The following is a 109,390-nucleotide window of genomic DNA, read 5'->3' on the forward strand; positions in this document are numbered from 1 at the left end:
TCCCTCTTTGAAATGAGCGAGGGCCAGCAATCTCATTTTCATCTGAATAGATTTCTGCTGGCTTGCGAGCTTTTTAAAGTCGATATTATTGAGACTGTCCATAGCGAATAAGTTTTATCGTTGAATGGCCTCAATTAGATCACATTTTTACTTATATTGGTATAATACCTCCATAGACAAATTGGAGGTCAAACGATGAGTAACCAGCACCCATTTATGCATTTCGATGTCATCCCAGATTACCGTCAACAAGGCAAAGTCGAACACAAGTTAACGGATATCATTTTGTTAACAATCTGTGCAGTACTTTCCGGACAGGATGATTGGAAAGCCATTCATCTTTATGGCACAAGATGGTTAGATTTTCTCAAACGCTTTGGTGATTTTAGTCATGGTGTTCCCTCTGCTATTACCATAGCTCGAGTGATGGGAATGATTAATGCGACACGCTTACAAAAGTGTTTTATCGAATGGATGAAATCATGCTGTGAGCTCACTGATGGTGAGGTGATAGCGATAGACGGTAAAACCGTTCGAGGGTCTTATGATGATTCCCGTGGGCTTGGTGCGATCCATATGGTTAATGCGTTTGCTACAGAGAATGGCGTGTGCCTTGGACAACATAAAGTTTACGAGAAGTACAATGAGATAACCGCTATCCCTGAGTTGCTTCAACTGCTTGATATATCAGGTTTTTTAGTCGCAATTGATGCGATGGGTTGCCAAAAGAAAATCGCGCAAAAGATCCTTGAAAAGAACGCAGATTACTTGCTGGCTGTGAAAGGAAATCAAGGCCGACTAGAGGAGGCTTTTGATAACTATTTTGATATGAGTATGCTACAAAAGCATGATGGTGATTCTTACAGTACTCAGGAAAAATCGCGTGGTCGCCAGGAAACACGATTGGCCTTAGTGAATGAAGATTTAAGAGTTTTGGGCGATCTTGAATTGGATTGGCCAGGGCTTAAAACGATGGGAATTGTGGTCTCCATTCGTCAAGAATCAGCAGTGGCCCAAGAGTCAGAAGTAACGGTGCGATATTATATTAGTTCGAAAGCGCTCAGTGCTAAAGAATTGTTAAATGCTTCACGCTCGCACTGGTTAGTCGAGTCGATGCATTGGATGTTGGATACTGAATTTGGTGAGGATGCTTGCCGTAAACGAGCGGAAGAACGAGCAGAGAATTTCGCAAGGATCAGACAGATGTGTTTAAACATGCTCAAAAGTGAAACGACGCTAAAAGCGAGTATTAAACACAAAAGAGCGATGTGCGCGATGGATCCCGAGTACCTTTGAAGGTTCTGGGAAGCCTTTATTTACGGGAATGTTCATGATTTTTCCCTGCTCAGATTTCTGTTCGTCACAACCAAATTTTGCCATTTGATTCCTTCAGATTCAACCTAACGGTGAACCCCTTACATAGGCTAATGGTTCTCGCTCGACTAAGCCCTTAGAGGACTTTCACCTCCTAGATCTCAACGCCATGCTCGGCAAACCATAAAAAATCGGCCTCAACAATGTTGAGACCGATTATGAGGCCTGCTCAGGATCGTTCAATTACCTAAAACGATGAGCATTACTCAGGTGAGGAGAATTGCTCTATAAAGGTTTGTTTCAGCACAAATCAAATCGATCGGCATTCATTACTTTGGTCCATGCGGCAACAAAGTCTTTGACGAATTTTTCTTTGTTGTCGTCCTGTGCGTACACTTCCGCATAAGCACGTAGGATGGAGTTAGAACCAAACACCAGATCAACACGAGTGGCTGTCCACTTCACTTTGCCGCTGTTACGTTCAACAATCTCGTAAGAGTTGCGACCAGTTGGTTTCCAGGTGTAACTCATGTCGGTGAGGTTAACGAAGAAATCGTTGGTCAACGCACCCACGCGGTCGGTAAACACACCGTGTTGGTTGCCACCGTAGTTAGTGCCAAGCACACGCATGCCACCAATTAGCACCGTCATTTCTGGAGCGGTGAGGCGCAGCAGTTGCGCTTTGTCGAGCAACATTTCTTCCGGTGTGACTACATAATGTTTTTTCTGCCAGTTACGGAAGCCATCCGCGAGAGGCTCAAGCACTTCAAATGAATCGACATCGGTTTGTTCCAGTGTGGCATCACCGCGTCCCGATGCGAATGGTACGGTCACATTGATGCCCGCGGCTTTGGCCGCTTGTTCAATACCTACATTACCTGCCAGAACAATCGTATCGGCGATACTGATGCCTGATTCAGCGGCAATTTTCTCTAATACCGCCAGCACTTTACCAAGGCGCGTAGGTTCGTTGCCTTCCCAATCTTTTTGAGGAGCGAGACGAATACGCGCCCCGTTGGCACCACCACGTTTATCGGAACCACGGAAAGTACGAGCACTATCCCAAGCGGTGCTGACCATTTCACTGATGCTTAGACCGCTTGCCGCGATTTTTGCTTTGACCGCATTGACATCATAGTCTTTACGACCTGCTGGAACAGGGTCTTGCCAGATCAAATCTTCTGCCGGAACATCTGGGCCAAAGTAGCGCGCTTTCGGTCCCATATCGCGGTGAGTGAGCTTAAACCAAGCTCGCGCAAACACTTCTGAGAAGTAAGCGGGATCTTTGTAGAAGCGCTCTGAAATCTTGCGATATTCAGGATCGATTTTCAGAGCCATATCGGCATCGGTCATCATTGGGTTGTAGCGAATACTTGGGTCTTCCACATCAACCGGCTTGTCTTCCTCTTTGATGTTTACAGGTTCCCATTGCCATGCGCCGGCTGGGCTCTTAGTGAGCTGCCATTCATAGCTGAGTAGCAAGTAGAAATATTCGTTATCCCAACGGGTTGGGTGAGTGGTCCATGCACCTTCAATACCACTGGTGACGGTGTTTCGACCAATCCCACGGCTGGTGTGGTTGTTCCAACCTAAGCCTTGTTCGTGCAGTTCGGCGCCTTCTGGATCTGGGCCAAGGTTAGAAGCTTTGCCATTACCGTGCGCCTTACCCACCGTATGGCCGCCGGCCGTCAGAGCAACGGTCTCTTCGTCATTCATTGCCATGCGAGCAAAAGTGACACGCATATCTTGCGCCGTTTTGAGTGGATCTGGGTTTCCATCCACACCTTCTGGGTTGACGTAGATAAGCCCCATCATGACGGCCGCAAGTGGGTTTTCGAGATCGCGCTGACCAGAGTAACGGCTATTTTCACCGCCAGATTTGGCAAGCCACTCTTTTTCCGAACCCCAGTAAATGTCTTTTTCTGGGCGCCAGATGTCTTCGCGGCCAAAGGCAAAACCAAAGGTTTTGAGGCCCATCGATTCATAAGCCATGTTCCCCGCGAGGATCATCAAATCCGCCCAGCTGATTTTGTTACCGTACTTTTGTTTGATAGGCCACAGCAAACGGCGTGCTTTATCTAAGTTGGCGTTATCGGGCCATGAGTTCAGTGGGGCAAAACGTTGGTTACCGGTACCGCCGCCGCCACGACCATCGGCAATACGGTAGGTACCCGCAGAGTGCCATGCCATACGAATCATCAAACCGCCGTAATGTCCCCAGTCGGCAGGCCACCACTCTTGGCTATTGGTCATTAACGCTTTCAGATCGCGCTTTAGCGCTTCTACATCAAGCTTTTTCAGCTCTTCGCGATAATTAAAATCAGCACCAAGTGGATTGGTTTTGCTGTCATGCTGATGAAGGATGTCTAAGTTTAGCGCTTTAGGCCACCAATCCATATTTGATATACCCGCTGACGTTGCACCGCCGTGCATGACTGGGCATTGGCCGCTTGAACCCGCTTTATCGTGCTCCATTGATTACTCCTTGCTTCGCATTATTCCCTTTCAGTTGAAAGTTGCTGCGTGTGGCCATTTTCATGAGACCCGCACTCATATTGGTGTAGGTGCACAGTTTGCCATTTTGCGGCAACCCCAAGTGTCTGGGGATTCTTTGATGAATTTCGTCACTCGAAAGCAGAAAATCAGCTTGTATTCGAATGAGTTGAGATACTGTGTTGACGTTTAGAGTCTAGACACGGATCCCCACTAAGACTAATTAGAATTGCCGATACTTGTGATAGGTAACATTGACCATGGTCATATTGCAGATATTTTATCTTGTAACCGGTTTCGGAAACCGGTTACATTGTAAAAAAGTTTAAGTTATAGTGTCAGCAGTTTGAACTGGCTAAAAATGAATTGCCAATTTTGTGAGAGAGGTCATCTATGGCTAAGTCTATTTTTCCTAACGATTTTTTGTGGGGTGGTGCGGTAGCGGCGCATCAAGTGGAAGGCGGTTGGGATCAAGGTGGTAAAGGCGTGAGCATTGTTGATGTGCTGACTCGCGGTGCGCACGAAGTACCACGCCGTATTACCGATGGGGTTATGGAAGGCGAATTTTACCCAAACCATCAAGCGGTCGATTTTTATCATCACTATAAAGAAGATATCGCGCTGTTTGCTGAGATGGGTTTTAAATGTTTCCGTACGTCTATTGCGTGGACACGGATTTTCCCGAATGGCGATGAAGCCGAGCCAAATGAAGCAGGTTTACAGTTTTATGATGATCTGTTTGATGAGCTTTTAAAGCATAAGATTGAACCTGTCATTACGTTGTCACATTTTGAAATGCCGCTGCATCTGGTAAAGCAGTATGGCAGTTGGCTCAACCGCGATTTGATTGATCACTTCACCAAATTTGCGCAAGTCGTGATGACCCGTTACCAGCATAAGGTGAAATATTGGATCACCTTTAATGAAATCAATAACCAACGCAACTGGAAGCTGCCGATCTTTGGTTATTGCAACTCAGGTATGCTTTACGCTGAGCAAGACCACCCAGAACAAGCCATGTACCAAGTGCTACATCACCAATTTATTGCCAGCGCATTAGCGGTGAAACTGGGGCACGAGATCAATCCGGATTTTAAAATTGGTAGCATGATCCATATGATGCCGCTGTATCCTGCCACCTCACGTCCGGAAGATGTGTTGTTGGCGCAAGAGTTGATGCGTGAGAAATATCTGTTCAGTGACGTACAGGTTCGTGGCTATTACCCCAGTTATCTGCGCAAAGAGTGGCAACGCAAAGGCATCGAGATTGAGATGCAAGCTGGTGATGAGCAGATCCTGCGCCAAGGCTGCGCCGATTATCTCGCCATCAGTTACTACATGACCAACATTGTCTCTGCAGCGCCAGAACAAGAGGGCGAAACCACCTCTTTGTTTGAAACCAGCCGCTTAAACCCGTATCTTCCTGCGTCTGATTGGGGATGGCAGATTGATCCACAAGGTTTACGTTATGCGCTTTCTGAGTTGTATGAGCGTTACCAAAAACCGATTTTTGTGGTAGAAAATGGCCTCGGCGCGCTGGACACCGTCAAAGCGGATGGTTCAATCAACGATGATTACCGAATTCGCTACCTCTCTGAGCATATCGCGGCAGTCAAACAAGCGATCGACTATGACGGTGTTGAAGTGATGGGTTACACCCCTTGGGGTTGTATCGACTGTGTATCGTTCACCACTGGCGAGTACAAAAAACGCTACGGCTTTATCTATGTGGATAAACACGATGATGGCAGTGGCACCATGGCGCGCGCTAAGAAAAAGAGCTTCTACTGGTATCAACAAGTGATCGCCAGTAACGGTGAAAAGCTTTAAATCGTGTCGGCGGCCTTTGGGTCGCCGCTTAATTTTTACGGATTCAGCTTAAACAGTTAAGTTGGAGAAATCATTTTGAAGGATTGTTGATGGCAACCATAAACGACGTGTGTAAATTGGCGGGAGTCTCCAAAGCCACGGTATCACGAGTGCTCAACCACAGCGAGCAGGTAAAACCGAAAACGCGTGATTCGGTGCTGTCAGCCATGCGCCAATTAGGCTATCAACCGAATACGTTGGCACAGGCACTCGCCACCAATACCTCGCACTCAATAGGTTTAGTGTTGCCCCATTTTGAAAGTAGTTATTTTGGTAGCGTACTGTACCATGCAGAGCAAGAGACACAGAAAGCGGGTAAAAAACTGCTGGTCGTGAACAGCAAAAACAGTGAGCAAGGCGAAAAAGAAGCGGTCACCACATTAGCGGCGCAGCGTTGTGATGCGGTTCTGCTTTATAGCCGTCATTTATCGCAGGATGACCTAGTTGGCTTGCAGCAACAGATACAACGACCGCTATTGATCCTCAATCGGCGTTTGACCAACCCTCATTTATATAGCTTTGGTCTCGATCAGCAGCAGGTGACATCACTGGCAATGGAACACTTGCTTTCACTTGGGCACAGACAAATCGCTTGCATTGCGTCGCCATTACAGAGCGAGACGGGCAGAATTCGCTTTCAGGGCTATCAAAAAGCGTTGCAAGATAAGGGTATTGCGGTAAGCACTGATTTGGTGATTGAGAGTAATAACACGCTTGCTGGTGGTTATGAGGCGATGAACAATTTACTCCAAACAGCTGAAACGTTCACAGCCGTTTTTGCCAGCAACGATGATATGGCGCTAGGCGCGATTCGCGCACTGTACGATCACGGGAAGAAAGTGCCTAGCGATATCGCCATAATCGGTATCGATAATGAGCCAGCTGCCGCTTATGCGATACCGAGTTTATCAACAGTCAGCCTGCCGATCGTTACCTTAAGTAAAGATGCGACACTTTGTGCTCTCAAGCTCGCCAACAAGGAAACTGTGCCTGTCGAGCATCGTGTTTACCAAAGCGAATTAGTGATTCGAGAATCAACCGGCAAACAAGGTTGATTCGATAAGAAGTGAACAAAAATACCCACCAACGTTGATGGGCATCGTTATTAAAACAGCTTTGAAACAACCTCTCGAGAACAGAAGGCGTTAAGAGGTAAAACGTTCAGGGAAATCAGAGAAAATCGCATCGACTTTGTCAAAATAACGAAACTTATCCGGCTGGTTGAGGGTAAAACACCAGATCTGATATCCGCCGCGGCGCAAGTCGAGAATGTGTTTTTCTGTAATCCAGCGATAGTTCAAGTTACAACTGAACGCGTTGACTTCTTTCAGCACTTGTCTGTCGCGCTGCGACAAACGTTCACTTAGCACGGCCAGTCGGTAACCCGGGCAGTGTTTATGTAACTGCAAAATCACCTCATGGCTAAAGCTAGACAGCAAGATTTTGTCGGTAGTGAGTGGGCTATCATCAAGCAATTCTTTGAGATTGCGCACAATTCCACTCAATTCGTGGCGATCGACTTTGACTTCAATGTTTAAGCCCAAATCGTACTCAGCCGCCATTTTTAACAGCGATTCCAATGTCATGATCGGTTCATCATTGAACTTGGGGTCGAACCAACCGCCAAAGTCTAAATCTTGTAATTCTTCCAGCGTGTGCTCATCGACGCGGCCTTTACCGTTGCTACACCGGTCGATCGTGTGGTCGTGGCAAACAACCAAAACGCCATCTTTGGTCGGCTGTACGTCAACTTCAACCCAGCTGAGACCAAGATCAATCGCTGCTTGCACACTTGCCCGCGTATTTTCTGGATAAGAACCTGCCACACCACGGTGGCCGACAATCATTGGAGGCATTGTTTTTCCTTAAAAATCATACCAAAAAGCGGGTATGGATAGCTTGGCGACGCTGTCACAGCAGAAAAGCCACTAGTGTGATTCAAAGCACAAAAATCCATTGTATTTCAGACAGTTCACTCTCTTACAGCGCAGCATATCGCCCTTGCGGTCTTTTGTCTTCAAGCGAAGCGTAATATTTTTCGCTTTCAAACAAATTTGCTTGTTCAGCAGAAACTCGATGAATTGGTAAACTAAATAAGCAAAGGGGTCTGCCTAAAAAGACAAACCCCAAAGTAGAAAGTAAGTTGCCGAGAGTTTGCTAATTACACGCCTGCGCGTTTGAGCAGGCCAGTCATCAGCGCAGAGCTAGAGCGGACTTGCTTCGCCTTATTTCCCAACATTTTTGCCAGCGCAATGTTATTGATACTTTTTGCGATGTAAGACATTGAGCCGTAGAGATCCGTGGCCGATTTAATTTTCGCTTTATCGTTCAGTGGCGCGAGTAGCTGAACCATTTGAGTTCCGCTCATCCCTTTATCGTTCGCGTAACTTTCCACGGCGTTAAGTAGTTGGTCAAGATCGAGCATCGCTTCAGCACTTTCGATGCCTTGCTTTTTCATCTCTTTCTGATTGCGCTTACGCATTTGCTTGATAATAAAAGAAGGCGTGTTGGCTTTTTTGTAAACCACGTAACCAAGCAGGGCAACCACAGCAATACCCCCTAAAACATAACCCCAAACTGAACCTGAAGATTCAACCACAGGTTGTAGGGTTTCGACGGTATACTCCACGGTAGTTGGTGCATCAGACATAAAAATTACCTTTGAAAATGGCTTCGGTTTGGAAGCGTAATACTAAAATTCACTGGCGCAGGCTCGCATTGCGGTGCATCAAATTAATATGAATAACCCTCTCCTGAGAGAGGGTCTGCTAACTCATACTGTGATCATTGGGATTTGAACGGAAATAACAAGCTAACTTGCTACAAATTGTAAAAAAGAGTCGCCCTAAATCACATTTTCCTTGTGTGAATGAGCAAAAAATCAACAGTAAAGATTATTTTCGACTGGCATTGCGCTCCGTTTTAACGCTGGAATAACGGACGATCTCATCCACCAGTTCACGTATTTCTGGTGGCGTATAGTGAACCGCTTGTCGATTGCTGCGAGACTGAGCGGGCGACTGTGCCAACTCACGTTTGGTCGCTGGTTTGTGTGAACGCTGGATCACCTGATACAAGCTGTCCGCACCTTCAATGATCTGCCATCTTTTATCCCAAAAACTGCCCATACTGGTGCCTCCTATGTTTCAATTTGGTGCAACACTTTGTTTAAAAAGGGCGAAGTACGCCGAATTTATCCTTTGAAACGAATAGGGCAATTTTCAGGCCAAAGTGACATGGTTCTAAATTATTTTACGTTTGTTCAATTGTTCGGATCGAACCAAAACGCCAACTCTTGTCGCAAGTGTGTATAATCCTTAGCGGTTTATTTCTCTTCAAAAGCGGCGTCATCGCGAGGTTACTTCAATGACAAACGCAAAACTGACGCTAATCCGTGGCTTGCCGGGTTCCGGCAAAAGTACCTTGGCGCAAAAGCTGGCCAGAAAACATCAGGCGATACACATTGAGACGGATATGTTTTTCGTCGATGCAAACGGAGAGTATCACTTCGAGCCGCAGAGACTTAGTGAAGCGCATCAATGGTGTTTAGCGCGCACCATTGAGCTTTTACAAAGTCAGCGACATGTGATTGTCAGCAATACATTTATACGCCACTGGGAACTAGCACCCTATCGCCGATATGCCCAAAATAATCACATTCCACTTAAGGTTCTGGTTTGCAAAGGAGAGTACGCTAGCGTTCATCAAGTGCCAGCACAAACGATAGAGAAAATGCGTAAAATTTGGCAAGACTAAACTCAACTCCGATTTAACGTGCTATGTCGCACCTGCGACTGAAATACGATGTTTGTCACAGCCGGAACTACAAAATCATCCTCGCAATAGTAATATATTCAACTTGCCCAAGATGAACAATTCGCACCCAATTTGATCCTTGAAAAATGATAACTTATGAGGATTTATGCGATGCGTCTTACCATCTTAGCTTCCTGCCTATTGGCCACTTTCGCTACTTCTGCTGAAGGGCTTTCTCCACCGCCAGAGGCAGATATTGTGCTGGCTGAAAACTACCAAAGCGGAATTAACATCGATGAGTACTGGTACAGCGAAAAACTGGATGGCATTCGTGCCTATTGGACAGGGGGGCAGCTCCAAACTCGAAGTGGTAAAAAAATTCACGCTCCAGCCTGGTTTGTGGAGGCGCTACCCAGCTATCCGTTAGATGGCGAGCTTTGGGCGGGGCGAGGTCACTTTCATCTTGTGCAGCAAACCGTGTTAGATACTAGCCCGATAGACCAAGCATGGCAGCAAATTCGCTTTATGCTTTTTGATTCGCCACATACCGCAGGCGACTACCGCAAGCGTTACCATCACATCACTGACTTGGTTCGGACAATGGATGTTCAACATATCCAATACGTTGAGCATCTGCCGATACAAAGTGAACAAGCGCTGTTTGCACACTTAGATGAAATAGATCACCAGCAAGGAGAGGGGATAATGCTGCGTAAAATCAGCAGCCGCTACCAAGCGGGTCGCAGCTCCGATCTACTTAAACTCAAGCGTTATCAAGACGATGACGCGGTGGTGATTGGCTATAAGCCCGGTAGTGGGCGCCTTATGGGTAAAATGGGCGCCATTTTGGTTCGGCTGGGGGATGGAACAGAATTTTATATCGGTAGCGGGTTTACCGATGTGCAACGCGAAACGCCACCAGCGATCGGCAGCACCATTACTTTTCGTTATAACGGCCTAACCCACAATGGCATTCCTAAGTTTGCTCGTTACTTGCGCCAGCGTGTTACTCAATAAGCGCGGACTATTGAACAGGGTTCTGGCAGCGCTGAAAAAGCTGCTGCCAAAACTGAATGTGTTGTAGATTGGCCTGGCGAAATTCTTGATGAGCTTCTTGGAGTCGATATGCCGAGTTTTGCTCTTCAAATGACGTAATGATGATGGGCAAATGGTTACTCAATTGATAGTAAGCTGCGTCAAGGTCGGCATTATACGCTTGAATCGACTTTATGTAGTATTCATCAAAAACGTTGCGCAGGTAGTTAAAACGAGTCTGATCCCGATTAGCGCCGCAGTGAATTGAAGAAATATGCTTCGATAGCATCTCAGTGGTGAGATTCAGCCAACGTGTTGAGCGTTGTAGCGAGTAGTACAAAGCACCAATCAGGGGTGCTCTCTCTAAAACTTCTTGGTAGGGGTAGACTGACAGAGTAAACGGTTCACCCGCCTTGGCCGCGGCGTCTATCTGCGCAAAAATCGACAAGGCGTCATGAATTTCACTCCACTGGCTTTGTTGTCCCTCCATTAACCACTGATGACCACTGAGCTGCTTTCTCATCGCGTCACTGGTCAAGATTAAGTTTCGCAAATGGATGGACAAATGACCCTGTTTGATGTTGGCAAGATCTTCCAGTTGCTTCCTCAAACGAGCCGAGAGCGAGTCGGACATCAGGCAGTGACGTAGCGTATTACTTAAACGTAGTTGATAGTCGAAATCTTGGAACTGATCCCAAACTTTTCCAAGCGACGAGTTCTTTTCAGCAACGATTTGAAAAAGGCCACAATCACTCAACTCATAACTATCCAGTAAACCGAGATATAAGCGAGGCAGCTCGCTGTATAGCCGTCTTTTATCCTCAAGTGTGATGGCAAATGAGGAGGGAGGTGTTGGCGCATCCACCTCAAGAACGTTGGCCAGACGCTCTGCATAGGTGACAAAACGATCTTCGATACCGCCATTGTCAGTGCAGGCAGTAAGCACAAAGAGAGCCAATAAGAGTAAGCAAACACGCTGCAACATAGTCATCCTCAATAACCTTCCACGCTTAAGATAGTATAAAGCCGGCATCCGCCGGCTTGAAGAGTGGGGGCAATAACTGGGTAGATAGCTATTTTCCTACCAGTTGCAGCTGTATGTCGTCACTTTGCTTGTGCAACCAATGCAGACGTAGTCCCAACATTAACGCTGCCGCTGAGAGGCCGACGATGAAACCAATCCAAAAGCCTTGCGCTCCCATGGGTTCAACAATCCAATCGGTAATGCCAAGCACATAGCCCGTTGGTAAACCCAGCAACCAGTACGCAATAAACGTACGGTTAAAGATGGCCTTCATGTCTTTGTAGCCACGAAGTGCACCTGCCGCAATGACTTGAATCGCATCCGTGCATTGATAGATGGCCGAAAACAGCAGTAGTTGCATAGCGAGATGGATCACCGCTTGGTTGTCGGTATAAAGCAATGCAATCGGCTCACGCAGCAGCACAGTTGCCGTCGCCGTGAGTACCGCAGTGAGTAGCCCAACCATCAGACCAACGTGGGAAGCCACTCTCGCGCCTTCAGTGCTGGCTTCGCCAAGTTTATGACCAACGCGAATGCTGGTCGCCGCGCCAATACTCATTGGTAGCATAAACAGCAAGGAGGAAAAGTTGATCGCCACTTGGTGGGCTGCAACCACCACAGAGCCGAGCGGCGCAACCATCAACGCCACAACGGCAAAAAGAGTGACTTCAAAAAACAGTGCGGCGGCGACAGGGAAACCAAGTTTAAAGAGTTTGATTTGAGCACTCAGATTAGGGCGATACCAAACATGGAATAGCTTCACCTGTTTGAGCCTTTGTGACGTCGTCACATAAAGCAGCAACATGAAGAACATGATCCAGTAGACAATGGCCGTCGCCACCCCACAACCGACGCCACCGAGCGCAGGCGCGCCAAGTTTGCCGTAGACAAACATCCAGTTGAGCGGAATATTGAGCAGCAAACCGAAAAAGCCGATGACCATCGCTGGTTTAGTCAAAGAAAGCCCGTCGGTCAAGCTACGCAGTGTTTGAAACAGCAAAAACGCAGGCACAGCAAAGATCACCGCGTGGATATAACCTACGGTTTTGGTCGCTAGTGCGACTTCGACATCCATAAGGCTAACAATTCGTTCAGTCTGAAAAAGCACCGCGATGATAGGCACACTGATAAGCAGTGCCATTACTGCGCCTTGCTGGATTTCATACGGCACATTGTCGCGTTTTCCGGCGCCATTGAGCTGAGCAACAACTGGGACCAGGGCCATCAATAGTCCAATGCCAAACAGAATTGAAGGAAACCAAATGCTTGACGCAACGGAGACGGATGCCATATCGATTGCACTCACGCCCCCGGCCATCACGGTATCGACAAAACCCATACCGGTTTGTGCAACGGATGCAATGAGTACTGGTGTTGCTAGCCTGACGAGGCTGGATGCTTCTTTCTTGTAATTTTGCACGTCTACTCCACTAGATAGGTAAATATGTTATAAGGTCTTACTGCATTTCCGGGGCAGACAAAGGCGCGTAACCTATGGAGTGGTTGAGCTGATGAACATTCAGCACAGGTATCATTTCGGGAAAGTTGTCTGGTGTTGAGCGTAGGCCAGAACAATGAGTATGATTTTTTTGAAGCCTCCGGAATATTGATCCAGGATAATAATGGAATCTTAAACTACGCGCTAGAGAAAAGAGGTCGCATAGCATGTTTACAGGCATTGTTCAGGGAATGGCAGAAGTGGTCATCATCGATAAGAAAGAGCAATTTCAGACTCATACACTCCGTTTATGCAATGAAATGTTAGAAGGGTTAACAATCGGTGCATCGGTGGCCCACAATGGCTGTTGCTTAACCGCGACTCGCATTGACGGTGAACTGGTTAGTTTTGACCTCATGCGGCAAACCCTACGACTGACCAACTTGGGTGACTTACAACCAGGCGACAAAGTGAATATTGAGCGAGCCGCGAAGTTTGGTGATGAAATCGGTGGACACAGCATGTCAGGCCATATCAGCAATACCGCTGTGATCGAAGATGTGATTGATAGCCCCAATAACCGCACCGTTTGGTTTAGCTTGCCAGAGAAGCAAATGAAATACGTGCTCGAAAAAGGTTTTATTGGTGTGGATGGCAGCTCGTTAACTATCGGTGAAGTCACAGAGAACCGTTTTTCTGTACATCTCATCCCAGAGACATTAAATCGAACTCTGTTTGGCGTAAGAAAGGTTGGAGAGCGAGTGAATATCGAATTTGACCCACAGACCCAAGCGATTGTGGATACCACTGAACGCGTGTTGGCGGCGAAAGGTCTGGCTTAACAACACACCGCCACGTTTATGTGGCGGTAATCTTCTCTTAGAAAACCTGCTCGTCGTCGGCGTCTATCGTTAGTTGAATGGTGTCTTGCATTTCGTCCACCATCATATTGAGGTGGATTGCGTGGCAACAAGCTGGGCAGTCATCGTAGAAGTCTTGACTGCCATTGCTGGCGTCTAATGTAATACCGATAAGATGCCCGCAATGAGGGCACTTGATGTGTTTTTCAGTGTAGTTACGCATACTTCTTTTCCTTACGTCTATTCTGGTTTGTGTCGGCAAACGTGGCGCGTGACGAAATGCTTGCTAGCCAAAGCGCTCAAAAGCAGGTTTATTTGTACACAACAGCACTACGCTCTGAGTTTATGTTAGGCAGGAAAGTTGATGTTTGACTCAAAATAAGTGCAAAACATGACAAAAAATTCAATACATAGACAAACGAACAGAAGTTAAAGTGATATGACTCGAAAAATGTCATCGTTGTACTGAAAACGATGACATTCTTGATTTAGCTCTGCTGGCTCGGCGTTTAATTTATCCCCTTTCCTCAGTAGGAGAGGACATTATCAACCGCCTTCTGAGCTTGCTCTAGATAGTGGCCGCCAAATTGATTGCAATGATTGAGGAGATGGTAAAGGTTATAAATTTCTCGACGCTGAGCGTAACCAAATGGGAGCGGGGCTAAGCTTTCATAACCTTGGTAAAACTCGGGCTGAAAACCGCCAAATAACTCCGTCATGGCAATATCGCATTCCCGATCTCCCCAATAGCTCGCCGGATCAAAACAGATTGGGCCAAAGGCAGATAATGCCATATTTCCATGCCATAAATCGCCATGCAATAGGGAAGGGCGAGGGTTGTGGCTAATGAGCTGACGTTTTACCACGTCGACAATCTCATCCAACACACCAAAATTGACGCCTTTTTCACGTAAAAGTTGCAACTGCCAACCGATGCGCTGCTCAGCGAAAAAGGTGTGCCATTTTTTGTGCCAAGCGTTTGGCTGCAGTACCGCGCCAATGAAGTTGTCTTGGTCGAAACCATACTCTTTCTGTTCTCCCCACAAATGCAGTCTCGCAAGCTGTTGGCCCAATTGATAACTGCTTTGCACATCTTCAAGTGGTTTGGTCGGGAGGTAATTGAGAATGATGAAAGCGTTGGATTTAGAGACGCCTGTCAAAATTAATTCTGGCAGATGAATGGTGCAGGTTTCTCGTAACTGACGCAGATTTTCCGCCTCACTTTCAAACTTTTGCAGGAAATCACGCTCGTTGACTTTGACAAAATAACGATGTTCACCATCGCTGATCATAAAGCAGTCACTGATATCACCGCCATCAAGCGGTACCTTCTCTACAATCTCGTAAGAGAACATTAAAGTGTCTGAAAGCTGCTCTGAAATCGCTTGCCACATAAAGCCTCCCATCTGACTACGCTGGTTTCATCCTAAGTGTATGCTAGAAGAAGAAACAAAATGTCGCCATTTCACAAACTTCAGTAAGAATCAGGTAATTTTTCGAAAAAAAATAACTCAAATGTGAATTTAGTCGCTTATATCCCCGCTTTTTCTCTCTTTTCCCTCTAGAGCATTTTTTGTTCGACACGTATTATTCATTTTTTGATATTGGTTCCACGGTCTGTATGAAAATACTCATTTGCGATGACTCGGCGGTTGCAAGAAAGTCAATCAGTCGTTCAATTGTATGCGATAGCTCTGTGCATCTTCTCGAAGCGCAAGATGGCTATGAAGCGCTGCAGATCATGATGGAACAAAATATCGATGTGCTGTTTTTGGATCTCACTATGCCAGTGATGGACGGCTTTGAGCTGTTAGCCAGTTTGCCCGTCAGCCAGTACAAAACCCGTGTGGTGGTTGTATCGGGCGATGTGCAAAGGGAAGCTAAGCAGCGATGTCTGAATATGGGAGCCATCGCCTTTGTAGAAAAACCCTTTAGCGATGAAGAAGCAGAACCTTTGTTTCAGCAACTGGGGCTACGCTACACCAACCCTCATATTAAGCCCGTTCTTAAATCCGAAGCGCTCGCCACCCCACTTTTAAAATTTAAAGAGATCGCCAATATTGCTTTGGGGAAAGGGGCGGCGATTATGGCAGACCATCTTAATGAGTTCATTCAGCTACCAGTACCGAATGTCGGACCACTCACCTGTGGGGAGCTTTATATGACGGTGGTTGATGTGGTGAAAAGGGAAGGATCGGTTGCGGTCTCACAGCGTTTTGTTGGTGGCGGGATTCATGGTGAAGCCTTAGTTTGTCTTCGTGGCAACGACATTGACCAAATAGGTGAGAAGCTCGGTTACCACAAAGACTTTACCACCCACAACGAGGCGATTCTCAACATTGCCAACTTACTGGTTTCTTCTTTTTTAACCTCGCTTGGTGACCACCTCGACAAATCCTTCTCACTTCGTCAGCCCGCCATCATCGATATGGTGATACAGGACGTCGATTGCGGACAAGAATCAGACGAGCTGTTTACCATTGAGTACACCTATTTTGCTGAAACCATGGATTTTGAATGCGAGGTGCTGTTTCTCATTGATAGTCCGTCGGTTGCTATCATCTACGACATTATGGAGACATTATGACTTCGGACTTAACGCTCGATATTGCCGATTTTCACTGGGTCACCCAAATTCTCGATACCATGGACTCTGGCTTGGTTGTTATCGACCGCTCATTTCAAGTGTGTGTCTGGAACAGCTTTATGCAGTCCTACAGTGGGGTAATGTCGCAGAAGATTCTAGGGCGAAATCTCTTTGAATGTTTTCATGAGTTACCACGTGTTTGGTTGGAGACCAAAGTAAATACCGCTGCTGAACTGGCGACGCGCTCTTTCTCTAGTTGGGAAAACCGCCCTTATCTATTTAAGTTCCATAATTTCTCGCCAGTCTCGCATGGCAGCACGTATATGTATCAAGACATCGTCATTACGCCATTGCGCTCTCTGTGTGGTCAGGTGACACACATAGCGATTCAGATTAATGATGTTTCCGAAATTGCTCGCAGTAAAATTCACCTCAAAGAGACTAATCAGCATCTATCAGAAATGAGCCGCCGTGATGGACTAACAGGGCTGTATAATCGAGCCTTCTGGGAACAGTCGATGAAAGAAGAGTTTAATCGAATGCAGTTTCTCGATACACACAGCTCACTGGTCATTTTCGATATCGATCATTTTAAACGAGTAAATGATACCTACGGCCACCATGCAGGCGACGAAGTGATTCGTAAGACCTCTAATATGCTTAAGAAAACTGCTCGTGGCAGTGACTTGTGTGGGCGCTATGGTGGTGAAGAGTTTACCGTGCTATTGCCAAACACCAGCGCCGATCAAGCGCGTTATTTCGCTGAGCGTTTACGCAAACGAGTAGAGCAAGAAATCGTCCGAGTCGAAGATTTCGTGATCAATTACACCATCAGCTTAGGTGTATGTGAATTTAAACCTGCTTTTTCCGGATACATAGAGTGGCTCAAATGCGCGGATAAGGCACTTTATGTGGCAAAAGAGAGTGGCCGCAACCAAACTTGTGTTTACGAAGAGTGATCTCTGTTCGCTTTTGATGGAAAGTACGCCATTTGATCAAATTCTGCGATTTATAATTGATTAAGTTGGTGAAATTTCCCAGACATGTCTTAGTATTAACTTAGATAAAAAAGTTGTAAGCTTACGCTTGATGTAAGCATTCAGACGGAGAAGAAGAGTGGTTGTTGAAACCGATGGATACTTAGCTCTCATAGAGCACCTTGCCTTGAATCTTGATGTATTCGCGTCTGACGTTGGCGATACAGGCACAGAAACCATAGAAGATGTGATCACAGACATGATTGCATCCAACATCATGGCTCTTTTTGAACAGAACCCAGAACTGCATTCCAGCATCCGTTTTAAATTGCTGAAAGAGGCAGATATGGTCGCAGACGATTTGGGTGAAGTGCTGGCGGGCGTTTGGCATAAGAAAGCGACAAACGAACAGATCAATTTTCTTGATGAGTACATTGCACTGGTAAAAAACCTATTTGACAGTGCTGTGGCGAAGTACGATTGAGACTACCAGGTCAGAAGAGTTAGAGAGTAACTCTTCTGACCTGCCAAAATTTATCCACCCAATAAGGGTTATCAAGCCGTGAAATGATTACTCCCTTCGTTGTTGATGCATGCATAAACTGCAACCCACCTAAATATATTCCTACATGATAGTCCGATTTGCTGGTTTTAAAGAACAGTAAGTCCCCCTGCTGCTTCTGCTGCCATTCAATCTTTCGGCTCGCATCGAATTGCTCTCTCGTGGTTCTGGGCAGAGTAAATTGATAGGCTTGGCCAAAGGCATGTTGAACAAAAGCAGAACAATCAATACCGTCTTTGTCATGCCCACCAAACTGATAAGGTGTGCCATGCCATTCAAGATAGAATGAGTGCAGTTCAGGATTGTTGGCAAAAATGTGATCTGAAAGGTTCAGTTTATCAACCTCGCGGTGAGCCATCTTCGTCTGGCTGCATCCACCAACAAGCAAAATCATTAGCAAAATTAAATAATTAAATTGTTTCATATGTAATCAGGATGTCTTTTTACTGTCATGTAACTGTCACGAAGGACCCATAAACTTGGTAGTAAATCACACTTTGTCTCATTCTTGTGACTTGATACTTTGGTTAATGTATGAATTTGCCTAAAACTAAACGCGCTTCTCTCTCTTTGATCCAGGCGATCAGCGTGCTGTTTCTCTCTATCATTCTCCTCGTCTTTGCACTCTCGATCTCGAGTTACAACGGTGTGCAAAAGATAGGTACACAGTTTAGCACCTTGTCGACCCAAGCTTTACCACTTGCGATGAATAACGCCAAACTAACCCAGAACATTCTTGAACAGATCAAACTGCTCAACTACGGATCTTCACTTAAAGCCCCGGGTGAACTGCAAGCAACTCGCATTAAAATCAAGCAGTTAACTTCAGAAACGTCTCAATATATTGAACGAGTGATGGCAGTTACCAGCGCTTTTGAACAAGTGATTTCCACGCAACAGCAGCAGCAGTTGCAAAGTAATGTCGATGCGATAGCCCAGATCACCTCAGATATCTTGACGAGACAAGCACAAGCGATCGACAACCAACAAAAAATTGACCAAGCGATTAGCAGTTTTCGCTATGGTCTCAGCTCTATTGGCCCAGAAATGAATCGTATCAGCTCGTTTTTGAGTCTCGATAATCCTGAGTCAACCGATGCCGCAAACCGCTTTAGCGCAGGGGCAAGCTCCATGGAGAGCACGTTTCTCATGCTAATGATGCAAAGCGATCCAGAAAAGGCGGAGAGCGAGTATCGTGAAATGCGTAACCGTATCGCCGGGATCCGTCTCGCTTATGATGATTTTAAAGAGTCGCATCCAGACGTCACCGAATTTGCTAGCTTGACCGCGCCTTATGACATGGTGTTGGCTGGCTTTAAAGAGCAAGGCGTCCTAGCGATGTTGATGGAGAGAGTTCGAAATCAACAAGAGCAGCAGACGCAGATCACTCAAGCTACACATTTATCCAATGAAACCATCGAGCTATTGAACGCGATCTCGGCCACTGCCTCGTCACTGATCCACCAAGGCGAGCAGATTGTGAATCAAACCATTAGCAATATGAGCCTCACTCTGACGCTCAGTGGCGTAGTGGTCGTTGCTCTGGTCATCACTTCATGGCTTGGTTTCCGTGCATGGGTCAATCGTGGTTTGAAAAATATTCTGAAACGCCTTTCTGAGCTCACGCAACACAACTTTACCCAGTTGGCAGAGGAAGTGGGGCCGCGTGAGATGTGTGAAGTGGCGAGAAAACTCAACCAAGTGATCAACTCCACGGGTGAATCGCTCACGGTCGTCACGAGAAACTGTGAGGCGCTCTATCAGACGGCAGAAATCAGTCACGGTGCGGCAGAGTATTCTAGCCAAAGTTTGAGTGTGCAAAATGATGCGTTAGCGGCGATGGTGGCGACGGTCACTGAACTGGAAGCCTCTATCAAAGAGATCGCCTCGGTAACTAGTGCCTCTTACGATGATGCCAAAACGGCGACAGAAAATACGCTGCACGGCGTCAGTGTGGTCGAGGGAAGTCTCAATCGTTTGGCGCTGCTTGAACAGTCATTGAACATCAACGAAGAAGCGATGCGCGAGTTGGATTTGCGCGTTAAGGCCATTCGCGAAATGGTCGATTTGATTAGTGGTATTGCGGAGAACACCAACTTGCTGGCATTGAACGCAGCAATTGAAGCGGCCCGTGCAGGTGAGCAAGGGAGAGGATTTGCTGTCGTAGCCGATGAAGTCCGTAAGCTGGCCAGCGATACCTCCAAACAAACGTCAAACATCAGCGAAATGATGAACGAGTTAATATCGGCGGCAGAGAAAAGCCGCCAATCGGTGGAAGAATCGCGTAAAGGAATGGCCGAAGCACTAGCAGCAAGCAGTGAAGTGAAAGTCGCCTTCAGCGATATTGAGATCGCAGTTGGGCATATTCGCGAGCGCGTTGAACAAATTACTTTGTCGACAGAAGAGCAGCAGCGAGCCACCTCGGAAGTCTCGCGCGCCATTGCTCATGTTTCTGAGCAGGGCGATCAAACTAGGCAGCAGTTGGAATCGATGGTGGAGAGCTCACAGCAAGTCGCTGATATTGCAGGTCAGCAGCAAGAGATGCTACATAAATATCAGTTAGCCAGCTAGCTTAACGAATTTTTAGAAAGCCCAACGACAGCGTTGGGCTTTCTTCATTGGCGCTTTAAAACCAGCACCATCTTAACTCGCGTTACTATTTACGTTTCGTCGAATAGCGACACGGTTGAGTCAGCATTTTGTCTAACCATTGTTCTCGCGCTTTTCTAATTTCTGGCACACCGATTTGTACCCGCTGGTGGCTCAGCTTCGGTTGAGCGACGTAGGTACGGAAAAGCCTATCCCACAGCGAAAGGAAAAAACCAAAATTGGAATGCGTTTCCCGCACAATCACTGAATGATGCACCCGATGCATGTCAGGCGTCACAATCACTTTTCTCATCACCGCATCAAGCCTAAGTGGCAGCTTTGCATTGCTGTGATTAAACATCGCACTGGCGTTAAGAATGATTTCAAACACGACAATCGCCAGTGGTGAGACACCTAAAGCGAACACACTGCCGATTTTGATCATCATAGACAGAAGAATTTCTATCGGATGGAAGCGAGTACCTGTGGTGACATCGATATCTAAGTCGGCGTGATGCATGCGATGTAAACGCCATAACCAAGGCAGCCTGTGAAACAACAGATGCTGTAGATAAATGATGAGATCGAGCGCAATGACAGAAAGTAATACATTGGCCCATATGGGCAGAGAGAGCTGATGGAAAATGCCCATTTGCTGATCTTGGGCGATATTAGCGGCTTCAAAAGCCGTCAGAGGCAGTAAAAGTGCGATGAGTAAGCCGTTAAGGGCGACCAAAGTGAGGTTGTTAAACCAACGTACCGTTTTAGGAGCGGTCAGCGCTTTTCGTGGTCGGTAGTGCTCCCAAGCGGCACAAATCAACAAAACAGCAATAAAAATGGCTAAGCGAAGAGTGGAGGGGTCGTTAAAACTCGGCTCGGTCATAGGATTCCTTTAATTTGTCCGATTGAGAGCAGTGTTGAGCTTGTCGCGCCTTGTCAGTAGAATCCAGCTCTCTTTTATCTGAGCCAAGTTCATCATGAGATTGCACGCTTTTCACCGTTTATACCAGTACCGCCAGTCCATCTCAACCAAGCCATTTCAGGCGCGCGGATGCAATGTCGTGCGCTGCCGCTATTGCCAAGTCTCCTTGGAGCATTGCTTGTGCGATATTCAGCCAGATGTGCCGGCCAATATCGCGTGCATGTTGATCGTCTCTGACAATGAGGTGTTTAAGCCGAGCAACACAGGGCGCTTGATTGCCGATGTGGTACAAGAAACCTATGTGTATCAGTGGAACCGCACCGAACCTGACCATGAAATGCTTGCCTTGTTACAGTGTGACGACTACCAACCAGTGATTGTCTTTCCCGCAGATTATGTTGATCAACCAGAGCGCTTGCTTAAGCAGTTGGATTCCAACCTGTTAATACGTGAGTCGTCCAAGCATGATAACCGCAAATGGCTTCTGATCTTCATTGATGGCAGCTGGCGTGAAGCGAGAAAAATCTTTCGTCGCTCCAATTATCTGCAAAATCTGCCTGTGCTCTCCATCGACCCCGAGCAGTTGTCCCAATATCAAATGCGCCACTCAGATAATGATCAACACCTATCAACGGCAGAAGTGGCTTCATTAGTACTTAGCCAAGCCAGCGAAACGCATGCCAGCCAGTGTTTGCAAAGTTGGTTTGAAGCCTTTCGCGAAAGTTACCTGCTTAGCAAAAGTCGCGCAAAACCGGATGAGAGTAGGCCATATCGATCTGCATACCTTCGCCGCTTTAAAAGCGAGACATCACTCTAAGTTATACTGCTGCGCTGCTGAGTAGTTGCGCAAACGATATCAATCAGCAGATAAATCCTGCCTGCGTCACGGTTTGTAGGCGTACAGATGTGGATAATGCGCAGATATTTATCATCTTTTGACTCCAACACATTAGGAGTCTGACAGGTCTTTTCAGGAGAGAACCCATGTATTACGGCTTTGATGTCGGCGGCACTAAAATTGAGTTTGGTGCATTTAATGAAAAACTAGCGCGCGTTGCAACGGAGCGTGTCCCTACGCCTACCGACGATTACTCACTGCTGATTGACACCATCGTCGGTCTAGTTGAAAAGTACGATGCGCAGTTTGGCTGCGAAGGTAAAATCGGTTTAGGTCTGCCGGGGATGGAAGATGCTGATGATGCAACGGTTCTGACGGTGAATGTCCCCGCAGCAAAAGGCAAACCACTGCGTGCTGATTTAGAGGCGCGTATTGGTCGTAGCGTAAAAATTGAAAACGATGCCAACTGTTTTGCTCTTTCTGAAGCGTGGGATGAAGAGTTACAAGATTCGCCATCGGTGATGGGGCTTATTCTCGGTACAGGTTTTGGCGGTGGTTTGATCTACGACGGCAAAGTGTTCTCTGGCCGTAACAACGTGGCAGGTGAACTGGGCCACATGCGCTTGCCGATTGATGCATGGTTCCAACTTGGAGAAAAAGCACCATTGTTGGGTTGCGGCTGCGGCAAAAAAGGCTGTCTTGATAGCTATCTTTCAGGTCGTGGCTTCGAGCTTCTTTACGCCCACTATTATGGTGAAGAGAAAAAAGCCATCGACATTATTCAAGCGAACGCCGCAGGCGATGAGCAAGCCGCGGAACACGTTGAGCGCTTTATGGAATTGCTGGCGATCTGCTTCGCCAATATCTTTACTGCGAACGATCCACACGTGGTAGTACTGGGTGGCGGTTTGTCTAACTTTGATCTCATTTACGATGAGATGCCAAAACGCGTGCCTAAGTATCTATTGTCTGTGGCGAAATGTCCAAAGATCATCAAAGCAAAACATGGTGATTCAGGCGGTGTTCGTGGCGCAGCCTTCTTGAATATCAAAGGGTAAATTCAACAAAGGCTTGCAGATGCAAGCCTTTGTTTTATGTTCAGTCGCGCTTCTTTTTGCCTACGCCCAAGTTGTCTTTCTGCTTGAGCGTAATCAACTCAAACCCCAACTTCTTGAAGTGATTATCGCGATAATTGCGCACCGACTTGGTATCCGAAATCGCTTCGAGCTGCTGCTCCATTTTCAAGTATGCTGAGATATCAATACCTTCCGCTTCAGCAACCGCTTCGTGAATATTGCGATGCTTTTCGTAAGAAAAAGGCAGCGTTTTCTCAACGCCTTTGTAGATGTAAATTAGAGTGCGAACCATCAGTTTCTCTCGCAATGAAAAAGGCCAACGAGTTGGCCTTGATTTAAATTGGCTAGATTTTGCCTTGAAGTGGGTAGATTGTCACGCATTCTCCGGCTTTCAATGTATCCACAGCAGCGGGAACGGCGATCATACAGTTGATATTCTCTTTACTTTGCATCGTTAACCAAGGCGCTAGACTCTCAAACGAGTGCATCACCGGCGTCACCTGATTGCTTCCCATGTTATCAACCGTCAAAGAGCCGTAGTAAAATTCGTGCTCTCCCAGAATGGCTTTGAATCCTTGAGTTAATCGCGCTTTTTGCCCACTTTCCTGACAGGCTCTCTCGCCACGAAGTTTACGCACCATCGGTGCAACGGTTGAAAGAAAATGGCCTTGCAGATTTACAAGTGTTGTATCCATCAAGAGAAGTGGTTTTCGCTCAATGAGTCGCAGAGAGAAACCACTGGCCTCAACCTCTGCATTGAGACTAAGCACTATGTGTTGCCAGCTCTTAGTACTCCCGTTGAGGAGGATAACCTCATTCAGGTTTAGCGCCTCTTCAAGTACTTGTACTCGTTGTTGACTTTGCTCAGCACCAACAACGTGCGCGTTTACCTCACAACCGAGCGTATGCAGCATGCCAAGTAAAACAGCATGGCAAACTTGAGAATCGTTACCGTCTAGCGACAATAGTGCGACACGTGGCTTTCGTATGACCTGACAGCGCTTGATCCCTAAAGCCGATAGGGAAGAGAGATGTGTCTGCGCCAGTAGCGCACCGCTTTCGGTGACAACGTCACCACCATGAAGTATCGGTAGCGCCAATACGCGTCCGTAGGCATCAGCGAGGGGCACCGTTTCGCTCTCAGCGAGCGGCTTTAGATGAGAAAGGATACGCTCAATGCCGCTCTCTTGCGTCAACATATCTTGCGATACGTTATCTATTGTTGAGTGCTCTTTAGAGTGACATTGCTCTCGCGCGTAGCGAAGAACAAACTCAGCAATCGAGTCCAGATCATTGATGTTCATTTGCGGCAAGGTCGTATCTAGTGGATTAGCATCAGACGCAATCGCGATGATGTTTTCATCGTGCGGGTACAACCACGGTTTACCGACTTCCTCGCGATGCAACTCAATCTTATTAAAGGCGATATTCTTACAACCCTCGACCAGCAATAAATCCAGTTTGCTGTGATCAAAACGGCTAAGCAGATAGTCAAATTCAGCTTCGGCTTGCGGCGTTTCAGTCATTAAAGCAAAGCGCTTGTGTGAGGCGATCAGCATTTGCGACGCACCTGCTTTACGCAGACGGTAACTGTCTTTGCCGGGCTTATCGACATCAAAATCATGGTGGGCGTGTTTTAATACACCCACTCTTAAGCCTGCTTCAGTAAGTTTTGGCAGTAGTGCTTCAAGCAGAGTGGTTTTTCCAGTACCGGAATACGCTGCGAAGCCGAGTAAAGCGAGAGATGATTTGTGCATCATGAACAGATTTTTCCAAACTGAGCTAATTCTTGTGGCGTATTCAGATTCACAAAACATTGTGGCGAATCACTGAAATCCACATAACGTGCATGGCATTGTGAGAAAAACAGCCCCATTTTTCGCTCATCACGTTTTAAAAATGCAGTCAAAGCGGGCAAAACGCGTTTGTGGCAAAGTGCGAAGACGGGTTGTGGCTGCTGCCCATCGTGTGCCACCCAAATATCACTGGATTCATCGACCGACCTACAGAAACGCACAACCAAGTCGAGATTGATATTTGGACTGTCACAGGGCACAAAGCCAACCCATTCCGTATCCACAAAGTTGAGTGCGGCATGCATTCCCCCAAGAGGCCCTTGGAATCCCTCAATATGATCCGTAAATACCGGAGCGAACGCTTGGTAGCGCGACTGGTTACGATTGGCGTTGATATAAATACGATCGGTTTGCGGCGCAAGGCGCTCGATAACATGTTGAATCAGCGGCTTGTGGTTAAGCTCAATAAACCCTTTGTCATCGCCTCCCATTCGAGTGGCTTGTCCTCCGGCAAGAATTACCCAAGTGGTCTGTGTTGGTTGCAGCATATCGGTTCTCTTTGATTGAAACTGGGTCTAACCACTTCAAAATTGCTGCAGACTCTAGCAGAAATCCCCGGCGATTTCCCCAAGCAAGACACCAACTAACGAAAGAAACACATCAATCACCCGCTTGCCTAACAAAGCTGTTAAACTTAAGCACTTTCTTTGCTACACAGCGCAATCAATGCTTGCAGTCAGCTCGTTGAACAAGTAACGTTGCGCAGTTTTTTTATTTGATACTGGACACAAAAGGTACAGGTTTTGATTTCTACAGCAAACATCACTCAACAATTTGGCGCCAAGCCTCTGTTTGAAAACATCTCGGTTAAATTTGGCGAGGGCAACCGCTATGGTTTAATCGGCGCAAATGGTTGTGGTAAGTCAACCTTTATGAAAATCCTAAGCGGTGAACTGGAACCTAGTGCCGGAAACGTGAGCTACGATCCGAACGAACGAGTTGCCAAACTGAACCAGAACCAATTTGCTTATGAGGAGTTTACGGTTATCGATACCGTGATCATGGGGCATAAAGATCTTTGGAAAGTAAAACAAGAACGTGACCGTATTTACTCGTTGCCAGAAATGAGTGAAGAAGATGGGATGAAAGTGGCCGATCTTGAGGTTGAGTTCGCAGAGATGGACGGCTACATGGCCGAAGCGAAAGCGGGTGAGCTGCTCTTGGCTGTGGGCATTCCGCTGGAGCAGCACTTTGGTTTAATGAGCGAAGTTGCACCAGGCTGGAAACTGCGTGTTCTTTTGGCGCAAGTGCTGTTTGCTGATCCAGATATCATGCTATTGGACGAGCCGACCAACAACTTGGACATTGATACCATCCGTTGGCTAGAAGATACGCTCAACGAGCGCAACTGCACCATGATCATCATTTCGCATGACCGACACTTCCTGAACTCGGTATGTACCCACATGGCGGATTTGGACTATGGTGAGCTTCGTGTGTACCCAGGCAACTACGATGAATACATGACCGCTGCAACTCAGGTACGTGAGCGTCTATTAGCCGATAATGCTAAGAAGAAAGCGCAAATTGCCGAGCTACAAACCTTCGTTGCTCGCTTCTCGGCCAACGCATCAAAAGCGAAGCAGGCGACTTCTCGCGCTAAACAAATTGATAAGATCAAACTGGATGAAGTGAAGGCTTCAAGTCGTCAAAACCCATTCATTCGCTTCGAACAATCGAAAGAGCTTTTCCGTAACGCGCTGGAAGTTGAGAACCTCAGCCAAGGTTTTGATCAAGACCTTTTCGCGGGCTTCAATGCCATTTTTGAGGTGGGTGAGCGTGTTGCCATTATCGGTGAAAACGGTGTCGGTAAAACAACCTTACTCAGCACCCTTGCTGGCGTGCTAGAGCCTCGCACAGGCAGCTACAAGTGGTCTGAAAACTCAAACATTGGTTACTACGCGCAAGACCACGCGCACGATTTTGCTGAAGACATGAATCTAATGGAGTGGATGGGGCAATGGCGTCAGGAAGGCGACGACGAACAAGTCATACGTAGTTTCCTTGGTCGCATGCTGTTTGGCCAAGACGACATTAAGAAATCCGTGAAAGTGCTTTCCGGTGGAGAGCAGGGGCGTATGCTTCTCGGTAAGATCATGATGCACAAACCTAACATGCTGCTGATGGACGAACCAACCAATCACATGGACATGGAATCGATCGAATCACTCAACAATGCGCTTGAGCAATATAAGGGTACGCTGTTCTTCGTATCACATGACCGCGTTTTTGTTGACTCTCTAGCCACTCGGATTATCGAGATCCGTAATGGCAAGATCACCGATTTCAAAGGTACTTACGCAGAGTTCCTCAAATCTCGCGGTGTCGACTAAGCGACACCGGTTACCCCACTAGGAAAATCCCCTCGTATAAACGAGGGGATTCTTACTCTTGATTCTATCCACTGCCTTATTGCACGTAATGGGTGCGCTTGTTTTTGGTGCATTCGAACCAATTGAGTGCAAAATCTCTCTCCCTCATTTCATTTGTTGTATTTAAATAGAAGAAATATTGATAATTTTCATATGGATGGATTTTATTAATAGATTAACCAATAGTTGGAACGTTCTTTGCTGTATGTAGCGCTCAATTGATTTTCTCACCATCATGGTGATGATAAAGTTTTCTGATGCACAGGATAAGTGCACTACATAAACGGAGAGTTCTAACAATGAGTGTTACCGCCAGTCAGGTTCAAGGAGCCGTTCAAACCCTGACCCAAAGCTCCGACACACTGTTCCTCCTTCTTGGAGCGATCATGGTGTTTTTGATGCATGCCGGTTTTGCCTTTCTTGAAGTGGGGACAGTACGACAAAAAAACCAAGTGAACGCGTTAGTCAAGATCATCGCCGATTTCGGTATCTCTGCGATTGCTTATTTTTTTATTGGCTATTGGGTGGCTTATGGCGGCACCTTCCTAGCCGATGCCAGTACCTTGTCACAAGGTAACGGATATGAATTGGTCAAGTTCTTCTTTTTGCTGACTTTTGCTGCGGCAATTCCGGCGATTGTTTCTGGTGGTATCGCCGAGCGAGCTCGATTCTATCCAGTACTGATTGCGACCTTCTTTACCGTCGGTTTGGTTTACCCGCTGTTTGAAGGCATCATCTGGAACGGCAATTTTGGCGTTCAAGCCTGGTTTGAAAGTCAATTTGGCGTAGGATTTCACGACTTCGCAGGCTCTGTGGTAGTGCATGGCGTTGGTGGTTGGATTGCGCTGGTTGCGGTCTTGTTCCTTGGCATGCGAAAAGGGCGCGTACGTGCTGGAAAGCACACTAACTTTGCTCCATCAAACATTCCATTTCTTGCGTTGGGCGCATGGATCCTCTGTGTTGGCTGGTTTGGTTTCAACGTTATGTCGGCCCAAACCCTAAACGGCATCAGTGGCTTAGTCGCAATGAACTCTCTCATGGCGATGGCTGGTGGTATTGTTGCGGCGCTTATCGCTGGTAAGAATGACCCTGGCTTTATCCATAACGGCCCATTAGCTGGGCTGGTGGCGGTGTGTGCGGGGTCTGATCTCATGCACCCGATTGGTGCGCTCGTTACTGGCTTGATTGCAGGCGTATTGTTTGTTTACCTCTTCACTTACTTACAGAACAAAACAAAAATTGACGACGTACTTGGGGTGTGGCCGCTGCATGGCCTTTGTGGAGCCTGGGGTGGTATTGCGTGGCATTTTTGGTCAAAGCGCTTTAGGCGGTTTGGGCGGGGTGAGTTTGAGCGTGCAAATTCTCGGTACGCTGCTGGGCATTAGTGTGGCGCTGATCGGTGCTGTGCTTGTTTATGGTGCAATCCACAAAGCCAGTGGGCTACGTCTTTCAGAAGAAGATGAGTTTAACGGCGCCGATTTGGCTATTCACAAGATTTCTGCCACTAACATGGAATAATAAACTCGGTGGAAGAGTGAGAAAGGGGCCGCATTGTCGGCCCCTTTTGGTATCAGTTCACATTATTGCCTCTTAACGCTCACAATTGCGACCATCGTCTAACCCTCATCACTATTGTTGTTATTTCTGCAGTGCTACTCTATTAACAAAAGACAGCGTGTGTAGTGTCTGAGTTTTTCTCTCGTTCATCTTCGCGCGACTATCACCACTTCGAGAAGCAAGGATGTAACATGAATTTCCCATACCAAAATATTGTTGTATTAACGGGTGCAGGAATCTCTGCTGAGTCAGGCATTCAGACTTTTAGAGCACAAGATGGCCTTTGGGAAAACCACCGCATTGAAGATGTCGCAACCCCAGAGGGCTTTGCTAAAAATCCAGATCTAGTCCAAGAGTTCTATAACCAGCGCCGACGTAAACTGCAAGGCGAGAACATTGAACCCAATGCAGCGCATAACGCATTGGGACGTTTGGAACAAGAGTTAGATGGCAAGGTTACTATCATTACTCAGAACATTGATAATCTGCACGAACGTGGCGGAAGCAAAAATATCATCCATATGCACGGTGAGCTACTCAAAAGTCGTTGCAGTGTCTCAAATCAGGTTATTGAACAGAGTGGAGACATTCTTACAGGAGATTTATGCCATTGCTGTCAAATGCCAGCTCAAATGAGGCCACACATTGTCTGGTTTGGTGAAATGCCGCTCAGAATGGGGGATATCTATGCCGCACTCGAAGAGGCCGACCTGTTTGTTTCTATCGGTACTTCGGGGGTGGTTTATCCCGCGGCTGGATTTGTACATGATGCGAAAATGCATGGTGCGCATACCATAGAAATCAACCTTGAGCCGAGTGCACTGGAGAGTGAGTTTGCCGAAAAACGTTATGGTAAGGCGAGCGTTGAAGTTCCACGCTTGGTGGAAGAGCTGTTAGCCCATATCGATTCTCAAGTTGCCAGTTGAGAGAGAACAGCCAAGAAAAAGCGGCACTACGTCGCTTCTTCTTGGAGATGTGGATTAGTTATCCACTTTCAACTTTTGGAAGTACTCATCGTACAAAACGCTGGCTTCAGCAACTTCATCTTGCCATACCCCATTATCCATCACAGATTGTGGTGGGAAAATGTTCGGATCGTTAGCAAACGCTTTAGGTAGCAGAGGGTAAGCGCTTTTCACAGGCGTCGGATAACCAATTTCCATCGCAATTTTCGCCGCATTTTCAGGGCGCAAAAGGAAATCGATCATTTTATGAGCGGCATCAACATTCTTTGCTTGGGCTGGAACGGCTAGGCTGTCCATCCAAAAAATAGCCCCTTTTTCCGGCCAGATGATCTCAATCTTGGCGCCTTCTTGGCGAGCCATGTAAGCAGAGCCGTTCCACAACATGCCCAAAGACACTTCACCAGCTAAATAGGGGTTTGCTGGAAAATCTGAGTTGAAGACCAGCACGTTAGGAATGAGTTTCTTTAATTCCTCAAAAGCAACGTGAATCTCTTTCGCATCCGTGGTATTCGGTGAATAACCCAGTTTAGAGAGCGCGATGTGGAAGACCTCACGAGCATCGTCCATTAACATCAGTTGACCTTCCCATTGAGTATCCCAAAGATCGCCCCAATTTTTCACCGAATTTTTGGAAAGCATATCCACATTGATACCAATGCCCGTCGCCCCCCAAATGTAAGGAATGGAGTAGTCGTTACCCGGGTCAAAAGGCTTATCTAAATAGTTGCTATCGAGTTCAGCGAAGTGGGAGAGTTTGGTTTTATCGACTTTCTGTAACATACCCTCTTTGCGCATTTTGGAGACAAAGTAGGTTGAAGGGACCACCAAATCGTAACCACCACCCTGAGTCTTCAGTTTTGCGTACATACTCTCATTGGATTCGTATGTCGAATAGATGACTTTGATACCCGTTTCTTTAGTAAAATCTTCCAGCACTTCACTTGGGATGTATTCAGACCAGTTATAGAAATAGAGTTCCTGATCTGCGGCAAAGGAAGGGGTAGGCAAGAAAGTAGCAGCACACAATGCGCCGGTATACAGTGCTTTTTTCATTACTGTTCCGCTCATGTTAGCGTGCCCTAAAGGGCAAATGGTTGTAAAAAATAGGCTGAAATTCACGAATTAGACGCGAATAGGTCGGGATTATATCAGCAATAAAAAAAATAGGCAGCTTTTGGCTGCCTAAGTGATTAGCAATGAAACCATGTGTCGTTTTACTGACTGGCTTTCAGTTTCATAAAGTATTCTTCATATTTCACGGTCTTATCACCAACCGCAGCTTGCCACTCAACGCGATCCAGATCTTCTTGAGATGGGAAGAGTGGAGCAATATCTTTAAACTTCTCATTAGATGCTTTCACAGCCGTGAGATAGCCAGTGTCGTTAGAGATCTGCTCTGCAATTTCTGGGCGCAGTAGGAAATCAATCATCTTATGCGCCGCTTCGACGTTTTTCGCGCCAGAGCTGATTGCAAAGTTATCTACCCAGCCGATACCGCCTTCTTTAGGGAAAACCAGCTTGAGTGGTAGACCTTCTTTCTGCGCGGCTGCGGCACTGCCATTCCAAAGCATGCCAAGGCCAACCTCACCAGACATGTATGGTGCGCCTGGGTTATCTGAGTTAAAGACCAGTACGTTTGGCATCAGTTTTTGCAGCTCGGCATACGCTTCGTCGATCTGCTTTTCATCGGTGGTGTTACCTGAGTAACCCAGTTTGCGCAGTGCGATGTGGAACACTTCACGTGTATCGTCCATCAGCATCAGTTGGCCTTTTAACTCCGGTTTCCACAGATCTGCCCAGCTTTGGAAATCATTCGGATCATACATATCGGTATTGACCGCAAGACCTGTGATCGCCACAACGTGAGGAATCGAGTAGTCGTTGTTTGGATCGTAAGGCTTATTGAGATAGTTGCTATCGAGGTTTTTGAAATTGCTCAGCTTAGATTTTTCGATCTTTTGTAGCATGCCTTCATCGCGCATCTTAGACACGAAATAGGTTGAAGGAACAACAAGATCATAGCCTTGATTGTGAGTCTTTAGCTTTGCATACAAGGTTTCATTTGACTCATAAGTTGAGTAAATCACTTTGATGCCAGTTTCCTTAGTAAACTGCTCTAAGATGCCACTGTTGATGTAAGGTCCCCAGTTCATGAAGACCAGCTCTTTGTTCTCATCTGCGGCAGCAGAAGCAGAAAATAAGGAAAGCGCACATGCACTACCAGCTAATAAAGTAGCCCATTTTTTCATTGACGTTAGCTCCAAACCAAACGTTGCCCGAAGGCTTTTGATAGAAAAACAGAATGATTCGCATCATTCTGTTTCGCGTTTAAATCGCAGCAGAAACCGGCTGGCTTATTTCACTTTCTCTCGTGCAATAAGCTGAGAAGTGATCACCAGCGCTAGCGATACCACTAACATAACTGTTGCAAGGGCATTCACTTCCGGTGAAATGCCGACCTTAACCATAGAATAAATCTTCAATGGCAAAATCTCATACGTTGGACCAGTAACAAATGAGCTGATGATTACGTCGTCTAGAGACAAGGTAAAGCTCAGTAGCCAACCAGCTGCAACAGCAGGTTTCGCCAGAGGTAGAATGATTTTTCTCAAAATCACCCACTCACTTGCCCCTAAATCCTTCGCTGCTTCCAACATTTTGACATCGAAACCATTTAGACGGCTGTAAACCGTCACCACAACAAACGGCAAACAGAACGTAATGTGGGCAATCAGCAAGGTAAAGAAACCCAGTTGAGCGCCCAAAACCAAAAACAGCGCGAGTAACGAAATCGCCATCACGATATCTGGTGACATCATGACAACAAACAACATTCCGTTCACCGCTTTTTTGCCTTTAAAGTGGTAACGGAAAAGAGCAACGGCTGTCAGGCTACCAATAATAGTAGCTGCTGTAGCAGAAAAGATCGCCACATTAAATGAATGCCAAGCGGCTTGCATTAAGCTGTCGTTATTCATTAGCGCGTGATACCACTTGGTGGTAAATCCGCCCCATTTCATACCGAACTTGTTTTCGTTAAACGAGTTGGCAATCAACACTATGATTGGCAAATACAAAAATGCATACACCAAGGTCATAAAGCTAAATCTAATTGTACGTCCCATTAGTCCAGCTCCACTTTCTTATTCAACAGTTTTCCTGCACGGTAGTAGGCGTACAGCATAATTGCCATTGCAATGGTCAAGGCAATACTGGTTGCTGCGCCAAATGGCCAATCACGAGCATTGAGCACTTGGCTCTTAATTACGTTACCGATCAATAGGTTTTTCGCGCCACCCAGCAAATCGGCAATGTAGAACATGCCAAGAGCGGGTAGAAAAACCAGCAAACAACCGCCGATGATACCTGGCATGGTAAGGGGCAAAATGACCTTAGTTAGCGTCTGCAGCTTGTTGGCACCCAAATCTTTGGCAGCTTCAATATAGGTGTAATCCAGCTTCTCGATCGCCGAATAGAGCGGCAAAATCATAAATGGCAGCAAGATGTAAACGAGGCCAATCATCACAGCAGTTTCTGTATACATCAGACGTAGCGGTTTATCGATAATGTCCAAAGTGAGTAGGACGTTATTGAGAATGCCTTGCGTACCTAAGACGATTTTCAAGCCATAAGTACGGATCAGTGAGTTGGTCCAAAAAGGAACAATCACCAAAAACAGCATAAAAGGACGCCACTTCGCTGGCATCTTGGCCACAATATAGGCAAAGGGATAACCGATAACCAAACAGATCAAGGTCGCTACAATCGCCATATAAAAAGAGTGCAATAGCACCTTGGCATACAACGGATCGAGCAATCTCGCGTAGTTATCGAGCGTGAACGTCATCTCTATTAGATTGGCTTCATCACGAGTCAGAAAACTGGTTCCGATGATCATCACGTTTGGGATCAGAACAAACAGCACTAACCATGAAACAATCAGCGTGATGATGGCGTTTTGCAGACTAAATTTCTTGCTCATCACTTAGCACCACTTCCCAGCTTTCTACCCAAGTAATGGCGACTTTTTGTCCTAGAGAATGATCTACGTCTGGATCATCTTCGTTAAAGAACTCGCTTACCATCACACGCATTCCTGACTCTGTTTCAATGACCGAATCCAGTGTCATGCCTTTGTAGGTACGTTCAGTCACGTGACCAACGATGCCTTTTTCTTCCGATTCCGTGATCTCTTCGATGCGTAAATCTTCTGGGCGAAGCAATACTTGCAGCTTTTGACCTTGCGTAATCGGTTCATCGAAGTAGACCACTGAGTCCACCCCTTCGATTTCAGCTCGGATACGCTTCTCGTCAACACGCTCTTTCGCAACCGCTTCGAACACGTTGATTTCACCGATGAAACGCGCAACGAACAGATTCTTCGGATCTTCGTAAATTTCACGTGGGGAGCCATCTTGCTCAATCACACCAGAGCGCATAACGATGATGCGGTCTGACATCGACAAGGCTTCTTCTTGATCGTGGGTAACAAAGATAAAGGTAATACCTAGTTGGCGCTGCAGCTGCTTCAACTCAATTTGCATCTGCTTGCGCAGTTTGTAATCAAGGGCAGAGAGAGATTCATCGAGCAACAGAACTTTAGGTTTGTTGACCACCGCACGTGCGATAGCGATACGCTGTTGCTGACCACCAGAGAGCTGATGAGGCTTGCGCTGCGCCATGCTTTCTAGTCGTACCATTTTTAGTGCTTCCATCACGCGAGGTTCAATATCAGCGGAAGGAACTTTTTGCATGCGCAGGCCAAATGCAACGTTTTCGAACACCGTCATGTGAGGAAACAGCGCATAGCTTTGGAATACCGTGTTGACATGCCTTTGTTCCGCAGGAACATTGGTAACATCCTGATTGTCTATCGTAATTTGGCCTTTATCTGCAGTTTCAAAGCCTGCAATCATGCGTAAAACCGTTGTTTTACCACAACCTGATGGGCCTAGGATCGTCAAAAACTCACCATGATTAACGTCCAGATTTAAATTACCGATGATTTCCTTACCATCGAAACTCTTACTGATGCCAGTCAAGCGGATAACTGGCTGTCCTGCGTTCTGTTTAGCGTTCAACGTCTGTATTTCTCCCACATTGGTCTTGTCAACTAACTAGTACGACCTGTAGCTATTCACATGTAAGGGGCGCATCATAATCACCAAATTTGTGAATTCAAAGTGTTTTCTTATTCGGAAACAGAAAAAGTTTTGCATGCAAAAGACGATGTTTCTTACCATACTACCCTTAGGATTTAGTGACACAATCAACCTGTTGATTGCAAGGCAAAAATTCCTGAGCAAAAACCTTCCGCTACCTATACTTTTCAAGCGGTTAATTATCAGCCAAATAACAAATAATGCAAGGACTGCTAACAAAACAGAGTTTAGCAAAAAGTAGATTTCAGTATAATGAAGACAATTCTAATCAGCGAGTTAGGTAGATAAGGTACGCAGTAAACCTTGGAATAGATATGAATAACGAATTTGAAAAAGATTTTAACCTTGGTGGCACCATCGATAGGGCGCTTTCTGGGCAATATGAGTTAAAGGCAGGGGCAATTTTTCAAGAAGCTTGGAAGTTGACCATCCGACATCTTTTCAGCTTTTCCCCCGCCATTATCGCTTTACTGTTAGTGCAGTTGGCCATTTTTTACATCGCGTTACAATTGCAATTAGGCGATCCCGCTGTTTTGCTTGATGCAATTCTCGACCCGAATTTGCTCAATGAGCAGATCCTTTCGTCTATTTACATCGCCAATTTTAGTTTCGAAGTGGTGAGCGCGCCGATTTTTGCCGGTGTTAGTTTAATGGCCATGAGCCATGCCGCTGGGCTAAAAACTAAAAACCGTCACATTGGCAAAGGACTGCAATTTACCGTCCCTGTCATTCTTTCTACCCTGTTCAGCCTCATGCTACAGGGCGTGGCGGGACTGCTGCTGCCATTTGTTTCGCTCTATTTGTCGATGGCATTCAGTTTGTCTATCTTACTGATCTGTGAGAAGAACGTACCACCGATGCGCTCTCTGCTGTTATCATTTAGGGCGATAAATCGCAAAATACTGGTCATCTCAGGGCTCTATTTACTGGTGATGTTGCTGTTTGTCGTTGCCATCCTTTTCTATGGCATTGGTTTGATTTTTGTGTTGCCGTTCTTTTTCCATCTCAAAGGAATTCTCTATCGAGAAATGTTCGGTATCCGACTCAAGGTCGTTACAGTGCAAGATTCTGGCGATCATAACGATGACAATCATTCGCAGGTGTTCAATGCCTAATAACACGTCTTCTTCCATTTTTCTCAAAGCGACAGCCATAGCGATGGCTGTCGCTTTTTCATCTATCGGTCCTTATCTCTTTTACGAAGAGCAGCGTCGTGAGCTGGAAGCTCAGCAGGATGACGCAACTGGAGCCGCGGAAGCGTTGCCAGATTTTGCCTCAATCACAGATACTCGAGAAAAGAAACTGGCATTTTTTGATTATTTACGCCCTAAGATTGCCGCAGAAAATCAAAAAATTCTCAAAGACCGTGAGTTTTTGCTCACTCTAAATCTTGCTGAACCCTCGCAAAAGCAAAGAGAGAGGGCATTACGCCTAGCTAAGCGTTACGACGTCACGTTGACAGACGAGCAATTGACCCGTGATTGGCTTGGTGAAATGCTGAAACGCGTTAATGTGCTTCCTGAGTCATTAGTCATGACGCAAGCGGCGAATGAGTCAGCATGGGGAACGTCACGATTTGCCCGTGAAGCCAACAACCTATTTGGGCAGTGGTGTTACACTCGCGGCTGCGGCGTTGTCCCTTTGCAGCGCAGTGAAGGCGCATTTCACGAGGTGGCCAAATTCTCTTCCGCTCAAGAATCCATTCACCGTTATTTTATGAATGTAAACCGCAACCGAGCTTATACAGAACTGCGTAATATTCGCCAAAATTTGGTGGACAAAAAGCAAGATCTGTTCAGTGTCGAAACGGCGACCACATTAACAAATGGGCTATTAGCCTATTCAGAACGCGGCATGGATTACGTCCAAGATTTGCAAGCGATGATACGTCACAACAGCGAGTTTTGGAGCCAATAAACAGGATGCAAGTAATGATGAAAAGAAACCTAGCTCTGCTAGGATGTGCGATGAGTCTGTTTTCTTCCTTTAGCGTTCAAGCTCAGGAATACATGTTTACCTACTCGAAGTTGTTCTCGCAACTGAAAAACAACACCAAAGAAGGACATGATGATGTCAAAGTCGGGATCTTCTTTGTCAACCCGCAAACCAAGCGGCTATGTAATATAGAGAAGGCTTGGATGGAAAAGGAACAGCATTACGAAGAGTTTGTTATCCCGCCATCCCAAGAGCTCTTGTTACCACTGGATAATAACTTGAAGTCCGCCAACCCACTGGTTTTTGTCCACACTCCTCAGGATATACGTTGCGACTATTCACTGGTAGTGATGACGAAAGAGCCGCTTGAAGGGAAAGTAACCTACCAACAACTAGCCCCTTTGATGCCACAAATGAAGGATCTTTTGGACGATTTGGGGGGCATGTTTTCCAGTTGGTTTACTCCCGAAGTTGAGGGGGTGACGATGGAATTTGCTAATGGGCTCAATAGTAAAGTCACGTTTTCTAACGGTGGTGAAAAAGCGATTGTGAATGGCAAAGTACAAGTTGCGCTAACGGAGATTGGTGAAGAGGGATTTGTACTTTTACCGCAAGCCACTACACGGGTACTGCCTTACTTGCCTAGGGCAAAAAAATAGAATTCAATAGAAACAAAAAGAGGCTACCGAAATGGCAGCCTCTTTCATTGTGTCTTTAAACCAAACACGTTACACAGACAGATTGGTCACATCGAGTTTAAGTGCAGTATCAAACGCTTGCACTACATCGTCCTCATCTTCGACCACATTTGGCACATCTTCTTTATCAAAGCCAATATCACCACCATTGATAACACCTGAGTCTTTGTTGATTGATTTGAAATCAAACAGTTCAAAGTCCGCCAGATGACTTGGCACAACATTTTGCATCGCTCTGAACATGGTTTCAATTCGTCCAGGGAAGCGTTTGTCCCAGTCATTAAGCATCATCTTAATGTTCTGACGTTGAAGGTTTGGCTGAGAGCCACACAGATTACATGGGATGATAGGATAGCCGACCATATCTGCGTATTTAATAATGTCTTTTTCACGGCAATAAGCCAATGGACGAATAACAACGTGCTCTCCATTATCAGAGACCAGTTTCGGTGGCATTCCTTTAATTTTTCCGCCGTAGAACATATTGAGGAAAAGAGTTTCCAGAATATCGTCGCGATGATGGCCAAGCGCGATTTTGGTTGCGCCGAGCTCTTTCGCTGTGCGATACAAAATGCCACGGCGCAAACGAGAGCACAGAGAACACGTGGTTTTCCCTTCGGGAATTTTGTCTTGCACGATGGAGTAGGTGTCCTCTTCGACAATCTTGTACTCAACACTAAGATTTTCTAGATACTCAGGTAACACATGTGCAGGAAACCCCGGCTGCTTTTGATCAAGGTTCACAGCAACCAGAGAAAAGGAGACAGGCGCGCTTTTTTGCAAACTCAGCAGAATATCCAACATCGTAAAGCTGTCTTTACCACCGGATAAACAGACCATAATGCGATCGCCATCTTCGATCATATTAAAGTCAGCAATAGCTTGGCCAGTATTGCGACGAATGCGCTTTTGAAGCTTATTAAAGTTGTATTGTTGAGCTTTCGTACGCTCTTGAATTTGCTCTGTCATCTGCTGCTAATCTTAAATTCATCAAAATAAATGAAGTGCGTATGATACGGATAAATTTGCAAGATGCCAGTGCCGACAAGAAAAAATCCCAGAAGAGACGCCTGGGATTTTTATCGGCTTAGGAAGCGATGTTGGGGTCGAGCGGGCTGACATAACCTTTCGGTTTAAGCGCCAACACATCACAGTTAATCTTATCAATCACGTGTTCAGCGGTATTTCCGATAAAGACCGCTGAGAGTCCGGTTCGCCCAGTTGTCCCCAAAATCACCATAGCAGCATTCAACTTGTCTGCCGACGCGGGGATGATATCTTCTGGCAACCCCTGCTCAACGATGGTGTGCTCTTCATCTATCCCATATTGCTGCCTCAATGCCTTCATGGACGTGAGATGATGGCCACGTACCGCATCGGTATAGGTCGTCGGGTCAAACTCTGGTAACTCAATGGTAATATTGGCAGGTGTTACTGGATAAGCATTAACCAAATACGCTTGTGCATCCAGTCTGGATGAGATTTCCAACAACCGCTCAACCATAATGTTATTCAGTTCGATATGTGTCGAGTTATCCGAGCCCACGTTGACTGATGCGATGATATTCGCTTGCTCTGGCCAATCGGCGTTTTTAATCAAGAGTACAGGAACAGGGCACTTACGTAACAAATGCCAATCAGTTGGTGTGAAGATGACCGACTCAAGGACATCGTGTTTACGCGTCCCTTTAATTACGATGTCATGACTGCCTGAAAACACTTCGGCGATGATGGCCTCATAAGGGCGATTATGCCAAACCACCTTGATATCAAAGGTCATCGATTCATCAACATATGGCTCTGCAATTTTTCTCATCCACTGTTCGCGTTGATAGATAACACCGCGGCGCATCGCATCACGCTCATCTAAAGACAGCATTGATGTCATGTCATAGGAGAAATCGTAGATGGATAGAAAGAAAGTAACATGACTCTTCGAGACACTCTTTCTGGCTAATTGTACAGCTCGCGCCAGTGCAGGTTGTTCATCTTTGTTAATGTCGGCAACCACAAGGATTTTACTGTAAATACTCATATCTAAGCACGCTCATGTTGGAGAACCATATAAGTAACTGTAGCTTAGAAAAGAGAGAAATATTAGGAGTTTAGAAAGGTTTTACATAAAATTATGATGCAGCTCATCTCTGAGCTACATCATTAAAAACGGATTAGCCGTTAGAGACGCCAGCCAGTTCCATTAATGCACTGTGATCAAGGATAGTAATATATTTACCCTTAACACTGAGTATTTCAGATTTTTGAAATCGTCCGAGAAGACGGCTAATGGTCTCAACAGTCAAGCCAAGGTAATTACCAATGTCACCACGTGTCATGGTTAAACGGAACTCGCGAGGGCTGAATCCACGTTGAGAGAAACGAGTTGAAAGGTTGTAAAGAAATGCCGCCAAACGTTCTTCTGCATTTTTCTTCGACAACAGCAGAATCATTTCTTGGTCGCCTTTGATCTCATTGCTCATGAGACGCATGATCTGCTGGCGCAACTTTGGCATTTTTCCTGAAAGGTCATCGAGAATTTCGTATGGAATCTCGCAAACCATCGATGTTTCGAGGGCTTGGGCGAAACTAGGATGAGCGTCGTCGGTAATCGCATCAAATCCAACTAAGTCACCGGCAAGATGGAAGGCTGTAATCTGCTCATCGCCTTGCTCAGTGATGGTGTAGCTTTTGATCGTACCCGAGCGAATCGCGTAGAGAGAGCGTAACACATCACCCGCTTTAAAGAGCTCTTGGCCTTTTTGGATCGGTTTTTTTCGCTCGATAATCTGATCAAGTTGATCCAATTCAGCTTCATTCAATGTAAATGGAATACAGAGTTGGCTGATACTACAATCTTGACAATGAATCGCGCACCCACCGGACTGGATACGCTTTGTCGCAGGTTTTTCAGAAATCATAACAACCTTTCACTATTTGATATATGTCAATATTTTAGCACTGGTGAATACTAAAGGGTAGTAAAAAAGCGTTTGCTCAATGTGAGTTAACGGGCAAGACCAAGCATCGTTGCTGCGCCAAATCCGGTATAGAGTCCATATAGGACTAGAATTGTGGCTGAAGTGTGTCTGAATATCGATGATTTTTGAATCCGAGCGAAATACTCCGCACCGATTCCAACCAGTAACATCGCCGGCAGGGTGCCCAAACCAAATGCCAGCATCATCAAAGCACCGTTTAAAGCACTGCCAGAGAGCGCGGACCAAGTGAGGGCTGAGTAAACTAAGCCACACGGCAACCATCCCCATAGAAAACCAAAAGGGATCGCTTGTAAAGGGTGGCGGATCGGCATGAAATGTTGAGTCATCGGCTTAATAAAACGCCAAAGCAGTTGCCCAAGTTTCTCCACGAAGAGAAGTCCGTTCCACCACTTCGCGATATAAAGGGCAACCAGAATCATGAATAGGGCGGCCAATAAGCGCAACCATGCTAGCGATTGATTGAGTCCAGCCATATCACTGAGAGAAGAAATGGTCCCCCCGACAATGGCGCCAAACAGCCCATAACTCAATAAACGCCCTAAATTATAGAAAAGCGTGTTCAACTTTGGAGAAGGATTTTGACTGCCTAGATTGAGCAATGAGGCAATCCCACCACACATTCCCAAACAATGACCAGCGCCCGCTAACCCGATCATCAGCGCGCCAAGGTAATCACCATTCATAGCCTACTTTTTCTCGCTTTGTTGCTGAGATTCTTGCTCGTCATCAAATAGTATGTTTGTTCCTTGACGCTCAAGATCTTCAAATTGTTCGCTTTTGACTGCCCACAAGAAGATCGCGACGGCAACACAAACCAAAACAATGGCAATCGGAATGAGAATGTACAAGCTTTCCATATTACTTACCTTGCTCTTTGAGCAGTCTGAGCGAATTAGAGACAACGATGATAGAGCTTGCCGACATGCCAACAACGGCGATGTAGGGGGCAACCAAGCCAGCAACCGCTAGCGGTAAAATTAACAGGTTATAGCCTAGAGACCAAGCCAGATTTTCTCGGATGATTTTCCTTGTGCGCAAAGCGAGCTCTCGAGCTTCGAGTAATTTATCGAGCCGATCACCAAGCAACGTCATATCTGCTGATGCTTTAGCAACGTCGGTACCGCTACCCATTGCGACCGAAAGATGAGCACCGGCTAAAGTAGGCGCATCGTTTATACCATCGCCAACCATCATGGTTATGTCTGAGGCATCCAAGCTTTGCAAATAGGCGAGCTTATCTTCGGGTTTGGCAGAAGCTATCACGTGTTCAATGCCCATCGCGCTAGCAACAGGCGTTGCATTGGCAAGAGAGTCACCGGTGAGCAGTGTTGTTTTTATTCCTGCCTCAGCAAACTTTTGCAAAAACTCTCTGCTCTCTTTACGAATTGGATCGTGATAAAAAAATGTGGCGGCGTGTTTGCCAGCAATAGAAAGATATACCGCATGACTTTCCGACTGCTCACTGTCTAGTACATATCTACTGCTACCAATTTTCACTTCTTCGCCGCTCCAATAACCACAAATACCTGAGCCAATGACGTTGGTTGCATCGACGGCTTGAACGGCTGAGTCTGCGTATCTAGAAAAAGCGCGAGCAATCGGGTGGTTAGCGTAGTATTCTAAACTGCTCGCAATCGCGAGACATTGTGTTTCTGGCCATTCGGCAAAGGTTTCCGTGCGCTGTATCTCGATATCACCTTTGGTCAAGGTGCCCGTTTTATCTATCACCAGATGATTGATTTTACATAGAGTTTCAAACACGTGGCCTTTGCGCAGCAAGATGCCAAAATTGCCCATGCGTGAGGTCGCACAAGTCAAGGCTGTCGGCGTGGCGAGCGAAAGGGCGCAAGGGCAGGTCGCCACAAGCACAGATAACATAATCCAAAACGCATCTTCCGGCTTAGTTTGGTGCCAGTAGAGCCAGGTTGCCGCTGAAATGAGCAAAATGACACCGACAAAATAACGTGCAACGACATCGGCAATTTCGGCGATTTTCGGTTTAGAATGCTGTGCCTCATCTTGAAGTCGAACGATATTTGAAATTACCGAGTCCGCTTTAGAGCAGGCAACCTCCAACACAAAAGATTCATCGCCATTGAGCGTACCAGCGTAGACAAGATCACCCATCTGTTTAACAACATGGATCGATTCTCCCGTTAGCATAGACTCGTCAACATGCACACGCCCTTCCACCACTTTACCATCGGCAGGGATATGCTCGCCGGGCAAAACACGGATTTGATCGCCAATTTTCAAACTTTTTACCGGGATCTGTTTGCCTTCTAGGGTAGTGGCAATTGCGGGGATCAGCTTGAGCAGATTCCCACTGGCTGCGGCGGCCTTTCTCCGGGCTCTCATCTCGAGAAAACGTCCTACCAAAAGAAAAAAGGTAAACATGGAGATAGATTCAAAAAAGACTTCACCTTGCTCTGTGACGGTAGCGACTAAGCTTGCACAATAAGCAAAGATGAGCGCTATCGACACAGGCACATCCATCCCGAGTGTTCGGCCTTTAATGCTTCGCCAAGCATTAAGATAAAATGGCAGTGCAGAGTAAAGAAGGACCGGAGTGGCAAAAATTAAGCTCACCCAGCGGAAATAATTTTTGAACTCAGGTTCAAGATCACCAAAAACCTCAAGATAGAGCGCGACCGCCAGCATCATCACCTGCATAGTCGCAAGGCCAGCAATACCTAGACGATAGAGGTATTGCTTCATGGTTGCGTGATAGGCCGCTTCTTGTTTGTCCGCTTCAAAAGGAGCGGCTTTGTAGCCTAATTGATGAATTCCAGATAGCAGTTCACTGAGTTTAGTCTTTGATTTATCCCAAGAAAGTAAAGCTCGGTTTGTCGTGGTATTTACTTTTATAGACAAAACCCCTTGCTGGGAATTAACTTGCTTTTCAATTAACCAAGCACATGCAGCGCAAGATACGCCTTCCAGTGATAGCATCACCTCGCAGTAATTGTTGCTATTACGAACAAACTCCGACTGGACTTCCTCGTTGTCGTAATGCACTAACGCTTTGAGCTGCTCAGGGACTAACTCGACCTTTTCTGCCTGTGCAGTTCGATATTGGTAGTAAGAGACTAAGCCATTATCGACGATTGTTTGTGCAACGGTTTCACAACCTGGGCAGCACATTGAACGAACATCGCCCAATATCTCCACTTTGAAATCCGTGTTGGCTGGTACATCTTCACCACAGTGATAACAGGATTTTGTCATAGTGCTAATTCATTAAAACTGTAGAGGGAGAGGGGAACGTGACACGACCTTGAATCAGCCATTTCTGGTCATGAGGCTGAAGCTCAACGAACCATGGTCCTTCAATGTGGTTCTCCAGAACCAGACGATAGACACCTTTCGCATCAGCGGTTAATAGCTTAGTGAAATCACGATCCGGTAAAGTGCGATGAGTGAAGGTCGCAGTGAGAGCGGGGAAATGGGCTAAGCTTCCTTTATCAAATACAATAGTGACCGCAGTATCATCTGAAGCGACAATCGCATTGAGGCCGAGCTCTTTGGCTACTTTAATCTTGCTGATATCAACGTTGATCCCTTTGCCTTTTTTATAGTAATCCTCCGCGACAAGCGAAACAGAGTTCTGAGAGAAGACGATGACAGTCGCTATCGTCCACGTCACTACCGTAAGTGGTAAAATGATCAGGAACCACGGCCAGAATTGTTTATACCAAGGCTTTACCATAAAAAAGTTCTCAACAACAAAATGAAACGTAAGGGCTTTAATTTAAAGGAAAGACAGCCCCTGAAGAAGGGGCTGTTATTGAAATGTTACTTATTATTTTCGGTGTTGCTCAGGCTCCAAACGTAAGCAGCAACCAGTTGAACTTTGTCTTCACCCAGAATATCTTTCCAGGCTGGCATTACGCCAGAACGGCCATTCATGACTGTTTCTGTTACATCTGCGCGCGAATCACCAAATAGCCAGTCTTTGTCTGTCAAATCTGGTGCACCAACAGCAGGGTTACCTTTTCCATCGGTACCATGACATGCTGCACAAACGACAAAACGAGATTTACCTGCTTCGGCTTCGCGAGCATTTACCGTGCGACCCGATAAGCTCAGAACGTAGCTAACGACTTCCTGAACCCCTTGCTCACCCAGTGCGTCTTTCCAACCTGGCATCTGACCAACACGGCCATGCATGATAGTTGTAACGATGGCTTGAGGCTCACCACCGTACAACCACGCGTTGTCAGTTAGGTTAGGGAAACCTTTTTGGCCACGCGCATCTGAACCATGACACTGCGAACAGTTTTGCAGGAACAAACGTTGACCAACTTTGGTTGCTTCATCATTTGCTGCAATTTCAGGGATAGAACGCAAAGCGCTGCCGTTGTACGCAAGACTACGGAACGCTTCACCAAAATAGGTATTTGCGTCGTCAAGCTCTTTTGCATACTGGTTTAGCTGCTTGTTTTGTTGTGCTGACGCGATGGCTTCTTTGTACTCAGCAACCGTACGAACTGTTTGGTCTGAACTCTGCCATCCAAGTACACCTTTGAAACTTCCCAAACCAGGGAACAGCGTCAAGTACACAGCAGCAAAAACAAACGTACTGATGAAAAGATAAGTCCACCACTTTGGTAGCGGATTGTTCAGCTCCCGAATACCATCGTACTCGTGGCCCATATCTGCACCTTCTTCGACGCCCATTTTATCTTTGGCGCACCAGAAAAGAAGTACAGCACAGCCCACAAGCGTACCGACAGTAATCACGATAATCCAGAGACTCCAGAATGTAGTCATTACTTCGTAACTCCTTGTTGATTAGGGCTAGATTTCTCTTCATCAGCAAATACTAAATTGGCTGCCTCATCAAAACTGGCCTTACGTTTTTTGCTGTAAGCCCAGACGACGATACCAATAAAACTGACAAAAAGTACGACAGTATAAATACTGTGTATTGTACCGAAATCCATAACAACCCCCTTATTTCATTGCATGACCCAAAGACTGAAGGTAAGCGATGACAGCGTCCATCTCCGTTTTTCCTTCAACATCTTTGCCAGCGTTGGCGATTTGCTCATCAGTGTATGGCACACCGAATTGATTGCGGAACAACTCCAGCTTCTTCTGAGTCAATTTGCCATCCAGTACATTCTCAGCTAGCCAAGGGAAACCCGGCATATTTGATTCAGGTACCAGTTCACGAGGGTCAAGTAAGTGGACACGGTGCCATTCGTCCGAATAACGACCACCTACGCGGGCCAAATCTGGACCAGTGCGCTTAGAGCCCCATAGGAATGGATGCTCCCACACACTCTCGCCAGCGACAGAGTAGTGACCATAGCGTTCTGTTTCAGAGCGGAAAGGACGAACCATCTGGCTATGACATACGTTACACCCTTCACGGATGTAAATATCACGACCTTCCATCTCTAGGGCAGAGTAAGCGCGTAGATTTTCTACGGGCTCTGTGGTTTGTTTTTGGAATATCAGTGGGGTGATTTCAACAAGTGCTCCCCAGCTAATTGCAAAAACGATAAAAATAGCCAACAAACCGACATTACGTTCAATGATTTCGTGGCGATTATTAGAATTTGAACTCATTCTGCAATCTCCTTATGCCGGTTGTGGAATAGCTTTCAAGCTATGTTTTGGTGCACTGACAGTTTTGTACGTATTGTAGGCCATCAAGAACATACCAGTTAGGAAGATGAAACCACCTAGGAAACGTACAAAGTAGAATGGGTAAGACGCAGATACAGATTCGACGAAACTGTAAGTCAACGTACCATCAGAGTTCACGGCACGCCACATCAGACCTTGCATTACGCCAGATATCCACATCGCTACGATGTACAGAACAGTACCAATTGTCGCTAACCAGAAGTGAACGTTGATCAGACCAACAGAGTACATACGTTCTTGACCAAACAAACGTGGGATCAAGTGGTAAACAGAACCGATAGAAACCATGGCAACCCAGCCCAACGCACCAGAGTGAACGTGACCGATGGTCCAGTCTGTGTAGTGTGATAGCGCGTTGACAGTCTTAATCGACATCATCGGACCTTCAAAGGTAGACATACCATAGAAGGAAAGAGAGACAATCAAGAAACGCAGGATAGGATCGTAACGTAGCTTATGCCATGCACCAGAAAGTGTCATGATACCGTTAATCATACCACCCCAAGACGGAGCAAATAACACAAGCGACATCACCATGCCCAAAGACTGAGTCCAGTCTGGTAGAGCAGTGTAGTGCAAGTGGTGAGGACCAGCCCAGATGTAAAGAGAAACGAGCGCCCAAAAGTGAACGATAGACAAACGGTAAGAATAAACAGGACGTTCAGCTTGTTTAGGAACGAAGTAGTACATCATACCTAAGAAGCCAGCTGTAAGTAGGAAACCTACCGCGTTGTGGCCATACCACCACTGCACCATAGCATCCACTGCGCCAGAATAAATCGAATATGATTTAGTCAAAGAGACAGGAATCGCCATACTGTTCACAATGTGCAGAACGGCAACAGTGATAATAAAGGCTCCAAAGAACCAGTTTGCCACGTAAATATGAGAGGTCTTACGTTTGATTAATGTTCCAAAGAACACCACAGCATAAGAAACCCATACCGCCGCGATCGCGATATCGATAGGCCATTCTAACTCAGCATACTCTTTACCCGATGTTAGACCGAGTGGCAGAGTAATCGCTGCAGAAAGGATTATCGCCTGCCAACCCCAGAAGGTAAAGGCAACCAAAGGTCCACCGAAGAGACGAGTTTGACAGGTGCGCTGTACAACATAATAGGATGTTGCGAACAGGGCGCTAGTACCAAACGCGAAAATTACCGCGTTAGTATGCAATGGACGTAAACGACTGTACGTCAACCACGGCGTATCAAAGTTAAGCTGTGGCCATACTAACTGAGCGGCAATCAAAACACCAACAGCCATACCAACAATACCCCATAGAATGGTCACTAGGGTAAACTGGCGAACGACTGTATAGTTGTAGTTTTGTTCAAGCTGCTTTTCTTGGCTCATTTGCATGCTTCCAATTTCTAATTAACTACACTTTACTTCCAACACGACTTGCGTCGTAACACCACCCAAACCAGCTCAAGAAACTAAGTCATTTCATGACGTTATTTCCCTTGCCGACTTTAAAGAAAAGTGGCATTTTCAGCCTGTAACTATACTTGAATTAACAAATCAATGACAGAGTAGTAACCTTACTGACGCTCAGGAATTGCTCTTTTATTTAAAAACTTTGAAGTTTGTAACAAGGAAAACGGTAAAAATGGCGGCGCAAAAGTTAACAAAGGCAAGGCTCGCACAAATATTGCTCATCCTGACAGTATTAGTCATCGCATTTATCTGGCGTACATTGAAATATGAGTCACTACAAATGTTGGATTGTTCACAAAACCAACCATGTGAATTAACAATTTCTCAAGAAAAGTTAGAAATAAGACGAGAAAATGATGGCATACGCATTCAACTGCCCAAAAACGGGACTTTGAAAATTGATTTAAATCAAAAACACTATTCTATCACTCGTGATGAAGAAAGTATTCTTCTAAGCGTACAAACCTATCCTGTCACTTTCTACATCCGGGATAAAGACATCACTGTTGCAAAGGTTATATATAGATAAATCTGACATAACACGCGAAATTTTAATCCCAAAATGCGGATCACTCTTAGCAATGAAAGGAAGTGGTGGTATAAAGGAAGTCAATTTACAAAATCATAAATTAGAAAATGCGCTGCCAAACTGTGTTTAGCCATGAGCTTGATGAAACGAAAGCGATTAGCGAGTTTCGCATGAAAATCAATAACAAACATCTTGCAATGCTCATTTGCTATTATACAGAAGAGTATTGTTGCGATAAGTTGCAACACGCATTTAAGACTCAGTTTCCTGGCATCCCATTTCATGGTTCAAGCTCATGTCAAGCTATAATGACAGAACATGGTTTTCATCCAGGTCCAGTGGTTGGTGTTTTTGCGATATTTGACAGTGGCTTCAACAATGCTTATGGCACGGGAATCTCTGTGGAAGCAAACCTTCCACAGACGGTTAAGTACAATGTCGAACACGTGCTTGAAATGGCACTGTGTCATGCCAATCGACAGAGTGAAGTGCCTAGTCTCATCCTTCTGCATTCAACGCCAGGTAATGAAGAAGAGATCATTCAAGCTTTAGATCAATACTTTAGAACTCTGGTACCCATTATTGGTGGTAGTGCTGCGGATAATCAGATCAAAGGAGCATGGTCTATTTTCACCTCTCAGGGCACGAGCAAAAATGGGATAAGCTTGACGGTTTTCTTTTCATCTCAATCCATCTACACCGGATTTAGTGCGGGTCATATCCCAACAGAGATTTCAGGAAAAGCAACCAAAGTTAAAGGGCGAGAACTGATTGAGATTGACAATCGTCCCGCGGCTAACGTTTATCAAGAGTGGACTGAGCTTCATTTCCAAAAAAATGAAAAACATAACGTCATATTTGATGTGGCAACCGCGTATCCGTTAGGGCGCATCGCAGGTCATCTTTATGACCACCCATATTTTATCCTTTCCCATCCCGTTCGCGAGACAGTGCAAGGGGGTATTGAGCTGTTTTCTAGGATAGATGAAGGCGATAGACTCTATTTGATGCGAGGTTGCAAAGAACAACTGATTCGCCGAGCCGCGCGAGTCGTCAATGCGGCGTTTTGGCAAAAGCTAGCAGACTCCAATAAGATTGGCGTAATTAATATCTTCTGTGCGGGTTCAATGATCCAAATACGGCAAGAAATTGATACCGTACTCGCACAGTTAGCCGATGAGCTGAATGGCAAACCCTTTATTTGTCCTTTTACTTTTGGGGAGCAAGGAAGATTTATAAGCGGAGAAAATGGTCATGGCAATTTAATGATCTCCTCGGCCATCTTCCATTCACCACATGACGCATAAAATCAAAAATACCTTCATCAAAGAAGAGCTACAAGAAGCGCTGGCTGAACTAAAAGAAAGTAGGGAACGTGAGAAAAGATTGGCAGAAGAGAACAAAGCCATTCTTAGTGCCATTTCCGCCATGAGTGAAGCTAAAAATCGCCATGAAATATTTTCTGGCTTAAAAGGCGTATTGAAAAAATACATAGATTTTGATGATTTTGTTGTACTTTCTCGCCACTGCGAAGAACCCTCATTCTCAACATTACTGACCACCAATCGCGCTTTTGCTCATATTGCATGGTCTGAAGGCGATAAATTCAACCGCGCTTTAGGCGGTGAATGCATCCTGCTGTTTGAGCCTTATAAAGCCAATGAATTCAAAAACATCAACAGCTTCATTCAAACTCACATCGGCTCCGTGTTGTTAACAGGAATAGACGCAGAAGTGACCCGGTCGGTCATTCTACTCGTTGGGAGCAGGCCAGGGCAGTTTAGCATTGAGTCAAAGGAGACTCTGAAACGTTTTTTGCCTTTGGTTGAACGCGCTGTTATCGATATTGAGCACAAAGAAAAGTTACAACGTATTGTAGAGGCGCGAACTCACGAACTGGCTGTGGCGCGAGAAGAATCAGAGCGAGCCAATAAGGCCAAATCCGAGTTTCTTGCCATGATGAGTCATGAGCTTCGAACACCACTTAACTCCGTATTGGGCATGCTAGACCTGCTCAAGGATTCCGGTATCTCTAAATACCAAAGCGAAGTTGTACAACAAATGGAAAGCTCCGCAGAGCTCTTGTTGGCACTCATCAGTGATATCCTAGATATATCCAAGATCGAATCAGGTAACTTTTCTCTATTAGAACAATGGATTAATTTAAGTGACACTGCCACTTCTGTATTGCGACAGCAACAGCAACTTGCAGAAAGCAAAGGGCTCCGTTTTCACTTCAATTTGTTCTTTGATCCACATAATGATTATTGGCTTGACCCAATACGTATTTCACAGATTCTATTCAATCTAGTGGGCAATGCTGTCAAGTTTACTCAAACCGGTGAAATACATATTCGTCTATCTGTTGAGAGGAATAAACTGATATTGGCCGTCAGAGATACCGGTATTGGTATAGAAGAAGACAAAATTTCATCACTATTTGTTGCATTTAAACAGGCAGATAGCTCAATCACACGTGAGTTTGGCGGCACAGGTCTAGGACTCGCTATTACCAAGCATCTTGTAGAATTAATGTCTGGAACTATTTCAGTTTCTAGTGAATTTGGCAAAGGATCTGAGTTTTTAGTCTGTTTACCAGTCAAAGAGCTACGGCGGACCAAGGGTGATAGCGTCACTAAGACTGATCTATTCAATAAGAGCTTGAACATACTCGTAGTTGAAGACACCAAATCTAATCAAATGGTCATTAAGCTGCTTCTGTCCAAGTTAGGACATAAGGTATTCATGGCAAACAATGGTAGTGAAGCCATTGAATTTATTGGACGAGATGAAGTGCCACTAGATATGGTACTTATGGATGTCTCGATGCCAGTCATGGACGGACTAACAGCTACAAGAACACTTAGAAACAACGGCTTCCAAGTACCTATTGTCGCACTAACAGCACACGCTCTAGAAAGTGATCGTCAGAATTGCTTGGAATCCGGAATGGATAGTTTTATCGCAAAACCTGTCAGAAAGCATGAACTAGAGAGTGTTATCCAAACATTCCACTACGTTGAACTTTAGCAGAAACGCTTGAACTTAATATAGAACAAAACAAACGCAGATTGTTTTGTTCTATATTATGGATTTTATGGTAAATCAGTTATGTTCAATTGCGATCGTCGTTATAAGGGAAAAGTGTAGGCGTAGAAGATTCAATATTTAACATAATATACATAATGCGCACTGAGATAGCAACATTACAGGGTCACTTATCAGTAACGCCAATGCACCGCAAGCCATTGAAATACCTGTTAAACCTAGCCCGTTAAACTTTTTTATATAGGAGTTCTGTCAGCGTTTCAAACTCCTTAACTTGATAAGATGCGAACTATTTAGACAGTATGAGACGTCCAGGGATACGGGCTTGGATTTCTTTTAGTGCAGATCCTGGCATCTGTACACGAGCAAACCAATATGGTTTGTGCTTCTCCACAAAGGCATTGCTCTGGTTCAGACCGTCATAAACGGAATACGCATGAGCTTGAGCTAAAGCCGCTCCGGCGATACTTCTATGCTCGACAGGTACCTTATCTAAGTCTTCCTGCACAGCAGTTTTAACAAACATTGAATTGGGTGACCAATCTAATGAGTCTAAAACGCGTTGCGACAACTGAGCTTCAAGTTCGTGAATTACTTTTGGTAGAAAAGATATATTCGCCATCACTTCTGCACAAGCATAGTACTCTTCGCGTTTGTCCTGTTCACGATACTTAATCATCGTTTCGACTAACGCATCTTCGAACGTATGCGTAAAATGATTAGCAATTAAAAACTGTCCAACGGTTCTTAGTACTCCAAGAAGTATCCCAACATCAGGTTCTTTGAAGCCAGCGTCAGACAAACGCATTCGAGTAACATTCGCGGTGACTATCATATGCTGCCACATTTTTGGTGCGATTAACTTAGTGTTCGCATCAGACCATTTGAGCATCGGCCTTGCCATCAGTACCGGAAAAAGTAATCGGCAATTTTCGATGCCAATTTGACCTATTGCGACTTTTGCATCGCTAACCCCTTTAGCAGTCTTCCCTATGCGTTCGCAGAATTTTGGGTTAGAGACTAAATCCACCACACTTGAGCTTAGTTGATGGCTCAACGTGGTTAGTGTGCTCAATTTGCTGAAGCTCAAAGATGGTGAGTAAGCAAAAGACGCCAGATGATCAAAGTGCGGAATTCCGTTAAACAGCTTATCTATGGGATTACTAAGCAGCTTTTTAACTAGAAGATGCTCGGTATGACGGCTTACATCCGCAACGACTCTTTTGAGGGTATTTTGGCGATCTTGTACCCTTTCTCGCTTCTCCTTAACTCTGGCTTGCTCACACTCAAGTAAAATACGTTGATTACGAGTGATCCGCTCATTTTCGGAAAAGATGACATCATCGCAGTAGCGACCTTGCAAACTGAGCAAGCTGTCAACATTAGACTGATCGAGCAAATATTTAATACTCACCAACCATTTGGCATGCCTCACTTCAACTTCATTGGCGACCAGCTCTGCAATGTCTACCGCTTCTTTGGTATATCGTCTATTCGCTAAAAGCAAAACACTCTCCCTTGAACTTTATTTGATATACCTAATTTTATTACATAACCGCATCACTTGGGATTTTTATGTGATTTTAGTTCCGAATATTGTGACTGGAAGTTACAAAGAAAATAGTAACGCATTCAATGTAATGTACTTAGGTGAATCACAAGCATGCTTTCCGCGTTGCGGTAACGATAACTAGAACCTATTTTTAGAAGCGCTTTACCTGCAGAGCATACCTTTTGATCACCTATACCAGAGACTCGCTTCACGATGGCATGCTTTTCTGTGTGCTCTAGGTAAATGACTAAGTCACAGTACCCTTCGTAGGAGTGGAACTGTTTATTTACTTTAGTTTGCAATTGTTTTTTAATTTTTGCCGCAACAGGATTCCTTGCGGAATCGTCAGCAGATGATGGAAAAGCTAAACAAATCGCAAGCAAAAGTGTGACACTGTATCGCATGAGTTTTCCTTATTGAAGAAAAGTCCAACGATAGCGTGTCACTCCTTTAATTTGAATATGATTGTTTTCGCCTCTCGCGTGAGTCGAAATAACGATGAAATTGAGATGTTTGTCAGGCGTGCTTTTTCCCTTTGCTTGCTCTAAATCCCTGGTGTGGGAAGACATTTCTAATGCGCTGTTGAATTTTTTTCGGAACTTGGTCGCTAAAGACCAACTTCATTCCCGCACGTTGGCTGTAGACTTTTAGCTCACCATCAAAGGGCGTTTTCTCACCAATCTCTTGTAAATTATGGCGAAATGATGGAGGCATATTTCCTTTAACAGCATTGATATGCCCTTGCCTAAAGCTAATTTTCAAGACAGGCCTGTCGATGGCGACTAACCAAAAGATTAACACCGCTGCAATCACGATAACATAAAGCATAACGCCCTCCTTGGTTTAGTCTGATAGCAGTTTACTTAAGTCTTCTTTTAAGCTGGTAACCGCAGCACTGGCTTTCTCGCTGCGCGAAGCTTCACTCAGCAAATATTCAATCGCATCAGATAAAGTGCATCCCAATTCATTTGCACGAAATGAAAGCTTCTCCCACACGCGATAATCGAGATCTATCGACTTTTTCTTTGTGTGAATCTGTTCTGCGTTGAAATGACGTTTACGTTTGGCACGAATGGCCTGCTTAAGCTTTTTATCTAGATCGAGAGCCATATGACGTTCAATCCACTCTATTACTTGCGTAGGTTGATGCTCAAACCTTCGAAGCTCAGCCACTGCGGCATCCGCTTCACTCAAATCGATGTGACGGGTAATCGCTTCTCCATCCTTCCATTTATTAACTAGATATTGCCACTTCCAGCCACATTCTAAATTCTCTAACTGTTGATATTTCATCTCTTCCATCCCAGCACGTTTGTAGTGACAGCGTAACTCAAGCCACGTCAGTTCTCAAGCTAGAGAAGATGCCAAGTAGAGTCAGATCAACCTTTTTCTTTATCGTCGGCATGCTCGTGGCAATTTACCTGCAGAATTTCATGATTCTGATATACTCCGCTGCAATTCCCGTTGATAAAGAATGTAGATGAACCAAGTTAACTGGCAACTCGTAACGCCTCAATTCGACCATTTTCGCCATGTCCTTTCCGAGCTCCACAACATTGAGCAGACAGACTACTTAGAGCTGCAACCCAGAGCCGCTTCGGCACTTGAAGCCTTTACGATTTCCTCTGGAATGCATCGCTTCTTACTTATCAACTGTGGCGACAATTCTGTATTCAGAGGTCTTATCAAAGAAGCGCTACAAGAAACGATATCTAATCATAACGTGTTATCGACCGAATCCTTGGCGATAGATCAATTGTTTGATACTTATAGGCTCGATAAAAACGGACAAATAGAGATGTTAACGGGCCAACTCTCACAAGTAGAAAACGGCATTCTGATTGTTTCTGCCAATTTGATTCTAACTAATCCGCTGCTTTGGCCAAAAATCAAAGCAGCGATGCTTGGTGAGCCAGTTTTACCGAAACCGTTAAAAGCCGAATGGTTTTCCCCACAAGTTGAACCTGTTGTTTATCAAAGCAAAATGGTGATCACTGGTGACAGAAACCAACTAGCAGAGCTGGACTATCTTGATGAAGATCTGCTTTCTTTGCTTTCAATGTACACTGAGTTGGAGGAAGATTTTCATCTTGATGATGACAACCTTACTCCTTACATCGGCTATTTAAAGTGGTTATGCAATAGATATGAGTTACCCTCTTTTGATCAAGAGGCACTTTTACGTTTGCTTACAGCCGGTGTGAGAGAGACGGAAGATCAACATTACCTGCCCCTGTCTCCACTTTGGCTACGCAACATACTTTCTCTTGCGGCAATTGAATCGGATAACTACCTCATAACTGGGGAAAATATGGATCGAGCGATTGAAGAGAAGCAGTTTAGAGAATCCTATCTTCCTCATCGTGCTATTGATGATATTCTTGATGGACAGGTGATTATTGAAACCACGGGCGAGCAGATCGGACAGATTAATGGGCTAACCGTTATTGATGTTACAGGGCACCCCGTTTCTTACGGCGAGCCGGCACGTATTTCATGCGTTATACATTTTGGCGATGGTGATGTTTCCGATGTCGAACGTAAAGCGGAACTTGGAGGCAATCTACACGCCAAAGGCATGATGATCATGCAAGCGTTTTTAGGTAGTGCGCTGCGACTTGACGAACCATTACCCTACTCCGCTTCGATTGTATTTGAGCAGTCCTACAGTGAAGTCGATGGTGACAGTGCCTCTCTAGCTGAACTCTGTTGTTTGGTAAGCGCACTTTCCGAGCAGCCAATTGACCAGCAAATCGCAGTCACAGGAGCGGTAGACCAGTTTGGTCGCGTTCAAGCTGTTGGCGGACTGAATGAAAAAATTGAAGGCTTCTACCAAGTTTGTAAACATCAAGGTTTTACAGGTGAACAAGGCGTTATTCTTCCAGAAACGAACTTAAAACATCTTGCATTGCATAAAGAGGTCGTTGAGAGCATTAAAGCGGAAGAATTTCATATTTGGGCTGTATCTTCTATTGATGAAGTTATTCCGCTGATTATGGGAAAACCATTTCGTGGCGAAGAAGACAGTGTGCTAAGTATGATTGCTGAGCGCATTGAGAATTTTGCTAAACATGACCATCCTCAAGGCGTTGTTGAACGTATTAAAAACTGGTTTGTCTAGTACTCATCGGAGTTGTTTAGCGTACACGCGTTCACTAAGATGCCTTGGTCAAAAATTGGAGTATACAGACAATGCAAAACAAACGTGAATCATATACCCGAGAAGATCTGTTGGCATCTAGCCAGGGCGAGCTTTTTGGTCCTGGTTATCCGCAGCTCCCTGCACCAAATATGCTTATGATGGACCGCGTGACCAAAATGTCAGAGACAGAGGGCGATTTTGGCAAAGGTCTTATCTTAGCTGAGTTGGACATCAAACCGGATTTATGGTTCTTTGATTGCCACTTTCCTGGTGACCCTGTAATGCCAGGCTGCTTAGGTTTGGACGCAATGTGGCAACTTGTTGGTTTCTTTCTTGGTTGGGTTGGTGGCCAAGGTAAAGGCCGTGCATTGGGTGTGGGTGAAGTGAAGTTTACCGGGCAAATCCTGCCAACAGCGAAAAAAGTCACTTACGAAATTCATATGAAGCGTGTCGTAAACCGCAAATTGGTCATGGGCTTAGCTGATGGCCGTGTTCTTGTTGATGGCAAAGAAATTTATGTCGCAAAAGATCTGAAAGTCGGTTTGTTCCAAGATACATCTGCATTTTAATTTCACTTTTGTAGCGGCCCTACTTTGGGCTGCTTATTTTGGCATCAAATCGTTAAGTTATAGTGCGCCAAATTGATATTTATTATCAGCAAAAGAAAAGGCTCACTAACAAGTGAGCCTCTCTTACAAATCCTTCTAGTTGTATGTGGACATCATTTATAGAGACCAGAGTGTTTATCACTTCTGGCGTCACGCCAACCACCTAACCAATACGAGCGAGCATCCATCTGCTGATAAGGACACTCCTCCTGAGACCTACCGTTTAAGCCAGCCTTGTAGCCTTGGGATTGTGCTCGATCTAGGCGATCACGCTTTTGTCTCTTCATAATTTTTTACCTCATACGGTCCATTATAACTAACGTACTACTATGAAAGTTTGATGGAGTTTTTATGACTCCACAATTAAGAATCGATCACTTGCGAGCATTTCTCAAGGTATAAAAAAAGCACAGAGTCAAAAATGTGAGCCTGTGCTTAGTTTAAAAATCGGTCTATTTTCTACGGAAACCAAAAAGCGCTAACAGTGTCAAAGAAAGCCAACCAAGGCCAGCGCCTTTACGTTCTGCCGCCGCTTTATCAACAGGTCTCGCTTCGATGTCTGCTGATGTCGCACCTGCGATTGGAACTAGTTTTACAGCGACAATCGTTTCAGCTTTGCTGCCACCACCACAGTAAGCATTATGTGACGTAGAATCATAACCGCCATCACACTTAATCGCAGTAGCAGAAATCACGCCCGCATCATTGATATCGGAAGCATCCACTATTCTGTATTGGTTATTGCTCGTCGGCGCATTACTGCCATTGGTGAGATCATCCAAAAACCAAGCTTTGTCGTTAAAGATAGCACGCCGCTCTTGATTCGCTCCTACTCCACCATATGGAAAGATAAAACCGCGCTTTCTCCGCTCTTTACCATCAATTTCACGGGTGTCTTCAGCATCGACTTGACCAACAATCTCGTTGTAATTATTGATCCCGCCCATTTTGCCACCAGCACCTGAGAAGAATAGGTTATCCAACGAAGTTAAAAAGGTCGCCGCAATAGAGTCTTCGCTGACATCTTCGATTAAAAACAATCGATTAGCCGCCGCTCCTTCTAAGGGTTTTGAACCAGAGCGCTTGGCTTCGCCAACAGCAACAAATTTTTCATTGACATTGGTCACGACAGAATTGCTATGAATAATGTCGCTACCAATTTTCATCTGTGCGCCACTCACCACTTTCGTTTCCCAAGTCGTTTTATCAAAAGCGCTATCATCGATAGTTCCGACAAAGACACTGGCATTGAGGTAATTGTCATCAGAAAAGGTGTTGTAACCCACCCCGTAGATAGTGATAGGTTTATCGTTTTCGTCTCTTAAAAGAGCAAAATCTCTCATACTACCTTGCGCGAGACGGTTTCCATCTCTATCCACCACTTGAGGCCAAGCAATTTGGCTAACATTCCCACTTTGGTCCCAAATAGCAGCTTTGGAAGTGTGATGAGAGCCATAATCATTAGTCGCAGATGTGGCAATGCTGCCAGAAGTGTAAGAACCGTCTGTTTTCCAGGCTCGAGACTGATAGAAATCCCCATTTGGTACAACAGGAGCAACGACGGTATTGCGAGTTTCTAGAGCCGTTTGATCCGCTTTTACCACACTCTGATTGCCTACTGGCAAGCCAGCTTCAGTCAAGCTATTGATAACATTATTGTATTTATTATTGTAAGCATTAGGAGCCCCTTCAACAAAGGCCAGCGCGTTCGATGTATAGTCTTTACTCAGCTCTTTTGACCATGGCGCCCAGTGAACAGAAGCCCAGGTATCACAAGTTGAGTAACGTAATTCGCGAAAACAATACGTTCTGAAATCATCGTAATCTTGGATATAACTGAACGCAGGATCCATGGCAAATGGCACTTCTTCACGATAACTAACCCCATCGACAGATATTCTCGTCTCCAAAGCCAGTTTAAACTGCTCATCACCACAAGCGGCAGCATTGTCAAAGCAGCCTTTATCAAACGGTAGCGTTTTTCCACTATCCTGATAGACGTTTCCAGCTTGAATGGCAACACCATAGGCTTCGTTGTACTCAGAAGTGCTGCCATTTTGGGCTGGGTAAACTTCCACAACTTTGTATAGCGCGGCGTTGGCCTGCATTGCACTACCCACCAGCAGTGCCACGGTCGTCATTTTGAATTTCATACTGCAATTCATTGGTTTTTAACTATCCTGTTGCATTGCTTCGAGCTCTTCCCATCTCTCGAAAGCGATTTCTAATTCCTGCTCCAAAGCGGTTAACTTATCGAGTACTGGTTGCGTTTTCTCTACAGGCTGCGAGAAGAAATCGGCAGAGTTGACCTTCTCTTGCAAGGCTTCAATGTCGGTCTCGAGCTGTTCCAATCGAGCAGGTAGCGCTTCCAACTCTCTCTGGAGCTTATACGATAACTTCTTCGAGGTGTTCTTTACTGGCGCTGTTTTGGGAGAATCCTCAACCACTTTCGTTTTAGGAGATTGTTTTGTCTCAATTTCCCTTGCTAAGATCGCCTGAGAACGCTGTTGCTGCGCGTCGTGATAACCGCCGACAAACTCTTCAATCCGTCCTTCACCCTCAAAGATCCAACTTGTGGTTACGGTGTTATCGACAAATTGTCGATCGTGGCTAACCAAAAGCAATGTACCCTGATAATTGGCAAGTAATTCTTCCAAAAGTTCCAACGTTTCAATATCTAAATCATTGGTCGGTTCATCAAGAATCAATAAGTTGTTGGGTTTAAGGAAAATACGCGCGAGCAAGAGCCGGTTTTTCTCACCGCCAGAGAGTGCTTTGACGGGGGTTCTGGCACGCTTGGGCGAAAAGAGAAAATCTTGCAAATAACTCAATGCATGTCTATCACGCCCACCAACCGTCACTTCCTGTTTACCATCGGCCAGATTGTCTATAACGGTTTTTTCTGGATCTAAAATCTCGCGGTACTGGTCAAAGTAAGCAACTTCAAGCTTAGTACCACAATGAAGTAGCCCTGATTCTGGAAACAATTGGCCAAGCAACAATTTTAGTACTGTACTTTTGCCGCACCCATTGGGACCAATCAATGCGATGCGATCACCACGCATGATATTGAAGCTAAAATCATCAACGATTGTCTTGCCATCAAAGGCAAAATGGAGGTTTTTCGCCTCAAAGACGATCTTACCCGATCGCGACGCATCATCAATCTGGATCTTCGCTTTACCTTGCACTTCCACACGGCTTTGGCGCTCTTCACGCAGTTTTTTTAATGCGCGAACACGTCCTTCGTTACGGGTTCTGCGTGCCTTAATTCCTTGACGAATCCAAACTTCTTCTTGGGCGAGTTTCTTGTCGAATTCTGCATTCTGCATCTCTTCAACACGAAGCATCTCTTCTTTTTCTACCAAGTAATTTTCGTAGTCACCCGGGAAAGAGGCGAGCTTACCACGGTCAAGATCGACAATACGTGTCGCCATCGCCTTGATAAAGGCACGGTCGTGAGAAATAAAGATGATGGAACCACGGAAATCTTTTAAAAACGTTTCTAACCATTCGATCGTCGTGACATCTAAATGGTTAGTCGGTTCATCCAGCAGCAAGACATCTGGATCGCAAACCAATGCTTTGGCCAGAGCCGCTTTACGCTGCCAACCACCGGACAAATCGGTCAGCTTAGTCTCTGCGTTAAGCTGAAGTGCCGCCAAAACGTGGCTCACTCGATCGTCAAAACGCCAGGCATTCGCGTGATCCAGTTGTTCTTGCACTCTGGCAAGCTGGTTTATATTTTTCTCACTTGGGTCAACCGCAACAAGATCCAAAAGATCATGGTAGATCTTTAACTGCTGACCGATTTCTGCCAACCCACCAGCAACATAATCATAAACCGTTCCCGATTCATTTCTTGGCGGATCTTGCTCTAGACGCGATACCACCACATCTTGCGTGATCTGAAACTTGCCGTCGTCCATTTGGATTTCACCAGCAAGCACCTTCATTAAGGTCGATTTACCTGCTCCATTACGGCCAACTAAACAGACTCTCTCATTTTCTTGTAAGGCAAAATCCGCTTTATCGAGCAGAGGATGGTCACCAAATGCCAGTTGACCATTATGAATGGTAAGTAATGCCATTATCTTCCAACCATTGAGTTAATTCTTTGAGATCAAAAGGCCAGTTTATTTCGGCCCCTTGGTAATGCAATACAGGGATAGTGACACCGTAACGAGAAAACAACCCATCATCGAAAGCAATGTCGATAATCTCGAGTTTATCCCCTATTCCTGCTTGATTTGCGAGTTCAAGGGCCATCTCACAGAGATGGCAGCCTTGTGTGCTGTAGAGTATCACCAATGCATTCACCATTAGTTCTGATGCGTTACCAACCAGCAGTTATGGATCTGTTTGTTGCGTTCAAAATCGAGTGGTAACGTCTGTGAAGAAATATTTTGAGCATTCAAACCAAGCTCTAGAAGCGATTCCAAGTCCATTTTGAAGTGACGCTTATTATTGGAGAAAACAATCGTTCCTCCCGGTCTGAGCAGACGCTTTAGGTTTTTCATCAGTTTGATGTGATCACGTTGTACATCGAAAGAAGCTTCCATCCGTTTCGAATTGGAAAATGTTGGTGGGTCAATAAAAATGAGGTCGTATTGTCCCTGTGCGTTCTCTAACCACTGTAGACAGTCGGCTTGCTCAAACTTATGTTGATTGCCTACGCAGCCGTTTAACGCCATGTTGTCTTTTGCCCATTGTAGATAGGTTTTGGACATATCGACGGTCGTCGTAGAACGAGCACCACCTTTGGCTGCATGTACCGTCGCACTCCCTGTATAAGCAAACAGATTCAAGAAATCCTTGCCCTGAGCCATTTCACCAAGACGGCGGCGAGTGATCTTGTGATCAAGAAACAAACCCGTATCTAGGTAATCGTAGAGATTCACAATGAGCTTAACGCCATACTCGTTGACTTCCATCGTCTGTGCGACTTGAGCCATTTTCTGGTATTGATTGCGTCCTTTTTGTTTTTCACGCACCTTAAGCACGACTTTGTTCGCTTCAATGCCCGTCACCTGTATAGTGGCACGAATAATATCCGTCAGACGACGTTTCGCTTTTTCCTCTGGAATGTCTTTAGGCGCCGCATACTCCTGAATAACAATATGATCGAGATAGATATCAATCGCCACATTGTATTCAGGAAGATCAGCGTCATAGATGCGATAGCAATCCAGTTGTTCTTTCTTTGCCCACTTGCCTACTTTGCCAATATTTTTCTTCAATCGATTGGCAAAATCAGGGGCAATGGAAAGAGGTGTATCAGCCCCTTCAATCTGTTCAGCGCTTCTTTGCGCTATGGTGTAATTCTTTTGGTGACAAGGTAACGCACCATTGTTCAATTTAAACTGCTTATCAGCACGCATACGCAGACAGCTTAATAGCTCATCTGAACTCGAGAAGATGGAGGCAGTACAGCCGCCAAACTCAGACTTAAGCTGCCCACCAAACGCGGTGTAAAGTGCAATTAAGCCTGGCTCTGTACCCAAACGCTCACCGTATGGGGGGTTAGATACAATTACGCCATGGTCGAAACCTTGCGGACGTAACAGTGTTGCCGCATCACCCAATTTAAATTCAATCAGCTCAGCCACACCTGCACGTCGCGCGTTTTCACGTGCAATGCCAAGGACTTTTTCATCGTTATCAAAGCCATAAAACTTTGCGTCAACTTTTTTGACACCACGTCGAGCGGTGACACTCGCCTCTGATTTTATCTGTGCCCACACTTCAGGTTCAAAATCTTCTAAGCACTCAAACACCCATTTCTCACGCTTTACACCTGGAGCCATGTTCGCAGCCATCATTGCCGCTTCAATTAACAAGGTTCCTGAACCACACATGGGATCGATGAGTGGTTGAGTTGGGTTCCAGCCAGAACGAAGGATGATTGCAGCAGCCAGTGTTTCACGCAGTGGCGCTTTTCCCGAAGCTGGACGGTAGCCGCGTTGATGTAATCCGCTACCGACCATATCAATACCCAGAATGGCTTTATCTTTGTGTAGCCTCACGTGCAAACGCACGTCTGGTCTTTCTTTGCTAATACTCGGGCGAGGCAATCCTTTCTTCTCAAAACAGTCCACCACACCATCTTTCACTTTCATCGCACCATACTGGCTGTTTCTTATTTCACGGTTGGTTCCGTTGAAATCAACAATGAACTTTTTCGTGCTGTGGAACTGATTTATCCAGTTAATCGCGACGGTTGCCAGATAAAGATCCATATCATCCTGACAGGTAAACTCAGAAAGGATTCTTACGAAACGAGAAGCAAGACGGCTCCACAAACAGCAACGATAAATCTGCTCATTTGAAGCAGAAAATTTCACCCCTGCCTGTACGGGTTTGGCGTCTGTGATCCCTAGATTCGTCAGTTCTTCAGCAAGAAGGTTTTCTAACCCATTTGAGGTAACAGCAAGATATTGGTTCATAGCGTTCTTTAGCAATTAAAAATGGTGCTGATTATACCTGATATTCTTTTCAATGCCTCGTATTTCAAAGGTTTTCTCCTCCACTGACTCAGGTGGCAAACAACTGCTCAACTTCTAAGCGGTCATTCTCTTTCAAATGTTATGGCTCAGGTCACTGTCAACATCATCTCTTATCCAGATTAATTGGCCCACAAGCAAAGTGAATACTTATTTACGTCCATTCTGGTATACACCAAAATAATTCTGGTTGTGTAATTTACTTACCGAAAGAGCAAAACAAGGAATAATTGATGATTATTCGACCTAGGCAGGCCTACTTAGGGAGGTTAAACGAGAAGAAAAAATTGGCTCGAAATCACACAGTAGAATTTAGGAACAAGAGAGATTTGTCATTTCGACGTAACTGAGGGGCAAAAAAAATCGACCTTATAGGTCGATAAATGCAAACAATAGGAACGAAAATAAAGGAAATTTTTATCCAACAAGAGCCATGGGAAGGCATAAATCGGCTTGATTTGGAACGCTCATTCGATCGTGCATGACTTTAATTGCTTCACCGTAGGCCAATGACTTTTCAGCCGTTAATAAGAAGCCCTTCAGTTGTACTGAGCACACCAAACTTGCGTGGTCCCCCGCTTCTAGAACAATAAACAGCCCTCGATTAAAGCTATTTGACAGTAACACCAGCTCTCCTTCTGCTGGTTGATGCTCTGTGCCACTTGCATCAAAGAACCAGCTCTTAGGTTGAACGGGTTTGTGAAACCGCTTTGCCGCCACACAATACAGCGTAAGTTCATCCTTGCGGTATTCATTGAGCTCTAGATAAGCGAGACCTTCTTTGAAGGTTTGAAATGAACTGGCATCGTCTACCGTGAATTCATTTTGCGAAAATGCACAATCTACAAGATGTTTCTTGGTCAGGTTTGTTTGGAAGACGTAGGTATCCCCCAAATCAAGCATCAAACAAGCCGAAGACTTGTCGAAATACCATTTCCATTTATCACTTGGTTTAAGCATTATTCCATTCTCACGTTAGCTCAGAATTAAGGAGGTAAACGCTTAATTACCTTCCAGTACTTTTGATTCTACAAACCAACAGACAAAAAAAAAGAGGAAACACGTTCCTCTTTTTTTCGTAATAAGGCTTGATTTGTCAGTAGCTTATCGCTTGTAAGTTACAGATTTTTAACAATATCGCGTACCAGACCCGGTCCATGATAAATAAAGCCAGAATAAACCTGAACCAGATTCGCCCCCGCCATCATTTTCTCTTTTGCGGCGACAAATGAATCAATACCACCAACACCGATGATGGGAATGTCACCCTGTAACTCCTGATGAAGTAGACGGACAACTTCGGTACTGCGTGATTGTAGCGGACGGCCACTTAGCCCACCCGCTTCATTGGCGTACTTCATTCCTTCCACAATACTGCGATCAAGAGTGGTGTTGGTGGCGATCACGCCATCGATCTTATTTTTGATCAACGATTGGCAAATTTGCTTAATTTCTTGATCAGTAAGATCTGGCGCGATCTTCAGTGTAAGCGGAACATACTTTTTGTACTTTTCTGTTAGCTCTTCTTGTTTGCGTTTCAATGCGGACAAAAGTTCATCCAACGCTTCACCATATTGTAGAGAGCGCAATCCTGGCGTATTAGGTGATGAAATATTCACCGCAATATAGCCAGCGTATTCGTACACTTTATCCATACAGATGAGGTAATCCTCCACCCCTTTCTCAATCGGCGTATCTTTATTTTTGCCAATATTGATCCCAAGGATACAGCTGTATTTGGCTTTTTTTACATTCTCAATCAGGGAATCAACGCCTTCATTATTGAAGCCCATACGATTGATAATGCCCTCGGCATTAACTAGACGAAACAAGCGTGGCTTGTCATTTCCAGGCTGAGGTCGTGGCGTCACGGTACCGACTTCGACAAATCCAAACCCCATAGCGTCAAACGCTTCAATGCATTCCCCATTTTTATCGAGCCCCGCGGCCAAGCCGACAGGATTACGGAACGTTAATCCCATACACTCAACAGGACGATGTGGAAGTTGTTGGCGGTAGAATAGATCGAGAGGTGTACCGGTGAAACGTTTGAAATTTTGAATGGCAAGGTCATGCGCCTTTTCGGCATCCAATTGAAAAAAGCCAGCTCTGGCTAGACGGTAAAGCATTGTGCCTCCGAAAGAAAAAAGCCCCGTGTAAACGGGGTGGTATTATTTACTTAAAATTGGCGCAATTCAAACAAAATACAGCGATTATTGATAAATGCAGCCATCTTTTACTTAATACCTTTAATTATCAGTATTTTATAGTTAATAACAATGTAGGTACATATGGAAAGATAACAAAGCAATCGTTTGAGTGAATACAAAAAGAGACACCGTAACGTGAAAATGGTCACTTTATAATCTCAGAGTAATAAAAAAGCCCCTTTCGGGGCTTTAAACTTATCTAACTGGCAAAAACCTAATCATTTGCACTGCAATTGAGGTTGAGTAATACCAATTCACGCAGAGCAACTGAGAATTTAGCAAATTCATGAACACTACCCACCTTGAACTCATTCAAAATGCTTTCCCAGCGGTGAAGCGAAGTTTCGTTGCGTTCCATCCATTCGTCCAGCGCTTCGATCACATCAAAGTCGCCGTCAGAACTACGGCAGTTAAGCACTTGCGCGGTTAACAAACGTTGCTGCCAATCTAAATCTTCACGGAACGCCGCTCGTGCCAATGCTTGCCAGTTGTTGTCAACCGCCTGGCTGTTGATCTGCTTGAGGAACCAATGCAGTGAAAGGCGATCACCCAGATTAAAATACAACTTCGATGCTTGCTCGACGGTTTTGCTCTTCTCTCTAGCGACCGCAGAAATATCCAAAGCCGATTGCAAACTAGAAAGACGTGACACTCTGTTGGCCAAGCTCGCGTCTACCCCACGCTCAATCCAAGAACGCGCCAGCTCTTCATGCTCTTCCACTTCGGCTGAGACCAACATCTCATCTAAGCTGCGAGTGATCACATCCACATCAGCGCGGTAACGTTCAATCAACTCGCTTACATTGTTCTTGCCACTGCGATTACGCAGCAACCAGCGAGCAACACGACGCAGCATGCGACGCACATTAAACATAATTTCGTACTGTGCATCCGCAGAAGCGACGTTATCGAGATCGCGGGTTTTCTCCAAAATGTCACCAAGATCGTAGATTTCTCTTGCAGCGCTGTATGCATTAGCAATGTCAACAACGGTTGCTCCTGTCTCTTCCTGCAATCGCGTAACGAAATTACATCCCATTTCGTTCACCATTTGGTTTGCAAGGGATGTTGCAATGATCTCTGCACGAAGCGGATGAGACGACATCTGCTGCGCATACTTATTACGTAGCTCACTTGGGAAATACGCGACAAGCTGCTTGGCATGGAACTCGTCGTTGGCGATATCATCGTTAGCCAATTGTTCTTTCAGCACCATTTTGCCGTAAGCAACCAGCACGGCAAGCTCTGGGCGAGTTAGTCCACGTCCGGTTTTTTCTCGTTCCAGTAGCGTTTCGTCATCTGGAATACTTTCCAGCGCGCGATCAAGATAGCCCGCTTTCTCCATGGTGTGAATAAAGCGAATTTGCTCTTTGACAACACTGACGCCTTGTTGCTCAGTCACAGAAATAGACTCGGATTGACGGTAAGCATCATCAAGAACGATCTCGCCAACTTCCTCTTCCATGGATTCCAAGATGGCGTTGCGCTGTTTGATCGTCATATCGCCATTGGACACCAAGCCGTTAAGGAAGATCTTGATGTTCACTTCGTTATCAGAACAGTCTACACCACCGACGTTATCGACAAAGTCAGTGTTAACCCGGCCGCCGTTCAGTGCATACTCAATGCGACCTTTCTGCGTCATACCCAAGTTGCCACCTTCACCGACGATACGAGCTTGTAGATCACGTCCATCAATACGCAGCACATCGTTGGCACGGTCACCGACATCCGTATGCGTTTCTGTCGAAGCTTTGACATACGTACCGATGCCACCATTCCATAGCAGATCAACTTCCATTTTCAGGATCATTTTGATCAACTCGTTCGGTGCCAAAGAGGCTTTCTTCGTAGACAGCATCTTCTGAATTTCTGGCGTCAGTGCAATCGACTTAGCGCGACGAGAGAAAACACCGCCACCTTTAGAAATCAGCTTAGCGTTATAATCTTCCCAGCTCGAGCGAGGCAAGTTGAATAAACGGTTACGCTCTTCCCAACTCGTTGCTGAATCTGGATTTGGGTCAATGAAAATGTGCAGGTGGTTAAACGCGGCCAGCAAGCGGATGTGCTTGGAGAGCAGCATACCATTACCAAATACGTCACCCGCCATATCACCAATTCCGACTGCGGTAAAGTCTGTAGTCTGACAGTCAATGCCCATTTCACGGAAGTGGCGTTTCACCGACTCCCAGCCACCTTTCGCGGTGATCCCCATCGCCTTATGGTCGTAACCGTTTGAGCCACCAGATGCGAATGCATCACCCAGCCAGAAGTTGTACTCTGCCGATACTGAGTTCGCCAAATCAGAGAATGTCGCAGTTCCTTTATCCGCCGCGACAACCAAGTAAGGGTCGTCTTCGTCATGTCGCACCACATTTTTCGGTGGAACCACTTCCCCTTCGATAATGTTATCGGACACATCCAAGAGCGCGCGGATAAACTGTTTGTAGCAACGTTGACCCTCTGCAAAGATTTCATCACGCGTGGTCATGCTAGGCTGACGCTTACAAACAAAACCACCTTTCGCGCCAACTGGCACAATCACGGTATTCTTAACTTGCTGCGCTTTAACCAGACCCAAGATTTCAGTACGGAAGTCTTCTTGACGATCAGACCAACGCAAACCACCACGAGCGACTTTGCCACCACGCAAGTGAACACCTTCGATATCCGGTGCGTAAACAAAGATCTCAAACGCTGGCACAGGTTGTGGGATCTCAGGGATCTCGCTTGGTTTCATTTTCAGAGACAACCAAGGTTTCGGCTGTTTCTTGTCATCCACTTGGTAATAGTTGGTGCGAAGCGTAGCTAAGATCATTTCCATGTAGCGGCGAATGATACGATCGTCATCCAAGCTCTCAACATGATCTAATTGTTCCGTCATCGCTTTGATGAGATCTTCTTGGCCTTTCTCCGAGCCTTTGTATTTGGGATCAAAACGCTTAACAAACAGCTCCACCAGCGCTTTGGCCAAATCTGGGTAATGGCTTAAGGTATCTTCGATATATTGCTGACTAAATGGGAAGCCCACTTGACGCATATAACGTGCGTAAGCACGAAGGATGGAAATTTCCCGGCCAGTGAGGGACGCACCGAGCACCAGACGGTTGAAGCCATCGCTCTCCAGCTCACCTGCCCAAATCGCGGCGAATGCTTGTTGGAAACGATCGCGTGCTTCACGCAGATCCACCACTTTGTCGCTCTTATGCAGCATGGAGAAATCAAGGATCCAGAATGTCTGACCATTGGTTTTGTGGATCTCATACGGGGATTCGCCGATCACCCGTAGACCTAAATTTTCGAGCATTGGCATCACATCAGACAGATGGATCGGCTCGTCACGATGATACAGTTTCAGACGTACCGCTTTAGAATCCGCCGCTAACTCTTGTGGGCGATAAAACAGCATCCCTAATTTATGTTCATCACTGAGTGATTCCAAACGCTCAATATCGTCCACTGCGCTACCTGGCATCATGGCTTCTTTATAAGAACGCGGGAACGCCTTCATATACTCTTTTGATAGTGGTAAGCCTTTGCTTTCGCCAAAGTTAGCAATGATGGAGTCTTTGAGGCGATCATCCCAAGATGAGGATACTTCCATTAGGTTTTGCTCGATATTCTTTACGTCTACGTCGATGTTGTTGTTGTCTACCCGCACAATGTAGTGAGTGCGAGCCAGAGGGCTTTCGGAGAAGAATGTGGTGAACTCCACTTCTTGCTCGCCGCCAAAATATTGCTTCAGGATGCGCTGGGTCTGACGACGAAGTTCGGTGTTGTAACGATCTTTGGTCACGTAGACCATGGCGCTAAAGAAACGACCAAACGGGTCTTTACGCACAAAAAGACGCAGAAGATCTCGGTCGTGCATTTGCACCACGCCCATGCCAACTTCAAGAAGCTCTTCTTCGGTTGCTTGGATTAGTTCATCACGTGGGTAGTTTTCTAGAATATTGTGCAGTGCTTTGTAGGAATACGAACCGTGACGGTAACGGCTCGCTTCAAGAATGCGCCCAACTTTCTCACGAATCAGTGGGATAGAAGAAACGGCTTGGTTGTAAACGGCGGAAGTGTAAAGCCCAGTAAAGCGATGTTCACCAATAACTTTGCCGTTTTCATCAAATTTCTTAATGCCGATATAATCGTTGTAAGCAGGTCGGTGAATTCTTGAAGGCTTGTTGCCTTTGGTAATAATCAGCGCGTAAGGTTTTTTCGCTTCTAGACGAGCAGAATCGGAAAGCTCAGACAGCTTCACGCCGCGAACTCGTTTCTCGTCTGCAAATAGGCCAAGGCCCTTTTCTGCCGTTGGCAGTAATTCGCTGTCGCCATCGACATTGCTCAGGTCATATTCCTTATAACCCATGAACGTGAAGTTGTGGTCCCCTAACCAACGAAGAAAGGCAATGCTTTCATCGAAGCGTTCATCGTTCACGGCAATAACCGATTTCTGTTTTTCTAGCTGTGTTGTTACTTCTTTGAGACGTTCAACCATTGATTGCCAAGCGTTCACCACCAAGCGAGTGTCCGAAAGCACATCGAGCAGTTCTTGCTTTAGCGTCTGCATCTCTTCTTTCTTGCTCAGACGATCCACTTCGATATGGAACAGTGACTGAAGCACGCCGCCTTTACCATTGACCTCAGTCACCACGCCTTTAGTATCACGTGTGATTTGCGTTGGGTTGTTGAGCATCAAATGACAAGAAAGATCTAAACGACTCAAGGTCATTTTGATGGAATCGACCAAAAAAGGACTGTCTGGAATAACGACTTCAACAATAGTGTGGGTAGATTGCCAACCTTGGCGACTCACTGTTGGGTTAAACACCCTGACAGAGATCTCTTCCGGTTTTTTCTCATTGATATGATGCCAGAGGCTAACAACAGCGCCATAAAGATCCGATTCGTTACGCTGAATCAAATCGTCGTTGGACATATTACTAAATAAGTGTTGAGCTAATTTAGTGACTAAAGGCTGGTGAGATAGCTCGAGTTTGTCCTGAATCAGTTGATACACTTTTTCAAGCAGAACCGGCACTACATTTTCACGCGCGGTCATATTCACACTCCACATTAGAATAGTTTTTTTGTAGGGGACACTTAGCATTAAATCGGCTTAAAAGACCTAATAACTAAGCATAGGTAATGCATGTGCTTATTGTAAAAGCATTATTGAAATTTAGTTAATAGAATTAACGAACTTGGCAGGTGAAATGTTTGAGAATGTGATTGAGATTCCTGTTTAACTCGCTGTTAAACGGAGGAGTTACAGAGTTTCTAACTTTATAAACTTGTTATTTTGGTCAGTTGTTAGTCGGAACCGCCCTCTAAGCCCCAATTGGCTAAGAAACGGCCTAAAGCGCGTGGCAGGTAGCTGTATCCGAAGCCCATTATCTGTAACAACTTGCACCGAGCTCGCCGCACCCGAATAGTGAGCGAGGAAGGTCTGATAGCTGATATTTAAGCTGAAGTAGTATTGATTCATCGTTTGCAAAAAGCAGCTGACGCGAGGCCAGCTGCATATGATTTAACCTTTAACTTTCTAGCGCTTTGCTCACTTTTTCAAACAGATCTTTCGCTAGATTATCCATTACTTTGAGTGATTCTAACTCAGCACGCATCAGTGCTTTACGCTCATCATCGTACTTGGCCAATTTCAGCAACGGGTCGATCAGTCGAGACGCAACCTGCGGGTTGGTGCTGTTGAGCTCGCGTAGAATTTCTCCCGCGAAACGGTAGCCGCTACCCGATTTATCATGGAAATGAACAGGGTTGAGATTCAAGAAAGAGCCCACCAAACTGCGAGTACGGTTGGGGTTTTTCAGGCTAAATGCTTCATGCTGCATTGTCTGCTTAACCACCTCAAGGGCATTGTCAGCGGGGTTGCAACCTTGAATCATGAACCACTTATCCATCACCAGACCATCGTGTTTCCACTTGTCACTGTAGTCTTGCATCAAAGCTTCACGACAAGGCAGTTGAGCGTTGTTGGCTGCGGTCATTGCTGCAATGGTGTCGGTCATATTGTTTGCTTGGTAATAATGCTTTTCAACCAGCTCATTACCACCAGTGATTCGCGCTAGATAGCCAAGACAGATATTACGTAGCGCGCGTTTTCCAATCGCAGCATGATCGATACTGTACTGCGCTTGTTTCAAGCTGTGATACACCGCACTGAGCTCTTCTTGCAGTTGATCAGCGAAGATCGCTCGCATACCTTCTAAGGTTTTTGCAATCGCATCAACATCAACGAGCTTATACCAACCAGAAACTTCGTTATGCTGCGGCAACGATAACACTTCAGCGATAAACGCAGCTTCAAGATCAGCACTGATCAGTACGCCGCGGAATGCATCCACGACTTCTGCCGCCACTTCCACTTCATCACCTTGCTGCACACGTTGCACGTTGGCGCGAATGTATTTCGCCAACAACATTTGGCTAGCATCCCAACGAGCGAACTCGTTACGCGCATGTGTCATCAGGAACATCAGTTCTTCGTCAGAATAGTTGTACTCCAGTTTCACTGGTGCAGAGAACTCTCTCAGCAGCGAAGGCACTGGACATTCGGAGACATTTTCAAACACAAAGGTTTGTTTCTCCGCTTTAACATCGAGCACGTTAGAGACAGATTTGCCTTCTACGATAAGCGGAATGACACTGCCATCAGCCGCATACAGCTCAATATCAAATGGGATATGCAGAGCGTGCTTTTCTGCTTGGTCTTGAGTTGGCTCAGTGAACTGCTCAACCGTCAGCGCATAAGTCTGCGCTTCGGCATCATATTGGCTGCTCACCCGAACGGTCGGTGTACCAGACTGGCTATACCAAAGACGGAACTGAGTCAGATCAACGCCCGTTGCATCTTCCATTGCTGAAACAAAGTCTTCACACGTCGCTGCCGTGCCATCGTGACGCTCAAAGTAAAGTTTCATCCCTTTTTGGAAGCCTTCTTCCCCAAGCAATGTGTGATACATGCGAATCACTTCACTGCCCTTTTCGTATACGGTCAGGGTGTAGAAGTTATTCATTTCAATCACTTTATCCGGACGGATCGGATGTGACATGGGGCTGGCATCTTCAGCAAACTGCGGGCCGCGGATCACGCGCACATTCTGGATACGATTGACCGCTCTTGAACCAAGATCTGACGAGAACTCTTGATCACGGAAAACGGTCAAACCTTCTTTCAAACTCAACTGGAACCAATCACGGCAAGTGACACGGTTACCCGTCCAGTTGTGGAAATACTCATGACCAATGACCGCTTCAATACCAAGATAGTCGCTATCTGTCGCCGTCTGAGAGTTAGCCAGAACAAACTTCGAGTTAAAGATGTTGAGACCTTTGTTCTCCATCGCTCCCATGTTGAAGAAATCCACTGCGACTATCATGTAGATATCGAGATCGTACTCTAGGTCAAATCGCTCTTCATCCCACTTCATTGAGTTGATGAGCGAAGTCATCGCGTGTGGAGCTCGGTCGAGATTGCCTTTGTCGACAAAAATTTCCAAATCAACTTTGCGGCCTGATTTCGTGGTATAGATGTCACGCAACACATCGAAGTCACCTGCAACCAGAGCGAATAGATAAGCTGGCTTTGGATGAGGGTCTTGCCATTGTACCCAGTGACGTCCACCTTCCAGCTCACCTTGAGCCACACGGTTACCGTTACTCAGCAGGTAAGGATAGGTTGCTTTGTCTGCGATGACTTTGGTAGTGTAACGAGCCAGCACATCTGGACGGTCCAGATAGTAAGTGATGCGACGGAAACCTTCGGCTTCACATTGAGTACAGAATGCGCCGCCTGATTTGTATAGACCTTCCAAGGCGGTGTTCGCCTCAGGATCAATCTCTGTCACAATAGTCAGCTCAAACTCGGTCGGAAGCTGCGATAGAACCAGTGAAGCCTCTTTCACTTCATAGGCCGACCAAGCTTCACCGTTAACACTGACAGAACAAAGTTTCAGCGCTTCACCGTCCAATTCAACGACATTGCTCTCGCCCAACTGCTTCACTTGCGAAACGGCCGTTACCAGAGTGTTGTTATCGTAAAGATCAAAAGTCAGATCAATATCGGTAATGGAATGTGATGGTGGCGTATAATCTTCGCGATATTTAGCCTGTGGGGTCTGAGACATATCTATAAATCCTTGTACAGTGAATCAAAACGTACCTGCTACCTTGTACGACATGCTCATCTTTGTATCGATAAGCGACGTGTTAATGCATCTGTGAGTTCAATTATCTGGCAGGTACCGAAAAATTACCCAAGTAAGATGCGGTTGACGAACGAATAAAACAAGTCTCACAACAAAAAAAGAGAGAACTTTATAAAAATCCTCTCTTATCCACACTTTGCACTGTTTACTCTTGGTTCAATTCACATTCAACGAACCCGATCCAGCACCGCTAACATCTCACCGCTTTCTTCTGCCAGAGTCAGCTTATCTCTTTCCAGCGTATAAGTCGTATTATGCTCACCGTTCTCATACAACAAAACCAAGTGATTGCCCTCGGTATAATAGACGCCTTGCGTGACGGACTCACTACCTCCTTCAGAGGTAACGCGAAACATAAAGACAAAATCGGGTTGCAACACCAGATCCACTCGGTTGATTTGATTGGCAATCATCCCTTCACCGGAAAGATGAGCGCTCGACCAAATACCAGCCAGTGCATTGGGCAATCCTTTAGTAAATCTCACCCCATTAAGATTGAGCATGTGATGGTTGCTTTCATACTGGTACACTTGAGGTTGACCTGAATTCAGCCCGAGAATAATCGTGTCTTCGTTGGCCGCGTACATCCCTTGCCAATGATCGACACTGTAGTCCCGTTTCTGGATGTCAATTTGGAACTGGTAATCTGAACCTAGCGACAGTTTGATCGCTCGGAAATCTTCTCGGCCAGACTCAGGATCGGGATTGACCAAATACCAATCACCCAGCAAGAGTGGTGTATCAAAATAGGTTAAATCAGAAGGGGCTTCGCCCGCTTCATTCGCCTGTGTGACAGGAAACATGATAACAGCAAGGAAAAGTAGGAAATGTCTCATCGTTTTATCTCCGGACCTTTTCTTACAGCTTAGATCTGGAGATAAAATAATGCGAAATTTTTAGATCCAAATCACATTATTACGCGATAAAAAATAACAAAACGCGCGCTTAATGGTGCATTTATCAAGATGAAATAGCTCTAATTCAGGAAGGTTTTTACACATGGAATCATGAAGAAGCGAGCCTAGTTAGGCTCGCTTGAAGGTTTAAGATTTCGCCATCTTAAGCATGTCGACCATAATCGAGACCGATTCATCTAAGTAGGCATCGGGATATTCGTAGTCTTTTGGTACATCATCAAGATTGTCAAAAGGCTTTTTCCCTTCGAGAAGCTGACGCTGATTAATGCGATCAAGTCGAGTTTTTTCAGCACTTTCAGATTCTTGCTTACGTACTTTTTCGTTTAAGGACAACTTATTGTCATTTTTTTCCGCTTTGTACGTGGCAATATCTTCAGCGATGAATTTAAACTCAAGCTGGTTGGCAACTCTCGCGTCGTGCTTTAACTTTAATGCGTTGACCAACTCAGCATTACGCTGTAACACGGCATAGTCTGCTTTCTCAATGCTATCCCAAGGCAATGCATTATCTTCAACGCTCTCTCCTGTCTCTTCAGGGTCAACCGCGGTTGGATAGGCGATATCTGGCACAACCCCTTTATTTTGCGTACTCCCGCCGTCGATACGATAGAACTTTTGGATCGTATACTGAACATAGCCGAGCTCTTTGTCGAACAAATCATAAATATGATTCAAAGAGCGATGTTGTTGTACCGTCCCTTTGCCAAACGAGTTTTCACCCAGAATAATGGCTCTACCGTAATCTTGCAGCGCAGCAGCAAAAATTTCCGATGCGGATGCACTGTAGCGATTGACCAGCACCGTCATTGGGCCAGCGTAGCTGATTTCTCCGTCGGTATCCGCATTAACTTTCACTCGGCCGTAGCTGTCACGAACTTGCACTACTGGGCCTTTCTCAATGAAAAGACCCGTCAATGCCGTCGCCTCTGTAAGCGCTCCACCACCGTTATTTCGCAAATCAACAATGATGCCGTCGACGCCTTGAGACTTAAGGTCAGTTAACAGCTTGTCGGTATCTTTAGACAGACCAACATAAAAACTCGGCACTTCCAGAACACCGATTTTTTTGCCGTCTTTTTCAATTGTCTTCGCTTTTACCGCTCTGTCTTCCAGGCGAATCTTATCTCGAACAATTGTGACCACGTAACTCTTTGCATCGTTACCATCAGGCAAAACGTGCAGATTCACTTTCGTTCCTTTCGGACCTTTGATCAACTGCACAACGTCATCGAGACGCCAGCCAATGATATCGACAATCTCTTCGCCATCTTGGCCAACACCTATGATTCGGTCACCTTCGCCAAGCTGTTTACTCTTTGAAGCGGGACCACCAGCGACGAGTGAACGGATGACCGTATAATCGTCGGTCATTTGCAGCACGGCACCGATCCCTTCCAGTGACAGATTCATTTCCGATTGGAATTGTTCTGCGTTACGCGGTGACAAATAACTGGTGTGCGGATCGACTTCACGAGCAAACGCATTCATGTACAACTGGAAAACGTCTTCGTTACGCGTCTGCGTGATGCGTTTCATCGCGTTGTTGTAACGTTTTTCCAAAACGTCTTTGATCTCTGGCCACTCTTTACCGGTTAATTTAAGGTTAAGCGCATCGTATTTAACGCGTTTTCGCCAAAGTTCATCGAGTTCCGCTTTATCTTTTGGCCAAGCAGACTTCGCTCGATCCAGTTCAATAAAGTCATCGTTATCAAATGTGATTTCCTTGTCTAACAGCTTGAGTGCAAAAGAAAAACGCTCAAAACGCTTTTTCATTGACAAGTTATAGACGTCAAAGGCTATCTGATTTTCGCCAGCTTTAAGCTGATCATCAAGCTGCGTTGACCAAGTGGAGAAGGCATCAATATCGGCTTGTGTGAAAATGTTCTTGTTGTAATCAAGCAACTCAACATAGCGGGTAAAAATCGCTTTGGAGAAGTCATCGTTCAGGTTGAAATGTTTATAGTGAGAGCGCGTGAATCGGGAAGTCACTCGCTTGCTCGCGGTTTCATGCTGAATTTCAGGAGCAAGAACAGGAAGATCTTTGATGGATAATTTGGCTTCAAGAGCCTGAGCTGATGCTGCCAGCCAGAGGCCAGCAGCGATCAGGGTCAATTTTGAACGGCATTTCATGCGTAGGAGTGTCTCCTTTATGCGCGCAAGTGCTCCGCTTTGACAACCATTTGTAGGCCGTTAGCTAGTTGAACACGCACATCATCCTTGTTGATTTCTACGATTGTCGCAGCCATGTTGCCCTTGCCCATATTGACGTTTACTAACTTACCGACAATATATTCATCTGCATTCAGCGCACGTGTCTCTACCGGCTTTTCTGCTGGTTTCTGAGCTTGTGGCTTGTTGGCACGACGTTGTTGTGGTGCTTTTTTTGCCTTAGGCTTATCAGCCTTGCTTTCTTCACGAGCTTTTTGCGCTTGTTCTTTGCGACGAGCTTGAACTTTCGCTTTGCTTTCTGCCAGAGTGGCTTTTGCGTGTTCTACATGTTCTTCTTCCAGCACACCACATGCATTACCATCAAGGTCAACACGTGTTGCGCCCGCTTTAACGCCATGTAAATAGCGCCAAGATGAAGTGTACTGTCTTAACGCTGCACGAAGCTGAGTTTTGCTCACTTTCTCATCGTCGCTCAGACGATCTGCAAGATCTTGAAAAATACCGATTTTAAGTGGCTTTGCTTCACCTTCTAGAGTAAAGCAATTAGGGAAACATTCAGCAATATATGCAATAACTTCTTTGCTGTTTTTTAACTTTTCAGTCATGAGTTGTCCTGGTTAGAGCGGCCTGTCCGCGAGCATTAAGATAAAAATATCCTCGTATTATAGTGACCTGCGAACGAAAAACCACTCTCGTTACCGAATTTATGCTTTGTTCGCGTGGGAATTAAGCAGCTTTTCTACTTCCGCCATAAAAAATGTGAGCCCAGCTTCATCTGTTTCGCTGAATCGGCCCACACTTGGGCTATCAATATCAAGAACGCCAGCCACCGTGCCATTAATAGAAAATGGCAGTACGATCTCCGAATTGCTCGCTGCATCACACGCAATGTGCCCTTCGAACTGGTGCACGTCATAGACACGCTGTACGGTGTTGGTTGCCGCAGCTGTGCCACAAACCCCTTTACCCATAGGAATACGCACACAAGCTGGTTTGCCTTGGAATGGCCCTAGAACCAGTTGTTCTTCTTTATAGAGATAAAAGCCAACCCAGTTCAGATCTTCAAGCTCCATAGAGAGCAAGGCACTGATGTTTGATAGATTGGCAATCAAATCGTGTTCAGATTCGATCAAGGCCACGGCTTGTTTAGTCAAGGTTTGGTATTGTTCAATAGTCATATCAACTTCCGATTTTACTGCAAACGCACAGCATAACTACGCTATGCGGGTGTTTCTGAATTTACTTGGGATTCCCATCGAGAACGGCTAGAATGCTCGCTCGAATATAAATAGGACTTATTCTCATTATAATGATTTCCTCAACTGACACTATTAGCCGTTCCTGGTTGATAACACAAGTAAAAAAACATAAGTCAAAGCTTCTGTTTGCCAATTTCATTGCTGTCATCGCCACTTTACTCAGCGTGCCTATCCCTCTCTTGATGCCGTTAATGGTCGATGAAGTACTCATGAACCAACCGGGTAAAGGTTTAGAGTTAATGAATGGGGTTTTACCTCAAGCTTGGCAAACTCCGATTGGCTATATCTTCTTTACCCTATTTTTGGTGGTGTTGATGCGGGCATTGAGTCAAGCGTTCAACATTCTTCAAAGCCGTCAATTTACTCTGGTTTCGAAAACCATCACCTACCTGATGCGGGCCAAAATGATCGACAAGCTTGGTAGGATCAGCATTCGACAGTACGAGACAAGGGGCAGCGGCGGAATCAATGCTCATTTGATCACTGACATCGAAACCATTGATCAGTTCATCGGCAGCACGCTGGCAAAATTTGTCATCAGCCTGCTAACGGTCATCGGCACGGCGGTCGTCTTACTCTGGCTGGAGTGGCGACTAGGGCTGTTTATTTTGCTGGTAAATCCGATTGTTATCTATTTCTCCCGCAAGCTTGGAGGCAAGGTCAAGCATCTTAAGCGGCATGAGAACCAAGCGTTCGAACAGTTCCAAAGCCGCTTGGTGGAAACTCTCGATGGCATTTACCAGTTACGGGCGGCCAACAAAGAACGTGAATTTTTGCAAGAGTTGAAACAGCAAGCCGATCAGGTGCGCATCAACGCAGACAAGTACGCTTGGCAGTCGGAAGCCGCTGGACGTGTCTCCTTCCTGCTATTTTTGATCGGTTTCGAACTCTTTCGCGCCGTCGCAATGTTAATGGTGCTGTTTAGTGATTTAACCATTGGCCAGATTTTTGCCGTGTTTGGCTATCTGTGGTTTATGTTGACCCCTGTTCAGGAATTGCTCAGCATTCAGTTTTCTTGGTATAGCGCCAAGGCTGCACTTACCCGTATCAACGCTCTCCTTGAACTGGAAGAAGAACATAGGCCGATTTCGAAAGTAAATCCTTTCTTAAACGAAGGCGAAGTGGAAGTAAAAGTAGAGCAGGTAAATTTTGCTTACAATAGCGATAATCAGGTGCTCAACAATCTGTCTTTAACTATTCCCGCTGGAAAAAAAGTGGCTTTAGTCGGCGCAAGTGGTGGTGGAAAATCAACCTTGATCCAACTTTTGATCGGGGTCTATCAAGCCAGTAGTGGTCGGATTCTGTACAACGGAGAAACCACTGACGACATTGGATTTGAGATTATCCGCGATCAGATAGCTGTTGTTTTACAACAACCTATACTATTTAATGACAGCTTACGGCATAATCTCACCTTAGGTGGCACTTACCAAGAGAATGCACTGTGGCATGCGCTCGAAGTTGCTCAGCTGCAAGATGTCATCGCCCAGCTTACTGATGGACTTGAAACGCAAGTTGGACGCAACGGTATTCGATTGTCCGGCGGCCAGCGCCAGCGCCTAGCCATTGCTCGCATGGTGCTGAGCAATCCTAAGTTGGTTATTCTGGATGAGGCGACCTCTGCGCTCGATACCGCAACGGAAGCTGCGCTGCATAAAGCGTTGAATGAATTTCTTAGAGGACGTACCACACTGATTGTTGCCCACCGGCTATCAGCAGTGAAACAAGCGGATATCATCTATGTTTTGGAAGATGGACAGGTTACGCAATCAGGCACCCATTTGGAGCTGGTTGAACAAGACGGGTTATATCAAACACTCTACGGCAGTGTGCAATCTCACGCCTGATACTTTTTTATTGACGCGTTTATCTTCCCACCCTGAGAGGTCACTATGACCTCTCAATCTCCAGACTCGGCAGCTCAGCATCGCACGGAAATTACGCAAGTACGCCTATGTCAGGGGTGTGAGCTGCCTGTCGATGTGATTTCGGTTGCTTCCGGCAAAAGCGCCTATTGCCCTCGCTGTGGCACGCAGCTTTACCGCGGTGGTCGACCGAGCCTCTCGGGTAATTTGGCGATTGCCATCACCTGCTTGATGCTGTTTATTCCTTCACACTTTTTTGACTTTATTAGTATCCGTCTTTTCGGTGTGATGATCCCTGCCACGCTCCCCTCTGGAGTGTGGGCGCTGATGGGTGAAGGATACGTTGCGCTGTCACTTTTAATTTTCTTTTGTAGTTCTCTTGCCCCATTTCTGGTGTGCAATGCTGTGGTACTTGCGCATCTTGCCCTAAAACGAGGCTGGTTTCATCTGCTCAAATATTCGCTTACTACCGTACAAACATTAAAGCATTGGATGATGCTGGATGTTTTTCTCGTCAGCATCGCCGTCTCCTGCTTTAAGCTGCAAGACTATTCGGATATTTTTGTTGGTCCGGGGCTTATTGGGCTGTTACTACTACAGCTTTTTAGCGTGCTACTCATCACCCGCGTCAGTGTGCGGCGTTATTGGGAAACTTGGCATGCTGAGCACCATTACCAATTAGAGGAAAAGCACGTCCACTGTCACAGCTGTCATATGTCTCAACCCGAAGCCGAGCGCTGTATTCGTTGTGACAGTCCGCTGCATCATCGGAAACCTTATTCTTTGCAAAAGACTTGGGCATTTTTAATTGCCGCAACGATTGCTATTTTTCCTGCAAACTTGATCCCGATTTCGATTCTGATCACCAACGGGCAAAGATTGCAAGACACCATTTTCTCCGGTGTCGCCTCGCTGATTAAAAATGGCATGCATGGCATTGCTGCCATCATATTCATCGCCAGTATTGTTGTGCCCGTGGCCAAGATTCTCGGCTTGGCTTATATCCTGATTTGCATTCACATTAAGCGATCTGTGTATCATCGACAGCGAATGATCATTTACTTTGTGGTGAAGTGGATTGGAAAATGGTCCGTATTGGACCTGTTTGTTATCTCAATTATGATGACCTTAGTGGATCGAGGTCGGATTTTAGATTTTACCCCCGGATATGGTGCGGTCGCGTTTGGTTTAGTGGTCGTTTTTACCATGTTGGCCGCAGAGAGTATCGATCCTCGTCTGATTTGGGACGATTACTCGCAAGCAAAAAAAGATGAGTCTGTGCATGAACACACCTACTAGTTCACAAAATTCTTACACCCCTGACGTGCGTAAAAACCGCGGGATTTCTCCCCTGTGGATTCTACCAATTCTGACCATGTTATTGGCTGGATGGCTCGTTGCCAAAGCGATTCATGATGCAGGTCAGCGTGTGCAGATCTATTTCTCCGATGCACAAGGGCTCGTTACTGGTCGCACCACGATTCGTTATCAAGGCCTCGAAGTCGGCATGGTGCGAGATATTAATCTTTCTGAAGATCTTTCGAATATCTACGTCGATGCGGACATCTATCCAGAAGCGACCAAACTGCTCAATCAAAACACCCGGTTTTGGTTGGTTAAACCAACGGCCAGTCTTTCCGGCATTTCTGGGTTGGATGCTTTGGTCTCCGGCAACTATATTGCGATCCAACCGGGTGAATCCAGCGAAGCAGAAACTGTTTTTCACGCGTTAGAGAAAGCGCCAACCGACCTTTTGGCCAATCAAGGTTTAACCCTGAAACTCAAAGCCAAAGATCTGGGTGGCGTCTCAATCGGTTCTAAGATTTTCTATAAAAAGATACCGATTGGTGAGGTGTACAGCTATCAATTGGATGAAGATGGCAAGTCGGTTACCATCCACGCCAGCATTAACGATGAGTATCGACACATCATTAACGACCAAAGCCGTTTTTGGAACGTTAGTGGTATTGGAGCGAGTATCGGTTTTGAAGGTGTGGATGTGCGCTTGGAAAATATGACCGCTCTGCTCGGCGGTGCGATTGCGGTCGATTCCCCCGACGATGGTGAACCCGTGGAGGAGAATAGCGAATTTCGTCTTTACCGAGATCTGAAAACCGCTGGGCGAGGCATTTCTGTCACCATTACGTTACCGGACGACCATAATGTGAGTCCAAACGGTGCGCCAATTATGTATCGCGGAATTGAAGTCGGACAAATCACCGACCTATCGCTTTCAGAAGGGCGCGAAGTGATTGTCGCATCTGCGGCGATTCAACCTGCGTTCAATGATCTGCTCAACAGTGGCAGTAAGTTTATCCTTGAAGAGGCAAAAGTCTCGCTCTCAGGTGTTGAAAATATTGGTAACTTAGTGCGCGGCAATTTTCTCACTTTGATACCCGGCGATGGAGAACGAACTCGCCGTTTCAATGCCATTCGTAAAACCGAATACAATCAAGAGCAAGCTAAGTCGATTGCCATCCGGCTGTTATCAGACAACTCGTTTGGCTTAGATGTCGGGGCGAATCTGCTCTACAAAGGGATTGTTGTCGGCTCGGTGATCAAAGTTGGGCTTCTTGACGAAGGCTTAGGGCGTAAGCCGCATGAAGTTTACTTTGACGTACTGATTGACAACCAATATGCCCATTTGATTCGCTCGCAAAACCGCTTTTTTGTCACTGGAAGTGCCAGTGCAGAACTGACCGAGTCAGGCTTGAATATTTCCGTTCCACCCGCAAAACAGCTTTTAACTGGATCGATAAGCTTTGTGAGCGAGGGCAAGGAGAGAATTAGCCCTTCGTATCAATTGTATCAAAGCCGCTCGCTGGCCGAACTGGCAAAGTACAATCAGAGTGGTTCTCAAACTCTAACGCTGTTTTCCGCTGAATTGCCGCCGATTTCCAAAGGTAGCCCCCTGCTCTATCGCAATCTTCCCGTCGGAAGCGTCTCTGACTTTCAGCTTGCTGAAGGCGGTGTGACGGTCGAGGTCAGCATTGAAAATCGCTACAAACATTTGATTACCGACCAAACCGTATTTTGGAATCGCTCTGGAGTAGAAATCGAAGCCAGCCTTGCTGGTGTTGCAATCAAAGCCTCTCCCTTAAAAACCTTAATCCAAGGCGGGATCGCTTTTGATTCCATTCCCGGCATAGAAAACAAAATTGCCGAGAAGTGGAAACTCTACCCAAATCAAAATGAAGCTCGTACATTCGGCCGTATCATTTCGCTCACCACTAATGGTCAACAAACCGTCAGCAAAGGCATGCCCATTCAGTACCAAGGAGTCAAAGTGGGTGAAATTACTCTTGTCGTGCCCGATTTTAAAAGCGGCACGGTGAGCGCCTCAGCGCGCATCTACCCTGAGTATGTCAGTCATATTGCCGTTCAAGGCAGTCATTTCTGGCTAGCACAACCCTCTTTAGGTATTAGTGGCATAGATAATTTTGATGCGCTTCTGGCGAAATATATCCATGTCCTGCCAGGCCATGGTCAAGGCCAACACCGTTTCAACCTAGAAAGCGATGCCCCCAATTCTCGCGGAGTCGTTTTCACCGTACAAAGTGAACAACGCGGCTCTATAAAAGTTGGCACGCCAATCCTTTACCGCCAGATGGAAATCGGCCAAGTGGCCTCCGTTGAACTTGGAGAGTTTGCGGATCGCGTGATTTCCACCATCAAAATTGACGCGCAATACGCGTATTTGGTGCGACAAAACAGCGTCTTCTGGAATGCATCCGGAGTCGATGTGTCTATTGGCTTGTCAGGGGCCAGCATCAAGGCAGGAACCTTAGACAGCGTCGTACGTGGTGGTATCGCATTTGCCACCCCACAACAAAAGCAGCTCGCGCCCCCAGCCAAAAGTGGTCAGTCATTTTTCCTCAATGACAAACCGGAAGAGGATTGGCTCAATTGGCGAACGCCGATACCTAGACCTGAATAACTTGAGTCTTAATCTCTTTCAAATGCAGCCAAATGGCTGCATTTTTCTTATTTTGTCGCTGAACTAATTCGTTTATCATGCCAAGCAAATTTAGCCCTTGGACCATCACTGTGCATTCTAACGTCTACCTTCCAGACACGTTTCTGGAAAAAATCGAATCCATCCTTCCTACTGGCTTAAACATGGCGGACTTTATCGCTTACTGTCAGCAGCCATTGCGTAAAAGCATTCGCGTTAATACTTTAAAAATTTCAGTCGACGCTTTTTTACAGCGCGCCAAAGAAAAAGGTTGGCAACTCGCTACTATCCCTTGGTGTGAAAGCGGATTCTGGATTATCGCCGACGAGAGTGATGTTCCTCTTGGCAACAGCGCGGAACACATGGCTGGCCTGTTCTACATACAAGAAGCAAGCTCTATGTTGCCAGTCAGCGCACTGTTTATGCATCAGGAAAACTACGCCAGTGTCCTCGACACGGCCGCCGCACCAGGCTCTAAAACCACTCAAATAGCGGCACTGATGAACAACCAAGGTATTTTGGTCGCCAATGAATATTCCGCCAGTCGCGTAAAAGTGCTACACGCCAACATTGAGCGCTGCGGAGTGCGAAATGCCGCGTTGAGCAACTTTGATGGTCGCGTGTTTGGCGGATGGCTACCAGAAAGCTTTGATGCCGTGCTGCTGGATGCGCCTTGCTCTGGTGAAGGTACAGTGCGTAAAGATGAAGATGCAATGAAGAACTGGTCACAAGCCTCGGTGGTAGAAATCGCAGCGACACAGCGCGATTTAATCGAGAGTGCCTTTCAAGCACTAAAACCCGGTGGCGTGATGGTTTACTCAACCTGCACCCTCAGCACAGAAGAAAATCAACAAGTTTGTCATCATCTGAAAAACACCTTTGGCGCCGCAGTCGAGTTTGAAAGCCTGAGCTCTCTTTTCGACGGTGCCGAGAAAGCACTGACCGAAGAAGGCTTTCTGCATGTCTTCCCACAGGTTTATGACAGTGAGGGTTTTTTCGTCGCCAGAATTCGTAAACATCATAGTGTCGAAGCGCCATCCGTGCATAAAAAGCTAGGCAAGTTTCCATTTACCAAGGCGAGCAAAAAAGAACACGCGACGATAGAAAAGGCGCTCAGCGACGATCTCGGCATCGCTCTTCCCTCAGATAGCACTATCTGGCTACGTGAGCGAGATGTTTGGTTGTTTCCTGATGCGCTTGAACCGATGCTGGGCGAACTACGCTTTTCTCGGATGGGGATAAAATTGGCCGAAACCCACAAACACGGCTTCCGCTGGCAACATCAAGTCGCTACCTCATTAGCGACAGGCAGTGAAAAATCAGTGTTCGATCTCAACACAGAGCAGGCACGAGAGTGGTTTATGGGGCGAGATATCTACCCTGAAAATCACAGTGGGAAAGGAGAAGTGATTGTTCGATATAGCGATGCGGTGATCGGCCTAGGTAAATGGGTTTCAAATCGAATTAAAAATGGCTTGCCGCGCGAACTGGTCCGCGATGGCAACTTATTCTGACTTTTATCATTGATGTTTTTAGGCTGATTCCAGAATCAGCCTTTTGTCGTCAATTTGGCTAGCAGCATGCACACCCTGTACTACACTTTTAATTAATGCAGTGTTCTTGTGAAATGACATTCCCTTCATGTCAGTATCCAGCCAAGGACCTCTGTGTTTAGCGCAGGCTCCCTGAGAGCCATTTCCCCTGGGCCCAAAAATGGAACTTTTTGGGCCTTTTTTTGTGACTTATTTCACTAAACGAATGCCATCGGGCTCGATCGTAATAACGCCACTCTTATACAAGCCGCCAATGGTTTTCTTAAACGTCCCCTTGCTGGTACGAAACGCAGCGAAGATCTCTTCCGGGGAAGATTTGTCGTTCAAGGCCAAAAAACCGTCTTTCTTTTGTAGCAGTTGCACCACTTTCTCTGACAAATCATCCATTTTGGCCACGCCCACTTTTTGCAAAGCGAGATCAATCTTGCCATCTTCACGAATGCTTTTTACAAAACCTTTGAGCTTTTTGCCAATGAACAGCTTTCCAAACACATCCGATGGGAAAATCATGCCCCAATGGGCACCATTAACAATCGCCTTGTACCCCAGTTGGCTGTGCTCTGCAATGATCAGCTCAACTTCTTGGTTTTGTGAATAATTGGCAGGTGTTTTGTCCAGTAACTTGTTGAATTTCGTCGTACCAACAATGCGGCCAGACGCTTTGTCTGAATAGACATACACCAAGATGCTTTGCCCCGCGCTTAGGCGGCCACGCTGTTCACTGTAAGGAACCAGCAGATCCTTCTCTTTGATGCCCCAATTGACAAAAGCGCCAGTGCTATTCACGCCTTCCACTTTCATCAAGCCCCACTCGCCCACCTGAGCAATTGGCGTCTCCGTAGTCGCAGCAAGGTGATTATCAGAATCAAAATAGAGAAACACATCCAGTTTGTCGCCAACTTGGCACTCTTGCGGCGCATATCGATTTGGCAACATCACGCTGCCATACTCATCCCCATCGAGGAAAACACCAAATTCGGTGCGTTTTATTACTTCTAAGTTGTTAATTTGACCAACTTTAATCATTGAATACATCTCACGGCAAATTTGCAGAGATTATACGTTATCTCTGCTATTCTTGCGCAAGTCTCGATACAATTAATTTTCCACAAAGGGTTTTTCGTTGATTTCTGTAGATAAGCAAGATTCCATCACCTTAAAAATCAGCCACATCATGGGCGCGAGTAAAAAGCTGGATCTTGACCTCTATCTCTTCGTTCCGGGTGAACTGGGCCTAACGCCTGAAGTACTATCCGAATCAGAGTTCTACTACACCTCGATGGGGCAAACGCGTTCTTATTTCAGTGATGAGATCCTGCTGCCTCTCGTTCATAGCCGCCTTGCGAAACGGGGGCGGTTATCGAACACGCAATATCGTGTCAGCTTAAGTCTGTTTGCCTATCAGTACGTTGTGGCGCTCGATAAAGCGGTGTCTAAACTCAACGACAGATCAGGTGACAGCGTCACTGAAGATCAAGTTGACCAAGTCATCGAACTGTCGATTGATATTCTCAAGCGCCTGCGTCGTTCGATTCCCTATGAAGAAGTGCTAAAACGCTATTACGTGAATATCGATAATTATCTCTCTTGGTACACCGAACAGAAGTTTTTATCTTTGGTTGCACATCTACCACGTGAAGGGGATTACTCCACGATTAAACAGCGTTTGATCACCTTATGCGAAAAAGAGCAAGCGCACCGCAAACTGAACAAGTACAACTCACCCAATGTGGTGGAAGACACCACCCGCATGACCAACAAGATGCGTTTACTGCGACGCTTAATCGAACACCCGATTATATTGACAGAGAAAACCATCTCGCTAGGCAATAATATTAAACGCATGATCAAAGGTATCGCGACCGGATTAGTGATGGTATTCGTCACCACCACGGTTATTACTGCGCGCGATTATCTTGGCGAAATTTCGGCTTCCTTTATTGTTGCCATGTCAGTCATTTATGCTCTGAGGGAGATCTTCAAAGACGATCTGCGCGATATGATGTGGCGCTGGATCCGTAAAGGCAAACCGAAATGGCGTCGTCAATACATCGACCCAACCACGGGCAAGCAAGTTGGACAAAAGCTCGAGTGGTTTGACTACACCGTTTTTGCCAGACTGCCTGACAGAATTCAAGCCATTCGCAAGAAGCGCGTTGTGCAGCGCGAAGAGCAGATTTTGCATTATCATGCACAAACAGAGATGAGCACATCGAAGTTTCTCAGCGGCTATGAGCAGACTCGGGAAACCTTGAGCATCAGCTTAAGGCCATTTACTCGCTTGATGGATAAAGGCACCAATCGTATTTATCGCCTTAACGAAGGACAAGTCAGTCGCGAATCGATAGAGAAACGCCATCTGTTCAACTTGATCATCAAAGAAAGTAGCCAACAAGGAGAGCCCGTTTACTACCGCTGGAAAATCATCATGAATCGCTCAAAAATCGTTGCCATCGAGAAAATCGAACCCATTGAGTAACAAATCGAACTCTGCTTGCCCATTTCATTCCCAACAGTGCTAAGCTTGTCCTTCTGATGACATACAAGAGCCGATCAGCCGTTTTCTGGCACTTTGTCGCCACAAAATATTCTTACGCTACAATAAAGCACATAGCTGGCTTACAATAGCGGGCAAATTCGTTTGAAGTAGAGAACTATCAAAGTGAGCTCAAAAAACACACATTTAGCTTGGCAAATCATCACTGCGAGCCCAGCAGAAAAACTTGTCCTACTTATGCTCGCTGACAATTCGGATTCTACTGGCTATGTCACCATCAATCTTGAAGAAATGGGCCCGCTGTGCTGTTTATCGACCTTTGGTCTTGCGGAATGCCTTCGCTCCTTGTCGCAGCAACACCTTGTTGAAAAACTTAAAGTTGAGTATCGGCAAGGTGCGGAGTTACATATCTTCAAAGTTCTGCTAAGTTCGGTACAAGCAGACCAATCTGCACCTGCACCTGCACCTGCACCTGCACCTGCACCTGCACCTGCACCTGCACCTGCACCTGCACCACAGACTCAATTCCCTAACTTGCCAATGCAAGCTTTGCAAACTAGGAATCAGACTTTAAATCAGCCGCCTCTAGGAAATACGATTTCCACACACGATCTAGATGAGACCGAGATCCCGATGTGGGCAGAGCGTGCTTTTAAGTTTTCGGGCCTAGTGAGCGAACATGTTTTAGTATGGAAAAAGTTTGTACTTTGGCATAAATCCAAAGCCAGTGAACTGTTAACCATTGCTCGGCTTGAAAACAAACTTCAATATTGGCTAATAAATGAGAAACTCAATGAAAGACAGCAAACGAAAACCTCAGAACATTCAGGAGATAGAAACCAAACTTCGGCAAATGGGTATAAACCAAAGCTTAGCCCATCTGAGCGATTCAGGCAGCAGCTCATTCAGCGAGGAAAAAAGCCAACGTTTTGACCATGCCATCACCGAAGAGAGTAACAACGAGCCTTCAGACTGGTGCCTGCATGTATTTGGCTCTTTTCTAAGTGTTTATGAAACGCAATGGGAATACCAATATGGCAGTTTGCCCACTGGGAAATTCATTGTCTTTGCAGAATCAATCGACCCAAATGGCTTAAATCGAGTCTTAAAACATTGCCACGAGCGCATCCAACTGGGTAACAGTTGGCCACCTCAAATGGGAGAGCTTTGGGTATTACGTGATGCCTTAACCAGTGAAGAGCTGTTAGATAGCCGCCTACGTGTTTTATCCAGAAAGCCAGAAAATAAATTAGAAAAATGGCTAATTCAAAACAAACTTTATGACTTAAGCCGAGTCGCTGAAAACAAACTCGATGCTTTATTTAAGAAGTATTATCTTGAGGCAAAACGCCTAGAAGAACGAGGCGATCTTAAAACAGAGCTGGTTGAATATGCCCTTCCTAGTCATTCGGTGAAAAACCTCAACGACTTACAAAGAGAAGAATATGAAACACGCCATGGAAAGGATCTCAACCCGCGTATCCAAAAAATCATCAATGAGAAAAAGTTAAACTCTTAGCAACGGCGTGGCGGAAATTCAGAATTTTCCGCCACTGACTCATCAGGAACACTTTTTGATAGAGAGTGTCAGATCAAATTGCGCCATCGGCTCGCTCCCGTGCAAAGTGGGACATAACGCGGTAATACGCACATCATGATTGACTCGCTCACCCGTTTCAAGCGTTTGTTGCAACATGCGGTCAATCACATCCCCATCGTGACAGACAAAGTGCACGTCTGCCTCTGGCCGTTTGAGAAATTCCGCTTTCACGCCTTTGAAAGCCAGCGAAATTTTTTCCCCTTGATTGCTCGCTTTGCTCATAGCAAGGAAACCGCCAGCCACGTCAGCACCCACCGCCAACGCACCAAAATACATACTGTTTAGATGATTTTTAGTTCGCTTACGCAGCGGGATTTTGACCTCCACCATTTTTTCATTAATGGCGATGATTTTCGGCCGACAGAGCCAGATCAACGGTACTTTAGTAAAACCGAACATGTTCAGATAGAGATTGGCTTTTTGAATTGGGCTGAGCATCGACATTCTTCCATGAAAACTAGTCAGACCAGTTTGTGCAATCGCACCCACAATGTCAAAGAGTTGTTAATAAAAAAGAGAGCCAGATTAACAACTCATGGCTCTCCCTTGCTATTTATTCGAACACCAGACAATGTTTAGAAGTGGAATAACTCGACGGAGTCCATATCAAGCAATACCTGTTGTAAACGCGGCCATTTATCCAGATTCGACAACAAAACTAAAGCGGGTTTATTGACAGTGACTGCGGATTTTACCGATTTTTGCACCAGTTCCAGTACCGCATCATTTTGCACATCGTAAGCATGTAGATGTGATGGATTGCTTTGGTCGACGGCAAGCGTGAACTGAGCCAAATTTTCGATATTGATCGCCAACCCATCAAAATAGTGCAGCAGTTTATCGCTCAGCAGTGCGGCAGAGGGCGTATCAATACTAAAAATCACTTTCAACCCCTGCAAACCACGTGGCAAGCCTTGTTCGGCAAGTAAGTCGATAATGGTCGCCGCATCCGCTAAGGTGCGTACAAAAGGGACGACGACCTCAACGTCCACTCCCTGTGCACGCAACTGCTTGATTGCATCGCACTCTACCGCAAAAATAGGTTTGTAATTCATATCGCAAAAACGCGACACTCCGCGAGCTCCCATCAAAGGGTTAGCTTCCATGCAGTCCGTTTGAACCATGCCTAAAAAGGCGTATTCTGGCAAGGTTAAGTCACTTAGACTCACTCTGACACAAAGTGGCCCTTCGGTTTCATCTGACAATCTAGGTTGTAGCCAGGAAACCCACTCATTGGCTGGCAAGCTTTGGCTGCGATACCAAGCCGAAGTGGAAAAATAGATACGCTTTGAATTTTTTTCTGCCGATTGCGGCAAAACAAAATTCAAACTCAGTGCGGGATGAATGCTTCCCTGAACAAAATGCTCCATGACGACTCCAATTGTGTAGTTATGTGACCGACGATACCGAGCTTAAAAACAAGTTTCAAGTATATTTATTCATATTTTAAACATATTAAGTCACTGATTGGCCATGCAAAGACGGGAAAGAAATTTGCGTGCTATCTAACGAGAACCAAAAGTGAGCACAAAGACCACCTATCTCCTTCACTTGTTTGCAGTTTACAACGCAATTAGATTGATAAGTTTACGGCTAAATGGTTTATTCCTTGGTGCAATTCCGTTATCTTTACCGCTTCGCAATAAAAGAACAAAGCTATCACATGCCACTAAAAACCGATGAATTGAGAACCCAACCTCTGGGTCCAATGCCTACCCCTGCGGAGCTGAGCAGTGCACATCCAATCACTGATGATGTGGCAGAACGAATCGCTCAGTCACGTAGACAAATTGAAGATATTTTGACAGGAAAAGACAACCGTCTTCTGGTGATTGTCGGCCCTTGTTCGGTGCACGATACCGACGCGGCGATCGACTATGCCAAACGTCTCAGCCAAATTCAGGATCAATATCGCAACGAGCTATTCATTGTGATGCGTACCTACTTCGAAAAGCCTCGTACTGTAGTGGGCTGGAAAGGGCTGATCACCGACCCGAACTTAGACGGCTCTTACGCGCTAGAAGCCGGCCTTCACAAGGCAAGAAAACTGCTGTTGGATATCAACAAACTTGGCTTGGCAACAGCAACCGAGTTTCTTGACATGATCACAGGTCAATACATCGCGGACCTCATCACTTGGGGCGCTATTGGGGCAAGAACCACAGAGTCTCAAATCCATCGAGAAATGGCTTCAGCCCTCTCCTGTCCAGTTGGGTTTAAGAATGGCACAAACGGTAACGTGAAAATCGCGATAGATGCCATTCGCGCGTCCAAGGCTTCTCACTACTTCTACTCGCCTGACAAAAATGGCCGCATGACCGTCTACCGCACCAGCGGTAACCCATTTGGACACATTATCTTACGTGGTGGTGACACTGGGCCAAACTTCGATGCACAGTCGGTAGAAAATGCGTGTAAAGCGCTGGCAGAATTTGATTTGCCGCAGCGCCTCATCGTTGACTTTAGCCATGCCAACTGTGAGAAGCAGCACCGTAAACAGCTCGATGTCGCGAAAGACATTTGCGCTCAAATTCGCGCGGGCAGCACTTACGTGGCAGGTATTATGGCTGAAAGCTTTATTGAAGAAGGCAACCAGCCAATGACAGATTTGAACAATCTGCATTACGGCCAATCCATTACTGACCCATGTTTAGGCTGGGCAGATACCGAACAGATGCTGGAGCTTTTAGCTCAAGCGGTAAAAGAAAGCAGATAAGATTGTAAATTAAGGATCGTAAACCATGCCGTCATTTGACATTGTTTCTGAAATCGACATCGTTGAATTGCGTAACGCAGTAGATAACTCAAACCGTGAACTTTCTACTCGTTTTGATTTTCGCAACGTAAAAGCCAGTTTTGAGCTGGTTGAGGAAACGGTGAAAGTTTCCGCTGAAGGTGATTTTCAGCTCAAACAGATGCGCGACATTTTGCGTGGACATCTTGCAAAACGTGGAGTTGACGCCAATTCGATGGATGCCAAACAATCCGAACAAACTGGCAAAAACTGGCATCAGGACATTGTGTTTCTGCAAGGTATTGACACTCCAATGGCGAAAAAGATCGTTAAGCTGATTAAAGACTCCAAGATGAAAGTTCAGGCGTCAATTCAAGGTGACAAAGTTCGTGTGACTGGTAAAAAGCGGGACGACCTGCAAGAAGCGATCGCCGCGATTCGTGCCGCAGAGCTAGGGCAACCTTTCCAGTTCAATAACTTTCGCGACTAAGTACGCACTGAGTATGCAAAGTTCAATCGCATCTCGCTGCTAGCGACCAATAAAAAGCCTCTCGCGAGGCTTTTTTGTTCGTTCACTTCCTACCTAATTCCTAGATAACCAAATCCGCTCCTTGCATAAAATTAAATGCCTGACTGCTCTTAGGAAACAGAATGCACAGGTTACGGTATTCGCCTCGGCTTTGGTTTACCATTTCGGCTAACTGTGCGGAATCGCTATAGCTGCGTCGGTTCGCATCACGCCGCACCATTTCCAAAAATCCCTTCTCAAGCTCAGACCAATACAGCACCATCTCTGCTTTTTGCATATAACGCAGTGCTTTAATAGGCAGGAGTTCGACATCCTCGCTACAACGTATCCAAACACATTGACAACCTTGCTCAAACGGTGAGCGAGTTGCTTCAGAAAACACTTGTTCCAATTGACGATTGTTTTTTGCCTCTTGTACATCATTTCGAGCAAAAAATTGCTCCCAGAAGACTCGACGTTCCTCAACACTTGGCAGTAAAGACTTGATCGCACTGCGTTTTGACTCTGCAAAGTCGGCCAATAAGCTCAAATTTTGCGGCAATAGCGCTTCCAGTGACTCGCGAATATTACGAATAAGTACAGGCGACGAGCCGCCACTGGAAATCGCAATTTGGATCCGACCACGATTGATCATAGACGGGGTAATAAAATCGCAATACGGTTTGTCATCCACCACGTTGACCAACACATTGTGGGCTTTCGCGTCACGGTAAACCTGATGATTGAGCTCGGGGTTATCCGTCGTCGCCCACACTTGGACGTAATGCCGGTTAATTAATTCAGAAGAGTAAAAGCTCTTCAGCCAATAGCACTCTCCGCTTTTCACCACATCCAGCAGCTCTTCAACTAGGCTTGGAGAGACAATCGTCACTTTAGCACCCGCTTTCAGCAACGCTTCAATCTTTCGGCTTGCTACCTCGCCACCACCAACAACGAGCACAGGTTTGTTTTCCAGATCCATGAAAAGAGGAAAATATCGCATTTCAATCCTTGTTTGTTCTATCTGTCTGAAGCGTCATCCTAGCAGATTTGGTGCATTGATATCACTAAGCGTGCCAACAACAAATAATTTTTGTTCAAATTTCCAGCCATGTTCAGAATATAGTTTCAAGATGATTCTTAGGATCGCTCTTTTTGACCATATTATTAGAAGTGTAAATAACAAACACTCTGTTGCACCGCAGTGGTACCTCATTGCACTATTTACATTAGATTAACATTTGTTCATTCTAGTTACCGCAGGGTTTGTGAGTTCTCTCAAAATTCTTTTTAAATTATATATTTGAGAATTCGAAAATCCTTTCCTACGCTTATAAATAATTGATTTCCAAATGCCGTTTAAAATGGAAATCAAGCACATAGGGCACACACAACACAGATTGAGCACGTTGTATCGGGTGTCACCTGGTTAAACTTGGATCATACAGGAAGGATACAAATGGCAAATAAATTAACGGTTCTTGCTTCCGTCGTAGCGGCTTCTACTGCAGTTATGTCGTCAAATGCATTTGCAGCAGATAGCACATTGGATAAAGTCACTAAACAAGGTTATTTGGCTTGTGGTGTGAGTACTGGTCTCCCAGGCTTCTCTAACCCTAATGCAAAGGGTGAATGGGAAGGTATCGACGTAGAATATTGTCAAGCCATCGCCGCTGCTGTACTGGGTGATAAAACAAAAGTTAAGTATGTTCCACTCACCGCGAAAGAGCGTTTTACTGCATTGCAATCTGGCGAGATCGATGTTCTTTCTCGCAACACCACTTGGACACTGCATCGCGACACAGCATTGGGGCTTAACTTTGTCGGCGTAAACTATTACGACGGTCAAGGCTTCATGGTGAAAAAAGAGTTAGGAATCAAGAGTGCAAAAGAGTTGGATGGCGCTTCCGTGTGCGTTCAATCGGGTACAACAACCGAGCTAAACTTGGCAGACTACTTCCGCAACAGCGGTATGAAGTACAAACCTGTTGTATTTGATACTGCAGCGCAAACTTCCAAAGGCTTTGACGCTGGTCGTTGTGACGTGTTAACCACTGACCAATCAGGTCTGTACGCGCTGCGTCTCAACCTAGAGAACCCAAGCTCAGCGGTTGTACTGCCTGAGATCATTTCCAAAGAACCCCTTGGCCCTGTTGTTCGTCAAGGTGACGACCAGTGGTTCAACATCGCGAAATGGACTCTAAATGCAATGATCAACGCCGAGGAATACGGCATTACATCCCAAAACGCAGAGCAAATGCTTAAATCTGACGATCCAAACATCAAACGTATTTTGGGTGTCGATGGTCCGAAAGGCAAAGGTTTAGGCATCCGTGACGACTGGGGCTACCAAGTTGTCAAACAAGTAGGTAACTACGGCGAAAGCTTCGAACGCACTGTAGGTATGGGTTCACCACTGCAGATCGCTCGTGGCGTTAACGCCCTTTGGAATGCCGGCGGCTTTATGTACGCGCCACCAATCCGTTAATGATAAGAGTCTAGCTAAGAATGGGCGGTATGTGATGCCGCCCTTTTTCTAAGTAATGGATTAGAGGTTATAGCTGTATGAAACCCGACAATAAATCACTTTCCACAGGAGCTGGAAAGCCAGCTTCGGGCACCAATTTGTTTTACAACCCCACTTTTCGCTCGGTGCTGTTTCAGATCCTAGCCATACTGGCTCTGGTCTTCTTCTTTTACACCATAGTAAACAACGCACTCACCAACTTGGAGTCACGCGGTATCGCAACGGGTTTTGACTTTTTAAGTCAAGAAGCCGGATTCGGTATCGGTCTCACTTTGATTGAGTATGACGAGACCCACTCTTACGGTACGACGTTTATTGTAGGTTTACTTAATACAGCGTTAGTATCGTTTCTTGGTATTATCGTTGCGACTTTTCTCGGATTTGTTATCGGCATCGCACGTTTGTCAACAAACTGGTTAGTAAGCCGTTTTGCCGCCGTCTATATCGAGACCTTTCGTAATATTCCGCTGCTGTTGCAGATCTTCTTCTGGTACTTTGCGGTCTTACAGGCGCTTCCGTCACCAAGGGAAAGCATCAGCTTAGGCGAATATGTTTTCCTCAACGTAAGAGGACTGTTTTTCCCCAAACCGATCTTTGAATCGGGCAGTGCATTCGTCTTCGCCGCTTTAATTTCTGGTGTGTTGGCGACTATTTTTATTGGTATTTGGGCGAAAAACAAACAAAAGCTCAGTGGTCAACAAACCCCGATGGGTCGCATCGCCTTTTCTTTAGTGATAGTGCTACCAGTATTAGTTTACTTTATTGCTGGCTCGCCAATTGCGTTTGAATATCCTGAACTCAAAGGCTTTAACTTTCGTGGTGGCATCAGCATTATTCCTGAACTAGCTGCTTTACTGGTCGCTCTCAGTATCTATACTGCGGCGTTTATTGCCGAAATTGTTCGCTCGGGCATTAATGCCGTTAACCATGGTCAGACTGAAGCCGCGATGTCTCTAGGCTTACCTCGAGCGCGCACTTTAAAGCTGGTTATCATCCCTCAAGCGCTGAGAATTATTATTCCGCCGCTGACTAGCCAGTACTTGAACCTGACCAAAAACTCCTCACTTGCTATGGCGATTGGTTATCCTGACTTGGTCTCTGTCTTTGCAGGTACAACATTGAACCAAACCGGACAAGCGATTGAGATCATTGCGATGACCATGGCGGTTTATCTGACGTTAAGTCTTTTAACTTCAGCCTTGATGAACCTTTACAACAAAAAAGTTGCCCTGGTGGAGAGATAATATGCGAGTACATCAATTTCAACCGAATCTGCCGCCGCCAGCAAACACTGTGGGGATTATTGGTTGGCTGCGAAAAAACCTGTTTAATGGCCCCATTAACTCGATTGTCACCGTCATTCTGGCCTATTTTGCACTGTCAGCACTTTGGCATATCGTGGATTGGGCGATCATCAGCGCCGATTGGTCTGGTTTAACCAGAGACGACTGCACACGCGAAGGGGCATGCTGGGTATTTATCAGCGTTCGCTGGGAACAGTTTATGTATGGCTTCTACCCTCAAGCTGAGTTGTGGCGCCCTCGCCTTTTCTATGCGTCTTTAGCAATTTTCACTGTGCTTTTAGCTTATGAAAAAACACCAAAACGTACTTGGATTTGGCTCTTTTTCGTCAACATCTACCCATTTATTATCGCTGCGCTGCTATACGGTGGCATATTTGGCCTAGAAGTGGTCGAAACCCATAAATGGGGAGGCTTGTTAGTCACACTGATCATTGCACTGGTTGGCATCGTTGTTTCACTGCCTATTGGCGTCGCCTTGGCACTAGGAAGACGCTCAGATATGCCGATTATTCGCAGTATGTGTACCGTCTATATCGAGGTATGGCGTGGGGTGCCGCTGATTACCGTACTATTCATGGCGTCAGTCATGCTACCTCTGTTCTTGTCTGAAGGCTCTGAGACAGACAAACTGATCCGTGCATTGATAGGCGTGGTCATGTTCAGCGCAGCCTATATGGCGGAAGTGGTTCGTGGTGGTTTGCAAGCGATTCCCAAAGGCCAATATGAAGCGGCTGATGCGCTTGGTTTAAGCTACTGGAAGAAAACGGGGCTGATTATTCTTCCTCAGGCACTGAAGATTACTATCCCCTCAATCGTGAACACCTTTATCGGCCTTTTCAAAGACACCAGTCTAGTACTCATCATCGGTATGTTTGATGTATTAGGTATTGGTCAAGCAGCCAATACCGACCCCGAGTGGCTCGGTTTTGCTACCGAAAGTTATGTATTTGTCGCGTTAGTGTTCTGGGTATTTTGTTTTGGCATGTCGAGATATTCGATATGGTTGGAAAATAAACTACACACCGGTCACAAACGATAACTCTTTAAGCTCAAGGACGTATTATGACGCAACAACAAGATTACATGATCCAACTGAAGGATATGAACAAGTGGTACGGTGAGTTTCACGTACTAAAGAACATTAATTTGAATGTTAAAAAGGGCGAAAAAATCGTTATTTGTGGCCCGTCCGGCTCTGGTAAGTCCACCATGATCCGCTGCATTAACCGCTTGGAAGAACACCAAGCAGGGCAAATTATCGTTTCTGGCACGGAATTGACCGAGGACTTAAAAAATATTGAAGCGGTGAGAAAAGAAGTCGGCATGTGTTTCCAGCACTTTAACCTCTTCCCTCACCTCACTGTTTTAGAAAACTGCACACTGGCGCCAATTTGGGTAAAAAAAATGCCGAAAGAAGAAGCAGAAGCGGTCGCGATGAAATATCTCGAACGAGTCAGAATTCCAGAGCAAGCAGACAAGTTCCCTGGTCAATTGTCTGGTGGTCAGCAGCAGCGTGTTGCGATTGCAAGATCGCTGTGCATGAGCCCTAAAGTTATGCTGTTTGACGAACCAACCTCGGCACTGGACCCAGAAATGGTGCGAGAGGTATTAGACGTTATGGTTGAACTGGCTGAAGAAGGGATGACGATGCTTTGTGTTACCCACGAAATGGGGTTTGCCAAAGAAGTCGCAGACAGAGTGATATTCATGGATGCAGGTGAAATCATTGAAGAAAACAATCCGAAAGATTTCTTCGAAAATCCGCAGTCTGATCGAACTCAGAATTTCCTCGCGCAAATACTCCACCATTAATTCATAGAAAATCGAGTAGGGTGAGGCGTTACCGCCTCATCCCTCTCACAGAACCGTACGTACGGGCCTCGTATACGGCTCATGCATACTCCATATCACCATGATTGGTGGCACAACATTAATCTGAGAATCTAATGTTGTCCGCTTTGTGGGGACAGTTTGTTTTCATCACTGTTGGTAACTTTCATTGCAGGATTTGGCGTTCTAGCTCAACGGCAATCTACCAAACTTAGTTGCAATTACTTCCCTTATACGACCTGTCTCACCAGAATTCACTATTCCTAGTGCACCAATTCGACTTGTCCCGTTGATCAGACGGCTTGTGTATCAATGATAAATTCTAACTACTCATCAAAGTCTTAAAGTATGCTTCCCCCCTTCGCAACTTACCATGCTTTTGGCAATGGCTCGCTCCTTTACACATATTGGCAAAGGTCGGCTTGGTTTTGTACTCCACACCATTACTGGCTTTCATCGGCCTAGCCTTAATCACTACTACGGGTTCATCTGCCACCTCGCACCAACGTACATCTTGAGTCACCTCTTGATGGACGCCTCCGGCGTTTGACCGGATGTGGTGTCAGGCTTCCCCAGTTATTGCACTGACTCCCTGTTAGATATCCCCCCCTCAATCACAGTATTGGCCTGACTAAGTATCGGGCTTTGCGCTATGTTGGACGCTTACCCACCAATACCGCCGAAACAGGTTACGGTTAGTTGTGTACATCTAACTTCCTATGGCTTCCTTCAAACCCCACCGTTAGCCAGTGACGCCCTTGCCATTCGGATTGTCTTCCCCTTAGTCAGGGTGACTCCATTTTCTTTCAAGTGGACGGGTTTGCCAGCTTTGCTGGGCAAACAACAAAGAGGTGCTACGAAACACCTCTTTTTATTTTGCCGATTCGCAATAAAGTGTTACAACTTGAGCGATACATAAGTTACTATTTCCACTATTATTTTGCCTAGTTAGGTACAACGTTAGGCTTGATTTTTGGCACTATCGGCCTCATAAATGTACATATAAGTAAACCGATCTTTTAAGAGGAAGATTATGAACAGTCCAATGTTTTCTCGTACAACAAGTATGGAAAGTACACTTCAGACAAATAAAGTACTGAAGAATACCTATTTCCTACTATCCATGACCTTAGTAACCAGTGCTATTGCAGCAATGGCAACGATGGCAATGGGTATTTCGCCAATCGTAGCGCTCGTCATGCAACTCGCCGCGATTGGTATCTTGTTTTTTGCACTGCCGCGTAGCATTAACTCGTCAATGGGGATCGTCTGGACATTTGTCTTTACAACCCTAATGGGCGGTGCATTAGGCCCGATGCTAACCTACTACGCTTCGATTCCTAGCGGCCCAACCATCATCGCACAAGCGCTAGGTTTAACCGGTATGGTGTTTCTTGGCCTTTCTGCCTACACCATCACCAGCAAAAAAGATTTCTCTTTTATGCGTAACTTCCTGGTGGCAGGTTTGATCATTGTTATCGTCGCCGCCATCATCAACATCTTTGTGGGTTCGACACTGGGTCAGTTGGTCATCAGTAGCGTTTCTGCACTGGTTTTCTCTGGCTTTATTCTGTACGACACTAGCCGTATCGTACGTGGAGAAGAAACCAACTACGTCAGCGCAACCATCTCGATGTACTTGAACATCCTCAACTTGTTCACTAGTTTGCTAAGTATTCTTGGCATCATGAATGACGATTAATATCGTTTTAAACATAAAAAGCCCGATCTCGGGCTTTTTTATGTGCAGATTTTAAATTTATTAGCATTATTATTGCTACCCACCCCGAAAACTTTCTAACTCACTCGCATATATATGCAATTTAAACTTCTAAAACGCCCTTTTGAACGACGCATTAAATTTAACCATTCAATTCAATCTGAACAAACTTCGGTTGAGCTATCGACGAAGACTAGGCTACTCTACCCTTCTTTGTCACTACTTGTCGAAACAACGACGGATAACCACCATGTTTGTTTATAACGGAAAAGAAATTGAAACTGATGCTCAAGGCTACCTGCTCGATCACACGGTGTGGGATGAAGGCATGATCGCCATACTCGCGGAGCAAGAAGGGATTGAATTGACCGATGCACATTTGGAAGTGATCCACTTTGTTCGCAACTTTTATCTGGAATTTAACACCTCTCCTGCGGTAAGAATGCTGGTAAAAGCGATGGAAAAAGCGCATGGCCCAGAAAAAGGAAACAGCAAATACTTATTTAAGCTTTTTAAGCAAGGGCCGGCAAAACAAGCCACTAAATTGGCTGGATTGCCTAAACCCGCAAAATGTTTATAAGCGCTCTTGTAGCCAAGACTGGCTACAAGATTTCGAAGCCATCAAAGTCTCGATAAACACTCTCTTCTCGGCTCAATGCATCAACTTGTGCCGTTTTTGGTCCGTGGGTCAACCAACGAGCAAATGCCTCAAGGCTTTCTTCTTCGCCGCAAGCGATCACTTCAACATTGCCGTTGTGCAGATTCTTTGCATAGCCGACTAACCCCAGCTTCAACCCTTGATGTGACGTGTGATAGCGAAAGCCAACGCCCTGAACTATGCCCGAGACCACAAATTTCTCGCATCGTTTTGTCATCCGTATACCTCTCCGTTTTTTTGAGTGATATATTTATCAACTCTATTCACCCCACAAAGGACAGTGGGTCACTACGAGTATAATAATTATGAAAGAAATTCCATTTCGTTGGATTGATAAGTATCTCATCCACTTAAAAATTCAAGAAAAATTCTATTTGCTCTTCCTCCTCCCAGTTTTAGCATTATTGATGCTAACTTTTGTTCTCACCAATGCCGCAGATGCGATGCTAAATGAAGCGTATCAAGATCAGCTCATGCTGGTTAAAGGTCTGATTGAATCGGGAAATTTGACGCGCAATCAAGTCGCTGAACTGCTCTCCGCTTACCCTGCGATTGCAATTGGCAACGGAAAAGACGCGGTTTCGGTGATGAATGGCGCGTTTAGTCTGGTCTCTTCACAGCAGGGCAATTTGTTATCGGCACTTTCAAGTACGCATCTCACTATTATTCTCGGTTCGCTGTTTGTTTTGGCGATGGGTGTCTACTACATCATGACCTTTATTGGCGGCGCGATGTTTACCATGAATAAAGCGCTGAGCACCTTAGCCAGTGGCGATCTCACTGCCCGTATGAACTTCTTTCTGGTGAGAGATGAGTTCAGCACCATTGCGATCACCATCGATAAAGTGGCAGAGCGTGAGCAAAAAATGGTGTTGTCTATCCAAGAATCCGTCGCTTTGATGCAGCAGATCAGCTCAGACTTGAACCAGTCGATGCATAAAAGCTCTGACATTTCAGGCACTCAGCAAGAGCACCTCAATTCTCTAGCCAGTGCCACAGAACAGATGGCGTCGACTATACGTGAAGTCGCCAATTTGGCGCATGATTCCAGCACTCAAACGGAAGATGCACGTAGCGTGGCGCAATCTGGTCAAGTAAAAGTGGTGAACACCTTGAGTTCGATTTCTAAACTATCGACAGAAATTCAATCTGCTTCTCAGGCAGTAGAAGAGCTCGATGCCAATGCAGCGCAGATCGATGAAGTGGTCACCACCATCAACGGCATTTCAGAGCAAACTAACCTATTGGCTCTCAACGCCGCGATAGAAGCCGCACGTGCAGGTGAACAAGGGCGTGGTTTTGCGGTCGTGGCGGATGAGGTTCGTGCGTTAGCGGGAAGAACTCAGAAAGCAACCGTCGAAATTCAATCCATGATTGAAGCATTACAACGTAACAGCCAGTCATTAACCAAGCTGATGGAAGTCACCGTGAGCAATGCCAGCCAAGGGCAAGCGTTGATGTCGGAAGTGAATCATGAAATCGCCTCGCTCGCTGATAAGAACCAAACTATCTCCGATAGTAGCTTGCAAATTGCAACGGCGGCTGAAGAGCAAGGCGTCGTGGCAGATAATATTGCCGCAAGCGTGGAGGAAATACGTCATCAGTCCAATCAGGTTTGCGAAATGATCACCATGACATCACGTAATGTCGAGCAACTTCGCACACAAAGTGATGCAATGGAAAGCTTGCTCACTGGGCTAAAAGCTTAACGATAGTCCTAGTTAATCAGGCCGCATAACGCGGCCTTTTTGTTATTTGCTTTTCTACGCTGATTCCATGAAAATACCCCACTTTCAAATTTCTAAAGAGTACTGCAATGTCAGCTTCAATCTATTTAGCCAAAGGCCGTGAGAAATCCGTCATCAGACGCCATCCATGGATTTTTTCTCGTGGCATCGACAAGGTGGAAGGCAATCCGCAACTGGGAGAAACCGTTGACGTATTGGCTCACGATGGTAAATGGTTGGCAAAAGCGGCCTACTCTCCTGAATCGCAAATTCGCGCCCGTGTGTGGAGCTTTGAAAAAGAAGAGATTAATGTGGACTTTTTCGTTCAACGTCTTCAACAAGCTCAACTGCTGCGCGAAGAGATCATTGCGCGCGATGGTTTAACGGGTTATCGCTTGATCGCGGCAGAATCCGATGGTTTGCCAGGTGTCACCATAGACCGTTACCAAAATTTCTTTGTCTGCCAACTGCTCAGCGCGGGTGCAGAACATCAAAAGCAAAATATTGTTGACGCTTTGGTTGAGGTATTTCCTGACTGCAATGTTTACGAACGCTCAGATGTAGCCGTGCGTAAGAAAGAAGGGTTGAAAGAAACGACTGGTGTGCTACATGGTGACATGCCGCCTAAATCGGTTGTTATCGAAGAAAATGGCGTCAAAATTAGCGTCGATATTGTCGGCGGCCACAAAACCGGTTTCTACCTCGATCAACGCGACAGTCGCCAGCAAGCGATGAAATACTTCAAAGATAAAGAAGTCTTAAACTGCTTTTCCTATACCGGCGGCTTTGGTCTTTATGCTTTAAAAGGCGGAGCCAAAAGAGTGATCAACGCAGACGTCTCGCAGCCAGCGTTGGACACCGCAAAATTCAACGCAGAGTTGAACGAATTTGATATCTCCAAGAAACGCGCCGTGTTCTTAAATGCCGATGTGTTCAAACTGCTACGTGAATATCGCGACCAAGGCACGCAATTTGACGTGGTGATCATGGACCCACCCAAGTTTGCCGAAAGCAAAGCGCAACTCAACGGCGCATGTCGTGGCTATAAAGACATCAACATGCTCGCGATGCAAATTCTCAAACCCGGCGGCACACTGCTCACCTACTCTTGCTCCGGTCTGATGGACCAACTGTTGTTCCAAAAAATCATTGCCGATGCCGCCGTCGATGCTGGCAGAAGCGTCAAATTTGTAGAGCGTTTCGAACAAGCCGCCGATCACCCAACCGACACGGCCTACCCAGAAGGTTTCTACCTTAAAGGGTTTGCGTGTAAGGTGTTGTAAATACAGTCTGTATCTATAAAAAGAGCCTCGATTCCCATCGAGGCTCTTTTTTGCAAAGGATAAATCCAAATTACAGACAGCACAAAAAACCGGAGCCCTTACAAGCTCCGGTTTTCGTTATTTTAGTCCTTTAAATGATTCAGGTTCTCTAACAAGCTATTGGTAATATAGGAAGCATCTACAGCACCATCAAAATCAATCGTTAAGGTTTGGCCGCCTTTGACGATGGTCAGATGCGCACCATTCTCGTTGGTCACTTCGATCGAGACATCACCGACGCTACCTTTAGAATCGCCTTCAAGATCAGCCAGCAAAGTTTCAATATCCGCTTTAGACATATCGTCAAAGAGATCAGATAGATCAAGCTTATCACCTTGCTCGACATTGAAGTCTGTGACGCGGTCACTCGCCGTTTCCATATCAACCCATTTAAAGATGTCAGCACCTTCACCACCAGTTAAGATGTCATTACCAAGGCCGCCGATGAGGATGTCGTTGCCACCTTGCCCATAAAGGATATCGTTACCAAGACCACCATCTAACGTGTCGTTACCACCTCGAGTGTCGTCTATGATATTGAATAGCTCGTGGTTATTCTTGATAAATGTATAGACATCTACATCTGTAGCTTCGTAGCCATTTTTCAGCGAGAGGAACTTATACACAGCATCTAAACCAGCCCCATCCACTAAATCATCTGGTTTTTCTGGATTGTCGCCACCCCAAGGTAGCGCATCTGAATTGACCGCATCTCCAAACAAAATGTCGTTTCCTACATCGCCACTGACGGTATCACTACCCATATCAGCAATGTTATACACAATATCACCACCTTGTAACGCGGCTTCTAATTGCTCTGGGGTTGTGACAATCTGCACTTCACCCGCAGGTGCGAGTAGTGGGCTCAGTAGGTTGATTTCGTCGATTCTTACCTCTCCACTGCGCCCATTTGTCGCATCGTAGCTGATTACTAATTTATAGCTACCAGCCTGTAGCGCACCGCTTTCAACATTGACAGACTTGTTACCATTGGTTTTTTCATCGTTGCCACTCTCTACTAGCTCACCATTTGCATTATACAGTGCCCAGTAGAACTTACCCCTTTCAAGAGTAGCGTCAAAACTCAGTTGTTGGCCTTGTTCCACATTAAATGTATCACTTGTCCATTGAGCATAACCGCCGTCCCAATAGCTGTAGTCGTCGTCGGTCAATACTAGATCACCATCACTGATACTCACATTGCCATCATTACCAGAATTACTGCCAGTCAAACTGGAGAAACTAAACAACATAGCTTCTGTATAGAAGTCCTTAACTTGTTCCATAAGACCGGTATTTGTGTTGTCAAAGAACTTCAATACATCGGTACTAATGTCGTTGCCAATACCAATGGCTTGTACTTGAGCCTTCGTGGAAAGTGAAGCAAACGCATCAATGGCATCTTTTAAAGCACTATCACTACTACCTCCAACATACGGTTCACCATCCGTCAGGAAGAACGCCATATTTTGCGCGCCATTTTGCATACTACTAAACCAAGAATCAGCCATTTCTAAGCCAGCTTCATAATTGGTATAGCCATACGCATTCAGCTTAGTATCTATTGCATTCCACAACTCCTGATATTGGGTTGGATTCGTAGTAATGCTTTGTGCTTCGAAATTAAAATCAACGACGTCATCAAAACAAATAAGTTTTACATTAACAACACCATCGTGCTCTCTAAGAGTTGAGATGAGATTTTTCAACGCAGCTTCAACCATAGCAATACGAGTCATGCCATTGGTGGTTACGTCGCTCATACTTCCTGAAGTGTCTACTATCAATGCAACATTATAGTCTTGCCCTGGAGTCACGGTTTTAACGTAACCGCCCACATCCCCCATAAGTACATCGTCTCCCTGAGTACCAGAAACAGCGTTATCTCCATTAGGGTTTGATGTATCAAGGAGAATAGTACCCGTTTGCCCTTGTGCATATTCTGGCCTATCGAGAGGAGTGTCACCATCCATCTCCTGTGCTCCAGCCGTCACAGTCAGTACAGGCGTTGTTCCAACTGGTGCTTCTACCAATACAGTCAACTTACCTTCCACATTTAGCTGAGCAGGATCGATAACCCAAGTACCGTCAGCTTGCTTAGTTCCGACAGAGAGTGTTACATCGTCAGGAACATCACTAATTACAACAGAGGTAACTTTTTCACTACCATCATTGTCATTCAGGTCAATATCGATATTTAGCTGATATATCTCTGCAGTTTTGACTAACTGTCCGCCACTTACTTCAAACTTGCCATCTGCGAAATACAAACTTTCTACACTGTAGAAATCATGATTAGCGTTACCTGTACCTTGGTGAATTAAAGTAAAGTCTGATGAACCAGCTGTAGTGAACTGATAGTCACTGCTACTACCAACTAAATATGCCGTGTCAACTCCATTACCACCGTAGTAAGCGGTAGTAGAAGTTGCACTTCGAGAAATAAAGATATCATTACCTGTTTCCCCGACATCATCGCCGATCAAGTTGATAGAATCAGAAACATCTGTACCACCAATTAGGATGTCATTGCCATCACCACCTTGCAGATTTTCTGAAACAGCAGACGAATTGTTACCCACAATAACATCGTTACCACTACCACCTTGAACAAGCATATGGGAACCGGACCCATAGACGATAGTGTCATTACCACCTAATGCCTGGACCCAAGCTCCGTTGCTACTCAGATAGTCGTCGTCGTCACTTGCTGTGTCATCAGCAAGTTTACCTTCTATCGCAGCAAGCTGAGCTGCCACTAAAGTATCGGCGACATTGCCACTAACAGAACTCAAAGTGGCAGAAACACTCAAGCCATCACTGATTGGAGTGACCAAAGTGGTAACCGTTGCGGTATCGGTCTTGCCTGTACTATCAACGATGGTGTAAGTGAAGCTTGCCGACCCCGTAACACCTTCGTTTGGCGTAAAGATGATCTCTCCTGTCGCAGCATCATATGATACGGCTCCATCGTTTGAACTAAAACCATCAGCAAGGATAGAGATAGTGTCACCATCATTAAGATCGTAATCATTGCCCAAAAGCAGTGTGCTATTTAGTACGAGCTCACTACCCTCTTTAGTCGTCAGTGTATCGCCAATCAACGGATAGTCGTTTAGATCATGCTCACCATTATTGAAGTTGCCGTTAGCATCAACAGTACCTAGATTGACATCGAGTACTGCATTTCCACCCTGATCCCAATACACAATTTCAATCTTATGGTAGCCATCGCTGTTTATCTCAAAGGAGCTATGCATGGTTGTTGTAGGTGATTGATTACGGTCAACTGTGGCTACAGCAACGCCATCAATTAATATTGTATAGCCATCATCTGCTCTCACTTTAAATGCGTAATTGCCTGCATCTAGATAAACAGAACCACTCATCTTAATCACACCATCTGTGTGATTTGCCACTTCGCCCTGCAATGATCCTGCATCATTATTTAGGAAATCAGCAACCTGAGACTTTGAACTCAAGCTATTGTTGTTGGCATCTAATGAGTAATTAATGTCACGCGCTTCAAAGGTAAGATCTGGGTCTTTACTCGCGATAACATCCAAGGCGTCTTGAACTGACGTCAGATTTCCATTTTCACTGTCATTTGAACTGTAATAGTAACCCGTCAAACCGCGGTATACAGATACCGTATCGTCCTGTGCAACAGGCGCAGCTGAAGTATCGACAACCACAGTCTGTACAATTGTGGTCTCATTACCCGCTGCATCCACAGCGCTAACAGAAAGATCATTACTGCCTTCTGACAGCGCATTACTGATATTAATGGTGTATTTACCGTCTGCATCCGCTGTACCAGTGGCTGCTCGAGGGGCACCTGTCGCATCCGTGTAGGTAATAGTCACGCTCGCACCCGCTTCCGTTAAGCCAGTAATGGATGGAGTTGAATCGTTAGTGACATTGTCCTCTTTGGAACCGCTATTTGTTTCATCGGTAATTTTGGAAGTAAGAGAAACAGTAGTATCTTTCGAAATATGAACAACTTCTGAATCACCTGTATTACCAGCGCTATCAGTGGCACTTACCACGACGTTTAGTTGTCCATCAGTCAGTTGCGAAACATCTACAACGACTGAGAAATAGTCAGCATTCTCATCACTAGTATCAACCGAGATCCCCGAAGAAATCACCATTGGATTACCGTCTTTATCAGTAATTGTAATGGTATCTATAGACGCTCCTTTTTCGACAAAACCGGAGATAGTCACATTTCCTTGTTCATCAAAATTAATGACATTGTCATCGCTTTCCTCTTCAACAAAAACTTCAATGTTTAAGCTTTGGTCGACGCTATAAACTTCATTGCTATACGCACTAAACTCATTCCCCGCATCATCTGTCCCTGTGACAGTGGCAACAATATGAGGATATTGAAGCGTAGTATTAGCCAACTTCGAGCCTAATACTTCGACCGTAAATAGGTACTTACCATCTGCATTTGTATCATTGGAAACCAATGCACGACCAATCTCGACTCCACCAAGAGTAATTGTAACGGTATCGCCAGGTCTAGCGTCACCACTTACCCAACCAGTGATAGGAATCAACACACCTTCAGCAGACTCATTAGCGTTAATGATTCTGTCATCCGTGATTGGATCGACATCAATAGAGGCTGTCGCAGACGTATCGACCGTATGCGTTGAAGAACCGGTGCTGGTCACTGGGTTGCCCGCGCCGTCCGTTGACGCCACGTTCACATCGAACGCGGTGTCCGCGGCCAGGTCTGCACCCGCCACATCCACTGTCCAGTTGCCATCAGCATCGACCGTGGTTTCGTAAGGCTTACCATTGATGGTCATGGTTACCACATCGCCTTCGCTGATATCGCCACCGGTGGCTTTACCGGTCACGGTCACTGTGCCTGCCGCTTCACTCGCGTTAATCACATCATCAGCAGTAATTGGATCAACTGAAACACGATTAACACTCACAGAAACTTCTGCAGAATCAAACGCAACTCCATCGGTAATAGTATAAGTAACAGTTGCTTTACCACTAAAACCATTCGCTGGCGTGAATTCGAGTTTACCGTCGACGATCGCGACCGTACCTTGCTCGACTGGGACCGTCGCGCCTGTGATGGTCAACGTATCGCCATCCACATCGCTGTCATTCGCCAACACATCGATGGTGATCACGCCACCGTCTTCTGTGCCTGACGCCGTATCGTCTGTGGCCACTGGGCCGTCGTTCACGGCATTCACGGTCACTTTCACGTTCGCGCTGTCTACATCGCCGTCCGCGTCTTTCACCTGGTAGCCGAAGTTGATCTCACCATTGAAGTCAGCCGCTGGCTCGAACGTCATCGCGCCATCCGCCGCGATGACCACGGTGCCATTGTCCACCGCGATGTCTTGGGCATTGCCGGTTAACGCCACGCCGTTGATGTGGGTGATTTCCAGGCCGCCGTCTGGTGCACTGTCGTTGC

At 45.7% G+C, this 109,390-nt stretch carries 92 protein-coding genes and 2 pseudogenes; 40 read left to right on the plus strand and 54 right to left on the minus strand.

Annotated features, from left to right (window positions below):
* The first annotated feature begins 195 nt into the window (after positions 1–195).
* Positions 196–1,296, plus strand: coding sequence for an ISAs1 family transposase (locus tag UF06_RS09855; RefSeq protein WP_045570302.1), 1,101 nt, complete (start codon positions 196–198; stop codon positions 1,294–1,296).
* Between the two features lie 318 nt (positions 1,297–1,614).
* Here UF06_RS09855 and katG read toward each other — a convergent pair whose 3' ends face one another.
* Positions 1,615–3,789 (minus strand): catalase/peroxidase HPI, encoded by a 2,175-nt coding sequence (katG, locus tag UF06_RS09860; protein WP_045570303.1) that lies wholly within the window; start codon positions 3,787–3,789, stop codon positions 1,615–1,617.
* A 411-nt stretch (positions 3,790–4,200) separates the two neighbouring features.
* Here katG and UF06_RS09865 point away from each other — a divergent pair, with 411 nt between their 5' ends.
* Together UF06_RS09865 and UF06_RS09870 are read left to right on the plus strand one after the other, a co-directional pair.
* Positions 4,201–5,637: a 6-phospho-beta-glucosidase gene (locus UF06_RS09865; RefSeq protein ID WP_045570304.1), complete on the plus strand. Its 1,437-nt coding sequence runs from the start codon at positions 4,201–4,203 to the stop codon at positions 5,635–5,637.
* Positions 5,638–5,726: 89 nt separating this feature from the next.
* Complete coding sequence (locus UF06_RS09870; protein ID WP_045570305.1) at positions 5,727–6,731, plus strand: LacI family DNA-binding transcriptional regulator; 1,005 nt, start codon at positions 5,727–5,729, stop codon at positions 6,729–6,731.
* A 90-nt stretch (positions 6,732–6,821) separates the two neighbouring features.
* On the opposite strand, the gene UF06_RS09875 is transcribed toward UF06_RS09870, so the two are convergent.
* The 3 genes from UF06_RS09875 to UF06_RS09885 form a co-directional block, all read right to left on the minus strand.
* The gene (locus UF06_RS09875; RefSeq protein WP_045570306.1) at positions 6,822–7,532 is read right to left on the minus strand and encodes a glycerophosphoryl diester phosphodiesterase; all 711 of its coding nucleotides are present in this window, start codon (positions 7,530–7,532) and stop codon (positions 6,822–6,824) included.
* A 305-nt stretch (positions 7,533–7,837) separates the two neighbouring features.
* Complete coding sequence (locus UF06_RS09880) at positions 7,838–8,326, minus strand: hypothetical protein (protein ID WP_045570307.1); 489 nt, start codon at positions 8,324–8,326, stop codon at positions 7,838–7,840.
* Between the two features lie 244 nt (positions 8,327–8,570).
* Positions 8,571–8,804 (minus strand): hypothetical protein, encoded by a 234-nt coding sequence (locus tag UF06_RS09885; protein WP_045570308.1) that lies wholly within the window; start codon positions 8,802–8,804, stop codon positions 8,571–8,573.
* Between the two features lie 238 nt (positions 8,805–9,042).
* Here UF06_RS09885 and UF06_RS09890 point away from each other — a divergent pair, with 238 nt between their 5' ends.
* Complete coding sequence (locus UF06_RS09890) at positions 9,043–9,432, plus strand: ATP-binding protein (RefSeq protein ID WP_045570309.1); 390 nt, start codon at positions 9,043–9,045, stop codon at positions 9,430–9,432.
* Positions 9,433–9,603: 171 nt separating this feature from the next.
* Entirely contained in the window at positions 9,604–10,449 is an 846-nt protein-coding gene (locus tag UF06_RS09895) for a DNA ligase (RefSeq protein ID WP_045570310.1), read from the plus strand.
* Between the two features lie 7 nt (positions 10,450–10,456).
* Here the strand turns inward: UF06_RS09895 and UF06_RS09900 are convergent, their stop codons facing one another.
* A complete protein-coding gene (locus UF06_RS09900) occupies positions 10,457–11,452 on the minus strand; it encodes a DUF3080 family protein (RefSeq protein WP_052702545.1) in 996 nt (331 codons plus the stop codon).
* A gap of 88 nt (positions 11,453–11,540) precedes the next feature.
* Positions 11,541–12,911, minus strand: coding sequence for an MATE family efflux transporter (locus UF06_RS09905; RefSeq protein ID WP_045570312.1), 1,371 nt, complete (start codon positions 12,909–12,911; stop codon positions 11,541–11,543).
* Positions 12,912–13,156: 245 nt separating this feature from the next.
* Here UF06_RS09905 and UF06_RS09910 point away from each other — a divergent pair, with 245 nt between their 5' ends.
* Complete coding sequence (locus UF06_RS09910) at positions 13,157–13,771, plus strand: riboflavin synthase (protein ID WP_045570313.1); 615 nt, start codon at positions 13,157–13,159, stop codon at positions 13,769–13,771.
* 37 nt (positions 13,772–13,808) lie between these two features.
* On the opposite strand, the gene UF06_RS09915 is transcribed toward UF06_RS09910, so the two are convergent.
* Together UF06_RS09915 and UF06_RS09920 are read right to left on the minus strand one after the other, a co-directional pair.
* Complete coding sequence (locus tag UF06_RS09915; RefSeq protein ID WP_039426480.1) at positions 13,809–14,012, minus strand: CPXCG motif-containing cysteine-rich protein; 204 nt, start codon at positions 14,010–14,012, stop codon at positions 13,809–13,811.
* A gap of 304 nt (positions 14,013–14,316) precedes the next feature.
* Positions 14,317–15,183, minus strand: coding sequence for a fructosamine kinase family protein (locus UF06_RS09920; RefSeq protein ID WP_045570314.1), 867 nt, complete (start codon positions 15,181–15,183; stop codon positions 14,317–14,319).
* A 227-nt stretch (positions 15,184–15,410) separates the two neighbouring features.
* Between UF06_RS09920 and UF06_RS09925 the strand changes: the two genes are divergently transcribed.
* From UF06_RS09925 to UF06_RS09935, 3 genes are all read left to right on the plus strand, one after another.
* Positions 15,411–16,376, plus strand: a complete 966-nt coding sequence (locus UF06_RS09925) for a response regulator (RefSeq protein ID WP_045570376.1) — start codon at positions 15,411–15,413, stop codon at positions 16,374–16,376.
* On the plus strand, positions 16,373–17,335 hold the full coding sequence (locus UF06_RS09930) for a diguanylate cyclase (protein WP_045570315.1): 963 nt from the start codon (positions 16,373–16,375) through the stop codon (positions 17,333–17,335). Before UF06_RS09925 ends, UF06_RS09930 begins: the two co-directional genes overlap by 4 nt.
* 157 nt (positions 17,336–17,492) lie before the next feature.
* Positions 17,493–17,837: a DUF3802 family protein gene (locus UF06_RS09935; protein WP_039436896.1), complete on the plus strand. Its 345-nt coding sequence runs from the start codon at positions 17,493–17,495 to the stop codon at positions 17,835–17,837.
* A gap of 19 nt (positions 17,838–17,856) precedes the next feature.
* On the opposite strand, the gene UF06_RS09940 is transcribed toward UF06_RS09935, so the two are convergent.
* A complete protein-coding gene (locus UF06_RS09940) occupies positions 17,857–18,339 on the minus strand; it encodes an NlpC/P60 family protein (protein ID WP_045570316.1) in 483 nt (160 codons plus the stop codon).
* Between the two features lie 110 nt (positions 18,340–18,449).
* On the opposite strand from UF06_RS09940, the gene UF06_RS09945 reads away from it, so the two are divergent.
* A complete protein-coding gene (locus UF06_RS09945; RefSeq protein ID WP_045570317.1) occupies positions 18,450–20,486 on the plus strand; it encodes a methyl-accepting chemotaxis protein in 2,037 nt (678 codons plus the stop codon).
* Positions 20,487–20,571: 85 nt separating this feature from the next.
* Here UF06_RS09945 and UF06_RS09950 read toward each other — a convergent pair whose 3' ends face one another.
* Positions 20,572–21,387 carry a sterol desaturase family protein gene (locus UF06_RS09950; RefSeq protein ID WP_045570318.1) on the minus strand — a complete coding sequence of 272 codons (816 nt, stop codon included), beginning with the start codon at positions 21,385–21,387 and terminating at the stop codon, positions 20,572–20,574.
* A 94-nt stretch (positions 21,388–21,481) separates the two neighbouring features.
* Here UF06_RS09950 and UF06_RS09955 point away from each other — a divergent pair, with 94 nt between their 5' ends.
* A complete protein-coding gene (locus UF06_RS09955) occupies positions 21,482–22,243 on the plus strand; it encodes a tRNA-uridine aminocarboxypropyltransferase (RefSeq protein WP_045570319.1) in 762 nt (253 codons plus the stop codon).
* Between the two features lie 167 nt (positions 22,244–22,410).
* Positions 22,411–23,322, plus strand: coding sequence for an N-acetylglucosamine kinase (gene nagK / locus UF06_RS09960; RefSeq protein WP_045570320.1), 912 nt, complete (start codon positions 22,411–22,413; stop codon positions 23,320–23,322).
* Positions 23,323–23,362: 40 nt separating this feature from the next.
* On the opposite strand, the gene UF06_RS09965 is transcribed toward nagK, so the two are convergent.
* From UF06_RS09965 to mobA, 3 genes are read right to left on the minus strand one after another with little or no spacing between them, the layout of a single operon-like run.
* On the minus strand, positions 23,363–23,632 hold the full coding sequence (locus UF06_RS09965) for a DUF2960 family protein (protein WP_039426466.1): 270 nt from the start codon (positions 23,630–23,632) through the stop codon (positions 23,363–23,365).
* A gap of 52 nt (positions 23,633–23,684) precedes the next feature.
* Positions 23,685–25,100 (minus strand): molybdopterin-guanine dinucleotide biosynthesis protein MobB, encoded by a 1,416-nt coding sequence (gene mobB / locus UF06_RS09970; RefSeq protein ID WP_045570321.1) that lies wholly within the window; start codon positions 25,098–25,100, stop codon positions 23,685–23,687.
* Complete coding sequence (mobA, locus tag UF06_RS09975; RefSeq protein ID WP_045570322.1) at positions 25,097–25,684, minus strand: molybdenum cofactor guanylyltransferase MobA; 588 nt, start codon at positions 25,682–25,684, stop codon at positions 25,097–25,099. Before mobA ends, mobB begins: the two co-directional genes overlap by 4 nt.
* Positions 25,685–25,939: 255 nt before the next feature.
* Here mobA and UF06_RS09980 point away from each other — a divergent pair, with 255 nt between their 5' ends.
* The 3 genes and pseudogenes from UF06_RS09980 (at position 25,940) to cobB (ending at position 30,051) form a co-directional block, all read left to right on the plus strand.
* The gene (locus tag UF06_RS09980) at positions 25,940–27,529 is read left to right on the plus strand and encodes an ABC-F family ATPase (protein ID WP_045570323.1); all 1,590 of its coding nucleotides are present in this window, start codon (positions 25,940–25,942) and stop codon (positions 27,527–27,529) included.
* A 338-nt stretch (positions 27,530–27,867) separates the two neighbouring features.
* Positions 27,868–29,086 (plus strand): annotated as a pseudogene (locus UF06_RS09985) (ammonium transporter).
* Positions 29,087–29,250: 164 nt separating this feature from the next.
* Positions 29,251–30,051, plus strand: coding sequence for a Sir2 family NAD+-dependent deacetylase (gene cobB / locus UF06_RS09990; RefSeq protein ID WP_277914541.1), 801 nt, complete (start codon positions 29,251–29,253; stop codon positions 30,049–30,051).
* A gap of 54 nt (positions 30,052–30,105) precedes the next feature.
* On the opposite strand, the gene UF06_RS09995 is transcribed toward cobB, so the two are convergent.
* The 5 genes from UF06_RS09995 to potA form a co-directional block, all read right to left on the minus strand.
* A complete protein-coding gene (locus UF06_RS09995) occupies positions 30,106–31,143 on the minus strand; it encodes an extracellular solute-binding protein (RefSeq protein ID WP_045570325.1) in 1,038 nt (345 codons plus the stop codon).
* A gap of 161 nt (positions 31,144–31,304) precedes the next feature.
* Positions 31,305–32,339, minus strand: coding sequence for an extracellular solute-binding protein (locus UF06_RS10000; protein WP_045570326.1), 1,035 nt, complete (start codon positions 32,337–32,339; stop codon positions 31,305–31,307).
* A 105-nt stretch (positions 32,340–32,444) separates the two neighbouring features.
* Positions 32,445–33,215, minus strand: a complete 771-nt coding sequence (potC, locus tag UF06_RS10005; RefSeq protein ID WP_039426447.1) for a spermidine/putrescine ABC transporter permease PotC — start codon at positions 33,213–33,215, stop codon at positions 32,445–32,447.
* On the minus strand, positions 33,215–34,072 hold the full coding sequence (gene potB, locus UF06_RS10010; RefSeq protein WP_045570327.1) for a spermidine/putrescine ABC transporter permease PotB: 858 nt from the start codon (positions 34,070–34,072) through the stop codon (positions 33,215–33,217). The genes potC and potB overlap by 1 nt, the downstream gene beginning before the upstream one ends.
* Positions 34,056–35,189: a spermidine/putrescine ABC transporter ATP-binding protein PotA gene (potA, locus tag UF06_RS10015; protein WP_039436880.1), complete on the minus strand. Its 1,134-nt coding sequence runs from the start codon at positions 35,187–35,189 to the stop codon at positions 34,056–34,058. Before potA ends, potB begins: the two co-directional genes overlap by 17 nt.
* Before the next feature lie 377 nt (positions 35,190–35,566).
* On the opposite strand from potA, the gene UF06_RS10025 reads away from it, so the two are divergent.
* The 3 genes from UF06_RS10025 to UF06_RS10035 are packed head-to-tail and all read left to right on the plus strand — an operon-like array spanning position 35,567 to position 37,846.
* Positions 35,567–36,367 (plus strand): hypothetical protein, encoded by an 801-nt coding sequence (locus UF06_RS10025; RefSeq protein WP_045570329.1) that lies wholly within the window; start codon positions 35,567–35,569, stop codon positions 36,365–36,367.
* Positions 36,360–37,169, plus strand: a complete 810-nt coding sequence (locus UF06_RS10030) for a glucosaminidase domain-containing protein (protein WP_045570330.1) — start codon at positions 36,360–36,362, stop codon at positions 37,167–37,169. The genes UF06_RS10025 and UF06_RS10030 overlap by 8 nt, the downstream gene beginning before the upstream one ends.
* A gap of 14 nt (positions 37,170–37,183) precedes the next feature.
* A complete protein-coding gene (locus tag UF06_RS10035; protein ID WP_045570377.1) occupies positions 37,184–37,846 on the plus strand; it encodes a DUF2987 domain-containing protein in 663 nt (220 codons plus the stop codon).
* Between the two features lie 69 nt (positions 37,847–37,915).
* Here UF06_RS10035 and ttcA read toward each other — a convergent pair whose 3' ends face one another.
* The 11 genes from ttcA to ccoN all read right to left on the minus strand — a co-directional run bounded on the left by ttcA (position 37,916) and on the right by ccoN (position 47,898).
* On the minus strand, positions 37,916–38,854 hold the full coding sequence (gene ttcA, locus UF06_RS10040) for a tRNA 2-thiocytidine(32) synthetase TtcA (RefSeq protein ID WP_045570331.1): 939 nt from the start codon (positions 38,852–38,854) through the stop codon (positions 37,916–37,918).
* Between the two features lie 118 nt (positions 38,855–38,972).
* Positions 38,973–39,920 (minus strand): universal stress protein UspE, encoded by a 948-nt coding sequence (gene uspE / locus UF06_RS10045; protein WP_045570332.1) that lies wholly within the window; start codon positions 39,918–39,920, stop codon positions 38,973–38,975.
* Between the two features lie 133 nt (positions 39,921–40,053).
* Positions 40,054–40,800, minus strand: a complete 747-nt coding sequence (locus UF06_RS10050; RefSeq protein WP_045570333.1) for an FNR family transcription factor — start codon at positions 40,798–40,800, stop codon at positions 40,054–40,056.
* A gap of 86 nt (positions 40,801–40,886) precedes the next feature.
* The gene (locus UF06_RS10055) at positions 40,887–41,564 is read right to left on the minus strand and encodes a sulfite exporter TauE/SafE family protein (RefSeq protein ID WP_045570334.1); all 678 of its coding nucleotides are present in this window, start codon (positions 41,562–41,564) and stop codon (positions 40,887–40,889) included.
* A gap of 3 nt (positions 41,565–41,567) precedes the next feature.
* On the minus strand, positions 41,568–41,738 hold the full coding sequence (gene ccoS, locus UF06_RS10060) for a cbb3-type cytochrome oxidase assembly protein CcoS (RefSeq protein ID WP_045570335.1): 171 nt from the start codon (positions 41,736–41,738) through the stop codon (positions 41,568–41,570).
* A gap of 1 nt (position 41,739) precedes the next feature.
* Entirely contained in the window at positions 41,740–44,109 is a 2,370-nt protein-coding gene (locus UF06_RS10065; protein ID WP_045570336.1) for a heavy metal translocating P-type ATPase metal-binding domain-containing protein, read from the minus strand.
* Between the two features lie 4 nt (positions 44,110–44,113).
* Positions 44,114–44,590 carry a FixH family protein gene (locus tag UF06_RS10070; RefSeq protein WP_045570337.1) on the minus strand — a complete coding sequence of 159 codons (477 nt, stop codon included), beginning with the start codon at positions 44,588–44,590 and terminating at the stop codon, positions 44,114–44,116.
* Between the two features lie 86 nt (positions 44,591–44,676).
* A complete protein-coding gene (ccoP, locus tag UF06_RS10075) occupies positions 44,677–45,654 on the minus strand; it encodes a cytochrome-c oxidase, cbb3-type subunit III (protein ID WP_045570338.1) in 978 nt (325 codons plus the stop codon).
* Complete coding sequence (locus UF06_RS10080) at positions 45,654–45,827, minus strand: CcoQ/FixQ family Cbb3-type cytochrome c oxidase assembly chaperone (RefSeq protein ID WP_039426412.1); 174 nt, start codon at positions 45,825–45,827, stop codon at positions 45,654–45,656. Before UF06_RS10080 ends, ccoP begins: the two co-directional genes overlap by 1 nt.
* A 10-nt stretch (positions 45,828–45,837) precedes the next feature.
* Complete coding sequence (gene ccoO / locus UF06_RS10085) at positions 45,838–46,458, minus strand: cytochrome-c oxidase, cbb3-type subunit II (protein ID WP_039426409.1); 621 nt, start codon at positions 46,456–46,458, stop codon at positions 45,838–45,840.
* 12 nt (positions 46,459–46,470) lie between these two features.
* Entirely contained in the window at positions 46,471–47,898 is a 1,428-nt protein-coding gene (gene ccoN / locus UF06_RS10090) for a cytochrome-c oxidase, cbb3-type subunit I (RefSeq protein WP_039443257.1), read from the minus strand.
* A 256-nt stretch (positions 47,899–48,154) separates the two neighbouring features.
* Here ccoN and UF06_RS10095 point away from each other — a divergent pair, with 256 nt between their 5' ends.
* The 3 genes from UF06_RS10095 (at position 48,155) to UF06_RS10105 (ending at position 51,541) form a co-directional block, all read left to right on the plus strand.
* Positions 48,155–48,511 carry a hypothetical protein gene (locus UF06_RS10095; RefSeq protein ID WP_045570339.1) on the plus strand — a complete coding sequence of 119 codons (357 nt, stop codon included), beginning with the start codon at positions 48,155–48,157 and terminating at the stop codon, positions 48,509–48,511.
* Positions 48,512–48,618: 107 nt separating this feature from the next.
* Positions 48,619–49,818, plus strand: coding sequence for an FIST N-terminal domain-containing protein (locus UF06_RS10100; protein ID WP_045570340.1), 1,200 nt, complete (start codon positions 48,619–48,621; stop codon positions 49,816–49,818).
* Positions 49,808–51,541: an ATP-binding protein gene (locus UF06_RS10105; RefSeq protein WP_045570341.1), complete on the plus strand. Its 1,734-nt coding sequence runs from the start codon at positions 49,808–49,810 to the stop codon at positions 51,539–51,541. Before UF06_RS10100 ends, UF06_RS10105 begins: the two co-directional genes overlap by 11 nt.
* Positions 51,542–51,679: 138 nt before the next feature.
* Here UF06_RS10105 and UF06_RS24250 read toward each other — a convergent pair.
* The 5 genes and pseudogenes from UF06_RS24250 to matP all read right to left on the minus strand — a co-directional run.
* A pseudogene (locus UF06_RS24250) lies at positions 51,680–51,796 on the minus strand (DUF3693 domain-containing protein); the annotation flags it as partial.
* A 52-nt stretch (positions 51,797–51,848) separates the two neighbouring features.
* Positions 51,849–53,066, minus strand: a complete 1,218-nt coding sequence (locus UF06_RS10110; RefSeq protein ID WP_045570342.1) for an HDOD domain-containing protein — start codon at positions 53,064–53,066, stop codon at positions 51,849–51,851.
* A 125-nt stretch (positions 53,067–53,191) separates the two neighbouring features.
* A complete protein-coding gene (locus UF06_RS10115) occupies positions 53,192–53,515 on the minus strand; it encodes a hypothetical protein (protein WP_045570343.1) in 324 nt (107 codons plus the stop codon).
* Positions 53,516–53,627: 112 nt separating this feature from the next.
* The gene (locus UF06_RS10120; RefSeq protein WP_045570344.1) at positions 53,628–53,939 is read right to left on the minus strand and encodes a DUF3634 family protein; all 312 of its coding nucleotides are present in this window, start codon (positions 53,937–53,939) and stop codon (positions 53,628–53,630) included.
* Positions 53,940–53,954: 15 nt separating this feature from the next.
* Positions 53,955–54,404 carry a macrodomain Ter protein MatP gene (gene matP / locus UF06_RS10125; RefSeq protein ID WP_045570345.1) on the minus strand — a complete coding sequence of 150 codons (450 nt, stop codon included), beginning with the start codon at positions 54,402–54,404 and terminating at the stop codon, positions 53,955–53,957.
* Positions 54,405–54,591: 187 nt separating this feature from the next.
* Here matP and UF06_RS10130 point away from each other — a divergent pair, with 187 nt between their 5' ends.
* Both UF06_RS10130 and fabA read left to right on the plus strand, forming a co-directional pair.
* Positions 54,592–56,232 carry a Lon protease family protein gene (locus UF06_RS10130; protein ID WP_045570346.1) on the plus strand — a complete coding sequence of 547 codons (1,641 nt, stop codon included), beginning with the start codon at positions 54,592–54,594 and terminating at the stop codon, positions 56,230–56,232.
* Between the two features lie 71 nt (positions 56,233–56,303).
* On the plus strand, positions 56,304–56,822 hold the full coding sequence (gene fabA / locus UF06_RS10135; protein ID WP_039426390.1) for a bifunctional 3-hydroxydecanoyl-ACP dehydratase/trans-2-decenoyl-ACP isomerase: 519 nt from the start codon (positions 56,304–56,306) through the stop codon (positions 56,820–56,822).
* Positions 56,823–56,974: 152 nt separating this feature from the next.
* Here fabA and rmf read toward each other — a convergent pair whose 3' ends face one another.
* The 14 genes from rmf to UF06_RS10195 all read right to left on the minus strand — a co-directional run bounded on the left by rmf (position 56,975) and on the right by UF06_RS10195 (position 78,057).
* Positions 56,975–57,148, minus strand: a complete 174-nt coding sequence (gene rmf / locus UF06_RS24255) for a ribosome modulation factor (protein WP_082069670.1) — start codon at positions 57,146–57,148, stop codon at positions 56,975–56,977.
* Between the two features lie 165 nt (positions 57,149–57,313).
* Positions 57,314–59,026 carry a DUF3466 family protein gene (locus UF06_RS10140; RefSeq protein ID WP_045570347.1) on the minus strand — a complete coding sequence of 571 codons (1,713 nt, stop codon included), beginning with the start codon at positions 59,024–59,026 and terminating at the stop codon, positions 57,314–57,316.
* Between the two features lie 6 nt (positions 59,027–59,032).
* Complete coding sequence (locus tag UF06_RS10145) at positions 59,033–60,952, minus strand: ABC transporter ATP-binding protein (RefSeq protein WP_045570348.1); 1,920 nt, start codon at positions 60,950–60,952, stop codon at positions 59,033–59,035.
* On the minus strand, positions 60,930–61,172 hold the full coding sequence (locus UF06_RS10150; RefSeq protein ID WP_039445271.1) for a glutaredoxin family protein: 243 nt from the start codon (positions 61,170–61,172) through the stop codon (positions 60,930–60,932). The genes UF06_RS10145 and UF06_RS10150 overlap by 23 nt, the downstream gene beginning before the upstream one ends.
* Positions 61,173–61,183: 11 nt before the next feature.
* Positions 61,184–63,307, minus strand: a complete 2,124-nt coding sequence (gene rlmKL / locus UF06_RS10155; RefSeq protein ID WP_045570349.1) for a bifunctional 23S rRNA (guanine(2069)-N(7))-methyltransferase RlmK/23S rRNA (guanine(2445)-N(2))-methyltransferase RlmL — start codon at positions 63,305–63,307, stop codon at positions 61,184–61,186.
* A 474-nt stretch (positions 63,308–63,781) separates the two neighbouring features.
* A complete protein-coding gene (locus UF06_RS10160; protein WP_045570350.1) occupies positions 63,782–64,324 on the minus strand; it encodes a cell division protein ZapC in 543 nt (180 codons plus the stop codon).
* Positions 64,325–64,482: 158 nt separating this feature from the next.
* Positions 64,483–65,493 carry a quinone-dependent dihydroorotate dehydrogenase gene (gene pyrD / locus UF06_RS10165; protein WP_045570351.1) on the minus strand — a complete coding sequence of 337 codons (1,011 nt, stop codon included), beginning with the start codon at positions 65,491–65,493 and terminating at the stop codon, positions 64,483–64,485.
* 295 nt (positions 65,494–65,788) lie between these two features.
* Positions 65,789–70,630, minus strand: coding sequence for an NAD-glutamate dehydrogenase (locus UF06_RS10170; RefSeq protein ID WP_045570352.1), 4,842 nt, complete (start codon positions 70,628–70,630; stop codon positions 65,789–65,791).
* Positions 70,631–70,837: 207 nt separating this feature from the next.
* Complete coding sequence (locus UF06_RS24260) at positions 70,838–71,056, minus strand: DUF2835 domain-containing protein (RefSeq protein ID WP_081946422.1); 219 nt, start codon at positions 71,054–71,056, stop codon at positions 70,838–70,840.
* 49 nt (positions 71,057–71,105) lie between these two features.
* Complete coding sequence (pepN, locus tag UF06_RS10175) at positions 71,106–73,712, minus strand: aminopeptidase N (RefSeq protein ID WP_045570353.1); 2,607 nt, start codon at positions 73,710–73,712, stop codon at positions 71,106–71,108.
* A 248-nt stretch (positions 73,713–73,960) separates the two neighbouring features.
* Positions 73,961–74,629, minus strand: a complete 669-nt coding sequence (locus UF06_RS10180; protein WP_045570354.1) for a hypothetical protein — start codon at positions 74,627–74,629, stop codon at positions 73,961–73,963.
* A gap of 207 nt (positions 74,630–74,836) precedes the next feature.
* The gene (gene prc / locus UF06_RS10185; protein ID WP_045570355.1) at positions 74,837–76,840 is read right to left on the minus strand and encodes a carboxy terminal-processing peptidase; all 2,004 of its coding nucleotides are present in this window, start codon (positions 76,838–76,840) and stop codon (positions 74,837–74,839) included.
* Positions 76,841–76,857: 17 nt separating this feature from the next.
* Entirely contained in the window at positions 76,858–77,484 is a 627-nt protein-coding gene (gene proQ / locus UF06_RS10190; protein WP_045570356.1) for an RNA chaperone ProQ, read from the minus strand.
* Between the two features lie 99 nt (positions 77,485–77,583).
* Positions 77,584–78,057 carry a GAF domain-containing protein gene (locus UF06_RS10195; protein ID WP_045570357.1) on the minus strand — a complete coding sequence of 158 codons (474 nt, stop codon included), beginning with the start codon at positions 78,055–78,057 and terminating at the stop codon, positions 77,584–77,586.
* Positions 78,058–78,188: 131 nt separating this feature from the next.
* On the opposite strand from UF06_RS10195, the gene UF06_RS10200 reads away from it, so the two are divergent.
* From UF06_RS10200 to rsmF, 4 genes are all read left to right on the plus strand, one after another.
* Positions 78,189–79,985: an ABC transporter ATP-binding protein gene (locus tag UF06_RS10200; RefSeq protein ID WP_045570358.1), complete on the plus strand. Its 1,797-nt coding sequence runs from the start codon at positions 78,189–78,191 to the stop codon at positions 79,983–79,985.
* A 45-nt stretch (positions 79,986–80,030) separates the two neighbouring features.
* Positions 80,031–81,302 carry a paraquat-inducible protein A gene (locus UF06_RS10205; RefSeq protein WP_045570359.1) on the plus strand — a complete coding sequence of 424 codons (1,272 nt, stop codon included), beginning with the start codon at positions 80,031–80,033 and terminating at the stop codon, positions 81,300–81,302.
* On the plus strand, positions 81,286–83,940 hold the full coding sequence (locus UF06_RS10210; protein ID WP_045570360.1) for an MlaD family protein: 2,655 nt from the start codon (positions 81,286–81,288) through the stop codon (positions 83,938–83,940). Before UF06_RS10205 ends, UF06_RS10210 begins: the two co-directional genes overlap by 17 nt.
* A gap of 110 nt (positions 83,941–84,050) precedes the next feature.
* Entirely contained in the window at positions 84,051–85,472 is a 1,422-nt protein-coding gene (rsmF, locus tag UF06_RS10215) for a 16S rRNA (cytosine(1407)-C(5))-methyltransferase RsmF (protein ID WP_045570361.1), read from the plus strand.
* 228 nt (positions 85,473–85,700) lie between these two features.
* Here rsmF and UF06_RS10220 read toward each other — a convergent pair whose 3' ends face one another.
* Positions 85,701–86,537, minus strand: coding sequence for a S1-like domain-containing RNA-binding protein (locus UF06_RS10220; protein WP_045570362.1), 837 nt, complete (start codon positions 86,535–86,537; stop codon positions 85,701–85,703).
* Between the two features lie 97 nt (positions 86,538–86,634).
* Here UF06_RS10220 and UF06_RS10225 point away from each other — a divergent pair, with 97 nt between their 5' ends.
* The 3 genes from UF06_RS10225 to UF06_RS10230 all read left to right on the plus strand — a co-directional run bounded on the left by UF06_RS10225 (position 86,635) and on the right by UF06_RS10230 (position 89,527).
* Positions 86,635–87,990, plus strand: a complete 1,356-nt coding sequence (locus UF06_RS10225) for a hypothetical protein (RefSeq protein ID WP_045570363.1) — start codon at positions 86,635–86,637, stop codon at positions 87,988–87,990.
* Between the two features lie 183 nt (positions 87,991–88,173).
* Positions 88,174–88,941: a hypothetical protein gene (locus UF06_RS27685; RefSeq protein ID WP_082069672.1), complete on the plus strand. Its 768-nt coding sequence runs from the start codon at positions 88,174–88,176 to the stop codon at positions 88,939–88,941.
* Positions 88,862–89,527, plus strand: a complete 666-nt coding sequence (locus tag UF06_RS10230) for a hypothetical protein (protein ID WP_045570378.1) — start codon at positions 88,862–88,864, stop codon at positions 89,525–89,527. The genes UF06_RS27685 and UF06_RS10230 overlap by 80 nt, the downstream gene beginning before the upstream one ends.
* 42 nt (positions 89,528–89,569) lie before the next feature.
* Here UF06_RS10230 and UF06_RS10235 read toward each other — a convergent pair whose 3' ends face one another.
* Together UF06_RS10235 and UF06_RS10240 are read right to left on the minus strand one after the other, a co-directional pair.
* A complete protein-coding gene (locus UF06_RS10235; RefSeq protein ID WP_045570364.1) occupies positions 89,570–90,046 on the minus strand; it encodes a DUF4442 domain-containing protein in 477 nt (158 codons plus the stop codon).
* A 137-nt stretch (positions 90,047–90,183) separates the two neighbouring features.
* On the minus strand, positions 90,184–90,978 hold the full coding sequence (locus UF06_RS10240; RefSeq protein ID WP_045570365.1) for a putative PEP-binding protein: 795 nt from the start codon (positions 90,976–90,978) through the stop codon (positions 90,184–90,186).
* Positions 90,979–91,271: 293 nt separating this feature from the next.
* On the opposite strand from UF06_RS10240, the gene UF06_RS10245 reads away from it, so the two are divergent.
* Together UF06_RS10245 and UF06_RS10250 are read left to right on the plus strand one after the other, a co-directional pair.
* Positions 91,272–92,324 (plus strand): 3-deoxy-7-phosphoheptulonate synthase, encoded by a 1,053-nt coding sequence (locus tag UF06_RS10245; protein WP_045570366.1) that lies wholly within the window; start codon positions 91,272–91,274, stop codon positions 92,322–92,324.
* Positions 92,325–92,349: 25 nt separating this feature from the next.
* Entirely contained in the window at positions 92,350–92,832 is a 483-nt protein-coding gene (locus UF06_RS10250; protein WP_045570367.1) for a YajQ family cyclic di-GMP-binding protein, read from the plus strand.
* A gap of 100 nt (positions 92,833–92,932) precedes the next feature.
* Here the strand turns inward: UF06_RS10250 and UF06_RS10255 are convergent, their stop codons facing one another.
* Positions 92,933–93,853, minus strand: a complete 921-nt coding sequence (locus tag UF06_RS10255; RefSeq protein WP_045570368.1) for a bifunctional precorrin-2 dehydrogenase/sirohydrochlorin ferrochelatase — start codon at positions 93,851–93,853, stop codon at positions 92,933–92,935.
* A 456-nt stretch (positions 93,854–94,309) separates the two neighbouring features.
* Between UF06_RS10255 and UF06_RS10260 the strand changes: the two genes are divergently transcribed.
* The 6 genes from UF06_RS10260 to UF06_RS10285 all read left to right on the plus strand — a co-directional run bounded on the left by UF06_RS10260 (position 94,310) and on the right by UF06_RS10285 (position 100,811).
* A complete protein-coding gene (locus UF06_RS10260; RefSeq protein WP_045570369.1) occupies positions 94,310–95,338 on the plus strand; it encodes an amino acid ABC transporter substrate-binding protein in 1,029 nt (342 codons plus the stop codon).
* A 77-nt stretch (positions 95,339–95,415) separates the two neighbouring features.
* Entirely contained in the window at positions 95,416–96,621 is a 1,206-nt protein-coding gene (locus UF06_RS10265) for an amino acid ABC transporter permease (protein WP_045570370.1), read from the plus strand.
* Between the two features lies 1 nt (position 96,622).
* A complete protein-coding gene (locus UF06_RS10270; RefSeq protein ID WP_045570371.1) occupies positions 96,623–97,720 on the plus strand; it encodes an amino acid ABC transporter permease in 1,098 nt (365 codons plus the stop codon).
* A gap of 23 nt (positions 97,721–97,743) precedes the next feature.
* On the plus strand, positions 97,744–98,493 hold the full coding sequence (locus UF06_RS10275; RefSeq protein ID WP_045570372.1) for an amino acid ABC transporter ATP-binding protein: 750 nt from the start codon (positions 97,744–97,746) through the stop codon (positions 98,491–98,493).
* A gap of 1,051 nt (positions 98,494–99,544) precedes the next feature.
* A complete protein-coding gene (locus tag UF06_RS10280; protein ID WP_045570373.1) occupies positions 99,545–100,213 on the plus strand; it encodes a Bax inhibitor-1/YccA family protein in 669 nt (222 codons plus the stop codon).
* Positions 100,214–100,481: 268 nt separating this feature from the next.
* Positions 100,482–100,811 carry a TusE/DsrC/DsvC family sulfur relay protein gene (locus UF06_RS10285; RefSeq protein ID WP_039444504.1) on the plus strand — a complete coding sequence of 110 codons (330 nt, stop codon included), beginning with the start codon at positions 100,482–100,484 and terminating at the stop codon, positions 100,809–100,811.
* A gap of 22 nt (positions 100,812–100,833) precedes the next feature.
* On the opposite strand, the gene yccX is transcribed toward UF06_RS10285, so the two are convergent.
* Complete coding sequence (gene yccX / locus UF06_RS10290; RefSeq protein WP_039426312.1) at positions 100,834–101,106, minus strand: acylphosphatase; 273 nt, start codon at positions 101,104–101,106, stop codon at positions 100,834–100,836.
* 88 nt (positions 101,107–101,194) lie between these two features.
* Here yccX and UF06_RS10295 point away from each other — a divergent pair, with 88 nt between their 5' ends.
* Complete coding sequence (locus UF06_RS10295; RefSeq protein ID WP_045570374.1) at positions 101,195–102,598, plus strand: methyl-accepting chemotaxis protein; 1,404 nt, start codon at positions 101,195–101,197, stop codon at positions 102,596–102,598.
* 107 nt (positions 102,599–102,705) lie between these two features.
* A complete protein-coding gene (locus tag UF06_RS10300) occupies positions 102,706–103,899 on the plus strand; it encodes a class I SAM-dependent methyltransferase (RefSeq protein ID WP_045570375.1) in 1,194 nt (397 codons plus the stop codon).
* A gap of 122 nt (positions 103,900–104,021) precedes the next feature.
* Here UF06_RS10300 and UF06_RS10305 read toward each other — a convergent pair.
* The coding region (locus UF06_RS10305) for an Ig-like domain-containing protein (RefSeq protein WP_052702546.1) at positions 104,022–109,390 on the minus strand (5,369 nt) is incomplete at its 5' end.

Origin of the sequence: Vibrio sp. S234-5 (assembly GCF_000960595.1) — a bacterium.
Taxonomy (GTDB): domain Bacteria; phylum Pseudomonadota; class Gammaproteobacteria; order Enterobacterales; family Vibrionaceae; genus Vibrio.

Coding starts and splice junctions, on each gene's coding strand:
- UF06_RS09855 (WP_045570302.1), top strand. CDS start 196: ATGAGTAACCAGCACCCATTTATGCATTTCGATGTCATCCCAGATTAC.
- katG (WP_045570303.1), bottom strand. CDS start 3,789: ATGGAGCACGATAAAGCGGGTTCAAGCGGCCAATGCCCAGTCATGCAC.
- UF06_RS09865 (WP_045570304.1), top strand. CDS start 4,201: ATGGCTAAGTCTATTTTTCCTAACGATTTTTTGTGGGGTGGTGCGGTA.
- UF06_RS09870 (WP_045570305.1), top strand. CDS start 5,727: ATGGCAACCATAAACGACGTGTGTAAATTGGCGGGAGTCTCCAAAGCC.
- UF06_RS09875 (WP_045570306.1), bottom strand. CDS start 7,532: ATGCCTCCAATGATTGTCGGCCACCGTGGTGTGGCAGGTTCTTATCCA.
- UF06_RS09880 (WP_045570307.1), bottom strand. CDS start 8,326: ATGTCTGATGCACCAACTACCGTGGAGTATACCGTCGAAACCCTACAA.
- UF06_RS09885 (WP_045570308.1), bottom strand. CDS start 8,804: ATGGGCAGTTTTTGGGATAAAAGATGGCAGATCATTGAAGGTGCGGAC.
- UF06_RS09890 (WP_045570309.1), top strand. CDS start 9,043: ATGACAAACGCAAAACTGACGCTAATCCGTGGCTTGCCGGGTTCCGGC.
- UF06_RS09895 (WP_045570310.1), top strand. CDS start 9,604: ATGCGTCTTACCATCTTAGCTTCCTGCCTATTGGCCACTTTCGCTACT.
- UF06_RS09900 (WP_052702545.1), bottom strand. CDS start 11,452: ATGTTGCAGCGTGTTTGCTTACTCTTATTGGCTCTCTTTGTGCTTACT.
- UF06_RS09910 (WP_045570313.1), top strand. CDS start 13,157: ATGTTTACAGGCATTGTTCAGGGAATGGCAGAAGTGGTCATCATCGAT.
- UF06_RS09915 (WP_039426480.1), bottom strand. CDS start 14,012: ATGCGTAACTACACTGAAAAACACATCAAGTGCCCTCATTGCGGGCAT.
- UF06_RS09920 (WP_045570314.1), bottom strand. CDS start 15,183: ATGTGGCAAGCGATTTCAGAGCAGCTTTCAGACACTTTAATGTTCTCT.
- UF06_RS09925 (WP_045570376.1), top strand. CDS start 15,411: ATGAAAATACTCATTTGCGATGACTCGGCGGTTGCAAGAAAGTCAATC.
- UF06_RS09930 (WP_045570315.1), top strand. CDS start 16,373: ATGACTTCGGACTTAACGCTCGATATTGCCGATTTTCACTGGGTCACC.
- UF06_RS09940 (WP_045570316.1), bottom strand. CDS start 18,339: ATGAAACAATTTAATTATTTAATTTTGCTAATGATTTTGCTTGTTGGT.
- UF06_RS09945 (WP_045570317.1), top strand. CDS start 18,450: ATGAATTTGCCTAAAACTAAACGCGCTTCTCTCTCTTTGATCCAGGCG.
- UF06_RS09950 (WP_045570318.1), bottom strand. CDS start 21,387: ATGACCGAGCCGAGTTTTAACGACCCCTCCACTCTTCGCTTAGCCATT.
- UF06_RS09955 (WP_045570319.1), top strand. CDS start 21,482: ATGAGATTGCACGCTTTTCACCGTTTATACCAGTACCGCCAGTCCATC.
- nagK (WP_045570320.1), top strand. CDS start 22,411: ATGTATTACGGCTTTGATGTCGGCGGCACTAAAATTGAGTTTGGTGCA.
- UF06_RS09965 (WP_039426466.1), bottom strand. CDS start 23,632: ATGGTTCGCACTCTAATTTACATCTACAAAGGCGTTGAGAAAACGCTG.
- mobB (WP_045570321.1), bottom strand. CDS start 25,100: ATGATGCACAAATCATCTCTCGCTTTACTCGGCTTCGCAGCGTATTCC.
- mobA (WP_045570322.1), bottom strand. CDS start 25,684: ATGCTGCAACCAACACAGACCACTTGGGTAATTCTTGCCGGAGGACAA.
- UF06_RS09995 (WP_045570325.1), bottom strand. CDS start 31,143: ATGAAAAAAGCACTGTATACCGGCGCATTGTGTGCTGCTACTTTCTTG.
- UF06_RS10000 (WP_045570326.1), bottom strand. CDS start 32,339: ATGAAAAAATGGGCTACTTTATTAGCTGGTAGTGCATGTGCGCTTTCC.
- potC (WP_039426447.1), bottom strand. CDS start 33,215: ATGGGACGTACAATTAGATTTAGCTTTATGACCTTGGTGTATGCATTT.
- potB (WP_045570327.1), bottom strand. CDS start 34,072: ATGAGCAAGAAATTTAGTCTGCAAAACGCCATCATCACGCTGATTGTT.
- UF06_RS10025 (WP_045570329.1), top strand. CDS start 35,567: ATGAATAACGAATTTGAAAAAGATTTTAACCTTGGTGGCACCATCGAT.
- UF06_RS10030 (WP_045570330.1), top strand. CDS start 36,360: ATGCCTAATAACACGTCTTCTTCCATTTTTCTCAAAGCGACAGCCATA.
- UF06_RS10035 (WP_045570377.1), top strand. CDS start 37,184: ATGATGAAAAGAAACCTAGCTCTGCTAGGATGTGCGATGAGTCTGTTT.
- ttcA (WP_045570331.1), bottom strand. CDS start 38,854: ATGACAGAGCAAATTCAAGAGCGTACGAAAGCTCAACAATACAACTTT.
- uspE (WP_045570332.1), bottom strand. CDS start 39,920: ATGAGTATTTACAGTAAAATCCTTGTGGTTGCCGACATTAACAAAGAT.
- UF06_RS10050 (WP_045570333.1), bottom strand. CDS start 40,800: ATGATTTCTGAAAAACCTGCGACAAAGCGTATCCAGTCCGGTGGGTGC.
- UF06_RS10055 (WP_045570334.1), bottom strand. CDS start 41,564: ATGAATGGTGATTACCTTGGCGCGCTGATGATCGGGTTAGCGGGCGCT.
- ccoS (WP_045570335.1), bottom strand. CDS start 41,738: ATGGAAAGCTTGTACATTCTCATTCCGATTGCCATTGTTTTGGTTTGT.
- UF06_RS10065 (WP_045570336.1), bottom strand. CDS start 44,109: ATGACAAAATCCTGTTATCACTGTGGTGAAGATGTACCAGCCAACACG.
- UF06_RS10070 (WP_045570337.1), bottom strand. CDS start 44,590: ATGGTAAAGCCTTGGTATAAACAATTCTGGCCGTGGTTCCTGATCATT.
- ccoP (WP_045570338.1), bottom strand. CDS start 45,654: ATGACTACATTCTGGAGTCTCTGGATTATCGTGATTACTGTCGGTACG.
- UF06_RS10080 (WP_039426412.1), bottom strand. CDS start 45,827: ATGGATTTCGGTACAATACACAGTATTTATACTGTCGTACTTTTTGTC.
- ccoO (WP_039426409.1), bottom strand. CDS start 46,458: ATGAGTTCAAATTCTAATAATCGCCACGAAATCATTGAACGTAATGTC.
- ccoN (WP_039443257.1), bottom strand. CDS start 47,898: ATGAGCCAAGAAAAGCAGCTTGAACAAAACTACAACTATACAGTCGTT.
- UF06_RS10095 (WP_045570339.1), top strand. CDS start 48,155: ATGGCGGCGCAAAAGTTAACAAAGGCAAGGCTCGCACAAATATTGCTC.
- UF06_RS10100 (WP_045570340.1), top strand. CDS start 48,619: ATGCGCTGCCAAACTGTGTTTAGCCATGAGCTTGATGAAACGAAAGCG.
- UF06_RS10105 (WP_045570341.1), top strand. CDS start 49,808: ATGACGCATAAAATCAAAAATACCTTCATCAAAGAAGAGCTACAAGAA.
- UF06_RS10115 (WP_045570343.1), bottom strand. CDS start 53,515: ATGCGATACAGTGTCACACTTTTGCTTGCGATTTGTTTAGCTTTTCCA.
- UF06_RS10120 (WP_045570344.1), bottom strand. CDS start 53,939: ATGCTTTATGTTATCGTGATTGCAGCGGTGTTAATCTTTTGGTTAGTC.
- matP (WP_045570345.1), bottom strand. CDS start 54,404: ATGAAATATCAACAGTTAGAGAATTTAGAATGTGGCTGGAAGTGGCAA.
- UF06_RS10130 (WP_045570346.1), top strand. CDS start 54,592: ATGAACCAAGTTAACTGGCAACTCGTAACGCCTCAATTCGACCATTTT.
- fabA (WP_039426390.1), top strand. CDS start 56,304: ATGCAAAACAAACGTGAATCATATACCCGAGAAGATCTGTTGGCATCT.
- rmf (WP_082069670.1), bottom strand. CDS start 57,148: ATGAAGAGACAAAAGCGTGATCGCCTAGATCGAGCACAATCCCAAGGC.
- UF06_RS10140 (WP_045570347.1), bottom strand. CDS start 59,026: ATGAATTGCAGTATGAAATTCAAAATGACGACCGTGGCACTGCTGGTG.
- UF06_RS10145 (WP_045570348.1), bottom strand. CDS start 60,952: ATGGCATTACTTACCATTCATAATGGTCAACTGGCATTTGGTGACCAT.
- rlmKL (WP_045570349.1), bottom strand. CDS start 63,307: ATGAACCAATATCTTGCTGTTACCTCAAATGGGTTAGAAAACCTTCTT.
- UF06_RS10160 (WP_045570350.1), bottom strand. CDS start 64,324: ATGCTTAAACCAAGTGATAAATGGAAATGGTATTTCGACAAGTCTTCG.
- pyrD (WP_045570351.1), bottom strand. CDS start 65,493: ATGCTTTACCGTCTAGCCAGAGCTGGCTTTTTTCAATTGGATGCCGAA.
- UF06_RS10170 (WP_045570352.1), bottom strand. CDS start 70,630: ATGACCGCGCGTGAAAATGTAGTGCCGGTTCTGCTTGAAAAAGTGTAT.
- UF06_RS24260 (WP_081946422.1), bottom strand. CDS start 71,056: ATGAATCAATACTACTTCAGCTTAAATATCAGCTATCAGACCTTCCTC.
- pepN (WP_045570353.1), bottom strand. CDS start 73,712: ATGTCTCAGACCCCACAGGCTAAATATCGCGAAGATTATACGCCACCA.
- UF06_RS10180 (WP_045570354.1), bottom strand. CDS start 74,629: ATGAGACATTTCCTACTTTTCCTTGCTGTTATCATGTTTCCTGTCACA.
- prc (WP_045570355.1), bottom strand. CDS start 76,840: ATGAAATGCCGTTCAAAATTGACCCTGATCGCTGCTGGCCTCTGGCTG.
- proQ (WP_045570356.1), bottom strand. CDS start 77,484: ATGACTGAAAAGTTAAAAAACAGCAAAGAAGTTATTGCATATATTGCT.
- UF06_RS10195 (WP_045570357.1), bottom strand. CDS start 78,057: ATGACTATTGAACAATACCAAACCTTGACTAAACAAGCCGTGGCCTTG.
- UF06_RS10200 (WP_045570358.1), top strand. CDS start 78,189: ATGATTTCCTCAACTGACACTATTAGCCGTTCCTGGTTGATAACACAA.
- UF06_RS10205 (WP_045570359.1), top strand. CDS start 80,031: ATGACCTCTCAATCTCCAGACTCGGCAGCTCAGCATCGCACGGAAATT.
- UF06_RS10210 (WP_045570360.1), top strand. CDS start 81,286: ATGAACACACCTACTAGTTCACAAAATTCTTACACCCCTGACGTGCGT.
- UF06_RS10220 (WP_045570362.1), bottom strand. CDS start 86,537: ATGATTAAAGTTGGTCAAATTAACAACTTAGAAGTAATAAAACGCACC.
- UF06_RS10230 (WP_045570378.1), top strand. CDS start 88,862: ATGGGTATAAACCAAAGCTTAGCCCATCTGAGCGATTCAGGCAGCAGC.
- UF06_RS10235 (WP_045570364.1), bottom strand. CDS start 90,046: ATGCTCAGCCCAATTCAAAAAGCCAATCTCTATCTGAACATGTTCGGT.
- UF06_RS10240 (WP_045570365.1), bottom strand. CDS start 90,978: ATGGAGCATTTTGTTCAGGGAAGCATTCATCCCGCACTGAGTTTGAAT.
- UF06_RS10245 (WP_045570366.1), top strand. CDS start 91,272: ATGCCACTAAAAACCGATGAATTGAGAACCCAACCTCTGGGTCCAATG.
- UF06_RS10250 (WP_045570367.1), top strand. CDS start 92,350: ATGCCGTCATTTGACATTGTTTCTGAAATCGACATCGTTGAATTGCGT.
- UF06_RS10255 (WP_045570368.1), bottom strand. CDS start 93,853: ATGCGATATTTTCCTCTTTTCATGGATCTGGAAAACAAACCTGTGCTC.
- UF06_RS10260 (WP_045570369.1), top strand. CDS start 94,310: ATGGCAAATAAATTAACGGTTCTTGCTTCCGTCGTAGCGGCTTCTACT.
- UF06_RS10265 (WP_045570370.1), top strand. CDS start 95,416: ATGAAACCCGACAATAAATCACTTTCCACAGGAGCTGGAAAGCCAGCT.
- UF06_RS10270 (WP_045570371.1), top strand. CDS start 96,623: ATGCGAGTACATCAATTTCAACCGAATCTGCCGCCGCCAGCAAACACT.
- UF06_RS10275 (WP_045570372.1), top strand. CDS start 97,744: ATGACGCAACAACAAGATTACATGATCCAACTGAAGGATATGAACAAG.
- UF06_RS10280 (WP_045570373.1), top strand. CDS start 99,545: ATGAACAGTCCAATGTTTTCTCGTACAACAAGTATGGAAAGTACACTT.
- UF06_RS10285 (WP_039444504.1), top strand. CDS start 100,482: ATGTTTGTTTATAACGGAAAAGAAATTGAAACTGATGCTCAAGGCTAC.
- yccX (WP_039426312.1), bottom strand. CDS start 101,106: ATGACAAAACGATGCGAGAAATTTGTGGTCTCGGGCATAGTTCAGGGC.
- UF06_RS10295 (WP_045570374.1), top strand. CDS start 101,195: ATGAAAGAAATTCCATTTCGTTGGATTGATAAGTATCTCATCCACTTA.
- UF06_RS10300 (WP_045570375.1), top strand. CDS start 102,706: ATGTCAGCTTCAATCTATTTAGCCAAAGGCCGTGAGAAATCCGTCATC.